The following is a 111,048-nucleotide window of genomic DNA, read 5'->3' as shown; positions in this document are numbered from 1 at the left end:
GACCTGGTCCAGAAATTACTAATCCTTTGATTGGATAAATATCGATAAAGTATTCTCTTGTAGTTTCAGCCACTCTGTTATAGTAGTATGATAATTCCATCTCTCTTAGTTTTTGGAATCTTTTAGCAGACTGTCCTCCTTGTCTGTGTTTTCCAGCAACACCTGAACCTGTTTGTGCTAGAACCTCGATCTTATCACCATGTAATAATCCCCATCCTGCATCTTTTGCATCAATTGCCAAGAATCCGATTAGGTTGTCATCTTTTAACATGTCTTTTAGAATGTCGACATGAAAATGATCATCGCATCTATACAGATATTGATTCAAGTCTTTTGGAGGATCAATTTCCCATACCTGAACAACTTCACTTCCCAATGGACCTCCGCCTTCAGGTGGCAATGCTCCACAAAACATTACTAGTCCACGTTCTGGTGTTTTTTTGTATAGTTTTAGTCTCTGAACAACTTTTCCAAGTGAATCTACCACGTGGCTTCTGGTAAGATCTGATTTGATGTTATCAGCTGTTCCTTGTTCTTGCTGTAGGGTACCTATGATTTCGTGCAATTGTTTTCCTTTAGGTATGTATACGCTGATAAGCTCGGTTCCTCTTCCTGATTTTTGGGACAACTCATCAAGAATTTTTCTAATTTTGTAAAGCTTAACAGAATCTTGCTTTTCAATCTCGATCTTACCCATTGTTGGCTTCTCCTTGTAATACGCATATTAAGTTTGGTTGATTCATTTTCAAAAAATACTAAAAACTATAATTCATCAAAAGTTTTTAGAAAAACTTCTAATGGTTGATTTCCGCGAATTTTAATAATTTTTTCATCATTGAAAACCAAAAATGAAGGCGTAGCATCAATTCCAACTTCTTGTCCAAAATCATAGAGTTGATTTACCTTTTCTTTGTATGTGTGCGAGTCCATGCAGTTGTTGAATTTATTCAAATCCAAATTCACAGTCATGGCAAATTTTTCTAATGAGTCCCTTGTAATCCAGCCTGTTCTTTCTCCTGCCCAATTCTTGTATGTCTCATCATGGTATTCCCAATACTTTCTTTGATCATTTGCACAATATGCTGCTTCTGCAGCCAATACAGAATCGGGACCATTTAGTGGGAAATCTTTGAAAACAAGTTTTACTTTGCCTGTTTTGATATATTCTTCTTCAATGATTTTTAATGTTGTATCGTGAAATTTGTAACAAAACGTGCATTGATAATCTCCCCATTCTAAAATTGTTATTGGTGCAGATGGACTTCCAAGAATTGGAGACCCTCCTTCAATTAATTTTGATTTTGTTAACAGTGTGTCTTGTCGTTCTTCTTGTGGATAAAATGTAATGAACCCTCCTACGATAATTCCTACTATTACTGGAATTACCAAAAAGATCTTTGTCAACGAATCTTAGATTCCTAATTCAAGTAAATAGTTTGTCTACGTTGTTGCAAGTGTCCATAATGCAGAGTTTTTTGCAGATATTTCTGCAACAAATGGATCATCCGATGATGAAATTATGATCACGTCTTCTTCTTCTGGCGATAACTCTTTTTGGAGAGTGTTTTTTATTGAGGGTTCGTTTGAAAAACAATCTTTTTCATCTGGAAAAACAAAATGATTGTTTTTAAACAAAATAGTGGTACAGCCTGAAGAACCATACAAAATTGCATAATCTCTTTGCTCCAGTCCTGTTTTGATGGCCTTTGAATATTTTTTTAATAGAACAGCATGGTTAAATTTTCCAGAAAGAAAATCTGATTTTTTAATGACACATTCATTGCACATGACCTTTTGAATATCTGCAATAAATTTTTTCCCCTTGTTTGTCAGAAAGGTGCCTGATTTTGTAGACTCTACCATTTGAGCTTCTTTTAGATGGGAAATCAAAGTTTTGACTGCCCCTTCACCTAGATGAATTTCCTTACAAAATGTTGCTCTGCTTACGAATCTATCTCTTGATAGCATTTGTAATGCTTTGAAAACATGGGGGATGCTAAATGTTAAAATTTTACTTGAACCTTTTCGTGAAACAATGTTTTGTAATGTCTCGATATTTTTTTTCACATTACATTTTTCTTCTTTTTGTATATAAATTCAATAATGTTTAATTTATTTTTAAAAAAAATTCTGCAAAATCAGCATTGCTTCATTATATTTTTCAAACGAAGACTTTTCTACTTGATTAATGTTTTTTTGTTCTATTTTATCTAACAACGTTTTGTTGTTAATCATATCATCCAAGGCTTCAATTGAAAATGGTTTTTGAATCATTTCTACCACCTTATTTAATCTGGATATTGATTCTGAAAGAATTTTTTGTATCTGTCCTGATGCAAATATAATTCTCTGATTTGAATTTATTTTCAAAATTTCTTGTGCAACTTGAACTCCTGTCATTTTTGGCATTACGTGATCTAAAATTACAACATCAAAATATTCTGGCAGATTATTTTCTTTAGCATAATTGTGTTCTTTTTTGTATATTTCCAGACATTTTTGTCCATCCGACGCTGTAACAACTTCTTTGTTTTCAAATTTTAGCCATTCTTTGTAAATTTCTAAAATATGTGGTTCGTCTTCTGCAATAAGCAACTTGATTTTTTTATTTTTTGGTTCTTTTGAAATGAATCTGTTTATTTCTTGTTTTGAAATTTTTTCTTTTATGATTTCTATTATTTTTTCTCCTTCTCTTCCAAATACTCTTTGAGATAGATGTTCAAATGTGTCATAATCTGATAATATTTTTTCTGGCGTTTTTCCCGATTCATTTTTCATGGTGTTGATTATGGTTCTGTATCCATTTACTCCATATTCCTTAATCAATGCATTTTCAATAATCGATGATATTTTTTTTGCTTGGGTATCTTCCATTTCTTGGTCTTATATCGATCAAAATTGATGATAAAGGATTGTCTGTCATTTTGAGAAATAACATCTTAAAATATGATGTTATTCTATGTTTATTAATTGGATAAATTGTCCAAGAACTTAAATACAAACTCTTGATGCCAACCAATATGTCTGAATCAAGACAAATAACGGTCTCTAAGAAAGGAGTTCCAACTATTGCAATTATTGCCTTAGCTGTGGTATTTGCTGCAGGTTTGTTTGTAGTTGGATTTGATCAGGGACATGTCTTTAGCTTAGTTTATGGTGAACAAGCCTTTGAGGATTTGTACATTCATGAACTTACTCATGATATGAGACATGCAGCAGGATTTCCCTGCCATTAGGAGTTAATATCATGAAAACATCTCTTTTTCTAATCATTGTTTTAGTGTCAGGCGCACTTGCAGGATTTATCCATGGTAGCGTGAATCTTGCAATTGTTGAACCCTATCTTGATGAAGCAATTGGGATTGAGAACCAAAACTTGTTTGCGTCTGGCGAAGAAGAGGATACGTTGGAATTTTGGGTAGAATACGAAGGCTATAGAACATGGCAAAAGAGCGGTCAATTACTTGCAGGTGTTATACTTGGTACTTCTGTTGGTGCACTGTTTGGAATTGTTTTTGCATTGTCAAGACATTCACTTCCAGGTAAAAGTAATGTCAAAAAAGCACTTGTTTTAGCTGGCATAATGTGGCTTACGTTGTATTTCATCCCTTTCTTGAAATATCCTGCAAACCCTCCAACTGTTGGAGATACTGAGACTGTAGTTTTACGTGCAATCTTGTATCTGTCTTTTATTGCAATATCTGGATTTGCAACTGTTGGATTTTACAAATTGTCCAAAAAATTTGAAAGTAAAAAGAAATTCATCTCATTAGCTGGTTATGCTATTTTTATTGGAGCTGTGTTTGTTGCAATGCCTGACAATCCTGATCCAATAACTGCCCCCATGGAACTTGTTGAGGGCTTTCGAGCAGTTTCAGTTTTAGCTGTATCTTCCTTTTGGATTTCAGTTGCCATTATTCTGGGATTGCTCTGGAATAAATTCAAGCCTAATCAGGAAATTACTGCATGATTTCTTAGGGTTTGCATTTTATTAATAATTCAAATAGGATGTTTTTCTTATGGGGCCATGGATGAAATTACAAAAATTCTAGTTCCGTTTGATGGTACAATTCATTCTCAAAAAGCCTTAGAAAGTGCAATCTATTTTGCCAGAAAATTAAACTCACAAATATCCTTACTGCATGTTCGATTTTCGACAACAATCTCTGAATCCCAAAATTCAGAAATGATAGACCTGATGGAAGCCTCAAAAATCAAAGCTGCTCAAAATGGAATTGATCTTAATTATGAAATAATTAATGGAAAAGTTGAAAAATCTATTTTAGATTATGCTAAAAAATGGAAATATCGATTAATCATAATGGGTTCATATGGTGCAGGAACTACGGATGCATTTTATTCTAGTGTGTCAAATTCTATTTTGCAAAATTCTCCTATTCCTGTATTGATTGTAAAATAATCTTATTTTATTCTGACTCTCTAGAATGAGAACAATATCACGTCGTTTAAATAACTCTATTTTACACTTGATTTGACATGACAAGACGATTGACATTACCACAATTAAAAAAATATGACATAACACAAAAAGTGATAGAGGCATTGGCAGATACTGAATCAAGAGCAATTTTGTTTTCAATAATCAAATCTGGCAAAACAGCAGCTGAATTATCTGATAAATTGAAAATTCCGCTTAGCTCTGTATACAAAAAACTGGCAGATCTTGAGGAACTTACATTAATTGAAGTTGAAAAATGGTTGCTTTCAGACAAAGGGCGAAAATACAAAGTTTATCGAAGTAGAATATCTAAAGCAGACATCAGTATTAAAAAACCTGAACCTGTTCTAAATCTAGTTCCCAATTAGATGTCGTATGTCAAAAACAAAGCCAAACATTATCCAACTAAGTGAATTTGATATCACTCAAAAAATAATTGAATCTCTAAGCAATGTTTGTACCCGCGCAGTATTGTTTTCTATAAAGGAAACTCCAAAAGATGCTAATCAGATTGCTGAAGAACTAAAGATTTCTTTGTCTACAGTATACAAGACACTCTCTAATCTTGAAGAACTAGCGTTGGCAGAAGTAAATCAGTTTATTATTTCAAATGAAGGTAAAAAGATCAAACAATACAGAAGCCGTATAGGGAAGGTCGAAATCACCATTAATGATTTGGAACCTAGTCTGAATCTTTATCCTAACCCCAATCCCAAAACATAACCTTCTAAAATTTTAGAATAACCAAATAGAATCAAAAAAGGGTTCTAATACCCACCTACGATTTTTAGTTTGTGAAAAGTTTGAAAATATTACTTGGACTGGGAATTTTCACATTGTTGATTTCAGGTATGCCTTTAGGATATTCTTCAACGTTGGGTGAGGACTGGTCTTCTGTCAAATCCTTACTTTCTGAAGGTGAAAAGTCTTCTGAAATTACTCAAGCCCTTGATAAAGTAAATCAAGCAAAATCACTTTATGAAAACAGCTTCAAACAAGCTGCTTTGGAATTGGACCCTGAAAGTAATTCATTAATTGAAAACGCATTTTCAAACATTGTAGAAAATCATAATTCTGGTGATTTGTCTATGGCAAGCTTAAACAGACAGGTTGTTGATAAAACCATTTACACCATCGCATATCTGAAAATCGATCAAGCATTAGATACTAAAAATTCTGAACAACTGTTAAATTGGTTTACTGTTATGGAATCTAAATTCAAAATATCTGAAAAAGACAATTTTGTAACAAATCATGCTCTTGCTGAAATCGCAAAAGACTCTGAAGAAATTGAAGAGTATGCGGATGTTATAAGAGATGAGTTGTTAGGAATTTTTAAACTCAAAACAGTAGAGGAATTGGAAGAGGCTATTGCTGCTCTGGAATCTGATGATGTATCTAGTGCAAAGAAATTCACCTATGAGGGACTTTATTACTATAGAACATTACACCCATCTGTTGTTGAAAAATTAGGTAATGAATCAGCATCTGAATTACTTCATGAGATGGAAGAAGCTGTAGAAATTACAACTAGTTCATCTACCGTTTCTGAAATGATTGAAGAACTCAAACATGTTTCAGCAGAAGTTGAGTTGATTATTCGAGAATATGAAGGTGGTAATACATCTGAAATAGGATTGGCATTATCTGGAATTAAAGACAGAGTGATGTTGGTGGAAGAAGAATATTTATCAGCAGTTTCTAACGGACAAATAGTTGATCAGGAAGAATACGACGAAACTGTTGTATTTTTGAAGAAATCAATCGCTATTCTCAATGAACATAAACCCGAACTAACAACTCTTTCTACATCTGATGCTAATTCCTTAGAATCTAATTTGCTTGAAATTGAGAAAATTGTTAATGCAAAAGACGATCCTAGCAAAGTCAGTATTCTGGTAGGAAAAAGTCTTAACAATTTAGCATCCCTTGAAGCCCTAGCAGGGGGCGCAGTCCAAATCGATGCAGTACAGTATATTGAAGAAATTGAAATATTGCTTCAAGATGTTAAAGAACAATACCGTAATGGACAAACTCAAGAGGCCTTTGACTTGGCAACCACTGCATATCTTGACAACTATGAGTTTGTAGAAGATCCTCTTTCCGAAGTTGATCCTGAACTAATGGTGAAGATTGAAATCGCATTAAGAGAAGATTTGAGAAATATGATCAAATCAAATGCTCCTGCAAATGAAATTGATGCTCATGTGGATATGATCTTGTCTGATTTGGCACAAGCCAAAAAAGTTGTACCTGAATTTGGGACAATAGTGATGCTTGTTTTGGTATTGTCTGTGTCTTTGATAATTTTAACTTCCAGAAAGTTAAATTATCAGATAATTAGGACGTCCTAATTCCAAATATGTAGAATGAAAATCTGGTTTATAAGTTGAACAACGAGATTTTTGGTATTGTCTGTGTCTAAGTTAGCATCTGCCGTGTTTTTTGTGATAATGGCATTCTCTTTGTTCCCCTACTTTCATGCTTTTGGACAGTCATCTGATGATACGGAGGTGAAATTTACCAAGGAATTTCTGACATTATCTATAACTTTGATTCAAAATTATGTGGAACAAGGCAACCCTGATGATGCAAAAGAAATATCACGAATTGTTTCTGAGGTATTTCCGCACAGTCTTTCTTCCCTGAGACAACATGATTCGGAAACTGCTGATGAAATCCATCTCTTATTGCTTGACATTCACAGTCAAATAGACGGCGATCAGGACATTTTAAAACAAGATTTTTTGATGTTGAATGAACTTTTAGAACGTCTTGAACCACAAAACCCAAACATTGGAAAAGTGATTTCTAAACTCCTAATAGTTGTTGATGAGCAATACCAACATGCAGTTAATGAGGATAGTGAGTCTGCATATCGACTTTCAGTACTTTTAGTAGATCTCTCTTCAGAATTATTTGAATTTACTAATTATGATGAAAGACTGACATTGGAAATAAGTTCTTTTCTTGATGAATTAAAAACAAAACTCGAAAATAAAGAAAGTTTTGTGTCTGTTGGAACTTTGATTTCAGCAATTAACAGAGATCTCAATGGTACTGAAACAGTAATCTATGATAAACAAAATATTTACAACACAATTTATGATCTTTATGATGAATTAATTATCTCAATAGAATCAAATGATTATCAAAAAGCCGAACAACTAGCTATTGAAGCATATCTGGAGAACTTTGAATACCTTGAGGCAGACATTGAGTTAGTAGATTCAGAACTGTTGTATCAGTTAGAAATTGATATGCGAGAAGAACTTCGACAAATGATTCAAAACAAACAAGATCCTGAACGTATAATTTTATTTCTTGAAAAATCAATTATACCGGATCTTAATTTAGCTGAACAAAAAGTTAAGGAAGCTGATCTTTTTACTTTGGGAATTGAAGCAAGTGCTTATGCTGAAAGCAATTTAAAAGAAATGGGTGACGCATCTGATGATGAAAAATCAGGCGTTAGAAATGAAATTGATTTCATTAGGGATACACTTCAGGTATTGTTGGTTCAATATGCTGATGGTGATTATGAATCCGCATACAATTCGGCAAGAACGGCATATCTTGACAGCTATGAGTTTGTAGAAATTCCACTTCGTGCAATTGATCCTGACTTTACTTTGGAAGTGGAATACCAATTTGCTGAGTTACGTAACATGATCAAACAAGAGGCAGACATTGATGAAATACGTGATATGACTATTGCGATAAAAAGAAATCTGGATGAATCTGAGAGAATTGTAAGTGGAACAGGCACTTTAGCACCTTCTATTGCATTTACATCCTCTTTTGCAATTATCTTCAGAGAAGGACTAGAATCTGTTTTGATTTTGGGAGCTATAGTAACTTATCTTGAAGCCTCACGAAATACTCAATTTAAAAAATACATTTACTATGGAATTTTGGCTGCGTTTGGCGCAACAGCAATTACATGGGTAATTGCATCTTATATTATAGAAATTTCTGGTGCAAATAGAGAATTAGTAGAGGCAATTGCCGCGTTGTCTGCAACTGCGGTGCTGTTTTATGTCAGTTTTTGGGTCTTGAACAAAATAGAACACAAAAAATGGATGGAGTTCGTTAAAGCAAAAGTTTGGCAAGCTACAACGACTGGCAGTGTTATGGTGTTTGTAATGCTGTCTTTCTTTACCGTATACAGGGAAGGCTTTGAAACAGTTTTGTTCTATCAGGCAATGTCGGGATTTGCAAAATACATGGAAGCTTATGTTGGATTAGGATTTGTTTTAGGAATTGGTTCCTTGTTGGTTCTTTATTTTGCCATGAAAAAACTGGGAAAAAGATTGCCTCTACGTGCATTATTTGGTTTGACAATGGGTGTAGGTGCATACCTGTCAATAGCATTCTTAGGCAATGCAATTAGAGAATTACAAATTATTGAAGTGGTGCCATACACTGGAATGATTGGAATTATACCTAGATTGGATATCAACTTGGCAACTATGACTGGAATATACCCTACTCTTGAGACTGTTGTTGCTCAGATAATTCTACTTGGGGTTTATTTGGTGGCATCTGCATATATCCTGATAATGAGGCCAAGGAAAGAATCTCAGTTAGCATCTATGCGAAAATCTAGGAAGATTGAAGATGCAACATAATCGCCGAGTTCGAATAGGAATTGATGTGGGGGGCACCTTCACAAAAGCAGTTGCAATAGATGCCAAAACTGGTTCTATTTTAGGAAAATCCACAGTGCCTACAACTCATAATTCTGAAAAAGGTGTTTCTGAAGGAATTGTATCTGCATTAACTAACATTTTGAATGAAACTGGAATTAACATTAAAGAAATTGAATTGATTTCTCATAGTACTACCCAGGCAATTAATGCATTACTAGAATCTGACACATCAAAAGTTGGAATCATAGCTATGGGTGTGGGCCCTACAAAAAAGGACATAATAAAACGCACAAATTTACAAGACGCATCAATTAACAGCAATCAGGACATTAAAACTGCGCATGAGTTCTTGGACACATCTCATTTAATTACAGACCAGGAAGTAGAGGATGTAATTTCACGATTAAAAGAAAAAGGTGCAGAAGTTATTGTGGCAACAGAAGCATTTGGAGTAGATGATCCGTCAAATGAATTATTTGTCATGAATAAATCTACCAAACAAAATCTTCCTTCTACTGCATCTCATGAAATTTCAGGGATTTATGGATTAGAAATTCGAACATTGACTGCTGCTGTAAATGCAAGTGTGTTGCCAAAAACATTTCAGGTTGCCAATTATGTTGAAGAAGCAATTAGGAATACTGGAGCAACAGCTCCTCTGATGATTATGAAAGGTGATGGAGGGGTTTCAAGTATGGATACATTTAGAACAAAACCTATTCTTACAATTCTTTCTGGACCTGCGGCAAGTGTTGCAGGAGCATTACTTCACCTTAAAGTGACAAATGGGATTTTTGTAGAGGTGGGTGGCACTAGCACAAATATCTGCATTATTAAAAACGGAAAACCAGAAATCAAATACGCAATAGTCAAAGATCACCCTACATGCATACGTTCAATGGATGTTAGGATTTTAGGAGTTGCAGGAGGAAGCATGGTTGGCTTAAAACACAATAGAGTATCACATGTAGGGCCTAGAAGTGCACACATTGCAGGATTGAAATATTCTTGCTTTGCAGAGCCTGAAGATTTGAAAACTGGAAAAATTATACTGATCAAACCTAAACCTGATGATGATGAATATGTTGCAATAAAATGTGAGAAGGAGACTTTTGCAATCACAAATACTTGTGCTGCAAATGCTTTGGGAATGATTGAAGAGGGAGATTATTCATATGCGAATCAAGAATCTGCAAAAATAGCATTAAAGATTTTGGCTGACTATGTTGGGGTTCCTTATCATGAGATTGCAATGTCTATAATTCAAACTGCATCATTTCAAATAACAAAAACCATTAGCAACATACTAAAAGAATTCAAAATGAACTCTTCAAACACAAAAATAATTGGCGGCGGTGGTGGAGCTTCTGTTCTTGTCCCTTTTGTTGCAAAACAATTAGGTGTCCAATATGAACGAGCTGAACATGCTGAAGTCATTTCTTCAATAGGGGTTGCATCTTCGATGCTTCAAGAAGAAATTGAACAAACCATGGTTGATCCTACTCCTGAAAAAATTTCCGAAGTACACAAAAAAATTCATACAATGTTAGTTGAAAAGGGTGCTGTACCTGAATCTGTTGTAATTGATAGTGAATATATTTCAGAAAAATCTTTACTACGTGTATCTGCTGTTGGAAATGTTGAACTAGATAGTGCAGATAACTCTAAAAATATTTTCACATTGGAGGATGCAAAAAAGAGGGCAAGTGAGATTATGAATATCTCTGAAGATCTAATCGAGTTGAGCTTTGAAACTGATCATTATTTTGTACTTACAGGGCATGTTAAAGTTAAAAAACTATTCAGCAAGAAAAGCCAACATTACATTCTGGTTTTAGATAGATACGGAAAACCAAAGCTTTCATTGAGGAATGGAAAAATCTTCCAAGGCGGTAAAATTTCGATTTTAGAAGATTTAGATGAGTTCTTGGAATCAAAACATTCTGAAATTGCCCCTAAGACATATTTGTTAAATGACTTGAAGTTGGTAGATTATTCAAGTTTGACATCCTCGTCTCACATATTAGATGGAGTACGTGAAGAACTCAAAGAATCTGATCGTGCAGCAATATTGGTTGAACTCTAGTTTTTTGATACAATTGGCCCTTGATCGACATTATTTTTGACCATCATACTAAACTATTCACCATTCTGACTAGCAACATGAAGTGCAGAGATGGATATGTTCACAACTATTCCTTTTTTGCAATTCAAGGAAAAAAGATGTGTATACACTGTGGCATTGAAGAACTAGCATAATTTTTGTAATTATTACATGTGATTGTATTTTGTAATTTTTAGATTTTTACATTATTTTGGTTTGTCTATGATTCTTGTTTTGATTGCACTTGTCTCCCAATATTGTTTACCTGCAATTGGGTCTCTTTTTTCATAATGTGCCTTACATACCTCCCAAACTTCAATTTCGTTTGTATTGGGGTTTTTTACCTCCATTATTGCATAAATGGGATTTGTATCATCACATCGCATACTCTTACTGTCAAAAAATTATGAAATAAGGGTATTGATTGTAAATTAGTTCTGTTTTTGATTATCTTGGATCTGTTCAATCCTTCCAAATTGGTTGCTGTTTTAACCATTTTATCAAATCTCTATAGAGTTGGCTTTTCTGAACATTTAGGATATTGATTTCAAGATTTGTTGATGACTTTATTGTCTTTGTATAATCTTCGTATTTTGCAAAAATTATCTTGTCCAAGTATGTTTCTCCTTGGATCTCCTTTTTTGCCAATTCTTCAGAATCGGTCATTGCAAAACTTGCAAAAAGAACCCCATCTACCCAATATGCGTTTCCTGATTCTAAGGTAGACATCATGTTTAGGAGATCGTCAAGTGTCATCTTTATCATGTCTCTGACGTAAATTGTCTTGTATGGTTGATGGATAAAATCAGTCAACGTTTCACATTTTTACTCTGGTCTTATCAATTTTTGTACTTTTTGCATTGCAATGTATACTTGGTGTTTAATTGCACTGCTTGTCATACTCACATGATGGAAAAAGGTAAGGATATTGCAAACCACCTCGAAAATGTCTATACCGACATGCTTACAAACTGGATTTTTGAAAAATCCCAAAAAGACTAGGCCAATAACTGAAAAAACAAAATAATTTGTCTAGTGTAAATGATGAAAAATACTCTAATACGTGAAATATTCTCTTTTAACTATGAAATTTTTATTGCTTTTGCCCCTGATGTTGATATTTTCTTCGGCATTTGCAGAATCTCATCCAGAGTATATGGGAATTGAAAATCCTTCAATCTATGAATTAAAAGTAGATGAACATTTTTACTCTATTTCGTATTCAGTTGATGCAAAAGTTTTAGCAATGGCAATTGATCCTGAATTGACTTCTTTGCTTGTAGGTCTAGAAAACACTCATGATTCTATTTTTGTAATTGATCTAGAGCATGAGTTGATCAATGCAGAAAATAATGAGTTTGCTATATTGGTCAACGGTTATGAGGTAGACTATGACATTGTAAGTGATGCTGACAGCTCAACGTTTTCGTTTTATGTTCCAGAGTTTACTGAAGAAGTAGAGATTATTGGAACTCATGTGATTCCTGAATTTCCTTTGGGAGTGATGTTGGGATTTGCTATAATGATTTCAATCGTAACGATGCTTGCCCGAACAAAAAATATTCTTAGGTTGTAACTTTATCTAATTGATTATGCTCTGATGCTATTTTTACCTCGCGCGCTATTCTTTTTCCCATGCTCATTGGCTCATCATAAAGAAGTGAGTAATAGGGGGAACCATCCATGTAGATGTTGGTTCCTGCAACAATTCTTGCAGAAAACTCAAAGGCTGTAAACTTTGCATTCTCATCATACACTCCTTCTATGCAAAATGGGCCGTTCATTCCTGGTTTGACTAGTCTTTTTGCAGCTTCAACAAAACTATCTCCCATCTTGTATACTTCGTCAAGCAATGATTCTCTTAGAACTAGTGGACTGTTTCCAATCACGTTAAATGATGGGACTTTTTTGCTTTTGAGTTGTTGTTCTGATGGTATTCTTGCTAGCCCTTCAATATCTGATTCATGTCTTTGATCAACTCCAAAAAATTCCAATTCTTGTTTTAGCGGTGAATAAAAGAATTGCAAATATGCCAACACTCCTGCTGCATATTCTTGAATGTACAGTGTTTCATCCGAAGAGATTGTTCCTTCTGATACTAGTTGATTTCTTTTTGTGTTATAGTCTTCTTCATTTGCAGCCATAAAGTATCCTTTTCCACCTGCGGCACCTTGTCTTTTTACAATTACAAGCTTGTCAATTTCACTTGGAGTGGTTACTGGTTTTGGCACTGGAAGATTTGCCTCTCGCATGAGTTTTTCTTTCATCTCCCTGTCTGATTCCCATCTTAGAATCCACTTGTTTCCAAAAATAGGGGTCTTTATGGACTCTATCTCCTCAGAAGACATCTGTGCAATGAGTGTGCCATGTGGGATTATCACGGCATTATTTTGTTCTAATGTTGATTGACATTTCTGTTCTATGACTTCAGAAAAAGAATCCACTAGAATCAATTCATCAATAAATGAAAACCTTCGGTATAGACTTTCACGTTTTTTTTCACACACAAGAAGTGTTTTCAGTCCCTCGTCTTTTGCACCTTTTAGAACCTGTAATGCACAATGAGAACCAAGAGTTGCAATTGAAGTCATGCGATATTTTCCCTATTTCTCCATACTTTATGAACTATGTGCAGATGATACGTACACAAATATCTCGTCAATTAATTCGGCAGTCACTTCTGATTTGATGTTTTCAGGAACTGCCTTTGAAATAAAATCATACATGGTGATATTTTCAGGAAGCTCCCCTCTTTCTTGAAATAATGAAAATACTGCAATCCCGTTTGAAATAATCGCTACTGCTTTTTCTTTATCAGATAATGCCATAAAAAACCAACATGATTGTAGTAAATTAATGTAAAAATTAAAGAACAGATATTTGATCGGCTCGTATTTTGAGTATTTGTGACGTGTCGAGGGATTCAAAATTTGACTCTGCAGGTATGCTGTGTGCTTCTCCTTCTGGTTCAGGTGCCTGTGATGCATAATACCCCACATAAACTGCCGTAATTATGAAAACTGCAATTACAATCCCGATTAATATGTCCATGTTGTTTTGTACTGAATTGGGTTCTAATCATAAATGTTACTTTGGAACTATTTTTTGCTAAATTTAGTAAATAGGTGCATATTTTTTGTGTAAAAATTAATTACACCAGCAGACAGGCAATTAGTAAATTATGATAGAAACGGAACTGGGAAATTTACGTAGATCTCATTATTCAAATGAATTAGATTCCTCAAAGGATGGTCAAGAAGTGACTGTCATGGGCTGGATCTTAACGATAAGAGGCCATGGCAACATTACCTTTGCAACAATAAAAGACAAATTTGGACAAATCTCCATTGTTGCCAAAAAAGGTGAATGTCCTGATGAAGTTCGTGAAAAACTATCCTCTCTGAAAGCACATTCATCTATAGCTGTTGTTGGAAAAGTAAAGGCATCTGAAAAGGCCCCCTCGGGTTATGAAATTGTTCCTTCCGAACTTAGAGTGTTTTCCGAAGTTGAAAAAATACCTCCATTTGAACCTGTAGCAAAAACTGTCAAAAACATAGACACAAGACTAGAAGTAAGGCCAATTGACTTGAGACGTCAGGTATTGCAACACATTTTCAATGTTCGAAGTCTTGTTTTAAAATCTATAAGAGATTATTTTTACAATCAAAACTTTACAGAGATTAACACTCCAAAAATGATTGCAACTGCGACTGAAGGCGGTGCAGCGTTGTTTCCAATATTTTATTACAACAAGGAAGCATTTCTTGCCCAGAGTCCACAATTGTACAAAGAACAATTGACTATGAGCTTTGAAAAAGTATTTGAGATTGCACCCATCTTTAGAGCAGAACCCTCAAGGACAAACAGACACTTGGCTGAAGCGATATCTATTGATCTTGAAGAGGCGTTTGTCGATTACAATGATGTTATGACGAGAATTGAAGACATTGTAAAGATTTCAATTTCAACTGTAAAAGAATACGTAAAAGAAAACCCAGATGCAGAATTTACGATGCCTGAGTTGCCTGACAACATTCCGCGATATTCCTATGATGAATTGGTAGATAAAATGCAAAAGGCAGGCGCAAAAACAGAATGGGGTGATGATCTTTATCCATCTAATCTCAAAAAGATTGGTCTTGAAGGGTTTTACTTTATCAAAGACTGGCCAATGGGTCCAAAACCATTCTATGTTAAAGTGAATAAAGAAAACCAGAAAATTTCTGAATCATTTGATTTGATGTTTGGTGATCTTGAATTGTCTTCAGGCAGTACAAGAATTGAAAAAAGAAATGAGCTCGAAGAGAGAATGAAAAACAAAGGTATGAAAACTGATGCTTTTGAATACCATCTTGGCGCATTTGATTACGGTGTTCCTCCCCACGCTGGCTGTGGGATTGGCCTTGAGAGGCTAATTATGGCACTTACAGGCACAGAAAACATTCGAGATGTAACATTTTATCCAAGAGATGTTGACAGATTGACACCTTAGGTGATTTATGTGGTAACTGAACAAGAAATAGAACAAGTAACAAAATTAATGAAAATAGATGTCCATGATCACAAAGAGTTCATAGACAAGGTCCATGCGATGATTGACTATTTTGACATCTTAGATTCGGCAGGTGTTGATGATGAAGAAATTTTGATGAAAGATGTTCCTCTTTCGAGTCTTAGAAAAGACGAACATATTACATATCCAGATAAACTGATTGAAAAACTAAAACACTACAAGGGAACATATGTTAGAGCTCCCAAGATGGTATAATTGAACCTCAAAATTTCTGCTTTAGAGTATGTGCAAGAAGTAAAAAATGGAAATATCTCAGCTGAGGATTTTACTGCAGAAACGTTAGAAAGAATCAGTCATGTAGATGACAAACTACATTCATACCTGCATGTTGATTCTAATGCAGTAGATAAAGCAAGACAAATTGATAAGAAAATAAAATCAGGTGAAAAAGTTGGTGCTTGTTTTGGAATGCCAATATCTGTTAAGGACAATATTTGCATCAACGGTACTAGGACTTCCTGTGCCTCAAAAATATTACATGACTTTGTTGCGCCATATGATGCGACTGTGATTTCAAAATTAAAAGAACAGGATGCAGTGTTTATTGGAAAAGTAAATCTTGATGAATTTGCAATGGGTTTGACTACAGAATTTAGTGCATATGGTCCAACACATAACCCTTGGAATCTGGATTATGTTCCCGGGGGCTCCTCTGGAGGTAGTGGAGCTTCTGTTAGTGCATTTGAGTGTGTTGCATCTCTTGGATCTGATACTGGTGGCTCTGTAAGAAACCCTGCAAGCTTTTGTGGTGTTGTAGGTTACAAACCAACATATGGTTTGATTAGCCGATTTGGCTTGATTTCTTATGCAAACAGTATTGAGCAAATAGGTCCGATGACAAGAACTGTCAAAGATACTGCCTTTATGTTAAACATCATATCAGGTCAGGATCAAAATGACGATACCACTATTGATAACTCTGGTCAAGACTATCTTTCAGGCATAGATGATGGAATAGAAGGCAAAAAAATAGGCATAATTCAAGAAATGATAGGAGAAGGCATTGATCCTGCTGTTTCTTCTGCAACAAAAAAAGCAATTTCAAAATTTGAAGGGTTAGGTGCTTCATGCGAAGTTGTTTCACTTGATATGGTGAAATATTCAGTTGCAGCATACTATACAATTACTGCAACAGAGGCTGGAAGTAATCTCGCAAGGTATGATAACTTGTTATACGGATATGATTTTCCCGTCGAGGGATACGAGTTTAATTCATACATATCTAAGGCCAGAACAAAGTTTGGACCCGAAGTTACACGAAGAATGATTTTAGGGGGATTTGTTCCCTCTGCTGGACATGCTGGAAAATATTTTCTCAAAGCACTAAAGGTAAAACAAAAACTAACTAGAGAAGTTAGGGAAGTGTTCAAAAAATACGATTACCTGATATCTCCGACTGTCCCAATTTTACCATTTAAGATTGGTGAAAAGATTGATGATCCTATTGCACTGTTTCTAGTTGATATTAACACAGTTACTGCAAATCTTACAGGCAAACCTGCAATATCTGTGCCTTTTGAGATTTCAAACGGTTTACCAATAGGGATGCAGATCATGGCAAATTCTATGGAAGACAAATCACTACTCAAAGCAGCACGTGCTCTTGAAAGTACGGTTAAACTACCGGAGGCCCCAATTTGACAAAAATAGGTTTGGAGATTCACTGTCAACTAACAAAACTTGAGAGCAAATTGTTTTGCCCATGCAAGGCAAACTATAGGGAATACGCACCAAATACCAACATATGTCCAATTTGTATGGGATTGCCGGGAAGCCTTCCTAGATTAAATCAGAAAGCTGTAGAAAAAGGAATAATGATTGCAATGGCATTAAATTGCACAATCCCTGAAAAAATTGCATTTTTTAGGAAAAATTATTTTTATCCTGATCTGCCAAAAAATTTCCAGCTTACACAATTAAACATGTATGGAGATACCAGTGTTGGCGGACCAGGTCACATAATGGTGGGAGATAAAAAAATTCGCATCACCAGAATCCAATTGGAAGAAGATCCGGGCAGGCTGATTTATGAGGGAAGTTCATCAAAAAATCAGATTACGCTTGTAGATTACAATCGTGCAGGCACACCCTTGGTAGAAATCGTAACTGAGCCTGACTTTGAAAACCCAAAACAAGTAAGAGAATTTCTCAATATTTTATCTGATTTACTGGAAAATTTGGATGTGTCTGATCCGAGTCTTGAAGGTGCAATGAGGGCAGATGCAAATGTATCAATTGAAGGAGGAAAAAAAGTAGAAATTAAAAACATCAACTCTTTTCATGATTTGGAAAAAGCTGTCCATTTTGAGATAACAAGACAAGAAAGTCTCCATGCAAGAGGAATTGAAATTGTACAGGAAACAAGACATTGGGACCAACAAAGAAAAATCACAATCTCTGCAAGATCAAAAGAAGAAGAATTAGACTATAGATATTTTTTGGAAGGTGATATTCCGTGGATTAGGATTGAAAAAGAAATGAAAGAAAACTTGCAAAAGATAATGCCTGAAAGTATTAGTTCTAAAAAAGAACGATATGTGTCAAAATATGGAATCCCTCCACAGGTGGCAGATGTATTGTCATCAGACAAATTTTACTCTGACTTGTTTGAAGAATCACATGATGAGAAAAATGCAAAAGAAATTGCTAACATAATCACAACTGATCTTATGGGATTAGTTGACACTAGAGAAAAAAGAGAACAGTCAAAATTTACATCAAAACATCTAAGGGATTTGGCAAATGCAATCCAATCAGGAAAAATTACAAGAAATTCTGCAAAAAATGCATTATATGAGATTGTAAAAACCGGAAAAGAACTTGACACGATAATTTCAGATCTTGATTTAGGAAATGTATCTGATGAATCAGAACTAAACAATGTGATTGAGGAAGTCATGTCCGAAGAATCTCAGGCAGTAGAGCAAGCAAAAACAAATCCTCAGACAATAAACTATTTGGTTGGAAAAGTGATGCAAAAGACAAAAGGCAAGGCAGACCCTAAACTAACCTTGGAGTTACTCAAAAAGAAAATAGAATAACAAATGGCAAAACTTTCTCTAGAAGATATTGAATTTATCAAAATTTTGGCAACTTCTGACTCGACTATTTTACAATTAGGTATGAACGATGCCACAAAATCTCAATTAAATGACAGGATAGGCACTGTTTTGAGAGAATATTACCGAGAAAACACTATGGGATTCCCTACTGGATGGAATCAAGAATTTGAAAAAGCTGGAATTTCAGAAGATGATGGGAAAGCAGCAATTGCTTGCGCAAGAAGACTTGGGATTGACATTTCTTAATCTAAAATCTTTTTACGTCGAGTATATTTTTTAAAAACATCATGTCTGATTTTGTATTTTTTCCAACTGAACACCAAAAAAATGAATCCAATATTTTTCAATTCATGGAAAAGTTTGGGATTTCAACATTAGATGAATTATCTAAAAAATCCATTAACAATTTAGAATGGTTTTGGGAGCAGGTCTCAAGAGATGTAGGGGTTGTATGGGATGTTTCTTATGACAAAGTTTTAGATACTACAAAAGGCATTGCGTGGTCAGATTGGTTTGTAGGTGGGAAGACAAACATTTACAAATCATCTGTTGAGAAATTTGCAAGTTCGGATCCTGGGAAAATTGCATATTATTTTGAATCTGAAGATGGAGGGAAATCCAACATTACTTATTCGGAACTAGACACCAAAGTGTGTAGACTTGCAAATGGATTAAAACAGTTAGGTGTCAAAAAAGGAGATGTCATTGCAATTTATCTTCCTATGATTGAAGAGTCAATTTTGGCAATCTTGGCTTGTGCAAAAATTGGTGCAGTTCAAACAGTGATATTTTCTGGATACAGTTCTGATTCATTGAATATTAGGTTGCAAGATTGTAAGGCAAAGGTACTTTTTGTTTCAGATGGTTTTTACAGAAAAGGAAAAAAAATATCACAAAAAAAGACAGTTATTGATGCAATAAACAACACATCAGTTGAAAAAACTGTTGTTGTTTCATACAAAAACATAGACAAATATGAAAAATCTGAAAAAATAATTTTTTATAATGAATTAGTAGAAAAACAAAACTCGCAATGCGCTACAGAAAGCATGAATTCTGATGATCCTCTTTTTATTTTGTATACATCAGGCACTACTGGAAAACCAAAGGGTGTCGTCCATGTCCACGGGGGATTTTCAGTTTTTGCAGGGCACCAGGCAGCATATTTGATTGACACGCACAAAAATGACATTATTTTGTGGCCTGCCGACATTGGTTGGATTACGGGACTTGTGTGGAATGTCTATGGATTATTGATGATGGGAGCATCGGCTGTAATTTACGATGGAGGCATTGATTATCCAAATTTTAATCGAATCTGGGATATGTTGTACGAGTATAAGGTTACAATTTTTGGTATATCTCCAACTGCAGTTCGATTGTTCAAAAAAAATAATGTGATCCCTCTGTCTCTTCATCCTCTCGATCATATCAAGAATATTCCTACAACTGGGGAGCCATTGGATACAGATTCTTGGTGGTGGCTTTATGAAAAAGTTGGTAACAAAAGAATCCCAATAATGAATCTCTCTGGGGGAACCGAGATAGGTGGCGCAATGCTTTCTGTTTTTCCTGGGATGAAACTCAAACCCTCTACTGTAGGCATTCCGTGTCCAGGCATGAATCTTGATGTTGTAGATGATGATGGAAAATCAGTTAGGGAGAAAAATGGATATCTTGTAATAAAATCTCCTTGGCCTGCAATGACAAAAAGTCTGCTTAATGACGATAAAAGGTATATGCAAACATACTGGTCAAGATTTGAAAATGTGTGGTTTCATGGAGACTATGTCCATGTTGACAAAGATGGTTTGTGGTATATGCAAGGAAGAACAGATGATGTGATAAATGTCTCAGGACATAGGATGAGTACTGCTGAAATTGAACATACTGTGATATCTCATCCAAAAATTTCAGATGCTGCATCAATTGCAATTCCTGATGACATAACAGGAGAGGCAATCGTTGTGTTTTATGTGACTGATAAAAAAGATGAGAATTTAGACAAAGAGATATCTGAATATGTTTCTGAAAAAATTGGAAAACTGGCACGACCTAAAATTATTTTTCAGATTTCGGAATTGCCAAAAACTAGGACCGGAAAAATTATGAGACGGCTACTCAAAGCAAAGTTATTGGGCATGCAGTTGGGAGATCTCTCTTCACTGGAAAACCCCCAGGTTCTAGACGAGATATCTGAAATGGGTTGAGAAAATCTCACATGTTGATATTGAGTAATTCACATCTCTTGTCTATATTTGAGCAAAAACATGTTCAATTATGAGGTTTATTGTAGATCAGCAAGTTGAAGACATTGAGCTGCCTGAGAATCTAAAACTAAACACGTTTTTACAGGAATTTCATTCAGATTGCAAGCATCCTGAATGCAATTTTGGGTTTTATGGATTTGCTTTTGGTCAATCTCCTTTTCCTGTACCCAAACTAGTTCAAGAGGCACTGATAAAAAATGCCCATAAGGGTGAATATGCTGCAGTACCTGGAATTCCAGAATTACGTCAAGCCATATCCAAATACAATAAACATTATTTTTCTATGGATATAGATCCGCAACGAATCTATGTTGGACCTGGAACAAAGGAATTGATTTTCAATTTACTTGAAATTCTTCATGGCACTGTGATTTTACCAACACCAGCATGGCTTGGATATCTACCACAAATTAGATTCTTAAAAAAAAATTATCACATGTTGCCTACACGTGCAAACAGAAAGATTTCTCCTAGTGATCTTAGAAAACTTGCATTGCGATTACATGATAGGCAAAAAATCCTCATATTGAATAATCCTCACAACCCAACTGGCTTGTTGTATGATATGTTGGAACTTGAAGAAATTGCTGATGTGTGCAGAGAGCAATCCATCACTGTAATATCTGATGAGATTTATGCTCAGACAACATATGATTTTTCTAAATTTGTCAGTATGGGAAAAATTTATCCTGAAGGAACATTTGTCACAAATGGATTATCAAAATCACATGCTGCTGGAGGATACAGATTAGGCTATGTTATTTTCCCACAACACGCAGTAGACCTTAAAGCACAATTCAAAAAAATTCTTGCAACAGAATACACTGCTGTTTCTACCCCGATACAAAATGCAGCAGTTGCAGGATTTGAAATTAGTAATGATCTAAATGAGTATTTTGATGTGACACGTAACATCCACAAAATCATGGGGGATTACACCTATCATGCATTAACTGCAATCGAAGGAGTCAAAGCCACAAAGCCTGAGGCAACGTTTTACCTTCTAGCTGATTTTAACACTTTTGCACCTGAATTACAAAAATCAAAAATCACTACTTCTCAAAGACTCTCTGAATCTCTAATTGTCCATCCCTATCATACTGCAATTGTTGGTGGGGATAGTTTGGTGTTGGAGAGAACTGATTATAGTGCAAGAATTGCATATGTTGACTATGATGGAGCCCAAGTTTATGAGAACTATTTGAATCAAAAACCAAAAACGACTTCAGATAGATTAGAATTTGTAAAATCAAATGCACCAAAAATTGTTGCAGGAATTAAAATGATTGAAAAATTCTTTGAGCAACTAAAACAAGATGCTGTAAGAGATTTAAAAACAAAAAAAGATAGTTTGAGTGTTCCAGGCTAGTATTTTTTGTTCAGTTTTCTTTCTAGCATGTCAAACTCTTCTAAGGTTATCTCGCCTTTTGCAAGTCTGGTTTGAAGAATATCGTATGGGTTATTACCCATCAGAGGGTTGATGATCCTTTTTCGAATTGTATCTTTGTTTATGGATATCTGTTTTGAATTATCATCGACTTTTTTTTTGACTCCATATACTGCCCCAAACAAAATTCCTAGTCCGCCTATTGCAAGAATTATTTGGGCAGTATCTGAATTGTCATCTGCTTTTGATGATGGCTTTACAATTGATGATGCTTCAGCTTTGGGAATGATTTCTTTGTTGATCAGTTCTTCTACGGCCGTTTCTAATTCCTTTTCTTGCATATCATATCCTACTGCTTCTTCTATAGTGTAATCAGGATAGTTTCTATCAAACCATGACTTGTATTCTGGCTCGTTATAGTATCTGTCCACATAGTATTTTGGATCTTTTTGCGGGTCAACAAAATCAGCTAATTCCTTTTCTTGCATATCATATCCTACTGCTTCTTCTATAGTGTAATCAGGATAGTTTCTATCAAACCATGACTTGTATTCTGGCTCGTTATAGTATCTGTCCACATAGTATTTTGGATCTTTTTGCGGGTCAACAAAATCTGGTTCCTTTGATTCGATGATTATGTCTTCTTCAATTATGGGTGTTGTTTTTGTATATTTTTCTGTTAATGTTTGTTCTTTTCTAGGCTCTTCTGTAAACGTAGTGTCATTTGCAGAGATTCCAAACTCTGTTGTGATTCCTGCAGTCATGTTGACAATGAATCCTGTTGCATTATAGATTCCTGAATTGGTAAATTTTTCATTAATCTTGATTGTTTTTTTAAAGGAATAATCTGACTCTGGAATTGCTTGAGATAACAAGACAAAATTATTTTCAGAATCACGAATCACTATTGTTACTATTCCTGTGTCTCCATTTGCTACTTTTCCCTCAAATGTGATGTTGTCTCCAAAAAGATAACTTTCAGTGTTTGTTGAAAGTTTTGTTACTTCACCAAATGCTGGAATTATTGAAAAAACCAACATCATTCCAATGAATAGCGAGTATAACCCATGCCTATTTACGCTCATTATGTTTGATAGTGTACATTTTTGATTTAAGATGCACGTAGTAATGATTCAGATTTTCAATGCGAAATAATTAAAAACTCATATGATGCCTAATTGAAATTTGTTGATGTTTTTTTACTTAATGATTGACTATCCTTTATTGTTGATTAAATAACATAATACCTTCATACTTAACGCAATGAATAAGGTTTTACTTTCTTCTCTCGTTCTGATAGGCATATTTTCTATGATTCCTGCATTTGCAACTTCTGCTCCTGCACAGATTCCGTTTAACTCTTCTCAATTTACATCCTCTCCATTTGAGTCATTTGCAGGAGGTAACTTTGTAGTGTTTGATACTAATTCCCAAAATGAAATTATTCTTGCAGAACGAGACGGGTTTGGAACTGTTTTTGGAAAATTTAGCCTCACTACAAATGGGTATGACCAATATTCTATGATCAAAAATGTGCCTGCACAAACCATTACTGCATTAAACATTGATTCTAATGACTCTATCTTTTATGCCACTACTGACAAGGATGCAATTAAAAAACTAAGCGAGAATGGATCTGATACAATAATTTATGATCATGATGCCAGAATAGCTGATTTTGTAATAAATCCTCAAAACGAAAATGAAATTTATCTTCTGCAGTCGTTTACTAATGAAGTTTTTCGAATAAACAATGGGATTGCAGACCCTCCTGTTCAATTTGTTTTGCCTGGTGGAGTTGCAGCAACTATCATTGCAGTAGATTCATCAGGCCTTGTTTATCTCGGTTATGGGGTTGGCTCAGTTAACGGAATAAAGGTTTTGAATTCTGATCTTACTCAATCATCCATACCTGATCTTGATTTGGAAACTGCAACTGGAGCATCCTTCTTCAAAGTAGGAGATATTGATTTTGATTCAAATGATAATGTAATTGTAATTGATGAAAATTGGTTTTTTAACAGTTCAAGATATCCTTCAAATATTCATCGATTTCATGTGGATGAAAATGGTGTATGGCAGTTAGACTGGACCACTTATGGAACTTTGAGTCCCTCGGATAGTACTTCTCCACCAACACATAATGTTGCAGTATCTTGTAATGGTGAAATAATAATTTCATTAGATATCGATGGCTCTGGTGTATTTGACTCTTTGATGAGGTTTGATGCACATGAATCAACATCTTGTGGGAATTCTGACACTGAACCCCCAGTAATTACATTAACAGGTGATGATCCATTGATTGTTGAAGTTGGAACTTCTTACGCTGAACAAGGAGCAAATGCAATTGACAATAGGGATGGTGACATTTCGTCATTAATTGTGATTAATTCATCTGAAGTCAACACTTATTCTCTAGGAACATATGCTGTAACATATGATGTAACAGATTCGTCTGGAAATGTAGCAGAACAAGTAACAAGAACTGTTAATGTTGTACATAAATTCAACGTATTGTCTCCTCTGGAAAACAATTCATCAAATATTGCTAATCAGGGAAGTACCATACCTATCCAGTTTGAATTGATAGATGAAATGGGTAATCCCTCAACACCTATAAATTCTGAAGAGATAACATTTACCATAAATTCTATTGGATGTCCAGCATACCCTAGAACAATAATTGATGGTATTTCAGAAGAATCTGATGAGACATTCAAAGCAACAGAAGGAAAATACAAACTAAACTTTGACACAAAACCCTATGCGATAGGATGTTATTCTTTCGATGTTATAGTCCAAGGATTGTCTCATTTTATTCTTGTTGAATTAAAATAATTCAAGATTCTATTTTGATATATTTTTTTGGAATTGAAAAATAAAATGTAGAACCATGACCAAATTTGCTTTCAACCCAAATCTTTCCATCTAGTTTTTCAATTATTCCTTTACATATTGCCAATCCGAGACCACTACCATCTCTTTTTCGTCTATTTGATGTATCGATCTGATAGAATTTCTTAAAAATTTCTTTTTGATTTTCTTCAGAAATTCCAATCCCGTTATCCTTGACAAAAAATTCTATATGTTCATTATTTTCTTTGGCTCCAAATTCTATTTTGCCTGAGCCCTCATCTACAAAATCAAGTGCATTTTTAATCAGATTTGAGAACACTTGGATGATTCTGTCTTTGTCTGAATAAACAAATGATTTGTCTGAATTCACTTTGATTAATTGTACTTTTTTTTCTTTAACGATTGGATCAAATGTCTTAAAAACATCTTCAAGTAAAATACCAGTATCGAGTTTTTCTTTGTTGATTGCAATTTTTCCTAAACCTAATTTTTGTGCAGTTAAGATATCTCCGATTAATTTTTGTAACTTTAATGATGATGTGTATATCTCGTTAACTGCGTCTTCTTGCATTGGGTTTAGCCTTCCTAGAACATCTTGTTTTTTTAGCATCTTTGCATATCCTAGAATTGGAACTATTGGTGTTTTTAATTCATGAGAAACCATTGATGAAAATTCATCTTTTCGCCTATCGATATCTTTGAGTTTTTCTACATACTGCTTTTCTTTTTTAATTGTGTCATGTACTGTTTTCGTCATATTTTGAAAGTTTGTGTTTAATTCATGAATTTCTTTGATGTTTGTAATTATTTTCTCATTAGAATCTATTTTGTTTGTCTCAGAAAACTCGGTCATGTTTTGTGCCAATTTTTCAATGGGGCTTGTAATGCTTTTTGAGACAAATATCGTGCCAATAAGAGAGCCACCTGAAACAATAATTGTAAACACAAGAATTAATGAAGCCATATCGTGATCATCAGACGTAAAATAATTTAGCAATCCTATGTAGAAAATGATAAAACTTGTTATCCCAAAGACAAGAAATAACGTGTGCTTGATTTGAAGCAAAATGACTCCTGTCTTGTTATGTGTTGATCACTTTTTGTATTTTTGATAACAATTCATCAATATCAACAGGCTTTAGAATGTACGATGTCACTCCTCTTTTTACTAGTTTGTCTAGCTCGTCTTCAGAGATATTTGATGCAGTAAAGACAATGATTTTGTTTTTTCTAAGCATGTCGTTCTTTTCAAGTGCATCAATTACATCATATCCGTTAAAATCAGGAAGTGCCAGATCCAACAACACTGCATCATATCTGTCCTCTTCGATCATTTTTAGCCCTTCTTTTGCATCGTTAGTTATAATGCATGCAAAATTTTGCGTGCTCAAAAATGTCGTCAGCATCTTTGTAATCTGTTCATTATCGTCGATAATCAAAATTTTCAAGTTGTCTTCTTTTATCTCTGAATCCATCTTGTTTTCACTCATTTTTTAGTAACTCCTTTTTTGTTCATTTTGAAATTTTTTTGAAGATAACTTAGAATTCTTTTCTCTTGCTCTATTTCTCTTAGTCTGTGCTCATATGTGATTTCTGATCCGAGAATTTTTGATGCATCAGACTCTTTGATGTGGTTTGATTTTTTCCATACTAATTTGAACAGAGACTTTAATGTAGAGACAAATGATTTTGAATCGGTCCATATTGCCATCACATTATCAATAATTGAATTGTTGATGAAGAAAATGACTTCATCGTCATCTTTGATTATAAAGCAAAAATTCTCCCTATTTTTATCTTCAATTTTTTTTATTTTTTCTAATGGTACGTCATCAAAGATGTAATTGCCTTTGTTTGTGTATGTTGTAAGTACCTTCAAATCTCCTTTGCATTTTTTCAAATACTCTGTAAACTCTGTATGATAAAATTTCATAAAGTCTTCTTCTGTTCCTAAAACTAACACTTCTTCATTTGAATCTTGGATCATTTTCTGCAATCTTGCAAGTATGGAGTTTTTTCCCTGTAGTGATTGGAATTTGTTCTCTTCTGCCTCAGAATCTGTTTTTCCATGATTTGGAATTGTCTTCCAAAGTTTTACAATGTGTTCTTTTTTTGACTCCATTTCTGAAACTCTGTTTTTTTCATTGCGTATCAAAATGTCAATTGCTTTTTCGATATCTACTGATTCAAATTTGGTTGGCTTTCCAAATATGGAGTATACAACTCCTTTTTGTTCAAGCGAGTTTAAGAGATGATATGTTTCAGTTCTTGGTATTTTGAGATTTTTAGAAATCTCCGATGCCGTTTTTGTTCCGATTTTACTAAGGTACAGGTAAACTTTTGATTGATTTGGAGTCAGCCCATAGGCCCCGATCAGTTTGTTTAGTTCCTCAATAGGATTGTGAAATTTTGACTCTAGTCCTGATTGCTCTATTGCATACTCTTCTATTGTCATATGAAATAATTACAATAAAGTTATCTTAAGCACGTGTATGTTATGTTGTGATACAGATCCTTGATTTGTATATGTTACATGAACCAAGAAATCAACACATCTCCGTATACTAATTGAATGAGATACCCTCCTGAAATTAACAACAAATATGGGATTCCAGGCGTAATCCATGTGTCTGATTTGTTACAAAATTCTTGATTTTCTGCATGGTGAAATCCTAGTGAAATTTTCTTGATTTTTCCTTCAATCCTCTCTATTGGAAATCCGAATTTTGGATTTTTTGCCCTATACCCAATAATCATTGCGCCGATCTTAGTCCAAAGACTCTCCTCAAACCCCTCAAAAATGTCCTGTTTGTTAGCTAATGATATGATATTTCTTACTAGGTTTGCCAATAATGGAATTACAAACAAGATTGCAGCATTTGATAGTACTGTAAATGGCGTTATTGCATTTTCTGAAAACGTTGAAACAGGTGCAATTACAGCAAGTACAATTAGTGCAAAAGCATCTGCACCTCCAAACAACCCCAATCTCCAAATTAACAGTGAAAATGGCGCAATGATTAAGGCGTATCCCATAAGGACAAAGGATTCAAGCATGTTTTCTTCAAATAATGTTATAATGATTCCTAAAGAAGCAAATCCTATCCAATAATAATCGTGTATTTCCCTTTTCCAGATATCTATAATGGAACCTATGACTAACATAGATAATGCAACACCTATTCTGATTATACCTAAATCGGTAAAAATTTCACTCATTTTTTAGCCTCTTTGTTGGTGTGTAACATTGTTTTTTAACACTATGTCACATACCTTTCAAAATTTTTATAATAATTTCTACTGTTTATTTTGTGCAATTTCTGAAATCTTTGCATGATCCCACACATGAAAAATATGCATCTTATTATGCTATTGTTCTTGCAGTAATTGTGTCTTTTGTGATCTTCATGTCTGTGAATATGATTGAAATTTCTGTAATTGAAGCAACTGCAGTTTTCTTTGAAGGATTTGCTTCGATGTATATGCTCAGCAGACATAGGAAAACACAAAATGACTTTGCAACACATTTATCAAAACTCTCCATCAATAGGCTATCTGTCTCTTAATTCTGATACTTTCTCTTTGATCTCTTCTACTTTATCAGATAGATTTACTCTCTCTAGAATTTCATCTAGCCTATTAGTTTTCTTTAAAAAGAATATTGCAGCTCCAATAGCAACAGGTATTATCACAAATACTGCATTTTCTCCAGTTATGGGTAATGCTAATTCTTTTTTCTCTTCCTCAACAACTTGTCCCTCTGGAGATACTTGTGGTTGAATCACTGATGTGGGTTTTGATACTGATGATTCAAAAAATCCCTGTCCAGAAATTTTTGCAGTGATTTTTACTGTATCCTGACTTGTTGCAACTGCTTTGATCTTTGCTATTCCGTCTGAATTTGTAATCTCATCTTGTTGTCTGATTTCTGCTCCTTCTACTTCCCATATTACATTGTAATCAGATAATGGTAATTGTTCGTCTTCAAATGAAATTTTCATCTCTGCATCAATTACATCGCCTGGGTTTACGGCGTCAGGAGATGTTAAAACTAGATTTGGGTGAAGTGATGATACGTTGATTTCAAATTTTGCCAAAGGAAAGTCTTCTGATAGTGCAGATATGTTTATTTTTCCATCCTTTAGTCCACTTATCTCAAATGTTTCAAAATATTCTCCTTCTTTAATTGTAATGTTTTCCGGAATTTCAATTGAATCTATTCCGTCGTATACTAATTTTATGTGAACGTCTTCTTTTACATGTACTGGGTTGTCAGCTGAATCTAATAGTTGAATTGTTGCAAAACTAGTTGTACCTGGAAAAATTGTTTTAACGTATGCCATTGAGATAGAAGTTGGATCTGTAGTTTTACTTGATAGATCTAATCCTGTTTCAAATTTACCTGCAGTACCTGTAACTGATGTGTCTCCGACTTTTAGTGCATTGGCGTTGAGTATTGCATATGCATCATTTTGTTTCACTACCTGTGGTTCGATTTCTATTATGTTGTCTGCCGAAAATGTAATTACTGTGTTTGAAATAAAATGGGTTGGACCTTCTCTCCCATTTTCCTCTTCATCTTCATCTTCAGTTGTAGCTGCATCCTCGTCTTCCTCTTCCTCTTCCCACATGTATGAAATTATAAAAAATTCTTCTCCTGCTAAAATTTCAGGAATTAAACTTTCAGATTTTATGGTCAGATCATCTTCTATTGGTCCTGTGGGATTGCCTGTAAATTTCTTAATTCCCTCACCATCCTCAAATGTAAAATCCATTGATTTAGTTTCTGGAATTACGGTTCCTGTGTTACCAAATACCAAGGCGGCATTATCGCCTACATTGAATTCTGGATCAATTATACTTGCTGTCTTCAAATCTGATGAATCTGCATACATTTTGAAAGTTTCATCTGCCATGACTGGAATGGTAACTGTTTCTTTGTATCTGGTCTCATCAGGTCTTTTTTTAGAAACTTCTACATCTGTTTCAAGATACGCTACTCCTAAAATTTCTCGATCTCCCGTAACTAGGAATGGAATGGACTTTACCACTACCGGTCCTTTACCTGTTGTTTCACTAACATATTCATCATGAACTATGTTGATTGAACCATCCTTGACATGATAGTTTTCAGCAGATATTCCAATCGACAGTGACTTTACTACACTGCCTGATGCTTCTGGATCTTCTACATAACTTTCAATGATATCTGAAAAATCGGGTCTCGGGGTAAAGCTTGTGTATGTTGAGTATTCTCCTTGTTTTATCATTAATTCTTTTTGTTTGAAAATTATTTCTTCAAAATCATTACTTGTGTTAATTCTTGCATCTGGATTTTCTACAGCAATTTTAATTGGAATATCTTCGGTTGCTTTTACTGGGATTCCTTCACCATCTTCTAACTGTATAATTGCAAAACCTTTGTTATTTGTTCCTGTTAAATAATTTTCAGGGTATGTGTATAGTTTAAGCGTCAATGGTTCTTTGGCTTCTCTAACATGAATTTGTGCACTAACTGGTTTCATTCCTTCTGTTTTTGCAAAAACCATTGCATCTCCCGAATCTTTTATTTTAAATTTGGTAATAGCAAAATAATTTCCAGAGTCTATAGTGATTTTTTCTTCTTCTAAAATTATGATATCGGAGTTTGGAGATGTTAATTCAATTTCTAGATCTTTGTTTGTCTTTGTTGGTAAATCCCCACTTGTGACTACTTCTACTGCCAAATACCCGTACTTTGGCCCATCTACTGCAAAGTCATTAGGGGTTGCTTTTAATAGTAAATGAGTAGGATTGTTGTTGCTTGTATAGACAGTAATTGGAATTTCTTGAGATGTAAATCCCGGTGCTGCAACAGAAATATCTGCAGTTCCAGAATTTTTTGCACTCAGTTTAACATTGGTGGTAAAACCATCAGACATTTTTTCAACGCCTAACACCTCAATGATTTTTCTATCAGAGCTCGTTACTTGCAAATTTGAAATCTCTTTTGGAATCATGTATTCGTTTGATTTTACATAGATCTGAAGAATTCCTTCGGTATTTTCTAATAATTTTCCTGGATGTTGCTGATATCCTAGCTCAAATACCTGTTGTCCCTGTACAGGAATTGTGAAAAAACTTCCCAATATTATTAAAAATAAGAAAATACTCTTCATCTGTCAAAAATATGGTATTTTTTGATATATTCAGCAGTGTGAAACATTATGAGACATACTAATAATCAGAAAAACGCTCCTACGTCAAATAATCCCTGACTAATGACAAATATTGCAATTAACGTAATTATTATCAAAAAGATTGAAAGTTTGAATCCTCCTGAATAATTACCCGTAGTTACTTTTCCAAGAAATAGCCCTGCTAACCATGCCTGTGCAATAATTGAAAATGACATTAGTTCAAATCTTGATTTTGATTCCAATTCTAATTGCTCTTTTTTGTATTCTTCTATCTCTGATTGTACACTGATGCTTGTAAGTGAATCAATAACCATCAAAGTTGTAAATCCAGTAATTCCAATCAGCATGAACCCTATCATTACATATGGTTTTAACATCTCTCGTTTTGATTTTTCAATATTTTGTATTTTTTCTGCAATTCCTGCAAGTGATTCTAACGTGTGAACATTGCCTCCACCTGCTGCAATTATTTCAAAAAGAATTTTGAAACTGATCAATATCTGAAAGTCTTTGATTTCTTTTTGAATTGATTTGTAAATGTTGTTTAACGACACTCCCCATTCTAACTTGTTTGCAATGGAATTTGCAATGTTGTTGAAAAATCCAAAATCTTTTCTTTTACATGCTCTCACAACACATTTTTCTGGACCCAAACCTGCTTTTCTTGCCTCTGCAATATCTCTAAGAATTTGAGGTGTTGCATTTTCTGAATCTAAGGACAACGAATATGCTTTTGAGAATTTTATTGCAGGCAATATTGATGCTACAATTAACGCAATTCCTAAAATATATGCATCATAATCTGGTAAAATATCCATAGAGTAAAGTAGTCCTGCAATAGCAACGCCCGGAATTCCTATCATTGCAATCTTTTTCCAATCAAGTTCAGACATTTTTGATTTGTTTAACTTGCTTGATACAAACATGAAAAATGCTGAGACTACTGGTGGTAAAACTATGATCATAAAGAATGGGTCTAGTCCTTCAGAAGACTGTTCCACTCCCGTTGAACTAGTAGCAGTAATGATTATGTATACTGCCAAAACAACAATTTGCATTGTCATAAATGCCTCTATGAGAGCTTTTACTTTTTCTACAGATTCTTTCTGTGTATTTGCATATGCGTCAAATGCACTATTCATTTTGCTTTTCAAATAATTTACAACATCTCCCCCTCCTTGGATTGATGACACATAGCCGTTAAGAAATTCGCCAAATGATTTTGAAGTTGTTTTTTCTTTGATTTGCATCATTACTGTTAGTGGATCCATGCCTAGGATGTCTATTCTTTTGATGATTTTCTCAGACTCTAGGCTAATTTTTGGCAGTAGTTTGATTTCGCGCATTTTTTGAAAAATCGTGTACGGTCCAAAACCACTTGTTGCAAGAAGAGTTACTATTGTGATAAAATATGGCAACTCAAATAATATTGTTTGATCTTCCTTCTGAGGTTTTCCGTTTTTTCCCATTGCTTTTAACAATGACATGAAATTATACCCCGTATTCCATTTTCGCTAGTAGAGCGTCAGAATCACGATAGTACATCCCCACATATTCTGAGACTTTCTTATAACTTCGGATTCCACGTTCAGTTAGATGTCTGAGGAGTTTTTTTCTTTTCTCAAATTCGTTGATAATCTCTTCCATGTCTTGTCCTGTTTGCTCAGAAATTTTGTACAACATTTTACTTTGTTCAATCTTTGAATCAAATTCATCTGTTTTTGGATTCCAATTAAAAACATCGTTAAAAGAATCTGCACTGATGATTTCCTGAACTGTTACGGCTTTTCTGCTGCTCTGTCCTGTAACGTTGTTTTTAACTCTCCTGATTACTATGGCACAGTTCATCAAGGACAGATATGCAGGGGGGATATCCATTGGTTTTTGCTGTAATCTTTTTGAAGCAGATTCCAAACTGTCTGCGTGCATGGTACATAATCCGCCATGGCCTGTAGCCATTGCTTGAAACATCACATAGGCTTCTGAACCTCTGATTTCTCCTACTGCGATATAATCTGGTCTGTGTCTTACCCCTGATTTGATCAAATCATATAGTCCAATTTCCCCTTCACCACTTGCACCAAACCCTGTTCTTGAGATTAAACTAAACCAGTTTTCATGATTGATGTTAATTTCTGCAACATCTTCAACTGAAAATATTTTGTAATCTGGATTTATCAATCCTGTAATTGCATTAAGTATGGTTGTTTTTCCGCTACCTGTAGAACCAATTACAATAATTGACATCTTTGATTCAACTAGCATCCATAGATATGCAGCAATATTGATGTCTAATGTTCCAAAATTGATCAAATCAACTACCGTATATGGGTCCTCTCTGAATTTTCTTATTGTGAAACTAGTGCCTTTTGGTGTTACTTCTTTTTGATACAATACTGAAATTCTGTGATTTCCCTCCAAGGCTAAATCTGAAATCGGAAATGCTGAGCTGATATGCTTTCCTGCTCTAAAGACAATCCTAGATACAAAATTGTTTAATCTTTCATCCTCAAATTGGATGTTTGTGGGCATGCTATCATATTTTCTATGCCAAACGTAAATCGGGGTGTCGATTCCACTACAACTCACATCTTCTATGTTTGGGTCATGCATTAGTGAATCAATTAAGCCAAAACCTGCGATATCTCGTTCTAGATAGTACTTTACCTTTTCAATACTTGCTAAGGGATATTCTTGAAACATTTTTTCATTTTCTTTTAATGTTTTGTTGAGAAATGATGTAAAGCCCAAGTCTTTAGTGATATTTTCAGGTGAGTCTAGAGAATCTTCAATTAAGGAATATAATTTCTCAAAAATCATTTGCTCGGAATTATTTAGTTTTACTTCATCTACTTGATACAGATACCCTGCTGTTTCTTTGTCTTCCAAAATGTTAACATAGCTAAAAGGAGCTAATAACGGATACTTTTCCACTACTTTGTATCCTGAAGGTGTTTTGTTTTGATATTGATCTAAAAATTCACTTTTTAGAAAAGTTTCCAAACCCTGCTCGTTTTTCTTTTTCCCCATCTTTCATTTACCTCAAAAATAGATTTTTGGTAGATTAAAAAAATACCCCCTACCTAGGATTGTCCTTTCACGGCTACGCTTTGTGGTGCTCCTGCGTTTCCAGCAAATATATTCACGCTGGTATTGATACCTGAGTCAAGTGTAGATAATGTGCCATTTGATAGTTTGAAGTATATGATTGCTGATTGTCCTGTACTTAATGATACTGGACCTGTTGCAGCATTTGCGCATACATCACCTACTCCTGCCAAGTCAATATTCACTGTTTCACCGCCACCACATGCTCCATCAGCAGTCAATCCACCTGCAACTCCAGACCATCCTGGATGTGGCAGTGATTGCTGGAATTCAGAAGCAGTTAGGGCTGTGTCAGGATACCAGTTTCCAAAAGGTACATCGGAACCTCTAACTTGGATTTTGTCTACTGAAATAACCTTGTCTCCAGTGTTTCTAACTTTTGCAGCACCCCAAGCTAAACCATTTGAATCAGTTGCATGTACCCACATCTGAGTTCCAGATACAGTCATTGCTTCTGTCTGAGTACCGCCTTGGAAAAGACTGGTACCGTACAAAACAACGCCTGAACCCAATACGACAGATGCCACCAAGATGATGATGGTTGTCAATACAGTACTGATTGCTCTTTTGTTTGGCTTGTTGCCTAGTTTTGTCATTTGAATTCTATGGCAATAGGAAGAATATCTAAAGGTGTATGTATTTTTTAGAAATTACGGGTCAAATTATCTTATGTTATGAAAATCTTCATGATTCGTGCCTAAATTGATTGAAAATTACATCGAGGACTGTGCTACCTCGATATAGGCATCAATGAATTTAGCCACAGTTTTCTTGAGATCTCCGTGTGGAATGTTCAAAGTAAAGTATTTTGAGATTTTTTCAGGCAGTCCTATGCCTATAACGTTAATTCCCATGTTTCGGGCCTGTTTTATTGCGTCTTGAAATGCCTTTTCATCCTGATCTTGGCCTAATGTCTGTCCATCGGTAATGACAAAAATGAATTTTTTATCAGTAGGGTCGTCTTGCATGATTCTGGCACCTAAGGTTATGGCATCTGGAATAAACGATAAGCCTTTGTTTTTGATTCCTCCAATTCGGGCTTTGGCCATTTGAGTGTATTTTTCAGAGTGGTCTTTGACAATCAAAAATTCATTGTTAAATGAAAACAATCCCCATTGACCTCCTCTTGAATTCATTTCATCAGCAGTCTCAGAAAGGCACAATGCAAATTTTTTCAAATCCTCAAATTTTAGTTTCATACTTGCACTAGTATCTAAAATTATGGCCCAATTTTCATCTGTTTTTCGTGCAACATCTTGCTCAAAAATCTGTATGCTGTCATTTTGACTTGCCATTGCCTGAATTGCTTTTTGCATTTCTACTAATCCTAAATCTTCAGCATTTGGATCATCAACAATATTTGCAACCATTTTTAATTGAGTTCTCAATTTTTTGAGAAACATGCTACTTTCATTTTTTAATCTAAGATATTCTCCAATATTTTCATCGGCAAAACCAATTTTGTCAAAATTAAGATCCTTGGTAATTTTATCATATTTTTTTGTTATTCTTGCTTTTTTGATTTTTTCGTCAATCCACATTTCATCAAACGAATCGACTAATTTTTTAAATTCTGATTTTGGTTTTATGAAAATAGTCTTGTTTTTATTTTTAAATGAAAGTTCTTTTTCATCATAAAATGGAAAAACCGTATCTTTTAGATAGTCTTGATGTCTGTACAGAAAATCAGCATATTCAATTATTTTTGCTTTAGATTCTTTATCTTGTATTATTTTTGTTTTTAATTCTTGAATGGATGTCTTATTTACTGCAAATTGAGATGCAAATTTTTTCCTTGTTTCAATTTGCTTAGAATTTGAATCAAAATTTATTTCAGCAATTTTGTTTTCTATATTGTCTAATTCGATTTTATATTCAGGATAGTTCATTTGAAGATGATTTTCAGCAAGTGTATTTCCTATGAATTGAATTACTTTTTCACATAATTTAGAAGTTTTATTTTTCTTCCAATCCTCCAAATCTAAATATTCTATATTATGAACATATGCTGCAAATTTAACTAAAATCCCCGCATATAATGTCCATATTGACTCATGATTGGTTTCATATTCTGCAAATTCATATCCAAGCAAATGATATTTTCCTCCATATTCTCTTGGCAATGGAATAGTGATTGTAATTCTTGGTGTTTTTGAGATTTTAGGATAGTCTATGGATTCTTCAAAAAATATGTCAATTTCAGAAGGGTTTTTTCCAGAGAGATCAAAAAATAATTCGTGAGAAACATCAGCAAGAGTATCTTTCATCACTTCTCGCCAACAAACTTCTTGATGATCTTTATTACTTCATCTTGAATTTCCAGATCATCACTTGTCATTGAAACTATTGTTTCTATTCCTGCTTCTAAGATGTTTGCACCGTCTGAAACAATTTTTCCCCAGTTAACCAGATCACCAATTGATGGACCATAAGGTAAATCACCTGTTTTGTATTCTTGTCTTAGCTTGGCACCGATCTTTGTAATTATTTCTGCGTCATTTAATGAAATGTTTCCTCTTTCCGCAACCATTTCAATTTCTTTTTGATCAACTTTGTCCCCTACACTCATGTAGTCAAAATTCAACCATACGCTCATTCTTCTTCTCATTGCAGCGTTAATTGGTTTAGTACCTGCAAATTCTGACGAAAATGGGTTCATACTAATTATTAAAAATGCATTTTTATGTCTATGAATTAACTCGTTGTCTTTTTCTGTTAATACCATGTGTCCTCTAGTATCTAAAATTGGATTGAGTTTTGTTGCAATATCTTGTTTCATCATGTTTGCCTCATCCAAATACAATATGCCACCATGTCTTACCCAACTAGTAATCAAACCATCAATCCAATTTTCTTTTCCCAGTCCCACATATCTTCCAAACAAGTCAAAGACAGATGTTTGCAAACCACAGTTAATTTCCCATAACGGAAGACCGGATAATTCGGATACAAGATATACAATGTGTGTTTTCCCAGTCCCACTTGGACCGATTAAGGCACATTGTTTGAAATATGCCAATGCTCTTGCAATTCGTTCTACATAGTGCTCTCCGTTGTCAAGATAAGGCGGTGTTCCTTTTGGCACCATCTCCATCATTTTTTCAGGAAATGAGAATTTTGAGGGATCCAGATATTTTTTGAAATCATATAATTTTGCTAGTTTGTGTTCATCTCTTTTTAATTTTGAAACCGTAACAGAAAGATTCATGTTCTTAGAGCTGATCTTTGACTGTTCCCCCTGCCTTCCAGAAGCATCATTCATAGAATAATGTACATTTTATCCTTCTTAATGCTAGCATGTGTATCAAAGTATTACATACGTATTGTTTAATGACAATTTACTCGTGTTTTTTCATGAAATCAAAGGTAGATATCAATTCTTTATCGATAAGTAAAGCAAATCCAGTCATGGAATCCTTTGAAAAATATGACATACAAGCAAATATTGATGAATTTGAAAATACAGAAAACCATTCTGGTTTTAAATACACTTTCACTATTCTTTCACAACCAAAAAATGTACGAATTGCAGTAGATGGAACGATCAGGGTTTTTGGAAAACCAGAGGAAAGAGACGCTATTTTAGACAAAAATGAAAACGACATACCAAAAATTCTACCATTAATCTATCATGAACTGTTTCCTTCATTTTTTATGCTTTCAAAAAGTGCAAATGTTCCTTGTCCTCCATATCAAATATTGACATTAGGTGATGAAACAATTCCTCAAAACAGTAACAATGTAGAAGCAGAAACGGAAACAGAACCTGAAACTATAGAAATTCCAGAATCGTCAAAAGAAACCGTATCTGGGGAACCCCCAATTACAGAATCTACATCCGATGAAACTACTGAAAAAGAAGGACAGACAATAGAAGAATTACAAGAACTATATGCAAAAACATCTGATGAATATAGCAAGAACCCCTCTGAAGAACTACGTAAAAAATTAGAAACAATTTCAACACAAATGAATCAAAAGAATAGCTCAAGTGAACCTTTGGAATCTACAGTGTAAGTAATCTTGGCAGACATACAGACCGATAATACCTAATTTTGGAGTTTTTAATTATGCTTTGTAAAAGGAGAGGATTAAGCAATATTGTAACTGCAGCAATTCTGCTTTCAGCTGTTGCATTGATGGGTACAGGACTTGTAAGTTGGTCACAATCTAATCTCACTGAAAGACAAGCAAATCTTAATACTTCATTTCAAAATAATATTAACAAATTAAAAGAATCTGTGATTTTAGAATATGTTTGGTTTAGTAGCAGTCCCAAATTTACAAACATGACAATAACAAACATTGGAACAAATTCATTAAACATTGTCGATGTAGAATTTAGAAATCCAGATACACAGCAGACCCTTCATGAAGAAACAATCAGTGATGGTCAGCTAAGTCCCTCAGAATCATATTCTTATCAAACAAGTGACAATGTCTTTGATCATACTCCGTATTCATCATTTACTGCAGTAATCACGACAGAGCGAGGCTCGATAATTTCTACACAGGTGACTACCCCATGAGAAATAGAAGAGCTCTTAGTACAATTGTAGGTGCTGTATTTTTTGTAATTGCAGCTGCTACATCAATTGCATATATCACATACAGCATGGATACTGTAGATAATTTTGCACAAACAATTGCAACAAATGAGATAGAACAAACAAACAGAGCAAATGAAAAATTTGATTTAACTCAGGTAAGAATAGATGGTGGAAAATTTAACTTTACAATACAAAACACAGGAAACGTCCCAGTCACAATTGCACGTTTGTGGGTTGAAAATACAACCGATTCTAGTTGGGTTCCTCAGAAATTTGACATCAATAAATCCGTTAGCCCCGGCGGCAAAAAATCTAACATAGGACAAGATATTGGGTTGATTGCTTTAGATACTGAAGCGTATGATTTTAAATTAATTACCGACAGAGGAAACGCATTACCTTTCTCAGTAAGCTCAACCATGACCTCAAAGTTATATGCAAAACTTCACGCCGAGCCAAAAATCATAGCTCCTGGATTTTCAACCACTTTAACATTGGAAATTATCAATAATCAAACATCTGATAGCATCTTAACAGAAATATCACCATCAATAGTATGTGATCCAGATATTACTCTTGAATCTGAATCTGGTTTGACATATCCTGTCCCCAACACAGTCGAAACATTGGAACGAGGAGATGTTGCGACATTTAGGTGGGTATATGTTGCTACTGGAACAGGGGGGGATACTGCACCATGTAATGCTTACATCAACAACAACCCAATTCCTGCAAATTTGCTTGATTCAGTCACTGTAAAAATCGAAAACCCTTCATTTGCATCACAGAGTGAAACCGCACTTGAGTCTGAAGGTTTGACCTGTTGTAAAACTACCGATGACACGCTAGCATTTCACGGTGAAACTACAGGGGTCCCTGCTCCTTCTCCTGGTGGAAATGGCACTAGTTTTCAGACCTATTCTGGATTGCCGGAATTGTCAGGAGATACTCGTACTATGCCTGCTGATTCGCCTTTAAGATATTATTCAAAAAATGATGGGGCCACCCAAGTAGATGTACCTCAGGGAACATGGGATTTAACATTGGTTATGTCAAGTGATCTTGTTCCGTCTTCATTATCTGCAAACCTTCCTGATTTGGTATACTTTTTTGATTCTGCTGATCCATTATTGGATTCACGAAATAATATTGATCTAACACAAGCAGGCACTCCGGGAACTGGTAATGGTGTTGGTCAGAACGGAACTGATACAGCGATATTTGACGGAGATGATTATTTTGTTATTTCATATGATGATGCATTTTCAGACATTAGTGCTACTGATGATTCTACTGCTGGGTGGTTTAAGACAAGCACATCTTCAGGCAAGCTTACCATTTATCGTGTTGAGCAAGATGTTGCAGGTTTTGAAGAATTTTATGACATATCAATCAATAATGGAAAAGTAGAGTTTTCATTTGTAGCTGATGATGATTCTGCTGCGCCAACCACATGCACATCACCATTATCCTATGCAGATGATAAGTGGCATTCCTTTGTAGCAGTAAGAGACACGGCACATAGTTGCATTTTGTATGTTGATGGAAGTCAAGTCGATACTGATTTCCAAACAGGTAACAGTGGAACAGGAAAAGACATTATAGACATTACGTCTGCAGATACAAACATTGGACGAGATCCTTCAGGAACCAATTATTTTACAGGCGAACTGAGCCAATTAATGCATTGGAATAATTACGGAATAACATCATCTCAAGCATCGGATCTTCATGATGCAAATTATGGAACAGCAGCTCACCGAATAAGCTATGAGATTTATCGGGCAGATGACAGTGGAAATATTTTAGACACCATACATACCGAAATTATAGACATTCCATTTCAAGATACTTCCAATGTTCCATTAGGGTGGAATGATTTCACTCATAGCAATTTACTAACAAATAGTACTGATTCATTAGGCTCATTTCATTTTACATCAGATTCAAGATTATATGTTGAAATTGAGAATATCTCAGGTAATTCATTTTTAGATTGGACAATGAACACGGATGATAACGGGTATACCGATAACATTGGCTCAAAACTTGTGCTTCCTACACCAAACAATCCTTTCCCTTCTTACTTCCAGTGGGATTCTAAAAATCCTTTGGTGTTTACCATCTCTAATGCAGGGCCAAATGGGATGTTTATGTTGTTTTCAGGTACACGTGTAATTTTTGAGGAATTGGATAAATCTATGTCATATGCAGGATTGCTAGAAAAATTTAACAGTACGACCATGAATTCCAATGAAGACGGGAATTTTATGTCAGTAGATGATAAAGGAGTGCTGACATTCGGATATCCAAACACAGAACCAGGATTATCTCCAAATCCATCAGGGGATATGCCCACAAATAGCAATTATCGTATGTATGTGTCAATTGTGGGATATGACAGTCAAGGAGCCAGTGTGTTTAGAACATTCTATGTAGGCGTAGTTGATGTCTGTGACCCATGCACATAGATGTATGTAACATTTTGTAACAGACTACTTTTAATGTAATTTTCAGGAGCCAGAATACCTATGCAATCTACTGAAAGTACACCCAAAGAGGGAGTACCAAATGTATCTTCCACACTTGATCAATTAAATAATTTGATTTCAGAATCCCTACAAATTTATGAATTAGAGAATCAAAAAGCAAACACAATTGATGATTTGTATAATTCACTAAAAATCATCACAGAGTTTTTGTCTTTTTCAGTAACCATTCATCCAGGCATATTTCATCTGCCAGAAGATTCACAAATTACTCTTCTCCCAAATCTAGACATGGTAATACGTTTAGCAAATGGAAAAACAGAAATTAAAAAAATCAGCGATTATTCACCAGATACCTTAACACAGATAATTCAATATGTGATTCCACAAATACTACAATTGATCACATCTGAAAAAGCATATCTTACTGAAAAAATTACCTTCTTGCGTTCTGCTACAAAACAATTGAGCCAATTGAGTAATCTTAGAAACGGGGCCACCACAACACCTGAGAATCCTGATGGTGTTCCTCAATGAATTCAAATCTAGTAATGCGATTTAATTCTGTAAATGAGTTACAGAGCCATATCAACAACAAAATAAAGTTACTTGAAGAAGATATTCAAGAGTATTCCAACATTCTTGGTGAAAAAATTAGAATGAATAATGACTCTAGCAAAGATGATCCTGAATTTTTAGAATTAAAAGAAAAACTAGAAAGCTCATCGGATTCTGAGAAAAAAAAGAAACCCTCAAAGAAAAAGAAAAATTCTCAATGGTATGATCTTGATGGCATCTTCATTTACAATGGTTTGGGGCTAAATGGAGAACTAGAACTATACTTTAAGGGAATTGATGAACTAAAATCTGAGCTTGAGTCCATGGAGAAAACAAAAAAGACCCTTGACATGGTTATTGAAAAAGGTCTCAAAGAAGATATGGGGTGTATTGTATATCTGAAAAACTCGGGACCTTTAGAAATTGCATTTTCCAAAAACGCCCAGACTCGCAAGAAATTCTCATTTCAAACGATCTATAGTGCAAAACCTGAAAATAATGAAAATTTGGTGAAAATGGAGAATAACTGAGAAAAATTGAATAATTTATTTAAATATACAAATACTTTCAATAACAAAAAAAGCAATCAAAACGATCGATCATATCAACAAATGTTAGCTAACTATCGATATAATCTAGTGTTTTCTAACGGAGGATCCTGAAAAAACATGGTAAAAGAAACTAATCAAATTTCAATATTTGACCCGGCACCAGACACCCAGATGTACGAGTACAAAATGTCTGTTGAAAAATTACAATCAGAATTATCAAAATACGGTTTAACATCAAACCAAAGCAAGGTGTTCATTTACCTTGGAAAGTATGGCTCAAAGACGGCTCCAGAAGTATGCAAGGCATTAAAACTTCCAAGAACCGAAACATACCATTTACTGTCTGCATTACAAAACAAAGGAGTAGTCACTGCAACATTTCAGCATCCAATCCAATTCAAGGCATTGCCTCTTGACAAAGCAATATGGATTCTAGTCAATTCTGAAAAAGAAAGAGTAAAAGGACTCGAAATGATGGAAAAAGACTTGTCAGAATTATGGAAAAACATTCCAGATTTTGATTCAGTTGAAGAATCGACAGAAGACAAATTTCAAATGCTTCAGGGTGCAAATCAAATTCATTCAAAGATTACAGAAATGACGGATAATTTCAAAGAAGAGTTTTTGATTTTAGGCTCTGAGAAAGATTTTCTAAAATTATATCATGGAGATTTCCTAGAGCAATTCATAAAATCAAAACAACAATTCAGAATATTGAGTTCTTGCACTTCAAAAACACTTTACATCTTTGATGATATTGAAAGAAAGAACATAAAATCCCTCAGTAAAGAAATTCAAAATAATCTTTGTTTCATTTTAAAAGACAATTCAGAGTTACTCTTCTTTACAAAGAATGCAAACAATTCAGACGAGCCCTTTGCAATGTGGACTGATTCTCCAGCATTAGTGTATTCGATGAAATTGTTGTTTGAATCACAGTGGTCAACCTCAAAAAATATTCATTTATAATTTTCCTAAACTCATACCTGTTAGAATTCAACTAGTCTTCCTCTTTATATACAAAAATCAGCATAGATTTTCTATATGAGTACCACCTATACAAAGGTCAAAACAGGAATTCCCGGGTTAGACTCTATAATTTCAGGAGGGTTAAAACAGGGACGTTCAATAGTTGTGTCCGGTCCTCCAGGTTCAGGCAAAACCACATTAGGATTGCAATTTCTATACAAAGGTGCAAAGGACTTTGATGAGCCTGGCGTATACATTACATTGTCTCAAAATATCAATGAGATAAAAAACGACTGTAAGATGTACGGATGGGATTTTGATGATTTGGTATCTAAAGATAAAATTTTGATGATAGATGCAAGACCATTTAAAATTTCAGAGGAATCTATAGGCAAGGATGATTCCCTGTACAGAGGAGAACAGATGCCTTTTGAGCATCTCACAAAGCTGATTCTCAGCAGCATTAAACGAATAGAGGCTAAGAGGATTGTGATTGACTCTATCACAATTTTAGAGATGCAATATGATGATGAATTTTATACCAGACAAGGACTTCAAGGATTAGTTCAAGCACTAGAAAATTATGGCGTGACATCAATTTTACTATCAGAGATTGTAGAAGACAACAAAATTCCACCTGAGTGGTTTGTATCATCTGGAGTTATACAATTACGTCATTCACGAAAACAAGACACTATGGAAAGATCCCTTCAAGTAACAAAACTTCGTGGTGTTAGACACAGTGATCAAATACATCCAATCGAACTAAGTGAAGATGGATTACATATTATGCATCCAAGACTGACCCCATAATTATCGAAGTTTTTTTACTTCTTGGGCAACAAGCGGCAAGAATGCTCCCACATCAGATACAATTCCTAATGCTTGCCAAGTGCCTCTATCCATAAGTTTTGTAACTGTTGGTTGGTTGATATCGACAACAATCACCTTGACTCCTGCAGGAAGCATGTTTCCTGTTGCAATAGAGTGAAGCATGGTGGAAATCATTATCACCATACTTGCATCCTTTAGAATTTTTTTGTATTCTCTTTGAGCTTGTGCAATATCAGTAATCACATCTGGAAGTGGACCATCATCTCTAATGGATGCTGCCAAAACAAATGGGACATTGTTCTTTACACATTCATAGAAAATCCCACTCTTGAGTTTCCCGCTTTTTACCATTTTTGGGATAGAGCCAGCCTTAAACACTGCATTAATTGTATCCATGTGATTCCTGTGACCTCTTTTTGCCAATGTTGCATCATGAACATACATGCCAAGCGATGTTCCAAGTGTGGCATATTCAATATCATGTACTGCCAAAGCATTTCCTGCCAAAACTCCATCAATATACCCACGTCTTATCAAGTCAGCAACTGCATTAGCAGCACCAGTGTGTACAATTGCAGGTCCTCCGACAATGACAATTTTTCCTCCGTTCTTTTTTGTTTGCAAAATATCTTGAGCTACTTTTTTTGCAATATGTTGTGTTGGTCTTTCACTTGAACTGCTGCTACCCATAAATGCAAAGATGTTTGCTTTATCTCGAGGTCTTTCAGGAGCTTGAACCTTTACGCCAATTTCATCAACTACCACTAGATCATTTTTCTTTACATCTCTTATTGGCACACAATATGCTTTATTGTTCTTCACAACGATACATTTGTCCATCATTTGATTTTCTACTGGAACCCACTTGTTGTTGTGAAATATCCATGTATCGTTGTTTGTTGTGCTGTAAAAATTATCTGGTAATACCATATCTTTAATTGCTTTTTTTAATTTGACTTGTTTTTCATTTTTAGGAGTTGCTCCTTCTCTGTGAATGTCATCTAGTATCTCTTCCAGATGTTTGGCGTTTTTTCCTGAAACAAGTAATCTTGCATGGCTAGTATCCTTTTTCTTTTTTCCAACATCTAACTCCAAAATCTCAAACTCTCCCCCCTGATTCATTATTTTGTCAAATATCTTGGTGAGTATCATTGAATCAATAAGATGACCATTAACTTCTACTTCTTGAGAATGCTTTTTCAACAATTTCAAACCTATTCATTCATTCAAAAATGTTTGGGGGTAAATTTAGGCACAAAATTTGTAAATTTTTTCATACGGGAAGAGTGACTTTTCCTTTGAATTCAGGAATATTATCTTCTTTGAATTTTTTTTCCAAAATATCTTTTTGCTCTTTTGTCACTCCTTGAACTATGGTCTTTGAGAATCCTTTATTGTCTACAAGTGCCAGAATATATCCACTGTTATCAGTAAGAACAAACCCTGCAGATTCATCAACAAATGCATAAAGATTTTCCTCACCAACAGGATTCCATATGTTGGATTTGTTGTCAGACAATGCTAATGCAGGCATTGCCTTACCATTTGTTAATTCATTAAGATATTCACGGGCTTGTGCTACTCTTTTTTGACCTAACTTTAATGCTTGAAAATATTGCACGATCAAATGTGATAATGATTGTTATAAAAACAATCTCAAAAGATTGTTATATCTTTTAAAATAAAATCAGAACATGCCTCTTACAAACAACGTCATAATCAAATTAAATGAAATCACCACAATGGTAGAGGATAAGAACAATCTAAAAGAAGAAGAAATACGAGAAATAAAATCTATTTTTAAAGACATTTTGAAAACAGGTGAAAGATATGATGTCGATGACATTGAGTCATGGTTTGAAAATGAGGGAACATGGACAAATAAAGCGTCACGTCTGAGAATCGTAAATTTGTCCCATTACGTCCAAGATAAATTTGATCAAACAGCAAAACTAAAGATCATTTCTGAAGAAGGGGATTCTTGTAGTTGTGGGAATTAAATCTCCAGTTGAGATAGCAGTCTGCTTATAATTTTGCCATTTTCACTTCTCTCATGTTGAATTTCTTTAATTCTTTTTTCTTGTTCTTTTGACTTTTCATCCAAAGAAATAATCTGAAAATATTCATCATCAAGTGTGTTGTTTGCCTGAAATCTCTTAATTACTTCAAAAAGAATACCTATTACTTGATTTTGTGCTTCAATTAACTCATCTTTATTTTTTTCAGACATACTATTGCTCTGTTATTTTTCTAAATAATTCTTTTAGTTCAAGGTATTTGATTTCTTTTTCTGAAGATTCTAAAAAGGATGTTACATCAACCCCGTTTGACTTTTCGTAAATCTTTGCCTGCAGTACCATTTCTAATTTATCAATTTCGTGAACTAGTTTTGCCTCAGGGGTATTTCTTTCCAAGAATTCATTCCATGAATCTAAAAACTGAGTTTTAATATTTTCTGGAAGTTTGTTCAAAATTTGCTCCATTGTATTTTTTTCTAAAACTCTTTTTTCATCTTTGGAAATTTGTTCAGGAGTTAAATCACCCGTAATTGACTCAGCCAAATCATGAATTAAACACATCTTCAAAACTTTTTGTGAATCAAGTTTTTTAATTTCAGAAAAAATTAATCCCATCATCGTCATAGAAAAAGTATGGTCAGAAACAGATTCTGGCTTTTTAAGTCCTAATTTGTCAATCCATCCCTGTCTGGGAACTTTTTTAAGATTGCAAACAATATTAAAAAAATCTAAGAGCAAGTTCTAATATTTTCTGGTATCGCCTTCTAATAAACCAGAACCATGATGAATTTTGTCTATGTGTTTTGATAGGTCATTATTGTTTTCAAATATTGAATCGCAGTACGGACATTTTGCTTCAGCCACAATAAGTTCAAAGCATTCTAAGTATTAAGGAATTCGAATAACATAATAGATCAAAAAATTATAAAATTTCAATGAAAATTTATACCAAAACTGGTGATGATGGTACCACTGGCCTTCAGGGAGATGTCAGAGTTTTAAAATCAGACCCTAGAATTTTTGCATATGGTGCAGTAGATGAGGCAAATGCTTCTCTTGGACTTGCATTAAGTCATAATCCAAATGAAGCAACCAAAAGAATTCTAACGTCATTGCAAAATGAATTGTTTGTAGTTGGTGCAGATCTGTCAAACCCTAACACAGATGATTCAAAAAACAGAGTAACATCGCAGATGGTTGCCAATTTAGAACAAATTATTGACACTCTTGAAACTCAGTTAGAACCTTTGAAAAACTTCATTTTGCCAGGAGGAGATATTGTTGCATCTCAACTTCATTTAACTCGAGCTATAATCCGAAGAGCAGAATCTTATGCGGTAATTGTCAATCAAAGTGAAAGTCTAAATGAAAATTGCCTAAAATATCTAAACAGGATTTCCGACTTGTTGTTTGTTTTGGCAAGAACTGTCAACAAAAGCAAAGGCAATCCCGATACTTTGTGGAAATCGTAGAAAAGACAACTTTTATTTCCTCATGAAATTCAAAATTTCTGAGTGCCGGGGTAGCTCAGCCTGGGAGAGCACTCGGCTGAAGACCGGGCTGTCGCGCGTTCAAATCCCGCCCCCGGCATCGTTTCATTGTTGTTTTATCGAGTCGAAAAAAATCATCATTAGACTCAAGATGTTTAATCGATCAAAAATTTTATGAGGATTTAACTAATCTACGAAAATGTTAGAATTTTGAACAAATTTTTTAAAAAAACGATTCTGCATAATACTTAAAAACAAGGCTACCTCTTGTTTTTCGACATTCATGGCTGAAAAAAAGGCAGCAAAAAAGACGAAAAAAACCACTGAAAAAAAGACTGCCAAACCAAAAGAAAAATCAAAGGCAACTAAATCCAAATCAAAAACTGCAAAATCCAAATCAAAGGCAACTAAATCCAAATCAAAAAAATCAAAAGAAGAACCAATTGATGACATGGGAATAGTAATCGTAGATGATGACATTACAGTTGATCAAGAAAAAATAAACGAAGAAAGAAGAGCATACCTTGAAGAGGCCCGTTCTCAGGAAGCTTTTGATTAAAGTAATCTTTATCCACTTGGACATACAATACAATACATGCGTGCATTATGTCTAATTACTGTAAAGCCAGGTAAAGTAGATACAGTTGTAGAGATTCTTAAAAAGAAACGAAAAATTGTCAAAGATGTGATGGTAGTCACTGGTAGAGCTGATATTAGCGTTATACTACAAGGAAATATTGATGAAATAAACAACATGGTAATTGATTTTAAAAAAATTAAAGAGATTGTCACAACTGAGACGTTAATTGAAGTTGAGGTGAATCTAGGATGGTAAGAGCCATAGTTTTGGTAAAATCTCCAAAAAAACTAATCGCAGCCAGACTGCGAAAAGTACAGTCTGTCTATGATTCTTTTCCTACCAGCGGCCAATTTGATGCTGTAGCAATTATTCAAGTCGACAAATTATCCAAAATTAAAGAAATCACCAACCAAATTCAGAAAATAAACGGTGTTGAAAGAACGGAAACTATGGTTGAGGTTCAATAACAAAGAATTTAACATACTTGGGAGGAGATAATTTGTGAACATCAAAAAAGTCGGAAATGTTATTTTGGCTGTTAAAGACATCGATAAATCCCTGAAGTTTTACCATGAAATCATTGGCCTTCCAATCAAGAACCAACGCCGTTCATGGGTAGATTTGGGAACATCTGGTGCTTTATTGAGTTTACATCCTGCATCACTAACTGCCCAGCATATTGGCAGTTCTATCGAAAATGGAATATCGATAGGATTCCTTGTTGGTGATGTCAAATCTGCCGTTGAGGAACTAAAATCAAAAGGAGTTAAAATCTACAGAGACATAGTAGAAAGAGAGGCTGGCAAAAATGCCATTGTTCAAGATCCTGATGATTATTTGATTTCATTGTTTGAACCAAACTTTGAAGACAAAGAACAACAAACTGGCGGATATCATGGATTTACACCAGCTTAGATTGTCTTTTTAATAGATGAGATAATCTTGTCTATGCCTTTTTCTTTTCTATCGATTGAAACATAGTAAGTCACATTATCTTTTTGGAAAACAACTATTGTAACTTTTTGATGTTGAAGTATAACATAGTCTAATTTCCCCACCGCATTTAGAGAATCTTTACGAAGTGTCATCAATGTAGATATAATAAAAAATTCATTTTTTACTTGTTCAGATTTTAACAAGGGTTTTACATTTGATCTAACAATTCCAGTTAACGTTCGCCCATAATTGTTTACAACTCCTGCATATCTTACACTTTTTGATATGTCAATGATCTTTTGACATTTTTTTCTATATTGAATAATTTGGTTTTTCCATTTCTCTGCAGGTGTTTTTACCATAATAAAAGCAAGAATTGCAAATTAATAAGGATTCTCAAATTATGAAAACAGATTTTTAGCTAAAAATTGTACTAATGTTCTTTTGTTTTGTCTAATTTCTTTTTTAGTTCCAAATTTTCTTTTAATAGTTTATCATTTTCTGATTTTAGAGTTTCAACTGTATTTTGTGTACTGTATAACGGGTGTCCAGGAGGTACAATTCCAGCAGAGTTCATTGTCATGAGTCCTGCAGCGTGTTGTTGATACATTTGTTGAAACCCTTGCAGTTTTTTAGTGATTGTTTCATTGTTTTGTGCAAATTTTTCTTTTAATGGATTTTCATAAATCTTAAACATCGGGTGAGATAGCCCAGGAGGCAATCGTGGAAATTGAAATGCAAGATGAGGGATGTTTGGATTTAATCCATAAAGGTCCATTAGTTGCTTAATTGCTAAATCTTCCACAAATAATTGACAGATTTTGCTATATTTTTGCCTTGTCTTTAGGCGTTTGATATAACAAATAGTGAACATTGAGTCATTTTAGCTCAAATTCAGCTGATCGCAGATCCTTATAGATTCCTAATTTTGATCGCTGTTACGCATGGCAGAAAAATCCAAGATGTGTATAAGGTGTAACAAGACAATAGAGAATGAAGAATTGCACAAAATTGTGATTTATGTTGTGCAAGAAAAATTCACTGAGCATCATTATGAACATGTAGAATGTCCAGGCAAATTTACAGTTTAACCTGTAAATTCATAGACTTTGTAAATCTCACCAGTTATTCTTGAACGGTATTTCCATTCATTGTTTTTCCAAACAACTTGTTTGAAATTTTTTTGTGTTGAAGGATGTAGTTTTTTGTAAACATCCTCACCAATTAAAATTTGATTTGTTTTTGCCATAGATTGTATTTTTGATGCAATGTTCATTACAGGACCCATTAAATCCACATGTGATGCATCAGGATTAGAACCATATCTTACAACAATACTTTGTCCAAAATCCAAACCAATCTTTGCCATCAAATCTGGGTAATCATATTGATTCAATATTGGATTGATTCCTTTTTGAATCACAGTTAGCATTGATTTTGCACATGTTACTGCATTATCAGCAGCCATCAAAGGATTGTCTTTTGCAACAAAATAACCAATCACAGCATCACCAACAAATTTCAAAACATATCCATTATGCAAATTAATTACTGATGCCATTTCTTGAGAAAATGAACTAATAATTATTGCCAGTTTTTCTTCAGGTAATTCTAGAGTCATAGTAGTAGAGCCAACTAAATCAACATACAAAACAACCATATCCACTTTTGAAAAAACATTTTTCCTAAGAAATTTGTCAGACTCATCTGTAATTCCTAAATACTCATATCCTTTTTTCAAGGCACCCCACACTCTCTTTTGGGTTTCTAAGATCATAGTTTCAGAATCAACAATCTTGTCTTTTTTTTGGCTAAGAAGCATGTCCACAACATTTGGACTTGTTGTAGAGGGGTCTGATTTTTTTTCAGTTTCGTCAACGGTATTGTTTTCAGTCATGTTTACTCCAATGGAAAATCTACTCCACAGATAGGACATTTTCCTCTATTCCCTTTATAACCCTCATCATAGTACTGAGAAATCTCGTTATTACAATGAATACATAGGAATTTCTCTCCAACCACGACAAAAATAGATTGAAATTTGTATATAAGATATCTTCTTCCTTAAGGTTTAAGGGCAATAAAATTTTGCTAACTCTTGTGAGATTAGGATCTAGATCTTCAAATGACTTCATGCAAATCCTAAACAAGAAAAATGAAGAAATCCAACAAGAATTCCTTTCTCGTATGAAAGATTTGACAAACATGATTGAAGCCAAAGTGATGATGGGAGATGCAACAGTCACGACACAGAAAACATTTGATCCAATGTCAGTAAGTAATTTTTTCAAAAAATTTACAAATAATCTAAAAGATTGGTCTATTCAAGAAGTCTCCATATCAAATAATGAGGACATCAGACGAATTTTTACCAAATTTGAAATCAGGGAAGGGAATTATTTAATTTCAGGACACCTTTCAATCCAATTTCACGTCTTATTGTATTACAAACCTGATCAAAGAGTAATTGATTGTCAAAAAGAACTTGCTGAAATTGTAGATCTAACAAAAAATAAAGAGCAAGAAATGGCAGATAACAGCGATCAGTTTGTTTTTAACAAACTCAAGGAAATGGGATACAAAGATTTTGATCATCAAAAACTATTTGAAATATTTTATGAAAACGATGAATTTAGGGAAAAAGTATACAAAGAAATTGAAAATGATGCAGAAGTTGATTTTAAAAAATTATCTGACAAAAAATTGAAATTATTTAATGAGTTAGATAGCTTGTTGGTAGAAACATATCAGATAACTCCTGTTTTGATTGACGATACTCGATTAGTTACTGGTGAAGAAGGATGTTTGTGTACATTTGACATAGAATATGTAAAAAATAAAACAAAAGAAGGATTGTTTGATCCTAGAAAAATGTCAGACACTGTCAAAGAAAGTATTTTAAAACGATTTAATGAAATTCATAATTTATTAAAATAATAAATATGATTTTATATTTATCATGAAGGTTAAGAACAAGGGACCGGATGCAGAAATACTTTCTGCGGAGGGGAGACCGATCCCTTGACTAATCAGAACATTTCAAAATAACTATTTAGGATTTTCTCAAAAATTACGCATAAAAATTGACAAATAATGAAATTTTGAAAAGCAAGAAGTCAAATATGTCAGAAAAAAAACAGAATTTCAAATGAATCCCACATATGATGAAATAACAAATGCAAATTCAATGAGAGGGCAAGAGATAAGAAAAACGCCATTGTTGTTTTCTCCAACATTTAGCAACATTACAGGTTCAAAGGTTTACCTAAAAGCAGAATTTCAACAGAAGACAGGTTCATTTAAAATTCGTGGTGCATATTATAAAATAAAATCATTATCCGATGAAGAAAAAAAATTGGGAGTTGTAGCTGCATCTGCAGGAAATCATGCACAGGGGGTCGCTTTTGCATCGTCACTTGAAAAAATACCATGCACCATAGTTATGCCAAAAAATGCATCACCGGCAAAAGTTGCTGCGACAAAAGGATATGGTGCAAATGTAATATTGGAAGGAACAAATTACGACGAGTCCTCTTCTAGGGCAAAAGAAATAGCTCAAAACACAGGATCTATGATGATACATGCATTTGACGATCCACAAATCATTGCAGCCCAAGGAGTGATAGGACTAGAAATTTTGGAAGATTTGCCAGATGTTGAAGAAGTATATGTTCCAATAGGTGGTGGTGGCTTAGCTGCTGGAACGTTAATTGCAATTAAAGAAAAAAATCCAAACGTCAAAGTTATCGGAGTACAATCCAGATCATTTCCATCCATGTATGAATCAATGAAAGAAGGAAAAATTACTGCAAGTGGCGGAGCTAGAACTATTGCAGATGGAATATCAGTAAAAGTGCCAGGTCAATTGACGTTTTCCATAATACAAGATTTGATTGATGATGTTGTATTAGTCGATGATGGTGAAATCACAAAAGCAATGTTTCTGCTAATGGAAAGAATGAAATTTGTGGTAGAACCTGCAGGAGCGGCAAGTTTAGCTTATCTAATTTCCAAAAAACCATCGCCGGGAAAAAAAGTTGTTGCAATTTTAGCAGGAGGTAATGTCGACATGTATCTTTTAGGTCAAATCGTAGATAAAGGGCTAGCAGCAATGGGAAGACTGTTGAAATTATCAATATTGCTTCCTGACAGACCAGGTGCATTTAAGACAATAGTTGATGAAATCAGTGCAGCTAATGCAAACATCGTAGAAGTAGTACATGACAGATTAAGTTCTGACATCAATGCAGGTTCAGCGGGAGTGACTCTAAGTTTAGAAACGCAAGGAAAGGAACAAGCTGACAAGTTAATAGAGTCGTTAAAGCAAAAAGACATTCAATTCAGATTATTAACATAATCTATTTGAATTTCTTTGATACAAATTTTGAGAGGCCTTGTTTTTTCATCTCTTCAGATTCTTTTAGAACAGAATTGTGTTGATTAGACTTATGTTGTTTTAGTTTCTTTTTCAAGTCAGGAAATTCATTGGCTAAAACTTTCATTGCATAAATTCCTGCATTTCCTGCTTTGTTTACCCCTACAGATACTACTGGAGAACCAGTTGGCATTTCAGTAATCGACAGCAATGAATCTAATCCTCCAAATGCAGAGAATTTTGTATTATCAGTTTTTTTTGCTTGTTTGTCGTTGTAAACAAGAATTGGAACTCCAATTACAGGAATAGTGGTATGCGAGGCAATCATGCCTGGAAGATGTGCTGCACCTCCGGCACCGGCAATTATCACTTTAAACCCACTCTTTTCTGCGTGTTGTGCATATTCTTCTAAACGAGTAGGAGTTCTATGTGCTGAAACAATTTGATCTTCATGTTTTATCTTAAATTCATCTAAAACTTCTGCAGCACCTTTCATAATTCTACTGTCAGAACTAGACCCCATAATTATGCCAATTAATGGTTTTTTAGAATAATTCATAATTATACAAAAACACAGTTAGTTATTATCTATAACTGTAGTTTCAAAATTCAAAAAATATCATTAGCTATTTTTAATCGAAAATCATTTGGTTTTTCATGAGTAAAGTTTTGGGCATTATTGGCGGAGGTCAGCTTGGAATGATGATTGCAGAAGCTGCAAAGTCAATTCCAGAACATGTGTCAAAAATTATTGTACTGGATCCGACTGAAAACTGCCCTGCTGCACAAGTAGGTGCTGAACAGATTGTTGCAGATTTTAAAGATGAAGCAGCAATTGTCAAATTGGCCGAAAAATCAGATATCATCACATATGAAATTGAATCAGGAGATAGTGATGTATTAAAATCCGTTGAAAGTAAGGCTGAGATTGAACCATCTCCAGAAACTCTAAAGATAATCCAAGACAAATTCTTACAAAAAACATTTCTCAATAACAACAATATTCCGGTGCCAGAATTTGTAGAAATATCTTCGATTGAAAATTTAGAAAAAAAATTAGAACATTTTGGATATCCCGCATTACTAAAAGCAAGGAGAGATGCTTACGATGGACGAGGAAATTTCAAAATAGACAATCCTGATCAAATCAAAGAGGCATTTGATTATTTCAAAGGTCAAAAATTAATGCTTGAAAAATTTGTCCCGTTTAAGATGGAAGTATCAGTAATTGCGGCAAGAAATACAAAAGGACAAATCAAAACATTTCCTCTAGTTGAGAATATTCATGAGGAAAACATACTAAGAGAGACAATTGCACCTGCAAGAGTATCAGAAGAAGTTGCAAAAAAAGCAGAAGATATTGCAAACAATACAATGACGGTACTAAAAGGTGCAGGCGTTTTTGGAATAGAGATGTTTGTCACGCAAGATGATCAAATTGTCATAAACGAGATTGCCCCAAGAGTTCATAATTCTGGACATCATACTCTTCAATCAAGTGAAACATCACAGTTTGAACAACACCTAAGAGCAATCCTCGGCTTAGAATTAGGCAATACCAAATTGGTATATCCAACCATAATGTACAATGTTTTAGGTTCAAAATCATTTGAAGGAAAATACAAACCAATTACAATGTCAGAACCAAATGTGTTTTTGAAAATGTATGGAAAAGAAATTTCCAAACCGTTGAGAAAACTAGGTCATTTTAACGTGGTAGGAAAAAACAATGAGAGTATAGAACAATTACTAAAGAAATTGGAACCCCTTAAAGAAAAAGTAGTAACACAACCAAGCAACTAAGCTTTAATTTACAAAAATCTAGTGCAGATAATACCCCAATCGTTTATTAATTAAATCAAAGCCAGATGTTTCATGGTATCCATCCCACATGTATTATCTGGAATTTCAATAATTCTTTTGACAATATATGGAGTAGATGTAATTGTGGGCGGTGGAGGTGCAGGAGAAGGATTCTTGCCATTTGATGCAATGACTCGAGGGATAGGATTTGGATTCCCACCAATAATATTGTCATTTATAGCATTTTTTATGTCACGCAATCCACCTTACAAGGGACTTGGAATCATGTTGATCATTACAGGAATATTGATAATAATTGGTGGTGCAATATCGATGTCAAGTGCAGGAGAGTCTGAAAATACTGCCAGAATGGCAGGAGAAGGCGGTGGTTTGATAGCAGTAGGCGCCATCATTGCAGCATTAGGCGGAATAAAGATAAAAAAATCCCTGTCAAATTAAAGATACATGCCTACTTGTACAAAATGCAACAACGACGTACCCAAAGTATATGATTGCGATCATACCGATTTTGAAGAATATTGCAAGGAATGCTATACTGAGCTTCATTACTATCTTACGGAAGAAAATAATTGAACGGAATAGAGTCATTCATAGAATTTGTAATTTCACTTGTTTCAGACAACATCTATCCAGGTGTTTTTGTTGCTGCATTACTTGAAACCGTTTTTCCGCCAATTCCAAGTGAGGCAATATTTCCCTTGGCAGGATATAGCATTCTAAAAAACAATATGAGTTATTTTCATATTTTTGGTGTCGGGGTTACTGGTGGAATGGGCGCAACAGTTGGTGCATTTTTGATATATCTTGTTGCAAAAGGCATAGGAAGGATAGGCTTGGTAAAATACATGAAATATGTACGAATTAAAGAATCTAGTTTGGACAAGGCAGATAGATGGTTTGAAAAATATGGTGACAAGTCAGTAATCATAGGAAGATTGATTCCCGGAATTCGAGAATTAGTTTCAATTCCTGCAGGAATTTTCAATATGAATCCAATAAAATTTCTAATTTACACCGTAATTGGATCATGTGTTTGGAGTACAGCACTTACTGCTGCAGGATATTATTTTGGTGTTGCAACTATAGAATTGTTTTAAACAAATAATACTTGTTTAAAAAAAATCAAAATCACATGTTGTCAGACAGAGAAATTGCAATTTATGCATTAGGAAAAACAGAAGGAGTTAACTCAATTGCAGAAACACTAGGAAAAGGACTAGATGACGAAAAATACATTGAATCTTGGAATAAAACAATGAAAATGTTAGGAGTAGAATTACCACTTAAAGAGTTAGAGAAGGTCTATAATGAATTTGCAAAAAAGATGGATGATGTTGTAAACTCTGAAAATGATTCAAAAAAACATGACTGATTTTGAAAATCCAAAAGACCATACCCAACATTATTGGATCAGGCACAAATCAGGATATTTGTTCCGTGGAATTTGTAAAAAAAGGAAAGAACAAAAATGATCGAATTTAGAAAACTCAAAGTTATAATGTCATGCCTTTTTTGAAAATATTATGAAGGCAATAATTTTAGCAGGAGGCAGAGGAAAGAGACTTCGCCCAATAACAGATTATGTTCCTAAACCACTAGTTCCATTAAAGAACACACCCATAATTGAATGGCAAATCAAGTATCTTAAAAAATTTGGAGTGGATGAAATCATAATTTGTACAGGATACAAAACAGAGATGATTGAAAATTATCTTGCAATGAAAAAAAACATGGGAGTTAAGATAAAATTTTCAAAAGAAAAATCTCCTCTAGGCACAGGCGGTGCAATTAAACAAGCTGCAAGAAAAATAAAAGATAGATCATTTTTTGTTCTTAACGGTGACACGATTACAAATATTGATTTGAGAAAAATGATAAAAAGTGACAATTCTATTGCGGCAATAGAATTGAGAACAAAATTTGGAATTATGGAAACAAAAGAAAACAAAGTAACAAAATTTCGAGAAAAAAAAGAGATTTCAGATTTATGGATGAATGCAGGGGTTTATCATCTGCTTAAAACAACTATCAAAGACCTGCCAGATAAAGGAGATATTGAAAAAACAGTTTTTCCAGATTATGCAAGAAAAGGAAATCTGAACACGGTTAAATTCAAGAATGTTAAATGGTATTCTGTAGATTCGTTTAAAGATATGGAAGAGTGTTCATTAGAAGTAGATAAAATAATAAAATAAGATGCCAATCAGGCACCGGTTCTATGCAGGGTCACCATCACATATGCAATTTCACTTACAAATGGTTCATCTTCATTTTTAGATGCTGCGTATTTGGTAGCATCTGCCCAAAAATTTCTCCCCGAGCTAGTTTCAACGTAAATCTGTTCACTCAATGATTTTAATTCAAAAGAGATTTCATAATAAACAACCTCAATCATAATTTACACATTACTAAAACAGATACACTAGAATATTCCAAGGAGATAACAAATTCATGCGAATTTCATATAGTTTAGGCTCGCTTTTGACTATTGAGCAAGTTTTAGAGTGCTCAAGAATTCTTTCTGCCACTAAAACAGATACAGTTTGGATTCCTGAGACATGGGGAATGGAAAATTTTACAATGCTTGGCATTGTTTCGCAGTATTCTCAAAATTCAAAAATAGGTTCTTCTATCATCAACATCTATTCACGTAGTCCTTCATCAATTGCTATGGGAGCTGCAACAATAGACACAGTATCTAAAGGCAGATTGATCTTAGGGCTTGGAACAAGTAGTATTCCAATTGTAGAGGACTTTCACGGATACAAATTTGAAAAACCAGTAACAAGGATGAAAGAATATGTAGAAATTATACGATTGGCATTGTCTGGAAAAAAAATATCATATGACGGAAGAATTTTTAATTTGAAGAATTTCTCACTATTGATCAAACCCCCTAGAGAACACATTCCAATCTATCTGGCAGCAGTAAATCAAAAAATGGTCAATTTGGCATGGGAAATTGCAGATGGTGTGATATTTTATTTACGACCAATAAACGAATTGAAAGAAACTATCCAAAAAATGCAACAAAAGAAAAAACTTGACGTAACATGTCAATTAATCACTTGTGTGTCGGAAGATTCAGAAGTTGCGAGAACTCGTGCCAAGCAAACACTTGCATTTTATGTATCTGTAGGAAAAATTTACAGAGAGTTCCTTGCAAAACATGGATATGAATCTGAAACAAGTCAAATATTTGAAGAATTTAAGAGATCAGGGTTTAAAACAAATTATGAATTAGTTACAGACAAGATGCTTAGCGAATTGACAGTTTGTGGAACTCCTGATGAATGCAAGAAACAACTAGTAAAATTTAATGAAACAGGAATTAATTTGCCCATTATTCAATTTAATCCCGTGGGCGATGTGGGTGATTCATTCAAATTATTTGTAAAGACTTTTTCTGATGAAAAATGAATTGTAAAGTAGGTATTGCAGCATATGGAATGACAAAATTTACAAGAAATGATAGTAAAATTGAATCAGTATTATTAGAGTCTGTAAAAAATTTATTTCACAACAGTTCAAACTTAAACCAAAGAGATGTGGATGCAGTTTTAGTCTCTACAAACAACAATTCAAAATACTTAGGTTCAGTATTATCTGAAATTGCAGGAATACAACCAAAAATTGCCCACACCATTGAGAGTCTTTGTAATTCTGGAACAAATGCTATTGTTTCAGCATATTCCTATATCGCATCAGGATTGGCAGATGTGGTTTTAGTTTCAGGTGCTGAAAGATATGACAGTCCAGGACAGATCCTCGAGTGGGATAATTCCAGAGGAGAATTCAAACATCCAATATTTTGGGCGTCTATTTTTACTAAAGCATACAAAAACGAGTACAATGTAAAAGAAGAAGAACTTGCCCTAGTTTCTGTCAAAAATCACAAATTAGCTCAAAAGAATCCATATGCATTATCAGAAAAAGAATACACCGTTGATGATGTAATTTACTCCAAAAAACTAACAGAGGATCTCAGACTGCTTGACTGTTCACGTCCATGCACAGGAGGAGCATCCATAATTTTAGCATCCGAAGACACAATTAGAAAGTACACAAATGAACCCATTTGGATTAAAGGCATAGGTCAGAAAACAACATCTGCAAGTTTTTCAAAAAATATCACATTTAGTTCCATGGAATCATCAAGAATTGCTGCTCAGACAGCACTAAAAATGTCTGATAATCAGCCAAAAGATGTTGACGTTATGGAAGTTCATGATGCATTTTCAGTATGTGAACTTATGGCTTTAGAGGCAATAGGAATCACAAAAAGCGGAAAAGGTATTGATTATGTAAAAGAATTACTTTCAACAAACAATACAAAAGTAAATCCACGTGGAGGGTTAATAGGGGCAGGGCATCCTTTAGGGGCAACAGGAATAGCTCAAACAATTGAAATCACACAGCAATTACAAACAAAAGCAAATTCAAGACAAGTCGAAAATCCAAAATTAGGACTTGTTCACAACATGTCAGCTGCATCAACTTCGTCAACAGTATTGGTGTTGGAAAATTGAATATAGAAAAAGAAATAGAAAAAGGTAATTTTGTGCTTGGTGAATGTGCACAGTGTAGAAAAACAATATGGCCACCATCAGATTATTGTAACGTGTGTTTTGGAGAAGTCGTAATAAAAAAAGGCCCATTTGAAGGTAAAATTATAGAGTTTTCTAAAAAAGAACAAGATTATTTTTGTTTGGCAAAATTTTCAGACCATGTGAAAATAATTGGAAGTGTTTCAGAAGCACCTCAAAACAATCAAAGAGTGCATGTAAAAAAGTGTGGTATTAAAAATGGAAGTTATTTTTTTGAGTTTTCATTGATCAGATAAATTTTGTAAAAATGTAAGGAGTGTCCAGATCCTGATCGAATGTCCACACGGTTGGAAGAAGTATTGTTTTGAGTTCAATCAGATTGTGTTTTTCAATCAATCCACTCCATCCTCCAGATTTTTGATTTCCTGAAAGTTGTCTTTTAGAGTGTGAACCGGCAAATACGATGCAAGTGGTTTGTTTAAGATTTGAAATGGAATTTATTTTTTCAATAATGCTTGTTGCCAATACATCACCCCCCATCTGAGACAACCCTCCAATGAAAAATACAGGAGATGTGAAATTAAAAGAAGAATAATCAAATTCTAATGCATCAGCACAGTTGGGATTAAAATTGATTCCCGTAGATGACACAACAACCTTTTGTAAATCCACCAACACGTCATCAATCTCAATACCATGAGAATCCATTTTTAGAATTTTTCCACAATATGCAATTCTACCATCGCCAGAGCCAATATCAACCAATTCTCTAAATCCTAGTTCTTTTGCAGTTAATGCCATTAGATATGCAGACAGAATCCATGTCGGGTAAAACGGTTGACAGCTAGAACCATGTTTTATACTGTTTAACCAGTATTCGTTGATATCTCCTTCATAAACCATACATGAAACATCTAAAATTTTTTGCTCATAGGAATTTCCATAAATTGGATTTTTTTTGGCAAAATTATGTAATGCATCAATGTCATCTTGTGGAAAAGGGAATTCATCCGTAGAAGATGTAGGAATTATTTCCTGGATGTGGCTGGTTCCAGTATACTTTTTTGCAAACTCCTGTTTTAATGCACATAAAGTCTGTGCATATTTTTCAATCATGTTGGAATTTATCAAAAGGGATTCATAAACTCACTGAAATCAAAGATGTACTTCTGATGAGTTTTCACTAAGCATAATTCTAATTTCGTTTTCAATTTTTTTGAGTTCCTCAATTGTCATGTTCATTAATTTTTGAGTATCCGCAGAATCTTCATCATCAAATCCTCTAAATTCCAGATGTTTTAACGTGTACAAATAGAAATCTCGTTTTTCAAGCAATTTTTCTAATAAAATTTCAGACATCAATAATTGAGGGGGTTTCTAGTATTTTAGGCATTGTTGAAAAATGTTCGATGACTTCAGAATAGCTGATTTTCAGCAGTCACCGAGATTCAAATGAATCGTTCTGATTACATGATCGTTTTAAAAAAATATTTCATTTTTACTACATATGACTAACTTCTAACATTTTATTGAGTTATTATGTAACATCTTTAATTAATTGGAAGGTTATTTTTGATCAGATTTCCCTAGAGAAGAAATAATCCAAATATGTTGATGAATACATATTCTAAATTGCTTCTTTATTCCATTCTTTAGTCCATTTAATCAAAAAATAAAACAAAACTGGGATTTTCCCAAACCACATAATTACCATTAAAAGCAGCATAGCACTACTGATTGAAGAATCGATATCTAATCTAACAGATATTGCCAATGGAATAATTCCTCCAACGGTCAAAATTAAACTGATGATCAAGCCATATCCTAATTTTTCAATTTTATAAAATGGGTATAACCAAACAAACGGAATTATCAAACCGAGTAGTAGAATTCCAATTTGAAAACCTAAGCTAACTTTCTCACGTTGTGGCTTGCCTTTAGTCTGAATATCTTTAATCTTGAGTAAGCAAGATTTGCATAATTTGTCACCATTCTGCATATTTTCAGGTGGTCTATATCCACTTCGAAGTATATCTTTTCTACTACCAAAACTCAAAAAAGACACCATCTTTTTTTTACATGAAAAGCAATTGCCCACACAATTTTGAATATTATATGAATTTAAGCATTTTAAGTTCTAACTTGGTGACAGATATTTTAGATCCTATTTGTTACCAAATCATTTTTTAATTTAGAAATATCAATTTCTTAGATGACGTTTACTTAATGACTGCCTTCGATTCAATAGTCTTTTAGTTGGAAATTCATATTCATACATAATTTTACCTTGTTTTAGCAAAGTTACTCTTAATGCAACTCCTTGAGTTTTTATTTCATAATTTTGGAGGTATTCCCAAATTTTATCAAATTTGTAATGTATGTCTTTCATCGCTATGGTTGCATGAAATTTGAACTTGTCACGTGAATCATGGGATGTGTTTACTGCATCTGTGAATTTGAGTAGTTGTTTTGCCAATTTCTGCCTAAAATCTTTTAGATCATTACTTGGGACAATTTTCAGATAGATGACATTTTTCTTGGATGATGTAGTGATAAATAGAAATTTTTTCTTTAGTTCAAAATAATCAAACCCATCAATTTCATATGGTAATTCTGAATATGCAGAACCTACCTCGCCTATAGTATGGATTACATCTCGCATTGATTTTGTTCCAAATGGTCCAAATAGGGTAACATGGGGCACGGGTCTTTTTCTGACTTGGCCTCTAACTCGAAATTTGTGAAAAATGTCATAGATTAATTGTCTTGCCAGATGTTTTGGTTCTCCCATTAAACGAATTTCAATAAGATAGGGTCGCAACATAAGCCATCAACAGAAATTTTGAGTGATGTAGACTTTATCATCATCAGCTATTTCTACTCCAATTCCTTCTCTATCAAATGTTTTTGTGAGAATGTTTTGTCTATGGCCTGGTGAATCCATCCACCCATCAACAGTAGATGTTGCAAGTTCTTCTAGAGTATTCCAGTCATATGATGTAGGAATTCCATTTGTGTACCATACAGTATCATAGAGATTGTTTTGAAAGATATTTTCTGCAATTCCTTCATAGATTAGATTTCCAATTACTTTATGGCATCTATATCCTTGGGAAGATGCTCTATCAGTAGGGTCATTTCCTTCGGGGGAATCATGAGAGAAATAGTTTCTTGATGCCATATCTTGGCTATGATGTCTTGCTATGTTTGATAATTCATCATCAAAACTCAATGCAGCAAGTCCATTTTGAAGTCTGTATTGATTGGTCAGATGATGAACCTGAAACTCCAGTTTTATTTTGTCTATTACGGGTTTTTTGTTTATTGGATTGTTTTCCTGAATAGATTTAGGAATGTTTTTGATGTTTTCAACCGTAATATCGGCAGGCTCTATCTGTACATTTTCTAATTGTTGATCAATTGTTTCTCTAAGAATTGTACTTGTGTCTGTTGCAATGTCTTTGGCAGTTTTTCCTGCATCCTGAAGTGTTTGAGGCATGTTTTGAATTGATTTATCCAGATTGTCTTTGTTGATTTCAAATATTCCATTAGAATATGCAAAAAATGCAATCCCTATTACTAGAACAACAGTTATTCCTGATGCAATCTTTTTTCCCTGTTTTTTCTTGTAGGAACGGCCGTAGGAACGCTTTCCACATTTTGTACAAACAAAATAGCCTTGAGTATAGACAAAGTTATGACTGCAGCCCATGATTGTAGAAATATTTTATGAACTTAAGCATATTGTTAGAGTATCTTTTGACTGTTTAGTTTCTGCCTGTTTCGATACGTTATGATATGCCATCGGATTATTGCCTTTAGTTTTTCCTCAACAGATAACTGATCTTCAATTGCTATTGACAAAAAGTCAAGATAGTCCTTGTCCTTGATGTCAATCTCTATTTTCCTCAATTCAACACCTGAATCCTAATTGATGTGTTGTCTCGTGAGATTTCCTTAGCATGATTAATGCAAAATCTCATTATCTGCTTGCAAAATGGCCTCTTGAATCCCTCTTCAAAGTGGTAAAACATCACCTGTGCATACGCTTCGCTATTACACCCTAACATATTACAAATCATGAGAAAATAACTAGGATATTTTGAGCCTAAAAGACTAGGTTATAGTGAAACACGGTTTAGATTTTGTTTCTAAATTAGCATATTATCTTTGTAATAATTTCCATTTTGTTATGTTTAGGACACAACAATTGTTACAGAATCAGTATCGGAACTTCCTTTATCATCAGTGACTGTAAGTTCGAATACCAATGTGTCTGCAGATACTGGCGAAGTAAATGTTGGAGATTCAGCAGTTTCATCAGATAATGTAACTAAGGTTCCAGATGTCTGTGTCCATGAATATGTAATTGTGTCACCATCAGGGTCAGAACTTCCAGAACCGTCAAGAGTTACCAACACGGATGTACCTATAGATTGATCAGAACCTGCATTAGACACAGGTGCATGGTTACCAGTTCCGCCTCCAGCAGTTGTTCCAATAATAAACATACTTGAGGATTTTGATACAGCTTTACCAAGATGAGATATAATAACATCTACAGTGTATTCCCCTGGCATAAATCGATCATTGACATAATATTCTCCAGCCCAGTGGCCGTTATTTGCCGTAACTCCCGACAGTGTGGCAACTTGTTTATTGTCAAGAGACAATATCACTTTTACATCTACACCATCTATCCTGCCATTAAAATCAGATTGTTTTGGATTTGAATTAATTTTACCATCAAAAGCCTGCACATCAATATTAAACGTGTCTTTCCAGTAAGTTCTAAAGTCATGTGAAGATGTCATCTTCAAGTCTGGAATGTATTTGGTTTTCTCTTTTTTTGGTTCTGAAACTATCACTTTATCTTCAGGTAATTTGAGTCCAGTAGTGACTGTCTGTTTTTTTAAACCATTATCAGTTGCAAAATAAACATTGATTTTGTAGTTATCTAAATTTTCCTGATATTTTCCATACATTACAATTCCTAGTTCTTTGTGAAGGATAGAAAACAATTTTCCATTTGAATACACCTTTAGTCGTGAATCACTAAGATCCACAACATCACCATACAATGTCATTGACAAATCTGCCAATGTAGGTTTGAATACAGTTTTTGTTCTCATTTCTTTTATTTCATCTGGACCAAACTCAAACTCTAATGTAAGAACGGAGTTTTGAGCTTTCATAGTGGTATCTTGTAATGAATTCAATGCATATGCAGGGTGTAGTAATAAGGGAATAAGAAATAGTGAAAATAACATAGATGTTTTCTTCATCACTTTAGCTTTGTATCCACATATTTATGAAATTTAGTGTGCATAATTACAACAAAAAGTTCTAAAAAATGACCTCAAATGGTTCAAAATTACACATAAACCCCTCATAAAGTGCCTTTTTTTGTTCCTACTCCTGACTAAATTTCATTATTTTCGTTTTTTACGCATGCATCTGCCTAAAAATCAAATGTGATAGAAATCATCTTTGTATTCGATAAAATACTTTGAATTTTGTTTGGTTTTTTGATATATTCCAAATGAGGAATACAATTTCTTCAAATATCTTAAAGTGGTTACAGGGGAAACACCAAGATATTCAGCTCCAGAGTAAACTAATTCGTTCTCAGGCACAGATCCTCTTTCATTAATCTCATGAGCCACATATTTTTTAAATTCAGGTTCTTTTGTTCGGTTAATCTGTAATTCGGTTTTTTCATCTAAATTCTCACTCACACACTCATCGACTGGTCTTCTAGGATTCTTGACATAATTGCAACGCCTACATAGAATTCTAAGATTTTTTCTGTCATTGTTTGAATTATCATTATCTATGTGATCTATTACTAATTGCATTTCTTCTGGATTTCGTCGACAAAATTGGCAGAAATTACCATCCCTTAATGCTAGTTCACGATAGATTTTCTTTCGTGTTGGACCATTCATTTTGCTCACTCATGCCAGCTCCTGACTATTTTTTCGATATTTTCTTGAACACCTCAGTAGATTTTTACAACAAAAACAACGCAATGATTTGGTAATAAAATATTTTTCACATTTTTTACATCGTTTTTGTCCATTTTTGTAGCCTAAGACCAACTGTGATTCAGGCCTCATATCACATAGACCCTTACAAGGAGAACTCAACATAATCCCTCTTAATATTTAGAATTCTTTCTTCAATGTCTTTTACTTCTCTACGATACTTAATTAGTAAAGAATGTAATTCAGATTCAGAATACGAATTAAGTTTAAATTCAGAAAAAGTACTAACTAATATGAACACCTCCGGTGTTTATTGTAGAATGTGCTTGTGGTTTGGTCGCTGTGAGCACATTCTCACTTTTTAATTTCATATTGTCAATAAGACAAACCTGATTAAATATCTGGTTAAAATAGATTTTTAAATCAGTGTAGTTTGTATTCCAATTTTTTTTATTCAACATAATTTGTTTTCTGAAAATCAATCTAATACTTATGAAGAACATTATCCAGTTAAACGTTATGCGTAGTTACACCATGTGTATCTTCATTTTGTACATCAATAGAATTTGATTATAGACCTACAGATGAGATAATCTTTGTTCAATCATTCTAATCTTTTCAGTTCTCTCTTCTTTCATAGATAATAGCTTGAACAGTTCTTTCATTTGGGATTCAAGATATCCTATTTTTTCATCATTATCTAAAACTTCAACAGTTTCATAAATCATCAGATGGTTTTCAGCTCGTTTGTATTTCTCAGACATCTTGTCTTGATTTCGAATGTATTGCTGAAGGTATTTTTTATGGCCAATAATTCCATGTCCAAAGGATTCGTCTATGGCCTCAGCACACTGGGTTGCAGTATACGCTCTAAGTGAGTGAAGATTCTTCTTGTATCTGCCATTTTCTTGGTATTTTTCATCAAACACAGGATAATCTTGCTTAATTTTGTCTCGAAGATACCAGTAATAGTTTTCAGCGTTGACAGTTGCAGTCATCTGATCATCATTTGTTCCAAAAACCAAGTCATCATCGCCTATCTGATTCAGTCTACCTATGAGCATTGGTGCAGTCTCTCTTGTAACATATGTAGTTCTAGTCTTCTTTGTCTTTGTAATGTTTGCAGGAACAAGAATTTCAATTGGATTCTTGGTTGTATCGATGTGTTTTTTCCTGATTGCCACTGATTCGCCTACTCTGAGCCCAGAGTCTTTTAGAACCATATAATGGAGCTTGTGCTTTGTTCGGGCATAATCACATAGGATTCTTACTTCGTCTTTTGTAAATGGTTCAGGATCAAAGTCGTTTGGTTCTGGAATACAGAGTTTCTTTTTGAAATTTCTAGCATACAATTCAATTCCATAAACACCTTCTAAAACAGCCCTGATGATTGATGTATATGCACTGATTGTCCTTGACGATTTTTTCTTGTGAGATAATGTTTTTCCATATACTACATGGTATTTTATTTCAGGATGGTCCTGTTGACACCAAATTGAAAACTTTTTGAGAATCATAATCAGATGTTCGTTTATCGTTTCTTTTGGACACTCTTTTACAATCTTATCAAAGGATTTTGAATATGTGATATTGGTGAAGATGTTCAGTATTCTCATTGTTGTTCTTGCCAGTTTTTGGACAGATTTTGGCCTTGTTGCTATGAATTCCTCAAAGGTCAGTTGTTCTTCCATTGGAGATTGTGCTTGTTTTATCATTAATAAGAAACGAATAACTCAAGGAATTTTAACGGGTATTATGTAATTACCCACTTCTCTATATCTAAAAAAGGAACAAAGCATCATGATGTCAAAAACAATTGCAATCACAGTTTCAAAACCAAAGGCTAACAGGAAAAATAAAAAGAAAAACCAAAAAATTGCCAGGACTCGAAGGCAGCGAGGATACAACTGGGAAGACACTCTGGTTAAAAGATTTAATTCAGTTTCAGATTGGAGGGCATTTAGACTAGGCTCTCCAAGTATTGCATTACCAGACGTATTGGCTGTAAATACATTAGATAGTTCTATTTTTACAATTGAAGCAAAATCTGGGACAAGCACATCACTTCCGGTACCTGCAGATCAAATTGAGAGGTGTAAAAAATGGACAGACACATTTGACATTTACAAGAAAAGAAATGTCATTTTAGCATTCAAATTTTTGTCAAAAAAAAGAGTAGGTCAAGGAATCTACGAAAATAGAGAATTAAGGGAGTTTTACAAAATCTGGGACGATGCCCTTCCTATCACTGATTGTGTGTGTACTTATGACGGAGTAATATATGCAAAAATTAACGGTAAAAGAGAAAAAATAGATCTAAAAGATCATCCAATGCCATTCAAAACAAAATATCGATCTAGTGCCTAAATCTTCAGTTTTTATCAGGATCATTTTTTAATGATTGACAAAGAATAAGATTATGTCAGAAGAAAAGAACGAGATAAAAGATTCTGAAATAATCGTATCCGATAACGACACTAAAATTGAATCATTGTTAGAGACAGTATCAGAGGCAGAAGATTCACGAAATTCAAGAATCAGTTTTGAGGAATTTACAGATGAGAGGTTACTTGTAAGCCATGATGCATTTGGAAATAAACAGATGAAGATCAAAATATTGGAGGTTTCAGATGAAACAGCCCCAATAAAATGGAAGTTTGGAGACAGAGTAAAAGTAAACAAAATTTTAGTTACCGTAAAACACCTAAGCACTCAAGAAGTTGAAGAAGGTGAGTTTGACATAGAAGCAATTGAAAGGGAATTAGCTGAAAAACGTCATTATACCTCAACAAATAGATGGGTGCCTGCAAGTGATATCAAAAATGGATATGTGGTAGGGTCACGTCATACAACATTGATCAGTGATGCTTCTGCACTAGATTACATCATTTTTTAAAAAACTAATCTCTGTGCATGTTACAAGCAGAACTAAAAACATTTAAGCATTAAAATTTGAAATCTCAGATATGAGTTCAAAAGAATTTGATGTAAACGGTACGGATTACAGAATTGTCTTAACTGATCAAGTTATTGGTCAAATTAACAATCTCAAAAATCTTTACAATGCAGCATATGAGGATCCTGAAAGTTTCGAGGATGTTAGTGCCGAAATTTCTAATGTAATTAATGAAATTGCAGGTAATGTCGAGCCAGAAGCTGAAGACAGTGATCTTGACGGAATAATTCAAGAGATCATCAAAGCCGTAGATAACAAAGCTGCAGAAATTGAAAAAGAACTCGAAGGTAAACCTGAAAAAACCACAAAAAAATCAAAATCTAAAAAATAGAACCATTTGACCTGAAAATCAGGAAAATTGTAGCATTAGTTATATTCTAAACAAAACAAAGAGAATGCATGGCAAGAAGCTGTGAATGTGGTATTTGTGATCATCACTCTGAAGAAGAGTGTATTTCAAAAGAATGCAAATGTTGTTTAAATTTCCATGTCAGGTCAGGCCCAAAAAGAAAGTAATTTTTCACAGTATTTTCAATCATCCTTAAAACAAGAACACCTTTTTGACACGTGTTTTGAGCAACCAATAAGCTTGTGGTCTTTACATCCACACAATACGCATTTTTTTGGTTTTTCAATCAAAGATCTTCAATAATAGTTTCGATGTTTGTGATTAATTTCTTGTCTTGTAAGGATTCCAATATTTTTAGTCTAATGTTTTTGATTCTGTTTGTATCTTCTGAATACAGCGGAGTCATTGTTTGAATTTCTTTTTCAAAATAATAGCTTTCAAGATAATAATTTAATTTTGATTTAAGAGTTTCAAGGTTTTTTGAATCATAGTTCTCAGAATCTAATTTTGTGACAAGTACGTTAAAAAACCCATTAATTTTCAACAATTCCTTTTCTATAATGGCCAAGTCACCCGGCTTGTCATTTAATGATTGTAAAACAGAATAGGAATCTAATATTTTTTGTAAAATACTTGCCAAATACTCCTTCCATGTAACCATAATTTTTTCTAAAAATTCATTCAATCTAAAGTTTAGCAATTATGGCAAATATCCAAATTGATTATGAACAATACGCTTAATTTGACTATTTTCTTACCGATTAACATGATTAACCCTGAATTAATGAAACTCTTAGAATCAATCGATGTACTAGACATGTTACGTGATTCGGTAACATACCAACTACAGAAACTACGTAATGTTGAAAAAACTTCCGAGGGGAGGGATTGGTATCAAGAATTACCACAAATAGTCAAAGAAAAATTTGACAATTACAAGACAGACTATGAACACCTTGATCAAATTTTAAAATTAGAGCCTGAACAGATCAACGTAGAAATGAATAAGGGTTATTATTACTGGCGATTAATTCGTTCTGCATGTACTACATATAGAAATGATCTTTCAGATTATGATCAGCAGTTATTTCAAGAATTCAACCTAAAAGAAACAGAAGCAATTTCTGACAATATAATACTAAACAAGTGTATCGGGGTTTTAGATCAACACGTAGTTGAAAAATAGATAATTTTTATTAAAATCAAGAAATTACTTCTAACTTTAAATTATCAAGTTTTGTCTCCTAATTAACAATGCAGGGCGATGCTTTTCTAAAGTGTATAAATCCACAATGCGGGTTAGAATACCCAATAGAAAGCACAAATGTTCAATGTGAAAAAGGACATTTGTTAGATGTAAAATACAAAAAAACACCATCAGATAACCTCAAAGAAATTTTTTCAAATCGTGGAAGAATGGATCAAAACATCATTTTCAATGAAAGTGGTGTTTGGAGATTTCGTGAACTGTTAAACTTTTGTCAAATAGATACAGAAAACATAGAACAATGCAGTAAGTTTTTGGTTTCATTAGATGGGTCTGAAGGAAGACAATCAAAGCCATATCATATGACAAAGGCTGCAGATTTTATTGGGATTTCAAGTAATAATTTGTGGTTGCAACCAGAGGGTTACAATCCCAGTGGTTCATTCAAAGATAATGGAATGGCAACAGCTGTAACTCATGCAAAAATGGTAGGTGCAAAAAAAATTGTTTGCGCTTCCACAGGAAATACTTCAGCTTCTGCAGGGATGTTTGCAGCAAATGAGGGAATAAACTGTGATGTGTATATTCCAGCAGGTCAAATTGCACCTGGAAAATTAAGTCAAGCATATCAATTTGGAGCTCAGATTGTAGAGGTAGATGGAAATTTTGACGATGCATTAAGACAGTCATTAGATGATGCAAAAAACCATGGAGGTTATACAGTTAATTCCATCAATCCATTTAGAATTGAAGGTCAAAAAACAATTCCATTCAGAGCATTAGAGTATCTAAAATGGGAATCCCCTGACTGGATTGTATATCCTGGTGGGGCACTTGGAAACACATCAAGTTGTGGCAAGGCACTAATGGAACTTTATGAGTGGGGATGGATTAAAAAAATTCCAAGAATAGCTGTAATTAATGCTGAAGGTGCAAACACATTATCTGATTTGTACAATGGAAAATTTGAAGATGAGGAATTAAGATGGAATAAAGGAAACCCAAATGCAGAGTTAATTGACAGGTATTATGCTCATTTAGATAAAGAAAACAAGAGGCCAAAGACAAAAGCAACAGCAATTCAAATTGGAAGGCCTGCAAATATTCTCAAGGGATTACGTGCATTGGAATTCACAAACGGAGTCGTGACCTCAGTTTCAGATTCAGAGATGTTAGATGGGATGTCAGTTGTAGGGCTCAATGGGTTTGATTGTGAAATGGCATCAGGTGCATCGGTTGCAGGGATTAAAAAATTAATGAATGAGGAAATCATCAAAAAAGATGACATAGTGGTAGGAATCCTCACAGGTCGTCAAAAAGATGCAATGTTGCCAGTAGAATACCACAACAACCCTCAAAACAAATTTGCAATTCCTCCAAAAAATTAGCCTCAAAATAGTTGTCCAAAATAACCTTAGCGCAAACAACAGATAAAACCTTAAATGGCAAAATTTAGTTTTAAAGATAACCAAGAGATGGTGTATAAAACATAAAATGAATGACCAAGGTCGTTATTCTGATTTAATTTTCTGGAGGGTTCCATGGTAGATCTTTGGATGGAATTAGCTGCCCTAGCGGTACTAATAGGACTATCAGGATTTTTTAGCGGATTAGAAGTTGCACTGGTTGGGACTAGAAATTCTAAAGTTAATCAATTAAGAAAACAGAAAGAAAAAGGAGCTGAGGCACTTTACAAATTAAAACACAATCCAGGATGGATGATGTCCAGTGTAAATCTTGGAAACAACTTGGTAAATGTAGGGTCATCTGCATTTGCAACTAGTGTGGCAATTCGTATTTTTGGAGATGAAGGGCTAGGAATTGCAGTAGGAATAATGACTTTTTTGATCTTAGTATTTGGAGAAATCACCCCAAAAACATATTGTAATGCAAATGCAACAAAAATTGCATTAAGATTTGCGCCAGTCTTACTTATTTTCAGCTATGTGTTTTGGCCTGTCGTGAAATTATTTGAAATAATAACTCGAGGCATGGTAAAATTAACAGGAAGTAGTTACCATTCTCCACCGATTACCGAAGATGAAATTAAAGGAATTGTAGAACAAGGATTAGTAGATAAGGCGTTAGAAAAAGATGAAAGTGATCTTGTTCACAGTGCATTAGAGTTTGACGACACAGTAATTCGAACTGTAATGACACCCAGAACAAAGATGTTCACCTTACCTTCAAAGATGCTTCTGTTTGAAGCTCTACCACTAATCAACCAAAATGCACATTCAAGAGTTCCAGTTTTTGGAGAAACCAATGACGATATTGTAGGATTTGTTCACGTAAGAGACATCCTAAAAGAAATGGAGGGCGAAAAGGAGATGAAAACATTAGAACAAATTGCCAGAAAACCCGTATTTGTATCACAAGAAAAAATGGTGAGTTCCCTACTAAAAGAAATGAAGGGAAGAAAAACACACATGGCAATAGTAATCGACGAACATGGGGGAGTTGAAGGCCTAGTCACACTAGAAGATTTGATTGAAGAAATTATAGGAGATATTGAAGATGAAACAGATGTTACACCACCGGTTGACTATCAATCAGTAGACAGAGACACTATTGAAACAAACGGATCTATTGAAATAGAACGTGTTAACGAGATTTTCAAGGCAAATTTGCCAGAAGGAGATGACTACAGTACACTAAGCGGGCTATTACACGAAAAACTTCAAGACATTCCCCAAGAGGGAGACAAGTTGGAGATTGAAAACTTGAGAATAGTGGTTGAAAAAGTTACCAAAAACATTCCAGAGAAAATCAGAATAGAAAGAATGAAAAAATAACTCTATGTTCTAGCAAAACGCTCTTGTAATTGCATCTTTTTTTCTTTCATGTTAAAAATCGATTCCGTATGTTTGAATGCTTCCTCATAAGGTTTCTCAAATAGCATTGCTTGCATCAACATATGGTTTTCAGGAATGACAATTCCAGTTTGATCATCAGAGTACATCATCTGGATAGTATCTCCAATAGATACGGTCATGTTAGCATGAATGTGGATCATGTTAGTATCTGTAAAATTAAAGTTCATGGTATTTGCATAATCTCTAACATCTTTTGTTCCTTTTGCTGTCCAAAGAGTCGCTACACCATATTCATTTTCAAATAATTTGTGCAATTCATCTGGAGATGGGGCAGTCTCATTGAATCGAATATCCATTATGTGTAAGTGCATCTGTCTTGTTGGAACTTTGACAGCTCTAACAAATAGAGGGGCATCTTTTCCAAAATACTCTTTTACATCTTCACCATGATGAGGTTTTTCAGTCATTTCAATAGTATCAGACAGTTTTTTGTCTGTTTGTTCAATATCTGCCCAACGTCTAATCAAAGTAACATCAAATCTCTTTAATCTATCACCATATTTTTCGCGTAATGGTTCAAGAATTCTACCCATACCAGTGACATTACAGCTTCCTTGCATGACATGTTTCTTTCCAAATGCTTCAGTGTAATTTGCTCTCGAATTAAAGAGAAGATCAGAAACTGCCTCATCGCCATGCACTGCCTCACCTCCCTGGTAGATAGCCATAAGATTTCTAGGCTCATAGAGATTTTTTTTGTTCTTAAATCCATGACCTCCAGGAGCCGCATCGATAACCAAGTCACAGTCATCTAGTGCAGATTCAATGGAACCTGCAATTTTGAAGTTCTTAAAATCATCAAGTTTCTTTTCAGGCACATAAACATTCAATCCCCTAGATATTGCAACATTAACATCATCATCAGGAGAATATTTCCCAACACCAATTACAGATATCTCAGGATCATCTTTTAGAAAAGAAGTAATTCTACTACCAATGGAGCCGTATCCATTGACAAAAATTTTCTTCATGAATTTTCCATACAAATCCCATTTATTTAGGTATGATTTTGACAGATAGGAAATTTATCAGTCAAATTTTGGAAGGTGTCCGATTCAGATGCTACAAATGATAAAAATGATGATTTGATGATTTTATCAGAATATATGTTAAGATCCCATTTCAATGAAACTGCAAAAACAGATGTAAAAATTTATGATAAAACACAAAATACGTTTAGAGGTTTTAATCAGAACCAAGGTACATTTCAGATGCAAATGTTACAATTACAGTGTGTTCAGTAAGAAAACATCATTGAAAGGTTTGAAGACGGCAAATCAAAAGGGATTGTTCACTGTAGCATTTTTTATTTCTGAAAACAACCCCAAGAAACTTCGACAGTAAACATAACTGTAGAAGACAAGGATTCAAAATCATCAAAAACATCAGAAATGTTTATCTTAGAAACAAAACCTGATGGCGTAAAAGCATCGCTATGACATCCCAAAAGACTAAATGATGTAAAAGGTTCCCAAAAACATTGATTCATGGTCCTTCTGTAGGAATTGGTGCAGGAATTACAGCTGGAATAATAATCGCTACATTTTTTGTAATGGGAAATTTTGCAGACCAAAAGGAATTAGTCATGGAACAAACACCAACTAACGAAGAAGCAGGACCACCCAAGATCACAATGGCTACATTTTTGGAAAACACTTCGCCTGTTTTGGGCAATCCAAATGCACCAATCACCCTTGTAGAATTTGGTGACTATCAATGTCATTTTTGTAATGTTTTTTTCCACAATACTGAGGGGAGTATCCTGAAAAATTTTGTTGAAACGGGTAAAGTAAAGATGGTTTTCAAAGATTACACAATAATCGGTCCAGATTCAGTTACTGCAGCACATGGGGCTCATTGCGCAGATGATCAAGGGATGTTTTGGGAATACCATGACATACTATACAACAATTGGAATGGAGAAAATAACGGATGGGCGTCATCAGATAATTTGTTCAAATTTGCACAAGAAGTAGGTCTCGATATGGATGAATGGTCTGAATGCATGACAAATTCGAAGCATTCACAAATAATTCTTGCAAGCAACAATGATGCAAAGGCATTGGGATTAACTGGAACTCCGTCATTTTTTGTGATCGGTCCAGACAACAAAGTTACAAAGATCTTCGGGGCACAGCCATATTCACAATTTGAGAAAATTTTCAATTCCATGCTGGAAAATTAGTAAAAATATCGATCAATTTGAAAAAATTGAAGCAAAATATCCAAAAAGTTGCCTGGAGAGTAAGATAGAATTAGCTCAATATCCTTTTATGTGAATAGACGGAGGCAAGCTTAATGGCAGCTGGAATTGACGACATTGCAATTTACATACCAAGACTCTACATAGATGCAGCAGATTTTGCAAAGGCAAGAGGGCTAGACCCTGAGAAACTGCAAAAAGGTCTAGGAGTGGTGCAGATGGCAATTGTTGATACAAATCAAGATCCTGCAATTTTAGCTGCAAATGCATGCTTGAAAATTATGCAAAAAAACAAACTATCTCCAGAAGACATAGGTAGACTGTATGTTTCAACTGAATCATCATTTGACGAATCAAAAGCAATGAACTCCTATGTAATTGGAATGTTAGAGCAAGTTTATGGACAAGGGGCATTTGAGCATTGTGGTGGTGTAGAGACAAAATTTGCTTGTGTGAGTGGCTCTTATGCACTATATGACAATACTAATTGGATTAGAGCAGGAGAGGCAGAAGGAAAAAGTGCTCTAGTCGTGGTGTCAGACATTGCAAAATACGACATGGGTTCTAGTGGCGAAATGACGCAAGGTGCAGGAGCTGTTGCAATGCTTCTAAATGACAAACCAAGATTATTGGCATTTGATCCCAAAGTAACATCAACATCAATCAAAGATGAATATGATTTTTACAGACCATTTGGAAAAGAAACGCCAATCGTTCATGGTCAATATTCCAATTTGCTTTACATGATTCAAGTAAGAAAAGCACTGGAAGCATACAAGAAAAAAGTACTGGCTACTGGATTGATGAAGTTAGAATCAGGTGAAACAATTTTGGATCATATTGACTATCTTAACATGCACTTGCCATATAGCAACATGGGTAAAAAAGCATTAGCATATCTTGTAAGACACGAATGGAGACAATTGCCAAGATGGAAGAACATCATTCAGAGTATAGGGATGGAAGAACCAGTTCCAAAAGATCCACGAGGAACAATTGAATCAGTGTTAGGAGACCAAGAGTTCATGGCAAAAGACCACGAATTTACAAAATTGTTTACTAAAACACCAGAGTTCCAAGAAGTTTATGAAGCAAAACTTGCAAGTTCACTAATTGCATCAAAGATGATTGGTAATTTGTATACTGCATCACTATACCTTGGATTTAGAAGTAGTTTGGAATTTGAATATCAAAAAGGAATTGATCTAAATGGAAAGAGAATAGGGTTCGGATCTTATGGAAGTGGAAGTAGTGCAATGGTGTTTAGTGGGTTAGTACAACCAGAATACGAAGAAATTGTAAAGAACATGAATCTTGAAGCAGAGATTGGAGACAGACGAAAACTTACATTAGATGAATATGAGGAACTGCATGAAAACAAACTATCTCCAGAAGAATCAAAACTAAATCCAAAACATGAGTTTGTCTTAGTTAATGTAAAGACAGATGTAGAGTCTAGAGGCGAAAGACGCTACGTATTCAACGAATGATGCAAGAAGAGCCAAATCCAGTAAAGGATTTTCTATTTGAATATATTTCAAAATCAGAGCAAAAAATTCAGAAATTAGTTTCAGAACAAAAATTCTCCGACATCATAAATGACATCATGATGAATTGTTATGATAAAGCAATAGCAATAGAAGAAAAACACAAAGCATTAGGAATTTTAGCAACAGGGATACTTCATTATCTTTTAACAAATGCATTGATCACCAGTCAAAGAAAAATAGAGTGCCAGGGAATCGAATTAGACATTGTAATTCCAGATGTAAAGACATTAGAAAAAGACAGTCAAAAGACGCTTATCATATGCATCCCCAAAACAAACAACAGAGATCAAATTATTCAAAAAATACATCAATTAAAAAAAATCCAATCTGAAACACAGAACATATGGCTAGTATTGTCAGAAAAACAAGATGTTAAGAACAAAACATACATTATTGGGAAAGATGAAAATTCATTTGCAGACATAATTTTTGATATAGCAAAGTTTGTAAATGTTCAGGGTCAAAACAAGTTTAAAATTTTGCGGGTTTAATTTTTCACATTAATGATTTCAAATCAAGATTTTTCTTGAAAATTTTATTTAATGAAAAATCACTCATATCATCTATGAATGGAATCGAACCTAAAACTTTGACATCTGTAAGATTTTGCAAATCTCGTTTTAGTTCTTTGATGTTATAACCATCACCATCAAAATTATTTATGATGATACCTTTGATCTGGATTTTGAATCTCTTACACGCATCTATAGTCATAATCGTATGATTTACCGTTCCAATCTTACTTCTTGTTACAATCACGGTAGGGATTTTCATATCTTTGATCAAATTTACGACATGGTAATCTTTTAGAATAGGAGTCATCACACCTCCCATTCCCTCCACAAGTATGAAATCATGTAGTTTTGAGAGTTTTTTGAAATTTGATAAAACCGTAGAAATTTTGGGTTTTATCTTTAGATTCTTCCATGCAGTGTAAGGCGAGGCAGGTATTGGGAAGAATTGAGGATTGACTAAATTTTCTGGGTCTTTTACTTGTGCGGCATTTGATAAAATCTCAACATCTTCGGATTGAAATCCCTTTTTTTGAGCAGTTCCTGCGGCAAAAGGCTTCATCACACCAACATCATGACCCATCTTTCGAAAAGCAACTGCCAGACCAGAAGCGATGTATGTTTTACCAACATCAGTATCTGTGCCTGCAATGAACAGAGATTTCATGATCTAAGTCAAGGTATTTTATTGATTAATTCTTCGGTTGATTATTAAGTTCAAAAAACACACTAAATCAGTTGAAAAGTTCTGTATGGCACCCAAACACTCAGATGAAAGAATGGAGTTCGTTTGACAAAATAACAAATGCCAAAGGAATGTGGCTAGTTGATTCTAAAGGCAACAAAATGATTGATGCTGTAGCCTCAATGTGGTGCAACGTATGGGGGCATTCAAAGCCAGAACTAGTCAAGGCAATCAACAATCAAACAAAGAAACTCCAGCACTCTTCAATGTTTAACATTACAAATGAGCCTGCTGAAAAACTAGCAGATTCTCTTGTAAAGTTGTCGCCTGGGATGCACAAGGTGTTTTATTCAGACAATGGGTCGTCTGCAATGGAGATTTCATTCAAACTCGCATTACAATATTGGCACAACCTAGGAGAAAAGAAAAAAACAAAGATCATTACATTAGAAAATGGATACCACGGAGACACATTTGGTGCCATGGCAGTAGGATATGTTCCAGAATTTTTTGGTAAATTTAAAAAACAACTATTCTCTACAATACAAATCCCAGTTCCGAACAAATACAGAATTCCAAAAAACTACACACTGTCTGATTATCAAAATTTCTGCTTAGACAAAATTGAAGCACATCTATCAAATGATAACAACATTGCAGCATTTGTAATGGAAAGTGGCGCACAAGTTGCAGGAGGCGTTATAATTTATCCAGAAGATTTCCAGAAAAAAATCAGTAACCTCTGTAAGAAATACAATGTCCTTTTAGTACTTGATGAGATAGCAACAGGATTTGGCCGCCTTGGATCTATGACGGAGTATACAAGTCAAAAAAGTTCACCAGATATTGTGGCATATGGCAAGATGTTAACTGGAGGATACCTAACAATGGCAGCTACCCTTGCAAGTAAGAAAATCTATGATTCATTTTTAGGAGAGTTTAACGATTGGAAACATTTGTTTCATGGTCACACATATACAGGAAACCCCTTGGCAGCTGCTGTTGCAAATGAAAACATCAAATTGTATAAGAAAAATAACTTGATTAAAAAAATTCAGAAAACATCAAAAATATTTGAAAAATACTATGATGAGATTTCACAAATCGATATTGTAGGCGATATCAGGCACAAAGGAATGCTGATGGGAATAGAACTGGTTCAAGACAGGGCCAAAAAAATGCCAATCCACCCAAAAAAATCAATCAACAAGATATTTTATGAAACGGGAAAGAAAAACGGGATTTATCTCAGGACGTTAGGAAATATCGTTATGCTTGTACCTCCATTGGCAATATCTGAGAAGGAGTTAAGCATTCTAATCTCAAAGGCCATTTTGACCATAAAAAATGCCAAAAAACACCTACTGTGTTAACCCCCTTCAGTAACCAAGGTTAACCTTTCCAATATCTTATTTAACGGGAATTTTCTAAAAAATAATCAGATGAGTTCTGCAAAAGAGTTTATCAAAGAATGTCAAGAAAAAGTATTTTCTGGAACGGGCATATCTGCTGAAGACGTACAAAGATTGTTTGAAGTTCCAGATGAGAATATTTCAGATCTTGCAAGAGCAGCAAATGAAATTACACGTGATTTTAATGGAGATAAAGTAGACGTAGAAGAACTAAACAATATCAAGAAAAACGCATGTAGTGAGGATTGTTCATTTTGTGGACAATCTGCATTTTTTGATACAGGTGTTGAAACATACCAATTACCAACACCTGAAGAAGTTGTATCAAGAGCACGGGTAGCAAAACAAGATGGCGCTGAATCATACTGCTTGGTTGCAGCATGGAGAGAGCCATCTCAGAAGGATTTTGAAAAAGTATGCATAATCATTAATGAAATTAATCAAAAAGTAGGAATTAGTGTAGAATGCAGTTTAGGGTTTCTTACACAAGAACAAGCAAAAAAACTAAAACAACTGGGGGTTAAGAGATACAATCACAACTTAGAGACTGCAAAATCAAAATTTGCAGAAATTTGTACAACTCACACCTATGATGATAGAATAAAGACATTAAGAATTGCAAGAGATGCAGGATTGGAGCTCTGTACCGGAGGCATCATAGGACTTGGAGAAACAAGAAAACAAAGACTAGAGCTTACAATAGAACTTGCTGCATTATTTCCCGAAGAAGTCACAATAAACATTTTGGTTCCAATACCTGGAACGCCATTAGAATTACAAACACCATTGCCAAAATCAGAAATAATCAGGATGTTTTCAGTGATCAGATTTTTGCTACCAGAATCCGTGATTAAAATTTCTGGAGGTCGCGAAACCAATTTGGACGATTCAGGAGAAGAATTGTTACAAAGCGGAGCAAACGGAATCATCACATCAGGTTATCTCACAATGGGTGGAAATAATGCAGAAAAAGACATCGAGATGATAAAAAAGATAGGCCTTGAAGCCTAAACTGAAATTCATAGACAAAGAATTAGACCAGATTAAAAGAAACCACCTACACAGAAAACTAAAGTATGTAAAATCAGAGGGATCACATGTTACAATTAATGGAAAAAAACTGCTGAATTTTTGCTCAAATGATTATTTGGGGATACCCTCAAAAAAAACGCAAATAAAGCAAATGCAATCAAGTTCAAGACTTGTTTCAGGAAACGATGAAACGTACAAAAAATTAGAAAAAAAACTTGCAAAACACAAATCGCAACAAGAGTCCCTAGTGTTTCCAACAGGATATATGGCAAATTTGGGAACAATTTCGGCAGTTGCAAAAAAAGGAGACATCATACTTAGTGATAAATTAAATCATGCAAGCATAATTGAATCATGTAAATTATCAGGAGCTAAAATCATAATTTACAATCATAATGATATAGATGATCTGCAAAAAAAACTCAAACAAAATGCAAAAAACAAGTTTGTGATTACAGAAGGAGTGTTTAGCATGGACGGGGATTTTTCAAAATTAGATCAAATAACAGAGGTTGCACAAAAATCAAATGCAATTACGATATTAGATGATGCACATGGAGATTTTGTTTTTGGCAAAGACGGAAAAGGAACAGCAAATCATTACAATGTTTCAAAAAAAATTGACATATACATTAGCAGTCTTAGTAAAGGATTAGGATCTTTTGGCGGATACATTTGTTCACAAAAAAACGTTATTGATTATTGCATAAACAGATCAAAATCATTTATCTATACATCGGCATTGCCATCTTTTTTGATAGATTATTCGCTAAATAAATTAGAATCAAACAGAGAAAAATACAGAAAAAAATTACTATCAAATACAAAGAAACTATCTGACGGGCTAAAACAAATCGGATATGAGATAAAATCACAAAGTCAAATAATTCCACTGATTATCGGAAATGAAAAGAAAGCAATGGAATTTGGCGAATATATATTCAAAAGAGGCATATTTGCACAACCAATCAGATATCCGACTGTTCCAAAAGATCAGGCACGATTAAGAATATCAGTTACATCATGGTTATCAGAAAAAGACATAGATACTGCGTTATCGGTATTTGATAGCGCATCAAATAAATTCAAAATTTGAATGTGTCAAACACACAAAAAAATTATCGGCTCATATCAAATCCGCCAAACATAGGGGATCCTATAAGAACTGCAGCAGTAACAATAATGCCTAAAACAATACCGACTATGACAAATCGTTTATTCATATCAAATTTCAGCATACCCTAGATAAAAACGAAATGCAATTGGGGACAAATTTGGAATAAGCCTTTAATGCAAAATTTGAAGAACCATAGCATGGCAGAAATTACCTTTGCAGTTGCTGCACTAGCAGGATTAGGATCATTTGTTGCGCCATGCATTTTGCCAATGATTCCAGCATTCCTGGCATATATTTCAGGCACCACCTTAACTGAATTAAATCAAGAATCAAGGACAAAAACAATTTCAATTAACCGTGCAAACATTGTTTTAAATTCAATATTTTTTGTACTTGGTTTTTCCGTAGTATTTTCAACATTGGGGGTGATCATCAACAGCGTTCTGTCAAGTTCGGCAGGAGAATTAACCGAAATACTAAACCAAGTGGGAGGAATAGTCATTGTTGGTTTTGGTGTCTTTTTGTTGTTATCTACAAAAATAAACAGATTAAATGTTGAAAAAAAGTTTTTTCCAAAAAGATCAAAGGCTAGTTATCCAATGTCATTTGTATTTGGATTAGCTTTTGCTGCAGGTTGGACTCCTTGTGTTGGTCCTATTTTAGGAACCATACTTACATTGGCTGCAACAACGCCATCAGTTGCATTCAATCTACTTCTTGCATACTCATTAGGATTAGGAATTCCGTTTATTCTAATAGGAGTATTCTACTCAAGGGCAAACAGAGTAATCAGAGCAATGAGTAGACATCTGAAATATTACAATCTAATTTTAGGTGGATTTATCATAATTTTAGGCGTGTTAGTATTTACGAATCAAATTGCATATATTGCAAACTTTCCACTTCTCAACGAATTGTTGTTTTTAGGGTGATCAAATGAAGTCAGAAATTAAAACATCAATTATGTTCGGAGTAGGAATCGTAGTGGCAGTAATTATACTAAGTACTGTGTTTTCATCATTAGATACAAAACCAAGTGCTACAATAATTGAAAATCTAGATGGTACAATAGACAAATCAGGGTTTAAGAAAGCACCAGATCTTGTAGGTATTGCTCATTATCTCAATACAACTCCAGAAAAACTCAAAGAGCAAATGAAAGACAAGGTAATTTTGTATGACATATGGACTTATAGTTGTATTAATTGTGTTAGAACATTACCATACATTACTGCATGGAATGAAAAATATTCTGATGAAGGATTATTGATTATAGGAATACATTCACCAGAATTTGAATTTGAAAAAGATCCAAACAATGTTAAGATGGCAATTGACAAACATGGGATTTCATATCCAGTAGTAATGGATAACGAAATGGAGACATGGAAAGCATTTGAAAATAGATATTGGCCAAGAAAATACATTGCAGATCATGAAGGATACATCAGATATGATCACATAGGGGAAGGGGCATATCAAGAAACAGAAAAAATTATCCAAGAATTGTTAGAAGAGAGAGCACAGTCATTAGGAATGCAAATTGCAACAGATAAAGCACTTGTGAACATTGAAGAGTTCGAACATACTATATTTAGAACGCCAGAACTGTATTTCGGATATAAGTTTGCACAAGGAAGAAATCAATTAGGAAGTGGCGAGGGGTTTGTTAAAGAACAAACAGTGTCATATAATGAACCTGAAAAAATCGATTTACATAAATTCTATCCAATAGGAGATTGGAAAAATCTTCAAGACAGCATGGAGTTAGTTTCAGAAACGGGCAGTATAAAATTACAGTTTAATGCAAAACAAGTCAATATTGTCACGGCAAATTATGGAGAATTGGAGATATTCCTTGACGGAAAACCATTACCATCTCAGCATGCAGGAAAAGACATGCAAACAGGAAATAAAATCACAGTAAGCGAGCCAGGATTATACAACATAATAGAGAGCAATGATTCATCTACTCACGTCTTAGAAATCAAAGTACGCAGCCCAGGATTTCAAATATTCACGTTCACTTTTGGATAATGTAACCATCCCCTTATGTAACCAGAGTGACACACCCTACGGTTACAAACCTGTTTAAAAGAAAATTTTCGAGTCAGAATGAGGAAAGTTAGGTTTGATCAGCAATTCTTGGAACAAAACTGAAAGAGAAAGCATATCTCAAAGAGTAATGGGAAAAGTAAAACCAGACATTCCATTAAAAAATAAAATCGATGTGGCTCAGAAAAAATTACAGTTTCAAATTTCAAAATTAGAAAACATCACCGAAAAATTACAAAAGAAACACGATGGTATTTTTGAAAAAGTTGTAAATGCACAAAAATCTCGAAACAATGCTTACGCTCAAGCGTATGCTGCAGAATTAGTCCAAGTAAGAAAAATGAAAAACATGGTTAATGGTGCAAAACTATCCATGGAACAAATTCAACTTAGATTAAACACAGTGTCAGAACTTGGAGATGTTGTTGTGACACTTAGTCCCTGTATGTCAATAATCAAGGGATTAAGTCCATCATTAAGTAGCATCATGCCAGAGGCAAATGCATCAATGCAAGATTTGTCGCAAATTCTTGGTGATGTAATGAGTGGCTCATCAATGCAAGGAGTAGAACCAATGAACATAGGAGGACATGAAAGTGCTGACACATTAGCAATATTAGAAGAAGCACATTCAGTAATTGCGGGGCAAACAAAAGAACAGATCCCAGATATTCCAGCTAGTCTCAAAAATGAGATTGTTCAAAAGAGAGATTCAGATATCTTCATCTAGTAAAAACAACGTCACTCTAACTCCATTTTTAAAGATTTTAAAAATTCAATATCTTTTTGTAAGTTTTTAATTTCAAATTCTATTATTTCAATCATGGATTCAAACTTTCCTGCATCTACCTGACTTTTTCTTAATTTAATCTGATTCTCCTTTGATTCTATTTTTGATCTAATCATCTCTTTTGCTTGTTCAATTGTCATGAAAAAACCACAATTTTCTACTAGTTTATAGTTTTGAAAAATTATTTTTTCTTTTTGCTTTTTTGAATTAATATTTTCTTTATTCTAGAAATTGTCGGATAGCTATACCCACGTCTTCGATAATTGGCAATCATCATCTTCCAATTTTTGAGCCTCCATTGTGCTTGTTCAGTTGTAACAGAATGGACTTCTTTTTGAATAATACTTTTTCTTCCAACCTTTAATGTTCCAGCATCTTTAGCAGACCATCTATTTTTTGCAAATTTCAAGCCAGTCAAAATTTCATCAACGGGCATTTCTCTGAAATAATCTTTTAGTTTCCTTACTTCCGCATCTGTGGGTTTTTTTGACAATGGCAATTCAACAGTATGTTTTTGCACAATAAATCTAAAATCTAATAGCATAAGAAATTCTTGCTAAAGGAGATTTTACTAAAGATAGTAATTGGTAAAAACAATTTCAGATATAGTCAACAATTCAACCCAACTACAGAGTTTTTGCAGATGGTGTTATACATTCCAAACCCCAAAATAATTGCAGCAAAAGCAGCTAGTGGTACTAAAATGAATATTTTGGTTTTCAAACCCATAAAGCAAGTAAGTAGTATTCCTATAAAATTGTCACAGTTTATTCTATAATAATTACAAATTTTCCTTTCGTTTTTGGATTTCGAAGAAGAGAGACCATTTCACGTGGCAAAACATCAGATGCCTTGTCGCATTTTACAGCCAGTGTTCTGGGACATACAAAGTCGCTTTTTCTTATAACAATATCCTCAGAATGAGTCAATGAAAGATTTTCATGTCCTCTGCCCTCAACAGTAAACTCATACTCATCTACTTTAATTAGAAATGACACCTTTGTTTTAGGATCCTTTAGTTTTTCTTTCATTGCAAGAGGCAAATCAGAACAGCTGGAAGTAGCATTTACTCCAATTATACAATCACCCTGAGGAGTAAGATCTGATTCTTTTGTAATCTCAATTGTTTTTTGATGGTTTGATCTAATATTTTCATGTCCGAAAAAATCTATCTCAAATTGCACGATATTTACCATCAACAGACTCAAATTAATCTTGAGAAACATATTTTGTGATTTGAGACAGGCTCCGATCTTAGCGGAAAGAGATTCAGCATATGGGCAGAGTTTAAATTAAACTTTCAAAGCATTGGAATCAAATGCTTCCTGCACAACAAGGTTACGACAGAGCAATCACGGTATTTTCACCGGACGGTAGATTGTATCAGGTAGAATATGCAATTGAAACAGTAAGAAGAGGCACTGTTGCAGTAGGCATAAAATGTAAAGAAGGGATCGTGATAGCAGTAGAGGAAAAACCAAGAAAACTGCAAATTTCAGAGACTGCTCAAAAGATTTTCCAAATTGATGATCATGTAGGAGTTGCAGCTGCAGGATACATTCCAGATGCAAGAAGTCAGGTAGATAATGCAAGGTTCTTTTCACAAAGCAACAAAATGATTTACGATGAAGCAGTAGAAGTTGAAACGATTGCAAAACATTTGGCTGATCAGTGTCAGCAATTTACACAATATGCAGGAGTAAGACCATTTGGTGTGGCCCTAATATTAGGCGGGGTCATCAATAGCAAACCCCAGTTATTCTTAACAGATCCTAGTGGAACTTACATCTCATATGATGCAATTGCCATTGGCTCAGGTTCTGATCAAGTAACAGACTTTCTAGAAAAAACATACAAGGAAGATCTTTCACTAGAGGATGCATCTGCACTGGCAGCTGCTGGAATTTATTTAGCAAGTGAAGATAAAGAAGGAACAAGCCATATCAGAATGGCACACATAAGATCAGATAGTGGTTTGTTTGAAATTATTTCAGAAAATCAAATTAAAACATATGCAACTACTGCCAAAGAGAAGTATCCACACGATAAAAACTAATTTTTAAATTCTGCGTGAATTATTACATTGAAACTATCTATTGCAATTCCAGAATCATCTTTGTCTGATGAAACCACAAAAATGGATAAAACAAGAAAAATTTCAATTCTTGCAAGAGCGTGTGCAATTTTTAAAATAGATACAATTTATGTTTATCAAGAAGGAAATAACAAAGAAGATGGAAATCTACTTGTAACTATTTTGAAGTATTTAGAAACACCTCAATTTCTCAGAAAGAGACTTTTTCCAAAAATGAATGAATTAAAATTTGCAGGAGTCCTACAACCTCTAAAAATTCCAAGCCACATAACACCTGCAAACCCAAAAAAGATCAACAGAGGAGACATCAGAGAAGGAATAGTAGTTAGCATAAAAGGAAAGAGGTTTGTGGATGTTGGAATAAATCAACTAGTACCATATTTTGGCAAATCTGGAATTGGGAAGAGGACTACAGTTCAATTCAAAGTAGGATATCCAGATTTTTCAGTCAAAGAAATACAACGTAGTGAAATTCCAACGTATTGGGGCTATTCTGTTAAAGAAAGATCAAATTTATTTTCCCTAATGACAGAATGGAAAGGTAACACCATAATTACATCAAGAAAAGGAAAAACGGCTACAAAAGAACAATTATCAAAATACATAAAGACAAACATCCCGACTCTGCTGATTTTTGGATCTCCTGAAAAGGGAGTACATGAAATTCTGGGAGGAAAACTAAAGAACATTCAAAATGCAAAATCATTAAATTTTTTCCCAAACCAGGCAACAGAGACTGTCCGTTTGGAAGAAGCCATCCTAGGCACACTTGCAATCATTAATGCATATAGTATTGGTCAAAATATTGGAAATAATGGTTGAGAGAAAAAATTTTTTGATATTGGCAATAGGATTAGGAGTAGCAGGTGTGGTTTTTGGTGCGATTACAATATGGAATACAGCATCAAGTCTGCTTGAACCATGATCCAAATTAAGAAAATTATTGTTAACCAAGTAAATTTTCAAGGTTAACCACTTCTCACAGGGTTTATTAGACGGTTTTCGATGATTGTGGGTTATCCATGGGACATAGAAAACACAGTCAGCCACGTAGAGGAAGTATGGCATACTATCCAAGAAAACGTGCTCAAAGTATGGAGGCACGAATCAGAGCTTGGCCAAAGCTTGCTTCTGAAGAGCCAAAGATTCTAGCTCATTGTGGTTTCAAAGCAGGGTGTGTTCAAATTGTCAGTATTGATGACAGAGACAAAACACCAAACGCAGGAAAACAACTCGTAAGTCTCGGGACAGTATTAGTAACTCCACCAGTGTTAGTTTTAGGAGTTAGAGGATATTCAAAAGATCACAACGGAAGACATGCAGAATTTGATGTATATGCAGAGGAACTTCCAAAGAACATATCTAAAGAAATTTCTGTAAAAAACAAAGAAGGTGCAATAGATGATGCAGAAAAAAAATTAGGAAAAATTAAAGAGATTTTTGCAATTGTAGCAGTTTCGCCAAGAGACGCAGGATTAGAGCAAAAGAAACCATATGTCTTTGAAGCATCAGTAAGTGGAGGAGACATACAAAAACAATTTGCACATGTAAAAGAATTACTTGGTAAAGAAATTAAGATTGATCAGATTTTTGAAACAGGTGCAAGTGTTGACGTTGCAGCAATTACAAAAGGTAAAGGATGGCAAGGAGTCATTCAAAGAATGGGTGCAAAGAGAAAACAACACAAATCAAGAAAGACTGTAAGAGAACTAGGTTCACTTGGTCCAATTTCACCACAGAACATCATGTACACAGTTCCAAGAGCAGGACAAATGGGATTTCATCAAAGAGTTGAATATGACAAAAGAATCATGATCATAAGCAATACTGAAGAAAATGAAATGAAAATAAATCCCGAAGGAGGTTACAAACACTTTGGTCTTGTCAAAGGGGATTTCATCATTCTAAAAGGTTCAGTTCCTGGAACATATAGAAGACTAATCAAACTGAGAAGTCAAATCAGAAATGCTCCACCCAAAGTAACAAAACCAAATATTTTGGAGGTAGTTGTATAATGAAAACCACAACATTTTCAATTAGCGGTGCAAAAGAAGGAGACATAGAACTCCCACTAGTATTCTCAACACCATTTAGACCAGAGTTAATTCATAAAGCATACACTAATCTAAACTCACACAAATTCCAACCACAGGGAAGACATCCAACTGCAGGTATGGATGTTGTCGCAAGATCAAATGATCCTCCAACAGGTCAAGGCCAATCACGTATTGCCAAGATGAGAGGCGGGGGAGGTGGACGACAAGGTCAGGCAGGAGGAGTAGCATCAGTAAGAGGAGGAAGACAAGCCCATCCACCAATAGTTGACAAAGTCATTCATAAGAAACTAAACAAAAAAGAAAATAAATTAGCACTTTGTTCTGCAATTGCAGCAACAGCATCAAAGAAGTTAGTAGAATCAAGAGGCCACAAGGTCGACAAGATAGAATCATTTCCAATTGTTGTGTCTGATGAGATTGAATCAATCACCAAGGCAACTGAAATTTCTAAAGCATTAGAATCATTGAAGCTAATGGATGACGTTAACAGATTAGAAGCAAGAAAAGCAAGATCAGGAAAGTCATCACTTAGAGGAAGAAGCAAGAAAGTCGGAAAGAGTGTTTTGTTTGTCACAAAAGATTCATCAAAAATTAGCAAAGCATGCGGAACACTTCCAGGAGTAGAAGTAAAAGCAGTAAAAGATCTTAGTGTTTTGGATTTAGCTCCAGGCTCAGACCCCATTAGATTAACAGTATATACAAAATCAGCATTAGATGAAATTGCAAAAATAAAATCAACACATCTGGAGGTAATGGTGAAAGTACAATGAATGTAGATCAAGCAGTTAAAATTATTTTGAAACCATACATCACAGAAAAAACATTTGCAATGGTAGAAAATGAAAGTAAAATTTGTTTTATCGTAGACAGATCAGCAAGTAAACCACAAATTGCAGAAGCTGTTAATGCACTTTACAATCAAAAAGCAATAAGCGTAAACACTGCAAGAACAATTTATGGAAAGAAAGCATTTGTACAGTTTGAAACAACTGAAAAAGCTCGTGACCTCGCAACAAAGATAGGAATGCTATAATATGGACCATAGAACCTCAACAATACAAACAAAGGAGATAATGTAAAATGGTTAAAGAATTTTCATACAGAGGAATCCCACAGGCAGAATTAGAAAATATGTCATTAGAAAAATTATTCCAATTATTCAATTCAAGACAAAGAAGATCACTTACAAGAGGAATTACCGACGGTAAAAGAAAATTAATTGAAGAGATCAAAGCAGCAAAAGCAGGGAAGCTAAAAAATCCAATCAAAACTCATTGTAGAGATTTAATTATCCTGCCATACATGGTAGGCGTTCCAGTAAATGTTTTCTCAGGTAAAGAATTCGTTCCAGTCCACATTAAAACAGAAATGATTGGACATTACTTGGGTGAATATGTAATAACAAACAGAAGAGTCTCACATGGTGCACCAGGTGTAGGAGCATCACGATCCAGTCTCTATGTGCCACTGAAGTGATTGATATGGGAAGATTCGGATACGCATTTCAAAATTATGACGCAACAAAGCATGTTCGCTCTTCATTAAGAGAGAAAGGTATCTCACACAAACATGCACGTGAAGTTGCTGTTGCAATCAAAGGTCTATCAATTGAAAAAGCAAGAGACTATCTCCAAGCAGTAGTCAACAAAGAAAGAGCAATTGCATTTAGAAGATTCAACAACCAAGTAGGACATAGAGCAGATCCTGGAATGATGTCTGGACGATATCCACAAAAAACCGCAAAAGAATTCATCAAGGTTTTAGACAATTTAGAATCAAATGCAGAATACAAAGGAATGGATTTAGATAGATTAAAAATTGTAAATGCAACAGTTCACAAAGGAGTACTAGTAAAAAGATTCATCCCAAGGGCCATGGGAAGAGCAACTCCAAAGAACAACGTCTTAACACATGTAGAGTTGGTGGCTCAGGAGATTTAAAATGTCATCAGTCAAAAATGTAATCAAAGACAATTACAACATGATGTTGCTCAAAGATTATCTCAGAGCAGCAATTAAAGAAGCAGGTTTTTCACATGCTGAGATTTCAAAAACACCAACAGGAACAAGAGTGGCATTACATGTTACAAGACCAGGAATCGTAATCGGAAGAAAAGGTTCAGGAATTAGAGAGTTAACAGACAAACTTGCAACAGACTTTGGATTAAAAAACCCACAAATTTCAGTAGTGGAGATAGACAAGCCGGAATTATCACCAAGTGTGATGTGTAACAGAATGGCATCACATATTGAGCGTGGAACAGCTTTTAGAAGAGCAACAATGTGGACACTAAAGCAAATTATGGAAAACGGTGCAATGGGAGTTCAAATCACAATTTCAGGAAAATTACGAGGTGACCGTTCTGCATTTGAAAAACACACTGCAGGAATTTTGCCAAGAGCAGGCCACCATGCAGAAGTCATTGTAGATGAGGACATCGCACATGTTAAAACACCAATGGGATTAATTGGAATCAGAATCAGAATTGCAAGAAAAGAAAAATTCGTACCAGAATTTGAATTAAAGACTGTGAAACCAAAGAAAGTAAAACAAGTCAAAGATGCAGACACAGGAAAGATGAGAGATGAAACTGAAGCAGAAAGAAAAGCAAGAACAGAATCTGAACAAATTGCATTAGAAGAAGAAAAGATGAAAGAGTTAGAAACACTTGAAGAAGAGGAGGCCAAATTGAAATGAGCAGATTAAGTATGAAAACAATCAGAGCATTAAATGAAAAAGATCTAAAAAGCAAGATTCAAGAAACACGTAGCGAGCTTGCCAAGCTTAGAGTAGATGGGTCTAAAGGTACATTAAGAAAAGAAAGTGGAAAACTAAAACCATTACGACACGACATAGCAAGAATGCTTACAAGATTAAACGAGATGAAGAAGAAATGATCACATCAGAAAATATCACATCACATGAATTGATTGGAATGAATACCGAAGTCACAAACTCATCAAATCCACAAATTATAGGATTAAATGGAAGAATTGTTGATGAAACAAAATCAATGATCAGAATCAACACAGTAAACGGAATCAAGTCAATTGCAAAGACAAGTTCAGATTTTAAATTCAACATAGACAGTAAAGAAATAATTGTAAAAGGATCCAACATTGCAAAAAGATCATTTGACAGATTGGGAGGAAAAGCATGACTAAAAACATTGGATTGAAAGTAAAAGAGCCATCAAGAGAATGCACAGACATACACTGCCCATTCCACGGAAGATTATCAATCAGAGGAAAACTGTTTGACGGTAAAGTAACCAGCGACAAAGCAAGACAAACAATCACATTACAAAAAGAACTACCAGTTTACTTTAGTAAATTTAAGAGATATGCAAGAAGCAAGAATACAATTCATGCCCACGTACCTGAATGTATCGATGTAGAATCAGGAGATCATGTCCTTACTGCAGAATGCAGACCAATCTCAAAATCAGTATCATATGTAGTAGTGGAGGTTAAAGCATAATGGCAAAGCAAGCAGGCAAAGGCGTAGAAGAATTTAGACCATACGTCACAAGATCAATCCCTGTAGGCGCCAACATAGTTTGTGCAGATAACACAGGTGCAAAAATTTTAGAAATCGTCATGGTTCAAAAGCACAAAACAAGAGTATCAAGACTTCCAGCAGCAGCAGTTGGCGATTTTTGTAACGTAGTAGTAAAGAAAGGACCTGCAGAATTAAGAAAACAAGTTTATGGTGCAGTAATTATTAGACAAAAATATCCAGTTCGCAGACTAAACGGTGTAAGAGTTGCCTTTGAAGATAACGCAGCTGTTTTGATTACCCCAGAAGGAGAAGTCAAAGGAACAGACATCAAAGGACCAGTAGCAGCAGAAGCTTCAGAAAAATGGCCAAGAGTAGCTAACTTGGCATCAATGGTGGTATGAAATGAAACCAACTAAGATGAGAAACAGTCAGATTTATCGTGCCACATACAACACTAAAAGCAACCAGCTTAAAAGCCAGTTATCAGAAGAGTTAAGAAAAAAATATTCAAAGAAAAACGTTAGAGTTGTTGAAGGAGACAGTGTAAAAATTATTCGTGGGGAGTTCAAAGGTGTTGATGGAAAGATTGCAAAAGTGTCAACAGAAAAAAACAGCGTAGCAATTGAAGGAGTAAAAAAAGAAAAGACAAAAGGAGACAAATTTGATGTATATATTCACACTTCAAATCTCCAAATAACAGGATTAAACACAGATGATAAGTGGAGAATTACAAAACTAGAAGGTAAAAACCCAGCTAAACAACAAAAGGAAACACCAAAACAAGAAACACCTAAAGAAACAAAAGTAGAGACAAAAGAAAAGAAAGAGGATGATAGTTAATGGTAAGTATTTCAGGTAGTAAAAAACTCAAAAGGCAAATGGCCCCACAGTTTTGGGGGATTACAAGAAAAGACAAAAGATTTGTCATCACAGTTAGACCAGGACCACACAAAAAGGCATATTCTGTTCCAACAGCAGTGTTTCTCAGAGATATGTTAAAGATTGTAACAAGTCTAAGAGAAGCTAAAGCATCAATATACTCCGGAAAAGTAAAGATTGACGGAGTGGTTAGAAAATCACTTCATCATGCAATTGGATTAATGGATGTTGTAGAGTTAGAAAACGTGTCAGATGTATACAGATTAGTTCCAATGGAAGGAAAATTACTGAAACCCTTAAAGATCAATGAATCAGAAAAATCAAAGAAACTAGTCAGAGTCACAAGCAAATCAACCATCAGTAAAGGAAGAATGCAAATAGGATTTCATGACGGTCGTTCGACAATCTCAGACACACAAGTAAGTATTGGAGATACATGTTTAATTCAAATCCCTGATCAAAAAATTATCGATGTAATTAAACTAGAAGCAGGGTGTCAAGCGTTAGTAACAAGAGGAATTAACGCAGGACAAATCGGCAAGGTTGAATCAATGGAAGAAGGTTCGTTTATCCTCCCAAAAAGAGCAGCACTAGTTTTAGGAGATAGAAAAATCGAAATTCCAGCTGACATCATCATGGCAATTGGTAAAGAGGAGCCAGTAATTCAGATAAAGTGATCACATGTCCCAAGTAACAGAATCCCCAATGAAGAAAATCAGACTAGAGAAAGTCGTTCTCAACATGGGCGTAGGAAAGTCAGGCGATGTCATCGATGTGGCAAAGAAAGCTCTGGATCAAATTTCAGGTAAAAAATCATGTGCCAGAGAAGCTAAAGAAACACAAAGGGATTGGGGTGTAAGAAAAGGAGAGCCAATAGGTGTCGCAGTCACAGTGAGAGGAGAAGATGCAAAAGAATTGTTAAAAAGATTGTTTGAAGCTAAAGGGAATCAAGTAAATGGAAAAGCATTTGACAATTTTGGAAATTATTCGTTTGGAATTAGAGAACATATCGACATTCCAGGAGTAAAATACGATCCACAAATTGGAATTTTAGGATTAGGAATATCAGTTACACTAACAAGACCAGGATATGGAATTAGAAGAAGGAGTAAACACAAAGCAAGTGTTGGAAAGAAGCACATTATCAGCAAACAAGAAGCAAAAGATTATCTAACAAAAGAATTTGGAGTGACTGTAGTATAATGGCAAAAGATAGATCATATGAATTTACAGGAAGAAAAAAGCACGATTTTGGAAGAGGTTCCAGATGGTGTAAAAGATGCGGTGATTATACAGCTGTTATTCAGAAATATGACCTCATGATATGCAGACGATGCTTCAGAGAAGTAGCAACATCTTTAGGATTCAGGAAAAATCGGTGATAAGATATGCCAGCAACTAACGTTTTAGCAAACCTGTTCAACACACTATACAACAATGAATCAAGAAGAAAAGGAGATTGTACCATATTGCCAACATCAAAACTAGGAATTGAAGTTCTAAAAACATTGCAGAAAGATGGGTATATTGGAGAGTTTGAACACATAGACGATAAAAGAGGAGGAAAATTCAAAATCAAATTGCTTGCAAAAATTACAAAATGCGGAGCAATCTCACCACGATTCAAAGTAAAAAACGATCAATACAACAGTTGGGAACAGCAATATTTGCCAGCATATAACCGAGGAATGCTGCTTGTTACGACAAACCAAGGCGTAATGTCCCATCATGAAGCAGTAAACAAAGGACTAGGAGGATTTTTGATAGGATATGTCTACTGAGCAAGTTGAAAAATTTGAAGACGTTGTGGAAATTCCAGAAGGAGTCACAATTACACAAAAAAAACACATGTTACAATTTCAAGGACCACTAGGAAAAACTCACAAGAGTTTTAGAAACATTCCAGTAGACATTGAAATAAAAGATAACAAAGTACAGCTAAAAGCAATCGGTAGAAGAAAGAGAGATTATTCAATACTACATACTTCAAGATCAATCATCAGAAACATCTGCGAAGGTCTTATCGAAGGATATACAATTAAAATGAAAGTTGTTTTTGCACACTTTCCAATCACAGTAAAAGTTGAAGGCAAAACAGTCCTAATTGAAAACTTCCAAGGTGAAAGAGCACCACGAACTACAAAAATAGTAGGCAATACCAAAGTAGTTCCAAAAGGTGAAGACATAATATTAACAGGAGAAGTATGGACAGACATTACACAAACAGCTGCCAACATAGAATTACATACCAAAGTTAAAGACAAAGACCACAGAGTATTCTTAGACGGCATTTATGTCTATGAGAAGAAAAAAGGTATTGAAAAATAGTATAAAATTTTGAGAATTTTCAATGACTTTAGACCCTGAGTTTACAAAACAAACAACTGAGTTAATCACACAGACACTTGAATTGTACAAAACAGCAGGTGCATCACCTCGAGTAGGACAAACATGGGATTGTCAAAATGTCGGAGACTTTCTATGCGGTTTTTTTGTTGGGGAAATGGTAGGTTCTGCACTTAGTGCATTTCAAGTCGTACATCAAAGAGAACCAACAGCAGATGAACATCTAGAAATTATAGAGTTAGTAGAGAAATATTCAAAAGACATCAAAGAGTTTTTTGCAAAATTTAACTGAGAAGATTTAGACTTTGGTCTAAAACACATAGACGCAAGGATTAAATCACTTCCTTCAAGGAACAAATCTGTTGCCGCCCTAGCTCAGCGTGGTAGAGCATCCGACTGTTAATCGGACGGTCGTCAGTTCAAGTCTGATGGGCGGCGCTTTTATATTTCTAAATTCGAGTTTTGAAACACATTAGTCCAAACACAGTAATGAAAAATAATGGATATTTCTAAATTCGAGTTTTGAAACATTGATCGGTTGAAACAATTTGGTTTACTCTATTAGACAAAACAGATCTAATAGATGATCGCAGATATTCAATAATGCAGGAGGTTTACATTGGTCAGGACTAGAAGGGCCAACAGATATTGTGTTGATTGCGGGGCAAGGTTGGTGTATTATCCAAGATTATCAAACCCAAAAGCACCTAACGAACACAGAGTCTTAGTGTATGCATGCCCAGATTGTACTGACGACTTTGAAAAACCAAAAATGTTTTCAATAAAAAGAAACCAAGTAGAAGATCCGCTAGAAACAGTAGAAATAGAGATAACACAACTTCAAAAAAAGATGGCAACAAGCAAATGAATGAAATTTATTGATTATCAAAGAGAAGAAGAACAATGTATCCAGAAAAACCAAGGAGTAATGCATGGTTTCTTTTGCCAATATTTCTTGGATTAATAGGTGGAGTAATTGCATATTTTATTTTAAGAAATGAGGATCCAAAAAAAGCAAAAAATTGCTTATATCTTGGAATTGTTTTGGCAGTAATTGGAATATTTATGAATATTTTAATTGCAACCCAACTGCCAGTTTTTGAAGACGGGTTCAACGTCAACATTTGAAAACACAGATTTGCAGGCATAGATTTACAATATTTCTAAATTCGAGTTTTGAAACATAGATAATTTACACCATAAAACAATTAGAAGATTTAGAATCATATAGTACCTCTGGTAAAGCCACACAATATGAGCAAAATGAGAGACAACGTAGAAAGATGGTTGATTCACGAAAGCCTCTCATTTAACGAAGTGAAAAACCCAGAAAACAGTTTTCACATTCTTGTAAAGCATGCAGGGCAATTTGGAATACCCATAGAAATTTTTGAGCCAAAAGCCCAACCAGGAGTGTTAGTTGTTGGTGCCAAAGTCGTAATGAAAAATAACCAGATTGCAAGGTACTTGGGGTTTAATGAGGATGAAAAAGCAAAATTTGAGAAAAAAGTAGGAGATTTTTGCTATTCCATACAAGCAATCAACAAAATACTAGTGGAAGATGGCAAACAGAAAGTAGGAGTGTATGTCGTATTAGATGACAAAGCAGACATAAACCAGCAGACGTTTTTTGATGCAATTGACAGAGTCTCAGAAATGCATGAAAAAACAGCAAGGTTTTTGATGAAGACATTTTAGATAAAATAACAATTGATGAATTAGCGATCATCATAATTTCATAAATAATTATATTGCAACAATATTTCAAAAAAACAATGACTAAAACAATAATAGCAATAGCATTAGCTGCGATCATGGTTGTTGGGACACTAGGTTTCAACCCAGGAGTGTTTGCAGCCAATGGAAATGCTAATGAAGCAAGCCCGGCAAACGGTGGGGTCTCAAATGGACTTCCATTCACAAACTTGCAAGAACAAATTGATGCAATTAATGCTGAAATAGACACACTAACTGCAGATAATGATGCAAATATTGCAGCATTACAGGCACAGATTGATGCAATTAATGCTGAAATAGATGCATTGAGTTCAGATGTTGAAGCAAATGCAGATGCAATTGATGCACTTGAAGAAGATGTTGCAACATTAAACAGTATCCTAGGTACTGATTGTGGAACTAATGCAATTCGTGCCATTCAAGCAGATGGCTCAGTATTATGCATCAGCGTTAATGAGGCAGAAACCACTGCAAGAATCATAGTGTCGGGCCCCACAGTATGGGTTGATGATACTGGTGTATCTTATCCAATTAAAGATACAGCAACAGCAACATGTCCAGCAACATGGGCTTTATCTGGTGGAGGTTTTGATGGATTGGTATTAGGCGAGTTTTCCCATATCGGTCCACATATACAATCCAGTATGGCCTCAGGAAATTCATGGGTTGTTGAAGCTAGGGCTTTCTCAGATCCTGCTTCTCATGGATGGGAACATTTCCGTGCAGTTGCACAATGCATTAAGGTTTTCTAACCTTTTTTCTTTTTTATTTTAAAAAATAGATAATTTATCAATTCTACGCGGGTCTTATATTCAAAATTCACATATTCAATTCATGAAACAAAAAGCTTCAAAATCAGCCAAATCAAGAGAAGTAACCATTTCAGCTGCAGAATTATCAAGATTTGGCATGGGTGTAATGAGCAGAGCCCTAAAAGTAGTAAATACTGCCAAAAAAGGCAAGATTACCATTAGACTTGAAAAAGAACAGTGAGTAGTTTGTGTCATTTCGAAGAGGGGTTTTCCCTCTTCTTGCACAGTTTTTGCCCAAAAACCCCTCTCTTTTAGATAACAATGTTCGTTCAAAAAAACATACAGATGGATAATACAGAAATTTCACACATCAACACATGCAAAAAATTATGTTGCAGATGGATTTTGAATCAATCATCAATCAAGCTAATCAATTTTTGGAAAAAATAATCATCGGAACTATGGATATGTTAAACAGATCAACAGAGTCATTATCATCAATGTTCTAATTCAAAAAAGGGTAATTTTTCAAAATCATGCCTAGGCGTTAAACCCCCCATGAATTTTAGTCATATTAGGCACAATATCATTTTTTCAAAATCATGTGTTTTGAGGGGGGGTTTAACATTTGTGCCTAGATATAAAATGCAACCGTCAAACCACCAAGGTCTCCCAGATAAACATGGGTCAAGTTTCAAAGTCGTGCGTAAAAGCTAAACCCCATAATGTATGGTCAGAAAATAAAGAAAAAGAAGGATTAAGGAACTACAGCTGCGATATTTTCAACACAGACATGTAAGTTGCCATCACCATCAATTGCACCACGTAGATCAAAGTCAACAAGTGCACCTGCGATGTTTCCAGTATTCCAAGTTTCGGACGTGCCAGAAATTGAGCTTATGAGTGATTGACTCGAAGGAACACCTTCAACAGTAATAGATTGTGCATCTATTGTCAATTGAGATGTTGCTTCTTCCCATGAGAGATTTGCAACCTCTAATGCAGGATATCCAACACCAACATTTGGATTGCATGTGCCGGTTGTTTCTGGTGCAAGATCTACCATATGAGTATGCCATTCAGGACCACAAAATCCAGCAGTAACTAATCCTTGATTACACACATCAAAAGTTACATGTTTGTTAGGATGTGTTTGTCCTTCACTGTCATAGACTCCTTTGTGAGACGTAACAACTACTAATGTACCATCAGTTAAAACACCATATCCACCAAAGTCATTACCAAGTGTGTCAATGGTTCCTGGAGATACATCAAAAGTTACAGAATCGATTGCGGTTCCAGTAACATCCAGATTGCCACCAGTAAGACTAGTAATGGCAGATGCCAGAGGACTTGCAAACATCAATACTGCAAAAGTTGCTGTAATTGTTGCTCCTAAGAGAATTTTTCTATTCATTGACACATGTCCTAAAAATGAGAAATAAAAGATTAACTGTGCGTATTATGCAATTATGACAAGCATACTTGATCGCAAAAATACAATAATTTTGTACTAAAATCAATCAACAACAGACAATGCAAACAGTATAGGAAATGCAATAATTCCAAAAATTGCAACGATTTTGATGTAATCTTTTCTATCTAATGGCTTGAATCTTCCCATAATACCCCTACCCTTTTGACATATTTTTAATTCAATTGGTAATTTCCCAACAAAATTCCAAAAAGGAACCCACAAAATAACCAAAATTCCGGCCTTTTTATGATATATTCAGTCGTATACTAGTCAAGATTCAGGCCCAGCCCTCTCTCTTGTGCATCATGCACGGGCCTGAAGCTTACTTTTTTCTGAATTTACGCTTCAACTATATACCAATTTTTCAGTATTTTACCCATGGCACGAATGGGTTTGGTCATAGTAATTGGTGCAATAATCATCTCCATGGGGGTTGCAATATACGCATATACACTATACCAGACAAATTATGTGACAGCAGTTGCAGGAGAGCCAATAACTGTCGGTCCCATAGAATATGTCATAACATTTGATGGTACACATAACGGAAACAAGGATACAAAACCAGAAAACATCTTTGTGAAGATAAGGATAAATGCAAAAAACATCAGCAATGAGGAAATCAGGATATCAGGCGGACAGTTTATCCTGATTGATGAAAAATTAAGAAAGCATGAAGCAGTTTATGGTGCATTTTCTGCAGAAGACTTGTTAGAGGACTACCTAGAGCCAAACAAGCCAGTTAGTTGGACAACACAGTTTGATATCCCATATGATGAACAAGAACAGCTAAATGTAACAATAAAACCGCTAAAACCGCAAGCAACAGTTGATGTTGGAAGTGTTTGCATTGCAAATTGTTGATCGATAAATTTCTAAAAAACAAAAAATGTGTCAAATTATTCTATTGTTGACGCAATATTGTATGACTTTTACCATATAACATCTATAATTTTTGCAAATCTGTATGGCAATATCCAAAGCCAAACGAGCTGAGGCAGCTAAGAAAGCAGCAAGAACTCGAAAGAGAAATGCAGCTAAGAAAGCAGCTGAAGCCGCAAAAGCAGCAGCTACTCGAAAGAGAAGAGCCGCAGCTAAGAGAGCAGCCGCAACTCGAAAAGGTGCAACAAAACGTGCAGCACCAAAGAGAAAAACTGCAGCTAAGAAAGCAGCTCCAAAGAGAAAGGCAGCAAAACGCAAAGCCGCTCCAAAGAGAAAAACTGCAGCTAAGAAAGCAGCTCCAAAGAGAAAGGCAGCAAAACGCAAAGCCGCTCCAAAGAGAAAAACTGCAGCTAAGAAAGCAGCTCCAAAGAGAAAGGCAGCAAAACGTCGACGTTAAGCTGCCTTTACCATCTTTTTTCGAGACTTGACAGTATCAAAATAAAATGTTTCTAAATTCGAGTTTAGAAATATGTTTAATTTTACTCGTCATTCATTTTAAGTTCAGGCAAAACAAAAACACGTTCTGGTTTGATTTTCAAAATAATTCTTTTTTCATTTTCTCTTTTGAAAGGATAGTGTTCACGTCCCATGTATTGTTGCGTTAGTCTGTCAGCATGTTTGTAATCATAGTCTGGAATTAATTCAACAACCTTTCCACGAATTGTTGTCATGTCAAGAGGGTTGTCTTTTGAGACAACTGAAACTGCAACGCGAGGATCACGCAAAACGTTTTTGTGTTTTATCCTTCCTTCAGCAGTATTTACCAAAATATGTTCATCTTCAAAATCTGCCCACACAGGGGAGAGTTGTGGTGAGCCATCTTTCATCAAGGTTGCAATGTAAACTAGATTTTTTCCCAAAAACAAATTTTTGGCTTTTTCATCCATATTGTTCGTCTCTCCAAATTGTTTCTAGTTGTTCAATCCTTGTAATAATTTCAAGTGCTTTTTGGTTGTCTTTTTCTTGCATTGCAACTGAAAAATCATATCCAAGTTTGATCGCCTCTGGAGTCAAGTCCTTAATGGAGTTCAAGTCACGTCCTTCAAGCCTAATTCTCTCACCAATTGCACACAATTTCCAATTATCAGACAGATCCTGATGACTATGATCAAGGTTTTCTCGAACTCGTTGACGCCAACCAGTCAACTTCATCTGTTCGATGAGTTGTTCTGTCTTCTGGCTGTAAAATACACGAACCATGTCTTGAGATTCTTTTTGGAGTTACTTTAGTTTTACCGATTATTTTTTGCCCGAATTTTCAAGTACATTTGTCATTGCACGATTCATAATCTCCAATACCAGATACTGAGAATAATCTTCATGGTTTTGTCCTTTGCTCTTTTTTGATTTGGTAGTTTTTGGAGTAAGGCTTTTTAGAATTTTTTCAATTTTGGCAGACGTGTTATCAATGACCTTTGAGTATTTTGAATCAAAATCCTCAGGTGCATCATATCCGAGCAGTTTTGTTGAAGTGCTATAGTACTTTGTGATTGCACCACGAGATTCTTCAATTTTTGCAATTTCAATCAGACCTGATTCTTTTAGAATATCCAAATGATGACGGACTGTAGTCAGAGCTTTTTTGTACCCTATCTTTTTTAGCTCATTTGAAATTTGATCAGCTGACAATGATTTTTTGTACAGGATTTCAATAATTTTTGCACGTGCAGGGTCTTCAATTGCACGAGCATGTTCAATGCTTGTCGTAACAATACGATTTACTTTAATCTGTTTTTCCAGTAACGTAGACATACTAACAGGTAGTTCAGGTATGAGCTAAAAGATCCTTGTATCATATTTTTTTGTCTAATCGCATCAATTTTTTTTTACATCAAAAATAATCATAGCACTACGATGTTTTAGGTTACTGCTACTAAAAATATCATAATGCTTTCAAATAATTTCAATCCATTACAATATCATTGATAGTAAGAGCAGGATTATTGTATCGGTCCAAAAAAATCAGTAAGACATCAAAAAAAAGCATGTCCTGGAAAAATGTCCTGCAAAACAGGCCATATGACCTGTCAAAACGGTTTTTGCAAAAAGGTCCAAAAATAAAATTCGAGTTGAGCGTTAGCTTCTAGTCAGCAAATAATCAAGACAGCAATACAAATAGAAATCATAGAGAATGGCCGGTTAGATTTTCAAATGCAGTGACATATCGTTTTGTCATCTTTTGAATTATTTCAGGCGGAATAGAGGGCGGGACAGGTTCTTTTCCTGCATCTCTTGCATCATCAAATTGTTTTTGATAACCGTTTTCAGTTAACCAGTCACGTAGAATTTGCTTATCGTATGCTTCTTGGGTTTTGCCAATCTCATACGCATCCTTTGGCCATAATCTATACTCATCAGGGCCAATAGAGTCACCCAATGTGATTTTACCATCTAAAATGCCAAACTCTAATTTCAAATCAGCAAGAATGAATCCGGCCTTATCTGCAACTGCAGACATTTGTTTGTAAATACCAATAGATGTTCTTTCCAGCCAAGAGTATTGTTCTTCAGTGACAAGTTTCATTTGTAGAGCTTTTTCTTTGTTAATTGGAATGTCATGTTCTGACTTTGTAGTAGGATCAAAAAGAGGCTCTGGAAGTTTGGCTGCAAGTCTAGCATCAGTGCCTTCTGAAACTTTGACTTCGCCTTTTTTCCATCTGCTAACAAGACTTCCATAAAAATAGCCTCTAACCACACATTCGATTGGAAGCATCTTCATTTTCTTTACAATAATTTCAGTATCTGATTGCCTTTTCACAAAGTGATTTGGAACAGACAGTTCATCGAACCAAAACTCAGCAAATTTACACAAAACCTCGCCTTTTTTTGGGATGTCTTCTTTGAATTTCACATCATATGCAGAAACCCTATCAGAGAATTTGAAGAGAAGTGTGTTTTCATCTACATCATACAGATCCTTTACTTTGCCTGAGGTGAGAAATTTCAAACAAACATGCTAGAAAATTATGAGATTTAACTGCTCGGAAATCTTACGAACCCATCATTCCAACCATCTTTGGCAATTCACGATATGCCTTGTTAACAAAGATTCCATCATCTGCCTCTATCATTACAAACTCCATCGGATTATCAGGAGGAGGAGAAATGATGATTTTTTGGCCAGTCTTTAGTGTTCCAAGGTCAAGGGTGTCACCTGCTCCAAAATTTACACGGATGTTTGTCAATGGTTGAGATCCAGTGTTTTGAATTGTTATTCTGCCAGTAACAAAGAGGTTTTGTTTATCAATTATAGGATCTACGAAGATATCATGATCTTGTGTCGATACTGAGAGCTTCAGAATATCCAAACCAAAGATTACTGCCATCAGGGCGACAACTCCTATACCAACGCCAACGAGTGCAGTGTACTGATTCACTGAAGTGTAAATGGTTTTTCTAATAATTAAGAATGATTACTTCACCTGTACGCCATTCCAGAACGCAACCATTCCTTTGATTTTCTTGGCAGCATCATTTGGTTCGGTATAATACCATGCACAGTCCTTGTTTGTTTTGCCATTAACTGTAACTGAATAATAATTTGCCATGCCCTTCCAACCACAAAATGTTGTCAAATCAGTTTTTTTAAAATACTCAGGTTTTATCGAATCAATTGGAAAATAATGATTTCCTTCAACTACTACAGTGTCATCACTTTCTGCAATCACAACATCATTCCATATTGCCTTCATGTGTAAAATAGCAAAAAAACGATATTTAAAGAAAGATCCAGTCTATTTTTTGTCTTGTTCAGGTATCACAGACAGAGTTGTAGTTGAGAGAACATGGTTGATTTTTCTAATTTGTTTTGTTATAGTATCTTCAATTTCTTGGGAGGTATTTCCTTCAATTTTGACAAAGATATCATATACGCCAAAAGTACCCTTTGCCTCTTTAACATTATTGACTTTTAGAATCTCATTCATGACATCCATTTCATGGGCGATTTCACTTTTTACTAAAACATAAGCAGTTTCCAAGTCATTCACCTTTCATTTCTTCACGGGTCTTAAATTCAGGAGTAATTCCAAGTGATTCATAATTTCCTGAAGAGCATGTAAAGCACATAGAGTCTTTAGGAATTCCAACCGCAGTTGCAAGGTTTTCAGCGTCATTATATCCCAAAAAGTCAGCTCCAATGCTTTTTCTAACCATGTCTGTAAGTTCTTCATCAGAAAGATCCTTTCCATCCGAATATGTTGCAAGTTCTTCCTGAGAGGGAAAGTCAATACCAGCATAGCAAGGAAACTTTATCGGAGGGTAGGTAATCACCATGCTGATTTTTCTTGCACCTGCTCGTCTTAATGCCTTGATAATAGCTTTTGAGCTCGTGCCCCGTACTAGACTGTCATCAATTACAACAACATGTTTGTCTTGAATGATTTCTTTAATAGGGATAATCCAGCGGTTAATTTCAACCCTATCAGTTTGATGAGGTTCAATAAAACTTCGCAGTGGCCCTTTCTTACTATAACGATCCTTTAGCAATCCTTCATCAAATGAAACACCAAGCTCCTGTGCATAACCTAATGCGGCAGGACGTGCAGAATCTGGAACCGGGATTACCAAATCAGCATCTTTTAGTGGGAATTTCTTTGCAAGATATTTTCCAATGTTTTTTCTTGCAACATAGATGTTAGTTCCCTCCATGTTACTTGAGGGATGAGCAAAGTAAGTAAATTCAAATGAACAGTGGGCACGAGAATTGTCATCAGAAAATTTTTCTGTTTCAATTCCATCTTTACTCATTCTAATTAATTCTCCAGGAGTTACATTGCGCTGAAGTTTTGCACCAGTAGAGGATAATGCAGATGATTCAGATGCAACAATGTATGTATCATCAGACTCTTTGTGTCCTAGAACCATTGGCCTGAATCCTTTTGGATCACGGGCAGCATAAACAGAATGATCATCAGAGATAAACGTAAAGCAGTATGAGCCTATCATTTCATTTTTTAGAACAGATAGCGCCTTTCCCATCTGACCATTCTCAGAAATCAGATTAACCAAACGTTGTGCTGCAACCAAAGTATCACTTGCGTTTTGTGGAGTAAAAGAACATCCACCAACCAGATTAGATAATTCCTGAACATTTGCGATGGTGCCGTTATGGGCAACACACAAGTCTTTGACTTTGAGAGGCTGGGCATTGTCTAATGAACTACGTCCTATCGTAGAATATCGAACATGTCCAATAACACAAGGAGACGCATATTCTTCTGCAATTTTTTTGAATTCAGACGAAGAGGCAGTGACTAATCCTAAACGTTTAAGCGGTTCTTTGTTTGGAATTGCAAGACCCCAAGCTTCTTGTCCTCGGTGCTGCAATGCACGAAGTGCATCAATTGCCATAGGAATAACATTTGTCCCAGACAAGCTGTAGATTCCAATTACACCACAATTTTCTTTGACTTTAGGCATGTAAAACCAACTCCTCTAACGATCTTAACCAGACTTTACGTGCCTTATCAACTCTTAGATCAATGATCTTCTTTGAGCCATTTACAAAGCTGATTTGATCGCCACCAAATTTTCCTATTTTACTGTAGGACACCTTGTTTTTCTTTAGAGTTTCTTCAACTTTTTTGACATTATCTTTTTTGACAACCAAAAGATATCTGGAATGGCTTTCAGAAAACAACAGTCTATCTTCAGATAATTTTGTGCCAGGTACCTTTTGTAATGAAACAGTACATCCGATTTGATTGGTCATGGATAATTCAGATACTGCAACAGCAATGCCTCCCTTTGAGCAGTCATGGATATTTTTTGCAAGATTTTTTTTGATGACATCAAGAACAGCAGTCATGTTTTTTTTGGATTCGGCAAAATCAACGACAGGGCATTTTCCTCCAATAAACTTGTGGATGTATTCAAAGTATTCAGAGCCTCCCATCTCATCTTTGGTATTGCCAATGATTAGCAAAACATCATCTTTGGTAATTTGCTGAGGCATCTGAGGTTTTTTATCAATCAATCCAAGTACTCCTATCAAAGGTGTGGGTTTAATCGGGCCAACAGGAGTTTCGTTGTACAAACTAACTTTTCCACCAACACAAGGTATTTTGAAGTACTTTGCAAAGTCAGTCAAACCCTTAAGAGATTCTAAAAAGGTCCAAAAGATTTCAGGGTCTTCGGGATTTCCAAATTGAAGATGGTCCAGCATACCAATTGGTTTTGCTCCAGTGCACACAACATTTCTGCAAGCCTCCTCAAAACATCCAATTGCACCTTCTCTTGGGTCAATGTAGCAATGTTTAGGGTTACCATCAATTTTTACAGAAAGAAATTTGCCATTATCTAATCTTAGTACAGAGGCATCATTGCCAGGTTTAACTACAGTTCTAATCCCCACTTCATGATCATATTGTCCATACACCCAAATTTTACTGGCAATGTTAGGAGATGCCAAGAACTTCATCATCGTTTTGGAGTAATCAGATATTGGTTTGAGTTTCTTTTCGTTTTGAATAGTATCAAGATATGCAGGTTTTTTGGAAGGTCTGCTCAACAGTGTTGCATTTGCAACAACATCGGTAGGAAGATTTGCACATGTTTTTTTGCCTTTCTTCACATGCATCATGTTATCAGATGTAACGTGGCCTATTACAGAGCAGGCAATACGAAACTTTTTGCAGATGTCTTCTAATTTTTTTAGTTTTGCCTTGTTTGTAATAATCAACATTCTTTCTTGAGATTCAGAAACCATGATTTCATCTTGGTGCATTCCAGATTCCCTGGTGTGAACTCGTTCAACATCCATCTCGATTCCAATTTCAAGAGCATCGGCTGTTTCAGATACAGCACAAGACAGGCCTCCACCGCCAAGATCTTTCATTGCGTTGATGAGGTTTTGATTTCTTGCTTCTAAAATTGCCTCGATGATTAGTTTTTCAATAAATGGGTCAGGGATTTGGACAGCAGAGCGGTCTTCAGACTCTAAAGAATCAGATGCAAATTGAGAACCACCTATACCATCTCTGCCAGTAGAGCCCCCAAGCAACACTACTAGGTCTCCTTTCTTTGCATGATTTTTAATCAAATTTTCTTTTTTTCCAAATCCAACAGATGCAACATCTACCAAGGCATAGTTTGTGTAGCATTTGTCAAACTCAACTTCTCCCCCAATTGTAGGAATACCTAAACAATTCCCATAGTCTGCAATTCCAGTAACGGCATTTTTGAATAACCATCTTGCTTGTTGGTCTTTTTCAATATCACCAAATCTCAATCCATCAAAAATTGCAATCGGTCTAGTTCCAGCTGATAAAATATCACGGATGACACCGCCAACTCCTGTTGCGGCACCGCCATAAGGTTCAACTGCAGATGGATGGTTATGGCTTTCAATGTGTGCAGTAACAACATAACCATCACCAACATCTAAGACTCCAGAATCATATCCTTTTTCAGAAATTACCAACGGGCCTTTCATTGGAAGCATTTTGAGATGCTTCTTTGAAGATTTGTAAGAACAATGCTCAGACCACTCTGCTGCAACAATTTGCACTTCAGTGGACGTTGGTTTTCTTCCAATCTTGGAGGTTAGTTCTTCTAGTTCTTGTGGCTCTAAGCTCAATTCTTCACACCAATTGTACTTAGAAGAGATTTGAAAATCAATGAAGACGGTTTATTGTCAATAGGATTAATTTCAGACTCTACAGCACGTTCTGGATGTGGCATCATCCCAACTACGTTAAAGTCTTCATTGCAAACTCCTGCAATATTATACGATGAACCATTTACTGCATCTGTGTATCTAAAAACAATTTGATTTTTTTTCTTTAGTTGTTCCAAAGTGGATTCATCGACATAGTATCTACCCTCTCCGTTTGCAATTGGGATAGGAATCTTTTGGCCAAGTTTTAATTGATTGGTAAACGGGGTTTTGTTATTCTCCACCACCAAATTTGTCCATTCACACATAAAATTAAGAGAGGTATTTTTGAGTAAAACACCAGGCAAGAGGCCAGCCTCGACAAGAATTTGAAATCCGTTGCAAACACCCAAGATAGGAATTCCCTTGTTTGCCAACTTTTTCACATCTTCAATTACAGGGCTATGGGCTGCAATCACTCCTGCCCTAAGTCTATCCCCATAAGAAAAACCACCAGGCAAAATCACAGCATCAATATTTTTTGGAAGTCCCTTTTCATGCCAAAAATATTGTGCGTCAAAATGAAATACATCAGTCAAGACATGATACATGTCTCGATCACAATTACTGCCTGGAAAAACAATGACTCCAACCTTCACAATTAGATTTACACTATGAGATATTTAATTTGAATCTACCAAAAAATTTTATGTCTAAAAATATTATGATCGCCATGGGGCATGTACGTGACATTATGGAGAAAAATGTCATTACAATAGAGCACAACAAAAATGCACTTGATGCCTCAAAGATGCTAAAAGAAAAAGAGATCAGTTTTCTAGTAATTGTAAAAGAGGGGTTGCCAACAGGAATTGTTTCAGAAAGAGACATTGTAAGGAAGATAGCAGCAGAAGACAAGAGAGCATCAGAGATTTTGCTAGAGAGCATAATGTCAAAGAATTTCAGATGGGTAAAGCCAGAGGATACAATTGAAGATGCAGTCCAGAAGATGTTAAACAACAACATAAGAAGACTGCTTGTTTTAGAAAATGAAAACTTGGCCGGAGTAATCACTCAGACGGATCTTACCAGTTTTCTTCGAAGTAAGTTGTTAATCAACGGAACAATAAAGAACATAGAAACTGAGGACTAGACATTAAAAACATCAATTGTGACTTTGCTTACCATGGGATTGTAAATTCGCAGTTCATCACAAATATCTTGAATTTTTTTCTGTGCAGTTTTTTTGTCTTTTTCTTTAATTGTAAATTTTAGCATTTTTGCGGTTTTGATTTTTGATATTGTTGAATGAGTTCCTTTCAGGACAAGATCATTTAGAATTGTGTCACCTTCAGGATCACTTATTCCAGGTTTGTTTTCTATTGTCACATGTACATCATATGTAGTCATGAATAATTTTGAAATTCAAAATGAGGTTAATCTATCTTCCGACATGTATTGTGCTTTTATACTTAAAACGAAATACATGCTAGATAATCCGGTTCTGAGGACTGTATTGTTGTAAATTCCATATCGCCCAGAATCGGTTATCCTAATCATCTCCAGTCTTGAAATTATTTTTCACATATTCAGTATAATTTCTATACAATCCTGATTGGTAAGAGGGATTTTTAATAATCAGAGATTTGTTTATCAAATCTTCCTTTGATTGAAACATGTTTTTTTCATAGATTCCCTTCCCATCCAATGTTACACAAAGATCTTGCCAAAAAGAAACCTCTTGAACATTTCTATTTGCAGTTGCATAATAGACACATAACAACCTCAATTTGTTATAATCATCAAGTGTGAGATCTTTTCCCAAAACGTATTGTCGTCTAAGATTCTGATAGAATTTCAATCCTTCAGCAGTTAAAACATAATCAAAAAGTTTTGGATAATCATCAATGTCAATCGGATAAAGTGGGTTTTCACTAGAAATCAACGATACAGATTTTGTAGATTATTGTTTTATACTTTGAATTTTTTGAGACCTTCTGTAACAACCAGATTCAAAACATGTGAAAAACTAACAGATTTTGCAGATGTTTTTATCATTTTTGCTTGAATGGTTCTCAGTCTTTCTGAATTCTCATCATCAAGTACAATTGTGATTCTACTACCCATGTTAATGACCTAAGAACACTTTGTGTATAAAAGGAAAGCACAAAATATCAAACATTGGAATTTATATCACATTCAATCTGAAGTTAATCATTGGCAAGATCAAGGTATTGGAAAATAACGCCTGATGAGATGGAGAAGTTTTCCTATGATGAAAAAAAGTTACTAAATTGGGAAATTAAATGTGTCAGAGAACCAGAATCTGAAGCAATGTTCATCGGCGTTTTCATGTACAGAAACGGGACTGCATACGATTATGAATCTGTAAAGGGCATCACATATTATCACAACAACATCCCACGAAGTGAACTCCCAGCAATTACAAAATTCCTCCACGACAGATATGGGGGAAAAGAGATGGAAAAAGGTGAGAGGGTATTTCTCAAAGATTCAAAAGAAATCTACTCCCCAAAAGACTTGGTAGATTTAGCAAAAA

The 111,048-nt window shown here is 34.7% G+C and carries 145 protein-coding genes and 2 tRNA genes (2 of these 147 only partly in view); 88 read left to right on the top strand and 59 right to left on the bottom strand.

Annotation, left to right across the window (positions count from 1 at the left end):
* The 4 genes from prf1 to NsoK4_RS04395 all read right to left on the bottom strand — a co-directional run.
* Positions 1–697: the 5' portion of a peptide chain release factor aRF-1 gene (gene prf1 / locus NsoK4_RS04410; protein ID WP_211688534.1), read on the bottom strand. Its footprint begins 584 nt before the window's first position; the window shows 697 of its 1,281 coding nt (coding positions 1–697); the start codon lies at positions 695–697; the stop codon falls past the left edge of the window.
* A gap of 65 nt (positions 698–762) precedes the next feature.
* Positions 763–1,404, bottom strand: a complete 642-nt coding sequence (locus NsoK4_RS04405) for a thioredoxin domain-containing protein (protein ID WP_211688532.1) — start codon at positions 1,402–1,404, stop codon at positions 763–765.
* A 36-nt stretch (positions 1,405–1,440) separates the two neighbouring features.
* Positions 1,441–2,067, bottom strand: coding sequence for a DUF4443 domain-containing protein (locus tag NsoK4_RS04400; RefSeq protein ID WP_211688530.1), 627 nt, complete (start codon positions 2,065–2,067; stop codon positions 1,441–1,443).
* 51 nt (positions 2,068–2,118) lie between these two features.
* On the bottom strand, positions 2,119–2,874 hold the full coding sequence (locus tag NsoK4_RS04395) for a response regulator (RefSeq protein ID WP_249111165.1): 756 nt from the start codon (positions 2,872–2,874) through the stop codon (positions 2,119–2,121).
* 146 nt (positions 2,875–3,020) lie between these two features.
* Between NsoK4_RS04395 and NsoK4_RS04390 the strand changes: the two genes are divergently transcribed.
* From NsoK4_RS04390 to NsoK4_RS04355, 8 genes are all read left to right on the top strand, one after another.
* Positions 3,021–3,236, top strand: a complete 216-nt coding sequence (locus NsoK4_RS04390; RefSeq protein ID WP_211688528.1) for a CbtB domain-containing protein — start codon at positions 3,021–3,023, stop codon at positions 3,234–3,236.
* An 11-nt stretch (positions 3,237–3,247) separates the two neighbouring features.
* On the top strand, positions 3,248–3,970 hold the full coding sequence (locus NsoK4_RS04385) for a CbtA family protein (RefSeq protein WP_211688526.1): 723 nt from the start codon (positions 3,248–3,250) through the stop codon (positions 3,968–3,970).
* A gap of 57 nt (positions 3,971–4,027) precedes the next feature.
* Positions 4,028–4,420, top strand: a complete 393-nt coding sequence (locus tag NsoK4_RS04380) for a universal stress protein (protein WP_211688523.1) — start codon at positions 4,028–4,030, stop codon at positions 4,418–4,420.
* 77 nt (positions 4,421–4,497) lie between these two features.
* Positions 4,498–4,827, top strand: coding sequence for a winged helix-turn-helix domain-containing protein (locus NsoK4_RS04375; RefSeq protein ID WP_211688521.1), 330 nt, complete (start codon positions 4,498–4,500; stop codon positions 4,825–4,827).
* Positions 4,828–4,834: 7 nt separating this feature from the next.
* On the top strand, positions 4,835–5,182 hold the full coding sequence (locus NsoK4_RS04370; RefSeq protein WP_211688519.1) for an ArsR family transcriptional regulator: 348 nt from the start codon (positions 4,835–4,837) through the stop codon (positions 5,180–5,182).
* Between the two features lie 71 nt (positions 5,183–5,253).
* Entirely contained in the window at positions 5,254–6,813 is a 1,560-nt protein-coding gene (locus tag NsoK4_RS04365) for a PEFG-CTERM sorting domain-containing protein (RefSeq protein WP_371816021.1), read from the top strand.
* Between the two features lie 63 nt (positions 6,814–6,876).
* Positions 6,877–9,090 carry an FTR1 family protein gene (locus NsoK4_RS04360; RefSeq protein ID WP_249111187.1) on the top strand — a complete coding sequence of 738 codons (2,214 nt, stop codon included), beginning with the start codon at positions 6,877–6,879 and terminating at the stop codon, positions 9,088–9,090.
* A complete protein-coding gene (locus NsoK4_RS04355; protein ID WP_211688517.1) occupies positions 9,080–11,197 on the top strand; it encodes a hydantoinase/oxoprolinase family protein in 2,118 nt (705 codons plus the stop codon). Before NsoK4_RS04360 ends, NsoK4_RS04355 begins: the two co-directional genes overlap by 11 nt.
* Before the next feature lie 224 nt (positions 11,198–11,421).
* Here NsoK4_RS04355 and NsoK4_RS04350 read toward each other — a convergent pair whose 3' ends face one another.
* Together NsoK4_RS04350 and NsoK4_RS04345 are read right to left on the bottom strand one after the other, a co-directional pair.
* Positions 11,422–11,601 (bottom strand): hypothetical protein, encoded by a 180-nt coding sequence (locus NsoK4_RS04350; protein ID WP_211688515.1) that lies wholly within the window; start codon positions 11,599–11,601, stop codon positions 11,422–11,424.
* Between the two features lie 76 nt (positions 11,602–11,677).
* Positions 11,678–12,028 (bottom strand): hypothetical protein, encoded by a 351-nt coding sequence (locus NsoK4_RS04345; RefSeq protein WP_211688513.1) that lies wholly within the window; start codon positions 12,026–12,028, stop codon positions 11,678–11,680.
* 271 nt (positions 12,029–12,299) lie between these two features.
* On the opposite strand from NsoK4_RS04345, the gene NsoK4_RS04340 reads away from it, so the two are divergent.
* On the top strand, positions 12,300–12,791 hold the full coding sequence (locus NsoK4_RS04340; protein ID WP_211688511.1) for a PEFG-CTERM sorting domain-containing protein: 492 nt from the start codon (positions 12,300–12,302) through the stop codon (positions 12,789–12,791).
* On the opposite strand, the gene NsoK4_RS04335 is transcribed toward NsoK4_RS04340, so the two are convergent.
* From NsoK4_RS04335 to NsoK4_RS04325, 3 genes are read right to left on the bottom strand one after another with little or no spacing between them, the layout of a single operon-like run.
* On the bottom strand, positions 12,781–13,806 hold the full coding sequence (locus NsoK4_RS04335) for a formate--phosphoribosylaminoimidazolecarboxamide ligase (protein WP_211688509.1): 1,026 nt from the start codon (positions 13,804–13,806) through the stop codon (positions 12,781–12,783). The genes NsoK4_RS04340 and NsoK4_RS04335 overlap by 11 nt on opposite strands.
* A 27-nt stretch (positions 13,807–13,833) precedes the next feature.
* Complete coding sequence (locus NsoK4_RS04330; RefSeq protein ID WP_211688506.1) at positions 13,834–14,043, bottom strand: hypothetical protein; 210 nt, start codon at positions 14,041–14,043, stop codon at positions 13,834–13,836.
* Positions 14,044–14,080: 37 nt separating this feature from the next.
* Positions 14,081–14,266, bottom strand: coding sequence for a hypothetical protein (locus NsoK4_RS04325; protein WP_211688504.1), 186 nt, complete (start codon positions 14,264–14,266; stop codon positions 14,081–14,083).
* A gap of 130 nt (positions 14,267–14,396) precedes the next feature.
* On the opposite strand from NsoK4_RS04325, the gene aspS reads away from it, so the two are divergent.
* The 7 genes from aspS to NsoK4_RS04290 all read left to right on the top strand — a co-directional run bounded on the left by aspS (position 14,397) and on the right by NsoK4_RS04290 (position 22,489).
* Positions 14,397–15,707: an aspartate--tRNA(Asn) ligase gene (aspS, locus tag NsoK4_RS04320; protein ID WP_211688502.1), complete on the top strand. Its 1,311-nt coding sequence runs from the start codon at positions 14,397–14,399 to the stop codon at positions 15,705–15,707.
* 9 nt (positions 15,708–15,716) lie between these two features.
* Positions 15,717–15,983: a hypothetical protein gene (locus NsoK4_RS04315; RefSeq protein ID WP_211688500.1), complete on the top strand. Its 267-nt coding sequence runs from the start codon at positions 15,717–15,719 to the stop codon at positions 15,981–15,983.
* Positions 15,984–17,429 carry an Asp-tRNA(Asn)/Glu-tRNA(Gln) amidotransferase subunit GatA gene (gene gatA, locus NsoK4_RS04310; protein WP_211688497.1) on the top strand — a complete coding sequence of 482 codons (1,446 nt, stop codon included), beginning with the start codon at positions 15,984–15,986 and terminating at the stop codon, positions 17,427–17,429.
* Positions 17,426–18,829 carry an Asp-tRNA(Asn)/Glu-tRNA(Gln) amidotransferase subunit GatB gene (gene gatB / locus NsoK4_RS04305; RefSeq protein WP_211688495.1) on the top strand — a complete coding sequence of 468 codons (1,404 nt, stop codon included), beginning with the start codon at positions 17,426–17,428 and terminating at the stop codon, positions 18,827–18,829. Before gatA ends, gatB begins: the two co-directional genes overlap by 4 nt.
* A gap of 3 nt (positions 18,830–18,832) precedes the next feature.
* Positions 18,833–19,096 (top strand): hypothetical protein, encoded by a 264-nt coding sequence (locus tag NsoK4_RS04300; protein WP_211688493.1) that lies wholly within the window; start codon positions 18,833–18,835, stop codon positions 19,094–19,096.
* Positions 19,097–19,137: 41 nt separating this feature from the next.
* Positions 19,138–21,060 (top strand): AMP-binding protein, encoded by a 1,923-nt coding sequence (locus NsoK4_RS04295; protein WP_211688491.1) that lies wholly within the window; start codon positions 19,138–19,140, stop codon positions 21,058–21,060.
* Positions 21,061–21,130: 70 nt separating this feature from the next.
* Complete coding sequence (locus NsoK4_RS04290; RefSeq protein ID WP_211688490.1) at positions 21,131–22,489, top strand: pyridoxal phosphate-dependent aminotransferase; 1,359 nt, start codon at positions 21,131–21,133, stop codon at positions 22,487–22,489.
* On the opposite strand, the gene NsoK4_RS04285 is transcribed toward NsoK4_RS04290, so the two are convergent.
* On the bottom strand, positions 22,486–23,592 hold the full coding sequence (locus NsoK4_RS04285; RefSeq protein ID WP_249111162.1) for an SHOCT domain-containing protein: 1,107 nt from the start codon (positions 23,590–23,592) through the stop codon (positions 22,486–22,488). The genes NsoK4_RS04290 and NsoK4_RS04285 overlap by 4 nt on opposite strands.
* A 178-nt stretch (positions 23,593–23,770) precedes the next feature.
* On the opposite strand from NsoK4_RS04285, the gene NsoK4_RS04280 reads away from it, so the two are divergent.
* On the top strand, positions 23,771–25,348 hold the full coding sequence (locus NsoK4_RS04280; RefSeq protein ID WP_211688487.1) for a DUF5011 domain-containing protein: 1,578 nt from the start codon (positions 23,771–23,773) through the stop codon (positions 25,346–25,348).
* A 1-nt stretch (position 25,349) separates the two neighbouring features.
* On the opposite strand, the gene NsoK4_RS04275 is transcribed toward NsoK4_RS04280, so the two are convergent.
* The 4 genes from NsoK4_RS04275 to NsoK4_RS04260 form a co-directional block, all read right to left on the bottom strand.
* A complete protein-coding gene (locus NsoK4_RS04275) occupies positions 25,350–26,432 on the bottom strand; it encodes a HAMP domain-containing sensor histidine kinase (RefSeq protein ID WP_211688485.1) in 1,083 nt (360 codons plus the stop codon).
* A gap of 16 nt (positions 26,433–26,448) precedes the next feature.
* Positions 26,449–26,856, bottom strand: a complete 408-nt coding sequence (locus NsoK4_RS04270; protein ID WP_249111160.1) for a response regulator — start codon at positions 26,854–26,856, stop codon at positions 26,449–26,451.
* A complete protein-coding gene (locus NsoK4_RS04265; protein ID WP_211688483.1) occupies positions 26,853–27,821 on the bottom strand; it encodes a TrmB family transcriptional regulator in 969 nt (322 codons plus the stop codon). The genes NsoK4_RS04270 and NsoK4_RS04265 overlap by 4 nt, the downstream gene beginning before the upstream one ends.
* Before the next feature lie 74 nt (positions 27,822–27,895).
* Complete coding sequence (locus NsoK4_RS04260; protein ID WP_249111157.1) at positions 27,896–28,585, bottom strand: prepilin peptidase; 690 nt, start codon at positions 28,583–28,585, stop codon at positions 27,896–27,898.
* 92 nt (positions 28,586–28,677) lie between these two features.
* On the opposite strand from NsoK4_RS04260, the gene NsoK4_RS04255 reads away from it, so the two are divergent.
* Positions 28,678–28,932 (top strand): hypothetical protein, encoded by a 255-nt coding sequence (locus NsoK4_RS04255; protein ID WP_211688480.1) that lies wholly within the window; start codon positions 28,678–28,680, stop codon positions 28,930–28,932.
* Here the strand turns inward: NsoK4_RS04255 and NsoK4_RS04250 are convergent.
* From NsoK4_RS04250 to NsoK4_RS04225, 6 genes are all read right to left on the bottom strand, one after another.
* Positions 28,918–31,494: an Ig-like domain-containing protein gene (locus NsoK4_RS04250; RefSeq protein WP_211688478.1), complete on the bottom strand. Its 2,577-nt coding sequence runs from the start codon at positions 31,492–31,494 to the stop codon at positions 28,918–28,920. The two genes, NsoK4_RS04255 and NsoK4_RS04250, sit on opposite strands and share 15 nt — an antisense overlap.
* 95 nt (positions 31,495–31,589) lie before the next feature.
* On the bottom strand, positions 31,590–33,032 hold the full coding sequence (locus NsoK4_RS04245; protein ID WP_211688476.1) for a type II secretion system F family protein: 1,443 nt from the start codon (positions 33,030–33,032) through the stop codon (positions 31,590–31,592).
* Between the two features lie 4 nt (positions 33,033–33,036).
* Entirely contained in the window at positions 33,037–34,575 is a 1,539-nt protein-coding gene (locus NsoK4_RS04240; RefSeq protein ID WP_211688473.1) for a type II/IV secretion system ATPase subunit, read from the bottom strand.
* Between the two features lie 53 nt (positions 34,576–34,628).
* Positions 34,629–35,249: a hypothetical protein gene (locus NsoK4_RS04235; RefSeq protein WP_211688471.1), complete on the bottom strand. Its 621-nt coding sequence runs from the start codon at positions 35,247–35,249 to the stop codon at positions 34,629–34,631.
* 117 nt (positions 35,250–35,366) lie between these two features.
* Entirely contained in the window at positions 35,367–36,920 is a 1,554-nt protein-coding gene (locus NsoK4_RS04230; RefSeq protein WP_211688469.1) for a vWA domain-containing protein, read from the bottom strand.
* On the bottom strand, positions 36,920–37,915 hold the full coding sequence (locus NsoK4_RS04225; RefSeq protein WP_211688467.1) for an AAA family ATPase: 996 nt from the start codon (positions 37,913–37,915) through the stop codon (positions 36,920–36,922). Before NsoK4_RS04225 ends, NsoK4_RS04230 begins: the two co-directional genes overlap by 1 nt.
* Before the next feature lie 92 nt (positions 37,916–38,007).
* Here NsoK4_RS04225 and NsoK4_RS04220 point away from each other — a divergent pair, with 92 nt between their 5' ends.
* The 7 genes from NsoK4_RS04220 to NsoK4_RS04190 all read left to right on the top strand — a co-directional run bounded on the left by NsoK4_RS04220 (position 38,008) and on the right by NsoK4_RS04190 (position 44,583).
* Complete coding sequence (locus NsoK4_RS04220; RefSeq protein ID WP_211688465.1) at positions 38,008–38,670, top strand: hypothetical protein; 663 nt, start codon at positions 38,008–38,010, stop codon at positions 38,668–38,670.
* A gap of 53 nt (positions 38,671–38,723) precedes the next feature.
* Complete coding sequence (locus tag NsoK4_RS04215) at positions 38,724–39,182, top strand: hypothetical protein (protein WP_211688463.1); 459 nt, start codon at positions 38,724–38,726, stop codon at positions 39,180–39,182.
* On the top strand, positions 39,179–41,674 hold the full coding sequence (locus tag NsoK4_RS04210; RefSeq protein ID WP_211688461.1) for a LamG-like jellyroll fold domain-containing protein: 2,496 nt from the start codon (positions 39,179–39,181) through the stop codon (positions 41,672–41,674). The genes NsoK4_RS04215 and NsoK4_RS04210 overlap by 4 nt, the downstream gene beginning before the upstream one ends.
* Positions 41,675–41,734: 60 nt before the next feature.
* Positions 41,735–42,229, top strand: coding sequence for a hypothetical protein (locus NsoK4_RS04205; protein ID WP_211688459.1), 495 nt, complete (start codon positions 41,735–41,737; stop codon positions 42,227–42,229).
* Positions 42,226–42,780 (top strand): hypothetical protein, encoded by a 555-nt coding sequence (locus NsoK4_RS04200; protein WP_211688457.1) that lies wholly within the window; start codon positions 42,226–42,228, stop codon positions 42,778–42,780. Before NsoK4_RS04205 ends, NsoK4_RS04200 begins: the two co-directional genes overlap by 4 nt.
* A gap of 138 nt (positions 42,781–42,918) precedes the next feature.
* A complete protein-coding gene (locus tag NsoK4_RS04195) occupies positions 42,919–43,770 on the top strand; it encodes a TrmB family transcriptional regulator (protein WP_211688455.1) in 852 nt (283 codons plus the stop codon).
* A 75-nt stretch (positions 43,771–43,845) separates the two neighbouring features.
* Positions 43,846–44,583: an ATPase domain-containing protein gene (locus NsoK4_RS04190; RefSeq protein WP_211688453.1), complete on the top strand. Its 738-nt coding sequence runs from the start codon at positions 43,846–43,848 to the stop codon at positions 44,581–44,583.
* On the opposite strand, the gene NsoK4_RS04185 is transcribed toward NsoK4_RS04190, so the two are convergent.
* Together NsoK4_RS04185 and NsoK4_RS04180 are read right to left on the bottom strand one after the other, a co-directional pair.
* Positions 44,584–45,807, bottom strand: coding sequence for a TIGR00300 family protein (locus NsoK4_RS04185; RefSeq protein ID WP_211688451.1), 1,224 nt, complete (start codon positions 45,805–45,807; stop codon positions 44,584–44,586).
* A 70-nt stretch (positions 45,808–45,877) separates the two neighbouring features.
* Entirely contained in the window at positions 45,878–46,225 is a 348-nt protein-coding gene (locus NsoK4_RS04180) for a hypothetical protein (RefSeq protein ID WP_211688449.1), read from the bottom strand.
* Between the two features lie 73 nt (positions 46,226–46,298).
* Between NsoK4_RS04180 and NsoK4_RS04175 the strand changes: the two genes are divergently transcribed.
* Positions 46,299–46,604 (top strand): hypothetical protein, encoded by a 306-nt coding sequence (locus NsoK4_RS04175; protein WP_211688447.1) that lies wholly within the window; start codon positions 46,299–46,301, stop codon positions 46,602–46,604.
* Here NsoK4_RS04175 and NsoK4_RS04170 read toward each other — a convergent pair.
* From NsoK4_RS04170 to NsoK4_RS10110, 3 genes are read right to left on the bottom strand one after another with little or no spacing between them, the layout of a single operon-like run.
* Complete coding sequence (locus NsoK4_RS04170; RefSeq protein WP_211688445.1) at positions 46,601–46,834, bottom strand: hydrolase; 234 nt, start codon at positions 46,832–46,834, stop codon at positions 46,601–46,603. The genes NsoK4_RS04175 and NsoK4_RS04170 overlap by 4 nt on opposite strands.
* Before the next feature lies 1 nt (position 46,835).
* Positions 46,836–47,360 carry an HD domain-containing protein gene (locus NsoK4_RS04165; protein ID WP_211688443.1) on the bottom strand — a complete coding sequence of 175 codons (525 nt, stop codon included), beginning with the start codon at positions 47,358–47,360 and terminating at the stop codon, positions 46,836–46,838.
* 3 nt (positions 47,361–47,363) lie between these two features.
* Positions 47,364–47,486 (bottom strand): hypothetical protein, encoded by a 123-nt coding sequence (locus tag NsoK4_RS10110; RefSeq protein WP_256438685.1) that lies wholly within the window; start codon positions 47,484–47,486, stop codon positions 47,364–47,366.
* 71 nt (positions 47,487–47,557) lie between these two features.
* On the opposite strand from NsoK4_RS10110, the gene NsoK4_RS04160 reads away from it, so the two are divergent.
* The 6 genes from NsoK4_RS04160 to NsoK4_RS04135 all read left to right on the top strand — a co-directional run bounded on the left by NsoK4_RS04160 (position 47,558) and on the right by NsoK4_RS04135 (position 49,607).
* A complete protein-coding gene (locus NsoK4_RS04160; protein ID WP_211688441.1) occupies positions 47,558–48,094 on the top strand; it encodes a cob(I)yrinic acid a,c-diamide adenosyltransferase in 537 nt (178 codons plus the stop codon).
* 44 nt (positions 48,095–48,138) lie between these two features.
* Positions 48,139–48,212: transfer RNA gene (locus NsoK4_RS04155), tRNA-Phe, on the top strand.
* Positions 48,213–48,395: 183 nt separating this feature from the next.
* On the top strand, positions 48,396–48,671 hold the full coding sequence (locus tag NsoK4_RS04150) for a hypothetical protein (protein WP_211688439.1): 276 nt from the start codon (positions 48,396–48,398) through the stop codon (positions 48,669–48,671).
* A 36-nt stretch (positions 48,672–48,707) separates the two neighbouring features.
* Complete coding sequence (locus tag NsoK4_RS04145) at positions 48,708–48,947, top strand: hypothetical protein (protein WP_211688437.1); 240 nt, start codon at positions 48,708–48,710, stop codon at positions 48,945–48,947.
* A complete protein-coding gene (locus NsoK4_RS04140; RefSeq protein WP_211688435.1) occupies positions 48,941–49,159 on the top strand; it encodes an Lrp/AsnC ligand binding domain-containing protein in 219 nt (72 codons plus the stop codon). The genes NsoK4_RS04145 and NsoK4_RS04140 overlap by 7 nt, the downstream gene beginning before the upstream one ends.
* Positions 49,160–49,193: 34 nt before the next feature.
* Positions 49,194–49,607, top strand: a complete 414-nt coding sequence (locus tag NsoK4_RS04135; protein ID WP_211688433.1) for a VOC family protein — start codon at positions 49,194–49,196, stop codon at positions 49,605–49,607.
* Here the strand turns inward: NsoK4_RS04135 and NsoK4_RS04130 are convergent.
* The 3 genes from NsoK4_RS04130 to NsoK4_RS04120 form a co-directional block, all read right to left on the bottom strand.
* Positions 49,604–49,990, bottom strand: a complete 387-nt coding sequence (locus NsoK4_RS04130; protein WP_211688431.1) for a hypothetical protein — start codon at positions 49,988–49,990, stop codon at positions 49,604–49,606. The two genes, NsoK4_RS04135 and NsoK4_RS04130, sit on opposite strands and share 4 nt — an antisense overlap.
* A gap of 71 nt (positions 49,991–50,061) precedes the next feature.
* On the bottom strand, positions 50,062–50,433 hold the full coding sequence (locus NsoK4_RS04125) for a hypothetical protein (RefSeq protein ID WP_211688429.1): 372 nt from the start codon (positions 50,431–50,433) through the stop codon (positions 50,062–50,064).
* Between the two features lie 282 nt (positions 50,434–50,715).
* A complete protein-coding gene (locus NsoK4_RS04120) occupies positions 50,716–51,525 on the bottom strand; it encodes an adenylate/guanylate cyclase domain-containing protein (protein ID WP_211688427.1) in 810 nt (269 codons plus the stop codon).
* A 203-nt stretch (positions 51,526–51,728) separates the two neighbouring features.
* Between NsoK4_RS04120 and NsoK4_RS04115 the strand changes: the two genes are divergently transcribed.
* Both NsoK4_RS04115 and ilvA read left to right on the top strand, forming a co-directional pair.
* Positions 51,729–52,565, top strand: a complete 837-nt coding sequence (locus tag NsoK4_RS04115) for a hypothetical protein (RefSeq protein ID WP_211688425.1) — start codon at positions 51,729–51,731, stop codon at positions 52,563–52,565.
* 211 nt (positions 52,566–52,776) lie between these two features.
* Positions 52,777–53,985 (top strand): threonine ammonia-lyase, encoded by a 1,209-nt coding sequence (ilvA, locus tag NsoK4_RS04110; protein ID WP_211688422.1) that lies wholly within the window; start codon positions 52,777–52,779, stop codon positions 53,983–53,985.
* Between the two features lies 1 nt (position 53,986).
* On the opposite strand, the gene purE is transcribed toward ilvA, so the two are convergent.
* Positions 53,987–54,562, bottom strand: a complete 576-nt coding sequence (gene purE, locus NsoK4_RS04105) for a 5-(carboxyamino)imidazole ribonucleotide mutase (RefSeq protein WP_211688420.1) — start codon at positions 54,560–54,562, stop codon at positions 53,987–53,989.
* Positions 54,563–54,660: 98 nt separating this feature from the next.
* On the opposite strand from purE, the gene NsoK4_RS04100 reads away from it, so the two are divergent.
* The 6 genes from NsoK4_RS04100 to NsoK4_RS04080 all read left to right on the top strand — a co-directional run bounded on the left by NsoK4_RS04100 (position 54,661) and on the right by NsoK4_RS04080 (position 58,022).
* Positions 54,661–55,806, top strand: coding sequence for a 5-(carboxyamino)imidazole ribonucleotide synthase (locus tag NsoK4_RS04100; protein WP_211688418.1), 1,146 nt, complete (start codon positions 54,661–54,663; stop codon positions 55,804–55,806).
* Between the two features lie 72 nt (positions 55,807–55,878).
* Positions 55,879–56,265, top strand: a complete 387-nt coding sequence (locus NsoK4_RS04095; protein ID WP_211688416.1) for a hypothetical protein — start codon at positions 55,879–55,881, stop codon at positions 56,263–56,265.
* A 6-nt stretch (positions 56,266–56,271) separates the two neighbouring features.
* A complete protein-coding gene (locus NsoK4_RS10105) occupies positions 56,272–56,400 on the top strand; it encodes a hypothetical protein (protein WP_256438684.1) in 129 nt (42 codons plus the stop codon).
* A complete protein-coding gene (locus NsoK4_RS04090; protein WP_211688414.1) occupies positions 56,397–56,924 on the top strand; it encodes a DedA family protein in 528 nt (175 codons plus the stop codon). Before NsoK4_RS10105 ends, NsoK4_RS04090 begins: the two co-directional genes overlap by 4 nt.
* A gap of 35 nt (positions 56,925–56,959) precedes the next feature.
* Positions 56,960–57,199, top strand: coding sequence for a hypothetical protein (locus tag NsoK4_RS04085; protein ID WP_211688411.1), 240 nt, complete (start codon positions 56,960–56,962; stop codon positions 57,197–57,199).
* Between the two features lie 151 nt (positions 57,200–57,350).
* Positions 57,351–58,022: a nucleotidyltransferase family protein gene (locus NsoK4_RS04080; protein WP_211688409.1), complete on the top strand. Its 672-nt coding sequence runs from the start codon at positions 57,351–57,353 to the stop codon at positions 58,020–58,022.
* Positions 58,023–58,030: 8 nt separating this feature from the next.
* Here NsoK4_RS04080 and NsoK4_RS04075 read toward each other — a convergent pair whose 3' ends face one another.
* Positions 58,031–58,222, bottom strand: coding sequence for a hypothetical protein (locus tag NsoK4_RS04075; protein ID WP_211689078.1), 192 nt, complete (start codon positions 58,220–58,222; stop codon positions 58,031–58,033).
* 56 nt (positions 58,223–58,278) lie between these two features.
* Between NsoK4_RS04075 and NsoK4_RS04070 the strand changes: the two genes are divergently transcribed.
* The 3 genes from NsoK4_RS04070 to NsoK4_RS04060 are packed head-to-tail and all read left to right on the top strand — an operon-like array spanning position 58,279 to position 60,670.
* On the top strand, positions 58,279–59,247 hold the full coding sequence (locus tag NsoK4_RS04070) for an LLM class flavin-dependent oxidoreductase (protein WP_211688406.1): 969 nt from the start codon (positions 58,279–58,281) through the stop codon (positions 59,245–59,247).
* Positions 59,244–60,356 (top strand): thiolase family protein, encoded by a 1,113-nt coding sequence (locus NsoK4_RS04065; RefSeq protein ID WP_211688404.1) that lies wholly within the window; start codon positions 59,244–59,246, stop codon positions 60,354–60,356. Before NsoK4_RS04070 ends, NsoK4_RS04065 begins: the two co-directional genes overlap by 4 nt.
* Positions 60,353–60,670 (top strand): zinc ribbon domain-containing protein, encoded by a 318-nt coding sequence (locus tag NsoK4_RS04060; RefSeq protein WP_211688402.1) that lies wholly within the window; start codon positions 60,353–60,355, stop codon positions 60,668–60,670. The genes NsoK4_RS04065 and NsoK4_RS04060 overlap by 4 nt, the downstream gene beginning before the upstream one ends.
* On the opposite strand, the gene NsoK4_RS04055 is transcribed toward NsoK4_RS04060, so the two are convergent.
* From NsoK4_RS04055 to NsoK4_RS04015, 9 genes are all read right to left on the bottom strand, one after another.
* Entirely contained in the window at positions 60,663–61,490 is an 828-nt protein-coding gene (locus NsoK4_RS04055; RefSeq protein ID WP_211688399.1) for a hypothetical protein, read from the bottom strand. The two genes, NsoK4_RS04060 and NsoK4_RS04055, sit on opposite strands and share 8 nt — an antisense overlap.
* Positions 61,491–61,529: 39 nt before the next feature.
* Positions 61,530–61,733, bottom strand: a complete 204-nt coding sequence (locus NsoK4_RS04050; RefSeq protein WP_211688397.1) for a hypothetical protein — start codon at positions 61,731–61,733, stop codon at positions 61,530–61,532.
* Between the two features lie 268 nt (positions 61,734–62,001).
* A complete protein-coding gene (locus NsoK4_RS04045) occupies positions 62,002–62,430 on the bottom strand; it encodes a hypothetical protein (protein ID WP_211688394.1) in 429 nt (142 codons plus the stop codon).
* 144 nt (positions 62,431–62,574) lie between these two features.
* A complete protein-coding gene (locus tag NsoK4_RS04040; RefSeq protein ID WP_211688392.1) occupies positions 62,575–63,198 on the bottom strand; it encodes a 2'-5' RNA ligase family protein in 624 nt (207 codons plus the stop codon).
* 6 nt (positions 63,199–63,204) lie between these two features.
* Positions 63,205–64,086, bottom strand: coding sequence for a CAP domain-containing protein (locus NsoK4_RS04035; protein ID WP_211688389.1), 882 nt, complete (start codon positions 64,084–64,086; stop codon positions 63,205–63,207).
* Positions 64,087–64,121: 35 nt separating this feature from the next.
* Complete coding sequence (locus NsoK4_RS04030; RefSeq protein WP_211688387.1) at positions 64,122–64,286, bottom strand: hypothetical protein; 165 nt, start codon at positions 64,284–64,286, stop codon at positions 64,122–64,124.
* Between the two features lie 284 nt (positions 64,287–64,570).
* Positions 64,571–65,659 (bottom strand): PKD domain-containing protein, encoded by a 1,089-nt coding sequence (locus NsoK4_RS04025; protein WP_211688385.1) that lies wholly within the window; start codon positions 65,657–65,659, stop codon positions 64,571–64,573.
* Positions 65,660–65,842: 183 nt separating this feature from the next.
* Complete coding sequence (locus NsoK4_RS04020) at positions 65,843–66,322, bottom strand: HNH endonuclease (protein WP_249111186.1); 480 nt, start codon at positions 66,320–66,322, stop codon at positions 65,843–65,845.
* Between the two features lie 617 nt (positions 66,323–66,939).
* Complete coding sequence (locus NsoK4_RS04015; RefSeq protein ID WP_211688380.1) at positions 66,940–68,076, bottom strand: tyrosine-type recombinase/integrase; 1,137 nt, start codon at positions 68,074–68,076, stop codon at positions 66,940–66,942.
* Positions 68,077–68,164: 88 nt separating this feature from the next.
* On the opposite strand from NsoK4_RS04015, the gene NsoK4_RS04010 reads away from it, so the two are divergent.
* The 3 genes from NsoK4_RS04010 to NsoK4_RS04000 all read left to right on the top strand — a co-directional run bounded on the left by NsoK4_RS04010 (position 68,165) and on the right by NsoK4_RS04000 (position 69,648).
* Positions 68,165–68,728, top strand: a complete 564-nt coding sequence (locus NsoK4_RS04010; RefSeq protein ID WP_371816026.1) for a resolvase — start codon at positions 68,165–68,167, stop codon at positions 68,726–68,728.
* 52 nt (positions 68,729–68,780) lie between these two features.
* The gene (locus NsoK4_RS04005) at positions 68,781–69,257 is read left to right on the top strand and encodes a hypothetical protein (protein ID WP_249111155.1); all 477 of its coding nucleotides are present in this window, start codon (positions 68,781–68,783) and stop codon (positions 69,255–69,257) included.
* A gap of 70 nt (positions 69,258–69,327) precedes the next feature.
* The gene (locus tag NsoK4_RS04000) at positions 69,328–69,648 is read left to right on the top strand and encodes a hypothetical protein (protein ID WP_211688374.1); all 321 of its coding nucleotides are present in this window, start codon (positions 69,328–69,330) and stop codon (positions 69,646–69,648) included.
* Positions 69,649–69,952: 304 nt separating this feature from the next.
* Here NsoK4_RS04000 and NsoK4_RS03995 read toward each other — a convergent pair whose 3' ends face one another.
* Positions 69,953–70,327 (bottom strand): hypothetical protein, encoded by a 375-nt coding sequence (locus NsoK4_RS03995; protein ID WP_211688372.1) that lies wholly within the window; start codon positions 70,325–70,327, stop codon positions 69,953–69,955.
* A gap of 105 nt (positions 70,328–70,432) precedes the next feature.
* Here NsoK4_RS03995 and NsoK4_RS03990 point away from each other — a divergent pair, with 105 nt between their 5' ends.
* The 3 genes from NsoK4_RS03990 to NsoK4_RS03980 all read left to right on the top strand — a co-directional run bounded on the left by NsoK4_RS03990 (position 70,433) and on the right by NsoK4_RS03980 (position 73,668).
* Positions 70,433–70,852 (top strand): hypothetical protein, encoded by a 420-nt coding sequence (locus NsoK4_RS03990; RefSeq protein ID WP_249111152.1) that lies wholly within the window; start codon positions 70,433–70,435, stop codon positions 70,850–70,852.
* Positions 70,853–70,920: 68 nt separating this feature from the next.
* The gene (gene thrC, locus NsoK4_RS03985) at positions 70,921–72,261 is read left to right on the top strand and encodes a threonine synthase (protein ID WP_211688369.1); all 1,341 of its coding nucleotides are present in this window, start codon (positions 70,921–70,923) and stop codon (positions 72,259–72,261) included.
* A gap of 153 nt (positions 72,262–72,414) precedes the next feature.
* Positions 72,415–73,668 carry a hemolysin family protein gene (locus tag NsoK4_RS03980; protein WP_211688367.1) on the top strand — a complete coding sequence of 418 codons (1,254 nt, stop codon included), beginning with the start codon at positions 72,415–72,417 and terminating at the stop codon, positions 73,666–73,668.
* Positions 73,669–73,670: 2 nt separating this feature from the next.
* Here the strand turns inward: NsoK4_RS03980 and NsoK4_RS03975 are convergent, their stop codons facing one another.
* Positions 73,671–74,720, bottom strand: a complete 1,050-nt coding sequence (locus NsoK4_RS03975; protein WP_211688365.1) for a type II glyceraldehyde-3-phosphate dehydrogenase — start codon at positions 74,718–74,720, stop codon at positions 73,671–73,673.
* A gap of 509 nt (positions 74,721–75,229) precedes the next feature.
* Here NsoK4_RS03975 and NsoK4_RS03970 point away from each other — a divergent pair.
* From NsoK4_RS03970 to NsoK4_RS03960, 3 genes are all read left to right on the top strand, one after another.
* Complete coding sequence (locus tag NsoK4_RS03970) at positions 75,230–75,934, top strand: thioredoxin domain-containing protein (RefSeq protein WP_211688363.1); 705 nt, start codon at positions 75,230–75,232, stop codon at positions 75,932–75,934.
* A gap of 113 nt (positions 75,935–76,047) precedes the next feature.
* A complete protein-coding gene (locus NsoK4_RS03965) occupies positions 76,048–77,442 on the top strand; it encodes a hydroxymethylglutaryl-CoA synthase family protein (protein WP_211688361.1) in 1,395 nt (464 codons plus the stop codon).
* Positions 77,439–77,993, top strand: a complete 555-nt coding sequence (locus NsoK4_RS03960; RefSeq protein ID WP_371816019.1) for a hypothetical protein — start codon at positions 77,439–77,441, stop codon at positions 77,991–77,993. Before NsoK4_RS03965 ends, NsoK4_RS03960 begins: the two co-directional genes overlap by 4 nt.
* A 4-nt stretch (positions 77,994–77,997) precedes the next feature.
* Here the strand turns inward: NsoK4_RS03960 and bioD are convergent, their stop codons facing one another.
* Positions 77,998–78,681, bottom strand: a complete 684-nt coding sequence (bioD, locus tag NsoK4_RS03955; protein ID WP_211688358.1) for a dethiobiotin synthase — start codon at positions 78,679–78,681, stop codon at positions 77,998–78,000.
* A 104-nt stretch (positions 78,682–78,785) separates the two neighbouring features.
* On the opposite strand from bioD, the gene bioA reads away from it, so the two are divergent.
* The 6 genes from bioA to NsoK4_RS03925 all read left to right on the top strand — a co-directional run bounded on the left by bioA (position 78,786) and on the right by NsoK4_RS03925 (position 85,045).
* Positions 78,786–80,072, top strand: coding sequence for an adenosylmethionine--8-amino-7-oxononanoate transaminase (bioA, locus tag NsoK4_RS03950; protein ID WP_249111185.1), 1,287 nt, complete (start codon positions 78,786–78,788; stop codon positions 80,070–80,072).
* A gap of 69 nt (positions 80,073–80,141) precedes the next feature.
* Positions 80,142–81,122, top strand: a complete 981-nt coding sequence (gene bioB, locus NsoK4_RS03945; protein WP_211688354.1) for a biotin synthase BioB — start codon at positions 80,142–80,144, stop codon at positions 81,120–81,122.
* Complete coding sequence (locus NsoK4_RS03940; RefSeq protein ID WP_211688352.1) at positions 81,112–82,239, top strand: pyridoxal phosphate-dependent aminotransferase family protein; 1,128 nt, start codon at positions 81,112–81,114, stop codon at positions 82,237–82,239. Before bioB ends, NsoK4_RS03940 begins: the two co-directional genes overlap by 11 nt.
* 218 nt (positions 82,240–82,457) lie before the next feature.
* Complete coding sequence (locus tag NsoK4_RS03935; RefSeq protein WP_211688350.1) at positions 82,458–83,192, top strand: cytochrome c biogenesis CcdA family protein; 735 nt, start codon at positions 82,458–82,460, stop codon at positions 83,190–83,192.
* A gap of 4 nt (positions 83,193–83,196) precedes the next feature.
* Positions 83,197–84,297: a redoxin family protein gene (locus tag NsoK4_RS03930; RefSeq protein WP_211688348.1), complete on the top strand. Its 1,101-nt coding sequence runs from the start codon at positions 83,197–83,199 to the stop codon at positions 84,295–84,297.
* A 94-nt stretch (positions 84,298–84,391) separates the two neighbouring features.
* On the top strand, positions 84,392–85,045 hold the full coding sequence (locus NsoK4_RS03925) for a Snf7 family protein (RefSeq protein WP_211688345.1): 654 nt from the start codon (positions 84,392–84,394) through the stop codon (positions 85,043–85,045).
* Between the two features lie 11 nt (positions 85,046–85,056).
* On the opposite strand, the gene NsoK4_RS03920 is transcribed toward NsoK4_RS03925, so the two are convergent.
* Together NsoK4_RS03920 and NsoK4_RS03915 are read right to left on the bottom strand one after the other, a co-directional pair.
* Positions 85,057–85,245 (bottom strand): hypothetical protein, encoded by a 189-nt coding sequence (locus tag NsoK4_RS03920; RefSeq protein WP_211688343.1) that lies wholly within the window; start codon positions 85,243–85,245, stop codon positions 85,057–85,059.
* Between the two features lie 41 nt (positions 85,246–85,286).
* Positions 85,287–85,625: a hypothetical protein gene (locus tag NsoK4_RS03915; protein WP_211688340.1), complete on the bottom strand. Its 339-nt coding sequence runs from the start codon at positions 85,623–85,625 to the stop codon at positions 85,287–85,289.
* Positions 85,626–85,658: 33 nt separating this feature from the next.
* Between NsoK4_RS03915 and NsoK4_RS03910 the strand changes: the two genes are divergently transcribed.
* On the top strand, positions 85,659–85,883 hold the full coding sequence (locus tag NsoK4_RS03910; RefSeq protein WP_211688338.1) for a hypothetical protein: 225 nt from the start codon (positions 85,659–85,661) through the stop codon (positions 85,881–85,883).
* Here NsoK4_RS03910 and NsoK4_RS03905 read toward each other — a convergent pair.
* Complete coding sequence (locus tag NsoK4_RS03905) at positions 85,873–86,289, bottom strand: DUF371 domain-containing protein (protein WP_211688336.1); 417 nt, start codon at positions 86,287–86,289, stop codon at positions 85,873–85,875. The two genes, NsoK4_RS03910 and NsoK4_RS03905, sit on opposite strands and share 11 nt — an antisense overlap.
* Positions 86,290–86,423: 134 nt before the next feature.
* On the opposite strand from NsoK4_RS03905, the gene NsoK4_RS03900 reads away from it, so the two are divergent.
* From NsoK4_RS03900 to NsoK4_RS03780, 25 genes are all read left to right on the top strand, one after another.
* Positions 86,424–87,161 (top strand): archaeal proteasome endopeptidase complex subunit alpha, encoded by a 738-nt coding sequence (locus tag NsoK4_RS03900; RefSeq protein WP_211688333.1) that lies wholly within the window; start codon positions 86,424–86,426, stop codon positions 87,159–87,161.
* 27 nt (positions 87,162–87,188) lie between these two features.
* Positions 87,189–88,022 (top strand): putative RNA uridine N3 methyltransferase, encoded by an 834-nt coding sequence (locus NsoK4_RS03895; RefSeq protein ID WP_211688331.1) that lies wholly within the window; start codon positions 87,189–87,191, stop codon positions 88,020–88,022.
* A gap of 200 nt (positions 88,023–88,222) precedes the next feature.
* A complete protein-coding gene (locus NsoK4_RS03890; RefSeq protein ID WP_211688329.1) occupies positions 88,223–89,215 on the top strand; it encodes a 50S ribosomal protein L3 in 993 nt (330 codons plus the stop codon).
* Positions 89,215–90,027: a 50S ribosomal protein L4 gene (gene rplD, locus NsoK4_RS03885; RefSeq protein ID WP_211688326.1), complete on the top strand. Its 813-nt coding sequence runs from the start codon at positions 89,215–89,217 to the stop codon at positions 90,025–90,027. Before NsoK4_RS03890 ends, rplD begins: the two co-directional genes overlap by 1 nt.
* Positions 90,024–90,290, top strand: a complete 267-nt coding sequence (locus NsoK4_RS03880; RefSeq protein ID WP_211688324.1) for a 50S ribosomal protein L23 — start codon at positions 90,024–90,026, stop codon at positions 90,288–90,290. Before rplD ends, NsoK4_RS03880 begins: the two co-directional genes overlap by 4 nt.
* Before the next feature lie 47 nt (positions 90,291–90,337).
* Complete coding sequence (locus NsoK4_RS03875) at positions 90,338–90,733, top strand: 30S ribosomal protein S19 (protein WP_211688322.1); 396 nt, start codon at positions 90,338–90,340, stop codon at positions 90,731–90,733.
* 5 nt (positions 90,734–90,738) lie between these two features.
* Positions 90,739–91,197 (top strand): 50S ribosomal protein L22, encoded by a 459-nt coding sequence (locus NsoK4_RS03870; protein WP_211688319.1) that lies wholly within the window; start codon positions 90,739–90,741, stop codon positions 91,195–91,197.
* 1 nt (position 91,198) lies between these two features.
* Positions 91,199–91,954 carry a 30S ribosomal protein S3 gene (locus NsoK4_RS03865; protein WP_211688317.1) on the top strand — a complete coding sequence of 252 codons (756 nt, stop codon included), beginning with the start codon at positions 91,199–91,201 and terminating at the stop codon, positions 91,952–91,954.
* Complete coding sequence (gene rpmC / locus NsoK4_RS03860) at positions 91,951–92,154, top strand: 50S ribosomal protein L29 (RefSeq protein ID WP_211688314.1); 204 nt, start codon at positions 91,951–91,953, stop codon at positions 92,152–92,154. The genes NsoK4_RS03865 and rpmC overlap by 4 nt, the downstream gene beginning before the upstream one ends.
* Positions 92,151–92,417, top strand: coding sequence for a ribonuclease P protein subunit (locus tag NsoK4_RS03855; protein ID WP_211688312.1), 267 nt, complete (start codon positions 92,151–92,153; stop codon positions 92,415–92,417). The genes rpmC and NsoK4_RS03855 overlap by 4 nt, the downstream gene beginning before the upstream one ends.
* Positions 92,414–92,737 (top strand): 30S ribosomal protein S17, encoded by a 324-nt coding sequence (locus tag NsoK4_RS03850; RefSeq protein ID WP_211688309.1) that lies wholly within the window; start codon positions 92,414–92,416, stop codon positions 92,735–92,737. Before NsoK4_RS03855 ends, NsoK4_RS03850 begins: the two co-directional genes overlap by 4 nt.
* Entirely contained in the window at positions 92,737–93,159 is a 423-nt protein-coding gene (locus NsoK4_RS03845; protein WP_211688306.1) for a 50S ribosomal protein L14, read from the top strand. The genes NsoK4_RS03850 and NsoK4_RS03845 overlap by 1 nt, the downstream gene beginning before the upstream one ends.
* Before the next feature lies 1 nt (position 93,160).
* Positions 93,161–93,598 (top strand): 50S ribosomal protein L24, encoded by a 438-nt coding sequence (rplX, locus tag NsoK4_RS03840; RefSeq protein ID WP_211688304.1) that lies wholly within the window; start codon positions 93,161–93,163, stop codon positions 93,596–93,598.
* Entirely contained in the window at positions 93,598–94,314 is a 717-nt protein-coding gene (locus tag NsoK4_RS03835; RefSeq protein ID WP_211688301.1) for a 30S ribosomal protein S4e, read from the top strand. Before rplX ends, NsoK4_RS03835 begins: the two co-directional genes overlap by 1 nt.
* Positions 94,315–94,318: 4 nt before the next feature.
* A complete protein-coding gene (locus tag NsoK4_RS03830; protein ID WP_211688298.1) occupies positions 94,319–94,840 on the top strand; it encodes a 50S ribosomal protein L5 in 522 nt (173 codons plus the stop codon).
* Positions 94,840–95,019: a 30S ribosomal protein S14 gene (locus tag NsoK4_RS03825; protein ID WP_012215179.1), complete on the top strand. Its 180-nt coding sequence runs from the start codon at positions 94,840–94,842 to the stop codon at positions 95,017–95,019. Before NsoK4_RS03830 ends, NsoK4_RS03825 begins: the two co-directional genes overlap by 1 nt.
* Positions 95,020–95,025: 6 nt before the next feature.
* Positions 95,026–95,418, top strand: coding sequence for a 30S ribosomal protein S8 (locus tag NsoK4_RS03820; protein WP_211688296.1), 393 nt, complete (start codon positions 95,026–95,028; stop codon positions 95,416–95,418).
* Positions 95,408–95,965, top strand: a complete 558-nt coding sequence (locus NsoK4_RS03815) for a 50S ribosomal protein L6 (protein WP_211688294.1) — start codon at positions 95,408–95,410, stop codon at positions 95,963–95,965. The genes NsoK4_RS03820 and NsoK4_RS03815 overlap by 11 nt, the downstream gene beginning before the upstream one ends.
* Before the next feature lie 22 nt (positions 95,966–95,987).
* Positions 95,988–96,275: a hypothetical protein gene (locus NsoK4_RS03810; protein ID WP_211688292.1), complete on the top strand. Its 288-nt coding sequence runs from the start codon at positions 95,988–95,990 to the stop codon at positions 96,273–96,275.
* 72 nt (positions 96,276–96,347) lie between these two features.
* A tRNA-Asn gene (locus tag NsoK4_RS03805) sits at positions 96,348–96,421 on the top strand.
* A gap of 181 nt (positions 96,422–96,602) precedes the next feature.
* Positions 96,603–96,851 carry a hypothetical protein gene (locus NsoK4_RS03800; protein WP_211688290.1) on the top strand — a complete coding sequence of 83 codons (249 nt, stop codon included), beginning with the start codon at positions 96,603–96,605 and terminating at the stop codon, positions 96,849–96,851.
* A gap of 35 nt (positions 96,852–96,886) precedes the next feature.
* Complete coding sequence (locus NsoK4_RS03795) at positions 96,887–97,111, top strand: hypothetical protein (RefSeq protein ID WP_211688288.1); 225 nt, start codon at positions 96,887–96,889, stop codon at positions 97,109–97,111.
* A gap of 126 nt (positions 97,112–97,237) precedes the next feature.
* Positions 97,238–97,681 carry a DUF2299 family protein gene (locus NsoK4_RS03790; RefSeq protein ID WP_211688286.1) on the top strand — a complete coding sequence of 148 codons (444 nt, stop codon included), beginning with the start codon at positions 97,238–97,240 and terminating at the stop codon, positions 97,679–97,681.
* A 77-nt stretch (positions 97,682–97,758) separates the two neighbouring features.
* Positions 97,759–98,472, top strand: a complete 714-nt coding sequence (locus tag NsoK4_RS03785) for a hypothetical protein (protein ID WP_211688284.1) — start codon at positions 97,759–97,761, stop codon at positions 98,470–98,472.
* An 82-nt stretch (positions 98,473–98,554) separates the two neighbouring features.
* Positions 98,555–98,713, top strand: coding sequence for a hypothetical protein (locus NsoK4_RS03780; RefSeq protein ID WP_211688281.1), 159 nt, complete (start codon positions 98,555–98,557; stop codon positions 98,711–98,713).
* A 516-nt stretch (positions 98,714–99,229) separates the two neighbouring features.
* On the opposite strand, the gene NsoK4_RS03775 is transcribed toward NsoK4_RS03780, so the two are convergent.
* On the bottom strand, positions 99,230–99,889 hold the full coding sequence (locus tag NsoK4_RS03775; protein WP_211688279.1) for a hypothetical protein: 660 nt from the start codon (positions 99,887–99,889) through the stop codon (positions 99,230–99,232).
* A 438-nt stretch (positions 99,890–100,327) separates the two neighbouring features.
* Here NsoK4_RS03775 and NsoK4_RS03770 point away from each other — a divergent pair, with 438 nt between their 5' ends.
* Together NsoK4_RS03770 and NsoK4_RS03765 are read left to right on the top strand one after the other, a co-directional pair.
* The gene (locus NsoK4_RS03770) at positions 100,328–100,813 is read left to right on the top strand and encodes a DUF4352 domain-containing protein (RefSeq protein WP_211688277.1); all 486 of its coding nucleotides are present in this window, start codon (positions 100,328–100,330) and stop codon (positions 100,811–100,813) included.
* A gap of 103 nt (positions 100,814–100,916) precedes the next feature.
* The gene (locus tag NsoK4_RS03765) at positions 100,917–101,288 is read left to right on the top strand and encodes a hypothetical protein (RefSeq protein ID WP_211688275.1); all 372 of its coding nucleotides are present in this window, start codon (positions 100,917–100,919) and stop codon (positions 101,286–101,288) included.
* 82 nt (positions 101,289–101,370) lie between these two features.
* On the opposite strand, the gene NsoK4_RS03760 is transcribed toward NsoK4_RS03765, so the two are convergent.
* From NsoK4_RS03760 to purQ, 10 genes are all read right to left on the bottom strand, one after another.
* A complete protein-coding gene (locus NsoK4_RS03760; RefSeq protein WP_211688273.1) occupies positions 101,371–101,778 on the bottom strand; it encodes a PPOX class F420-dependent oxidoreductase in 408 nt (135 codons plus the stop codon).
* Positions 101,771–102,091 carry a hypothetical protein gene (locus NsoK4_RS03755; protein ID WP_211688270.1) on the bottom strand — a complete coding sequence of 107 codons (321 nt, stop codon included), beginning with the start codon at positions 102,089–102,091 and terminating at the stop codon, positions 101,771–101,773. Before NsoK4_RS03755 ends, NsoK4_RS03760 begins: the two co-directional genes overlap by 8 nt.
* Before the next feature lie 39 nt (positions 102,092–102,130).
* Positions 102,131–102,643, bottom strand: coding sequence for a winged helix-turn-helix domain-containing protein (locus NsoK4_RS03750; protein WP_211688268.1), 513 nt, complete (start codon positions 102,641–102,643; stop codon positions 102,131–102,133).
* 370 nt (positions 102,644–103,013) lie between these two features.
* Positions 103,014–103,838 carry a phosphoribosylaminoimidazolesuccinocarboxamide synthase gene (gene purC / locus NsoK4_RS03745; protein WP_211688266.1) on the bottom strand — a complete coding sequence of 275 codons (825 nt, stop codon included), beginning with the start codon at positions 103,836–103,838 and terminating at the stop codon, positions 103,014–103,016.
* A gap of 43 nt (positions 103,839–103,881) precedes the next feature.
* Positions 103,882–104,217, bottom strand: a complete 336-nt coding sequence (locus NsoK4_RS03740) for a hypothetical protein (protein ID WP_371816025.1) — start codon at positions 104,215–104,217, stop codon at positions 103,882–103,884.
* 87 nt (positions 104,218–104,304) lie between these two features.
* The gene (locus NsoK4_RS03735; protein WP_211688261.1) at positions 104,305–104,583 is read right to left on the bottom strand and encodes a DUF427 domain-containing protein; all 279 of its coding nucleotides are present in this window, start codon (positions 104,581–104,583) and stop codon (positions 104,305–104,307) included.
* Between the two features lie 42 nt (positions 104,584–104,625).
* Positions 104,626–104,880, bottom strand: a complete 255-nt coding sequence (locus NsoK4_RS03730) for an Lrp/AsnC ligand binding domain-containing protein (RefSeq protein WP_249111150.1) — start codon at positions 104,878–104,880, stop codon at positions 104,626–104,628.
* Positions 104,873–106,312 carry an amidophosphoribosyltransferase gene (locus tag NsoK4_RS03725; RefSeq protein WP_211688256.1) on the bottom strand — a complete coding sequence of 480 codons (1,440 nt, stop codon included), beginning with the start codon at positions 106,310–106,312 and terminating at the stop codon, positions 104,873–104,875. The genes NsoK4_RS03730 and NsoK4_RS03725 overlap by 8 nt, the downstream gene beginning before the upstream one ends.
* Positions 106,305–108,470: a phosphoribosylformylglycinamidine synthase subunit PurL gene (purL, locus tag NsoK4_RS03720; RefSeq protein WP_211688254.1), complete on the bottom strand. Its 2,166-nt coding sequence runs from the start codon at positions 108,468–108,470 to the stop codon at positions 106,305–106,307. Before purL ends, NsoK4_RS03725 begins: the two co-directional genes overlap by 8 nt.
* On the bottom strand, positions 108,467–109,147 hold the full coding sequence (purQ, locus tag NsoK4_RS03715) for a phosphoribosylformylglycinamidine synthase subunit PurQ (protein ID WP_211688252.1): 681 nt from the start codon (positions 109,145–109,147) through the stop codon (positions 108,467–108,469). Before purQ ends, purL begins: the two co-directional genes overlap by 4 nt.
* Before the next feature lie 74 nt (positions 109,148–109,221).
* Between purQ and NsoK4_RS03710 the strand changes: the two genes are divergently transcribed.
* Positions 109,222–109,641: a cyclic nucleotide-binding/CBS domain-containing protein gene (locus NsoK4_RS03710; RefSeq protein ID WP_211688248.1), complete on the top strand. Its 420-nt coding sequence runs from the start codon at positions 109,222–109,224 to the stop codon at positions 109,639–109,641.
* Here the strand turns inward: NsoK4_RS03710 and purS are convergent.
* The 3 genes from purS to NsoK4_RS03695 form a co-directional block, all read right to left on the bottom strand.
* Positions 109,638–109,898, bottom strand: coding sequence for a phosphoribosylformylglycinamidine synthase subunit PurS (gene purS, locus NsoK4_RS03705; RefSeq protein WP_211688246.1), 261 nt, complete (start codon positions 109,896–109,898; stop codon positions 109,638–109,640). The two genes, NsoK4_RS03710 and purS, sit on opposite strands and share 4 nt — an antisense overlap.
* A gap of 142 nt (positions 109,899–110,040) precedes the next feature.
* The gene (locus tag NsoK4_RS03700) at positions 110,041–110,433 is read right to left on the bottom strand and encodes a hypothetical protein (protein WP_249111148.1); all 393 of its coding nucleotides are present in this window, start codon (positions 110,431–110,433) and stop codon (positions 110,041–110,043) included.
* A gap of 26 nt (positions 110,434–110,459) precedes the next feature.
* Positions 110,460–110,615 (bottom strand): hypothetical protein, encoded by a 156-nt coding sequence (locus NsoK4_RS03695; protein WP_211688243.1) that lies wholly within the window; start codon positions 110,613–110,615, stop codon positions 110,460–110,462.
* A 90-nt stretch (positions 110,616–110,705) separates the two neighbouring features.
* Between NsoK4_RS03695 and NsoK4_RS03690 the strand changes: the two genes are divergently transcribed.
* Positions 110,706–111,048, top strand: the 5' portion of a protein-coding gene (locus tag NsoK4_RS03690) for a hypothetical protein (RefSeq protein WP_211688241.1). The gene runs 122 nt beyond the window's last position; only the first 343 of its 465 coding nucleotides appear in the window; its start codon is at positions 110,706–110,708; its stop codon lies beyond the right edge, outside the window.

This window comes from Nitrosopumilus sp. K4 (genome assembly GCF_018128925.1).
Classification (GTDB): Archaea; Thermoproteota; Nitrososphaeria; order Nitrososphaerales; family Nitrosopumilaceae; genus HKST03.
The sequence above is the reverse complement of the archived record's forward strand: the minus strand, read 5'-3'. Positions and strand labels throughout refer to the sequence as shown.

Bases quoted from the DNA above. Each gene is read 5' to 3' on its own strand.
- NsoK4_RS03755 (WP_211688270.1), bottom strand. From the start codon at position 102,091: ATGGTTCGTGTATTTTACAGCCAGAAGACAGAACAACTCATCGAACAG.
- NsoK4_RS04095 (WP_211688416.1), top strand. From the start codon at position 55,879: ATGGTATCCATCCCACATGTATTATCTGGAATTTCAATAATTCTTTTG.
- NsoK4_RS03790 (WP_211688286.1), top strand. From the start codon at position 97,238: ATGAGCAAAATGAGAGACAACGTAGAAAGATGGTTGATTCACGAAAGC.
- NsoK4_RS03990 (WP_249111152.1), top strand. From the start codon at position 70,433: ATGATTAACCCTGAATTAATGAAACTCTTAGAATCAATCGATGTACTA.
- NsoK4_RS03995 (WP_211688372.1), bottom strand. From the start codon at position 70,327: ATGGTTACATGGAAGGAGTATTTGGCAAGTATTTTACAAAAAATATTA.
- NsoK4_RS04080 (WP_211688409.1), top strand. From the start codon at position 57,351: ATGAAGGCAATAATTTTAGCAGGAGGCAGAGGAAAGAGACTTCGCCCA.
- thrC (WP_211688369.1), top strand. From the start codon at position 70,921: ATGCAGGGCGATGCTTTTCTAAAGTGTATAAATCCACAATGCGGGTTA.
- NsoK4_RS03930 (WP_211688348.1), top strand. From the start codon at position 83,197: ATGAAGTCAGAAATTAAAACATCAATTATGTTCGGAGTAGGAATCGTA.
- NsoK4_RS04145 (WP_211688437.1), top strand. From the start codon at position 48,708: ATGCGTGCATTATGTCTAATTACTGTAAAGCCAGGTAAAGTAGATACA.
- purE (WP_211688420.1), bottom strand. From the start codon at position 54,562: ATGAATTATTCTAAAAAACCATTAATTGGCATAATTATGGGGTCTAGT.
- NsoK4_RS04025 (WP_211688385.1), bottom strand. From the start codon at position 65,659: ATGAAGAAAACATCTATGTTATTTTCACTATTTCTTATTCCCTTATTA.
- NsoK4_RS03770 (WP_211688277.1), top strand. From the start codon at position 100,328: ATGGCACGAATGGGTTTGGTCATAGTAATTGGTGCAATAATCATCTCC.
- NsoK4_RS04240 (WP_211688473.1), bottom strand. From the start codon at position 34,575: ATGGGGAAAAAGAAAAACGAGCAGGGTTTGGAAACTTTTCTAAAAAGT.
- bioB (WP_211688354.1), top strand. From the start codon at position 80,142: ATGAGTTCTGCAAAAGAGTTTATCAAAGAATGTCAAGAAAAAGTATTT.
- NsoK4_RS04210 (WP_211688461.1), top strand. From the start codon at position 39,179: ATGAGAAATAGAAGAGCTCTTAGTACAATTGTAGGTGCTGTATTTTTT.
- NsoK4_RS03695 (WP_211688243.1), bottom strand. From the start codon at position 110,615: ATGGGTAGTAGAATCACAATTGTACTTGATGATGAGAATTCAGAAAGA.
- NsoK4_RS04300 (WP_211688493.1), top strand. From the start codon at position 18,833: ATGGCAAAACTTTCTCTAGAAGATATTGAATTTATCAAAATTTTGGCA.
- NsoK4_RS04330 (WP_211688506.1), bottom strand. From the start codon at position 14,043: ATGGCATTATCTGATAAAGAAAAAGCAGTAGCGATTATTTCAAACGGG.
- NsoK4_RS04340 (WP_211688511.1), top strand. From the start codon at position 12,300: ATGAAATTTTTATTGCTTTTGCCCCTGATGTTGATATTTTCTTCGGCA.
- NsoK4_RS04000 (WP_211688374.1), top strand. From the start codon at position 69,328: ATGAGTTCAAAAGAATTTGATGTAAACGGTACGGATTACAGAATTGTC.
- NsoK4_RS04380 (WP_211688523.1), top strand. From the start codon at position 4,028: ATGGATGAAATTACAAAAATTCTAGTTCCGTTTGATGGTACAATTCAT.
- NsoK4_RS03785 (WP_211688284.1), top strand. From the start codon at position 97,759: ATGACTAAAACAATAATAGCAATAGCATTAGCTGCGATCATGGTTGTT.
- bioA (WP_249111185.1), top strand. From the start codon at position 78,786: ATGAAAGAATGGAGTTCGTTTGACAAAATAACAAATGCCAAAGGAATG.
- NsoK4_RS04015 (WP_211688380.1), bottom strand. From the start codon at position 68,076: ATGATAAAACAAGCACAATCTCCAATGGAAGAACAACTGACCTTTGAG.
- bioD (WP_211688358.1), bottom strand. From the start codon at position 78,681: ATGAAATCTCTGTTCATTGCAGGCACAGATACTGATGTTGGTAAAACA.
- NsoK4_RS04070 (WP_211688406.1), top strand. From the start codon at position 58,279: ATGCGAATTTCATATAGTTTAGGCTCGCTTTTGACTATTGAGCAAGTT.
- NsoK4_RS03880 (WP_211688324.1), top strand. From the start codon at position 90,024: ATGAATGTAGATCAAGCAGTTAAAATTATTTTGAAACCATACATCACA.
- NsoK4_RS04195 (WP_211688455.1), top strand. From the start codon at position 42,919: ATGGTAAAAGAAACTAATCAAATTTCAATATTTGACCCGGCACCAGAC.
- NsoK4_RS04050 (WP_211688397.1), bottom strand. From the start codon at position 61,733: ATGTCTGAAATTTTATTAGAAAAATTGCTTGAAAAACGAGATTTCTAT.
- NsoK4_RS04385 (WP_211688526.1), top strand. From the start codon at position 3,248: ATGAAAACATCTCTTTTTCTAATCATTGTTTTAGTGTCAGGCGCACTT.
- NsoK4_RS04395 (WP_249111165.1), bottom strand. From the start codon at position 2,874: ATGGAAGATACCCAAGCAAAAAAAATATCATCGATTATTGAAAATGCA.
- NsoK4_RS03775 (WP_211688279.1), bottom strand. From the start codon at position 99,889: ATGAATAGAAAAATTCTCTTAGGAGCAACAATTACAGCAACTTTTGCA.
- NsoK4_RS04295 (WP_211688491.1), top strand. From the start codon at position 19,138: ATGTCTGATTTTGTATTTTTTCCAACTGAACACCAAAAAAATGAATCC.
- NsoK4_RS04075 (WP_211689078.1), bottom strand. From the start codon at position 58,222: ATGATTGAGGTTGTTTATTATGAAATCTCTTTTGAATTAAAATCATTG.
- NsoK4_RS03710 (WP_211688248.1), top strand. From the start codon at position 109,222: ATGGGGCATGTACGTGACATTATGGAGAAAAATGTCATTACAATAGAG.
- NsoK4_RS04160 (WP_211688441.1), top strand. From the start codon at position 47,558: ATGAAAATTTATACCAAAACTGGTGATGATGGTACCACTGGCCTTCAG.
- NsoK4_RS04035 (WP_211688389.1), bottom strand. From the start codon at position 64,086: ATGGGCTGCAGTCATAACTTTGTCTATACTCAAGGCTATTTTGTTTGT.
- NsoK4_RS04290 (WP_211688490.1), top strand. From the start codon at position 21,131: ATGAGGTTTATTGTAGATCAGCAAGTTGAAGACATTGAGCTGCCTGAG.
- NsoK4_RS03865 (WP_211688317.1), top strand. From the start codon at position 91,199: ATGTCATCAGTCAAAAATGTAATCAAAGACAATTACAACATGATGTTG.
- rplD (WP_211688326.1), top strand. From the start codon at position 89,215: ATGAAAACCACAACATTTTCAATTAGCGGTGCAAAAGAAGGAGACATA.
- NsoK4_RS03960 (WP_371816019.1), top strand. From the start codon at position 77,439: ATGATGCAAGAAGAGCCAAATCCAGTAAAGGATTTTCTATTTGAATAT.
- NsoK4_RS03815 (WP_211688294.1), top strand. From the start codon at position 95,408: ATGTCTACTGAGCAAGTTGAAAAATTTGAAGACGTTGTGGAAATTCCA.
- NsoK4_RS04055 (WP_211688399.1), bottom strand. From the start codon at position 61,490: ATGATTGAAAAATATGCACAGACTTTATGTGCATTAAAACAGGAGTTT.
- NsoK4_RS03810 (WP_211688292.1), top strand. From the start codon at position 95,988: ATGACTTTAGACCCTGAGTTTACAAAACAAACAACTGAGTTAATCACA.
- NsoK4_RS04200 (WP_211688457.1), top strand. From the start codon at position 42,226: ATGAATTCAAATCTAGTAATGCGATTTAATTCTGTAAATGAGTTACAG.
- NsoK4_RS04205 (WP_211688459.1), top strand. From the start codon at position 41,735: ATGCAATCTACTGAAAGTACACCCAAAGAGGGAGTACCAAATGTATCT.
- NsoK4_RS04005 (WP_249111155.1), top strand. From the start codon at position 68,781: ATGTCAGAAGAAAAGAACGAGATAAAAGATTCTGAAATAATCGTATCC.
- NsoK4_RS03830 (WP_211688298.1), top strand. From the start codon at position 94,319: ATGTCCCAAGTAACAGAATCCCCAATGAAGAAAATCAGACTAGAGAAA.
- NsoK4_RS04225 (WP_211688467.1), bottom strand. From the start codon at position 37,915: ATGAATGATGCTTCTGGAAGGCAGGGGGAACAGTCAAAGATCAGCTCT.
- NsoK4_RS03835 (WP_211688301.1), top strand. From the start codon at position 93,598: ATGGTAAGTATTTCAGGTAGTAAAAAACTCAAAAGGCAAATGGCCCCA.
- NsoK4_RS03890 (WP_211688329.1), top strand. From the start codon at position 88,223: ATGGGACATAGAAAACACAGTCAGCCACGTAGAGGAAGTATGGCATAC.
- NsoK4_RS04010 (WP_371816026.1), top strand. From the start codon at position 68,165: ATGTCAAAAACAATTGCAATCACAGTTTCAAAACCAAAGGCTAACAGG.
- NsoK4_RS04190 (WP_211688453.1), top strand. From the start codon at position 43,846: ATGAGTACCACCTATACAAAGGTCAAAACAGGAATTCCCGGGTTAGAC.
- NsoK4_RS03825 (WP_012215179.1), top strand. From the start codon at position 94,840: ATGGCAAAAGATAGATCATATGAATTTACAGGAAGAAAAAAGCACGAT.
- NsoK4_RS03900 (WP_211688333.1), top strand. From the start codon at position 86,424: ATGCTTCCTGCACAACAAGGTTACGACAGAGCAATCACGGTATTTTCA.
- NsoK4_RS03845 (WP_211688306.1), top strand. From the start codon at position 92,737: ATGGCAAAGCAAGCAGGCAAAGGCGTAGAAGAATTTAGACCATACGTC.
- NsoK4_RS03870 (WP_211688319.1), top strand. From the start codon at position 90,739: ATGGGAAGATTCGGATACGCATTTCAAAATTATGACGCAACAAAGCAT.
- NsoK4_RS04065 (WP_211688404.1), top strand. From the start codon at position 59,244: ATGAATTGTAAAGTAGGTATTGCAGCATATGGAATGACAAAATTTACA.
- NsoK4_RS04130 (WP_211688431.1), bottom strand. From the start codon at position 49,990: ATGGTAAAAACACCTGCAGAGAAATGGAAAAACCAAATTATTCAATAT.
- NsoK4_RS04280 (WP_211688487.1), top strand. From the start codon at position 23,771: ATGAATAAGGTTTTACTTTCTTCTCTCGTTCTGATAGGCATATTTTCT.
- NsoK4_RS10105 (WP_256438684.1), top strand. From the start codon at position 56,272: ATGCCTACTTGTACAAAATGCAACAACGACGTACCCAAAGTATATGAT.
- NsoK4_RS03780 (WP_211688281.1), top strand. From the start codon at position 98,555: ATGAAACAAAAAGCTTCAAAATCAGCCAAATCAAGAGAAGTAACCATT.
- NsoK4_RS03975 (WP_211688365.1), bottom strand. From the start codon at position 74,720: ATGAAGAAAATTTTTGTCAATGGATACGGCTCCATTGGTAGTAGAATT.
- NsoK4_RS03855 (WP_211688312.1), top strand. From the start codon at position 92,151: ATGATCACATCAGAAAATATCACATCACATGAATTGATTGGAATGAAT.
- NsoK4_RS04325 (WP_211688504.1), bottom strand. From the start codon at position 14,266: ATGGACATATTAATCGGGATTGTAATTGCAGTTTTCATAATTACGGCA.
- NsoK4_RS03850 (WP_211688309.1), top strand. From the start codon at position 92,414: ATGACTAAAAACATTGGATTGAAAGTAAAAGAGCCATCAAGAGAATGC.
- purS (WP_211688246.1), bottom strand. From the start codon at position 109,898: ATGACTACATATGATGTACATGTGACAATAGAAAACAAACCTGGAATA.
- NsoK4_RS03820 (WP_211688296.1), top strand. From the start codon at position 95,026: ATGCCAGCAACTAACGTTTTAGCAAACCTGTTCAACACACTATACAAC.
- NsoK4_RS03760 (WP_211688273.1), bottom strand. From the start codon at position 101,778: ATGGATGAAAAAGCCAAAAATTTGTTTTTGGGAAAAAATCTAGTTTAC.
- NsoK4_RS03765 (WP_211688275.1), top strand. From the start codon at position 100,917: ATGGCAATATCCAAAGCCAAACGAGCTGAGGCAGCTAAGAAAGCAGCA.
- NsoK4_RS04265 (WP_211688483.1), bottom strand. From the start codon at position 27,821: ATGACAATAGAAGAGTATGCAATAGAGCAATCAGGACTAGAGTCAAAA.
- NsoK4_RS04120 (WP_211688427.1), bottom strand. From the start codon at position 51,525: ATGACTGAAAACAATACCGTTGACGAAACTGAAAAAAAATCAGACCCC.
- NsoK4_RS03725 (WP_211688256.1), bottom strand. From the start codon at position 106,312: ATGCCTAAAGTCAAAGAAAATTGTGGTGTAATTGGAATCTACAGCTTG.
- NsoK4_RS04235 (WP_211688471.1), bottom strand. From the start codon at position 35,249: ATGACAAAACTAGGCAACAAGCCAAACAAAAGAGCAATCAGTACTGTA.
- rpmC (WP_211688314.1), top strand. From the start codon at position 91,951: ATGAGCAGATTAAGTATGAAAACAATCAGAGCATTAAATGAAAAAGAT.
- NsoK4_RS04170 (WP_211688445.1), bottom strand. From the start codon at position 46,834: ATGTCTGAAAAAAATAAAGATGAGTTAATTGAAGCACAAAATCAAGTA.
- NsoK4_RS03980 (WP_211688367.1), top strand. From the start codon at position 72,415: ATGGTAGATCTTTGGATGGAATTAGCTGCCCTAGCGGTACTAATAGGA.
- rplX (WP_211688304.1), top strand. From the start codon at position 93,161: ATGAAACCAACTAAGATGAGAAACAGTCAGATTTATCGTGCCACATAC.
- NsoK4_RS04085 (WP_211688411.1), top strand. From the start codon at position 56,960: ATGTTGTCAGACAGAGAAATTGCAATTTATGCATTAGGAAAAACAGAA.
- NsoK4_RS04270 (WP_249111160.1), bottom strand. From the start codon at position 26,856: ATGAGTGAAAACAAGATGGATTCAGAGATAAAAGAAGACAACTTGAAA.
- NsoK4_RS04140 (WP_211688435.1), top strand. From the start codon at position 48,941: ATGGTAAGAGCCATAGTTTTGGTAAAATCTCCAAAAAAACTAATCGCA.
- NsoK4_RS04285 (WP_249111162.1), bottom strand. From the start codon at position 23,592: ATGAGCGTAAATAGGCATGGGTTATACTCGCTATTCATTGGAATGATG.
- NsoK4_RS04375 (WP_211688521.1), top strand. From the start codon at position 4,498: ATGACAAGACGATTGACATTACCACAATTAAAAAAATATGACATAACA.
- NsoK4_RS04230 (WP_211688469.1), bottom strand. From the start codon at position 36,920: ATGAAAGATACTCTTGCTGATGTTTCTCACGAATTATTTTTTGATCTC.
- NsoK4_RS03965 (WP_211688361.1), top strand. From the start codon at position 76,048: ATGGCAGCTGGAATTGACGACATTGCAATTTACATACCAAGACTCTAC.
- NsoK4_RS04220 (WP_211688465.1), top strand. From the start codon at position 38,008: ATGAAATCAAAGGTAGATATCAATTCTTTATCGATAAGTAAAGCAAAT.
- NsoK4_RS03935 (WP_211688350.1), top strand. From the start codon at position 82,458: ATGGCAGAAATTACCTTTGCAGTTGCTGCACTAGCAGGATTAGGATCA.
- ilvA (WP_211688422.1), top strand. From the start codon at position 52,777: ATGAATCCCACATATGATGAAATAACAAATGCAAATTCAATGAGAGGG.
- NsoK4_RS03750 (WP_211688268.1), bottom strand. From the start codon at position 102,643: ATGTCTACGTTACTGGAAAAACAGATTAAAGTAAATCGTATTGTTACG.
- NsoK4_RS04355 (WP_211688517.1), top strand. From the start codon at position 9,080: ATGCAACATAATCGCCGAGTTCGAATAGGAATTGATGTGGGGGGCACC.
- NsoK4_RS03740 (WP_371816025.1), bottom strand. From the start codon at position 104,217: ATGGCAGTAATCTTTGGTTTGGATATTCTGAAGCTCTCAGTATCGACA.
- NsoK4_RS03875 (WP_211688322.1), top strand. From the start codon at position 90,338: ATGGTTAAAGAATTTTCATACAGAGGAATCCCACAGGCAGAATTAGAA.
- NsoK4_RS04245 (WP_211688476.1), bottom strand. From the start codon at position 33,032: ATGTCATTGTTAAAAGCAATGGGAAAAAACGGAAAACCTCAGAAGGAA.
- NsoK4_RS04175 (WP_211688447.1), top strand. From the start codon at position 46,299: ATGCCTCTTACAAACAACGTCATAATCAAATTAAATGAAATCACCACA.
- NsoK4_RS04215 (WP_211688463.1), top strand. From the start codon at position 38,724: ATGCTTTGTAAAAGGAGAGGATTAAGCAATATTGTAACTGCAGCAATT.
- NsoK4_RS03920 (WP_211688343.1), bottom strand. From the start codon at position 85,245: ATGACAATTGAACAAGCAAAAGAGATGATTAGATCAAAAATAGAATCA.
- NsoK4_RS04100 (WP_211688418.1), top strand. From the start codon at position 54,661: ATGAGTAAAGTTTTGGGCATTATTGGCGGAGGTCAGCTTGGAATGATG.
- NsoK4_RS04370 (WP_211688519.1), top strand. From the start codon at position 4,835: ATGTCAAAAACAAAGCCAAACATTATCCAACTAAGTGAATTTGATATC.
- NsoK4_RS04335 (WP_211688509.1), bottom strand. From the start codon at position 13,806: ATGACTTCAATTGCAACTCTTGGTTCTCATTGTGCATTACAGGTTCTA.
- NsoK4_RS04150 (WP_211688439.1), top strand. From the start codon at position 48,396: ATGGCTGAAAAAAAGGCAGCAAAAAAGACGAAAAAAACCACTGAAAAA.
- NsoK4_RS03735 (WP_211688261.1), bottom strand. From the start codon at position 104,583: ATGAAGGCAATATGGAATGATGTTGTGATTGCAGAAAGTGATGACACT.
- NsoK4_RS03795 (WP_211688288.1), top strand. From the start codon at position 96,887: ATGTATCCAGAAAAACCAAGGAGTAATGCATGGTTTCTTTTGCCAATA.
- NsoK4_RS04040 (WP_211688392.1), bottom strand. From the start codon at position 63,198: ATGTTGCGACCCTATCTTATTGAAATTCGTTTAATGGGAGAACCAAAA.
- NsoK4_RS04350 (WP_211688515.1), bottom strand. From the start codon at position 11,601: ATGCGATGTGATGATACAAATCCCATTTATGCAATAATGGAGGTAAAA.
- NsoK4_RS04020 (WP_249111186.1), bottom strand. From the start codon at position 66,322: ATGAATGGTCCAACACGAAAGAAAATCTATCGTGAACTAGCATTAAGG.
- NsoK4_RS04260 (WP_249111157.1), bottom strand. From the start codon at position 28,585: ATGAGTGAAATTTTTACCGATTTAGGTATAATCAGAATAGGTGTTGCA.
- aspS (WP_211688502.1), top strand. From the start codon at position 14,397: ATGATAGAAACGGAACTGGGAAATTTACGTAGATCTCATTATTCAAAT.
- NsoK4_RS04390 (WP_211688528.1), top strand. From the start codon at position 3,021: ATGTCTGAATCAAGACAAATAACGGTCTCTAAGAAAGGAGTTCCAACT.